Annotated in this window: 109 protein-coding genes (2 of these 109 running past the window's edge); 46 read left to right on the top strand and 63 right to left on the bottom strand. The window is 60.4% G+C overall.

Annotation, left to right across the window (positions count from 1 at the left end; genetic code table 11):
* From HBO19_RS22835 to HBO19_RS22805, 7 genes are all read left to right on the top strand, one after another.
* On the top strand, positions 1-833 hold the 3' portion of the coding sequence (locus tag HBO19_RS22835; protein WP_169955527.1) for an efflux RND transporter periplasmic adaptor subunit. 310 nt of this gene lie to the left of the window's left edge; 833 of the gene's 1,143 nt are visible here — the last part of the coding sequence; its start codon lies off the left edge, out of view; it ends in the stop codon at positions 831-833.
* Between the two features lie 3 nt (positions 834-836).
* Positions 837-4,004: an efflux RND transporter permease subunit gene (locus tag HBO19_RS22830; RefSeq protein WP_169955526.1), complete on the top strand. Its 3,168-nt coding sequence runs from the start codon at positions 837-839 to the stop codon at positions 4,002-4,004.
* Entirely contained in the window at positions 4,004-5,461 is a 1,458-nt protein-coding gene (adeC, locus tag HBO19_RS22825) for an AdeC/AdeK/OprM family multidrug efflux complex outer membrane factor (RefSeq protein ID WP_170042893.1), read from the top strand. The genes HBO19_RS22830 and adeC overlap by 1 nt, the downstream gene beginning before the upstream one ends.
* 166 nt (positions 5,462-5,627) lie before the next feature.
* A complete protein-coding gene (locus tag HBO19_RS22820; protein ID WP_170058359.1) occupies positions 5,628-6,878 on the top strand; it encodes an OprD family porin in 1,251 nt (416 codons plus the stop codon).
* Between the two features lie 188 nt (positions 6,879-7,066).
* A complete protein-coding gene (locus HBO19_RS22815) occupies positions 7,067-8,575 on the top strand; it encodes a M91 family zinc metallopeptidase (RefSeq protein ID WP_262386310.1) in 1,509 nt (502 codons plus the stop codon).
* A gap of 84 nt (positions 8,576-8,659) precedes the next feature.
* Positions 8,660-9,553 carry a polysaccharide deacetylase family protein gene (locus HBO19_RS22810; RefSeq protein ID WP_170058358.1) on the top strand — a complete coding sequence of 298 codons (894 nt, stop codon included), beginning with the start codon at positions 8,660-8,662 and terminating at the stop codon, positions 9,551-9,553.
* Between the two features lie 109 nt (positions 9,554-9,662).
* Positions 9,663-11,222, top strand: a complete 1,560-nt coding sequence (locus tag HBO19_RS22805) for a M91 family zinc metallopeptidase (protein ID WP_170058357.1) — start codon at positions 9,663-9,665, stop codon at positions 11,220-11,222.
* Between the two features lie 27 nt (positions 11,223-11,249).
* Here the strand turns inward: HBO19_RS22805 and pcaC are convergent, their stop codons facing one another.
* From pcaC to pcaR, 11 genes are all read right to left on the bottom strand, one after another.
* Complete coding sequence (gene pcaC / locus HBO19_RS22800) at positions 11,250-11,642, bottom strand: 4-carboxymuconolactone decarboxylase (RefSeq protein WP_169955521.1); 393 nt, start codon at positions 11,640-11,642, stop codon at positions 11,250-11,252.
* A 10-nt stretch (positions 11,643-11,652) separates the two neighbouring features.
* Positions 11,653-12,444 carry a 3-oxoadipate enol-lactonase gene (gene pcaD / locus HBO19_RS22795; RefSeq protein WP_169955520.1) on the bottom strand — a complete coding sequence of 264 codons (792 nt, stop codon included), beginning with the start codon at positions 12,442-12,444 and terminating at the stop codon, positions 11,653-11,655.
* Positions 12,445-12,454: 10 nt separating this feature from the next.
* Entirely contained in the window at positions 12,455-13,819 is a 1,365-nt protein-coding gene (locus HBO19_RS22790) for a 3-carboxy-cis,cis-muconate cycloisomerase (RefSeq protein ID WP_170058356.1), read from the bottom strand.
* A 10-nt stretch (positions 13,820-13,829) separates the two neighbouring features.
* Positions 13,830-15,125, bottom strand: a complete 1,296-nt coding sequence (locus HBO19_RS22785; protein ID WP_169955518.1) for an MFS family transporter — start codon at positions 15,123-15,125, stop codon at positions 13,830-13,832.
* A gap of 183 nt (positions 15,126-15,308) precedes the next feature.
* Positions 15,309-15,875, bottom strand: coding sequence for a protocatechuate 3,4-dioxygenase subunit alpha (pcaG, locus tag HBO19_RS22780; RefSeq protein ID WP_169955517.1), 567 nt, complete (start codon positions 15,873-15,875; stop codon positions 15,309-15,311).
* A gap of 1 nt (position 15,876) precedes the next feature.
* Positions 15,877-16,581 carry a protocatechuate 3,4-dioxygenase subunit beta gene (gene pcaH / locus HBO19_RS22775; protein WP_169955516.1) on the bottom strand — a complete coding sequence of 235 codons (705 nt, stop codon included), beginning with the start codon at positions 16,579-16,581 and terminating at the stop codon, positions 15,877-15,879.
* A 28-nt stretch (positions 16,582-16,609) separates the two neighbouring features.
* Positions 16,610-17,815 carry a 3-oxoadipyl-CoA thiolase gene (pcaF, locus tag HBO19_RS22770; RefSeq protein ID WP_170043064.1) on the bottom strand — a complete coding sequence of 402 codons (1,206 nt, stop codon included), beginning with the start codon at positions 17,813-17,815 and terminating at the stop codon, positions 16,610-16,612.
* On the bottom strand, positions 17,812-18,591 hold the full coding sequence (locus HBO19_RS22765) for a CoA-transferase subunit beta (RefSeq protein WP_170058355.1): 780 nt from the start codon (positions 18,589-18,591) through the stop codon (positions 17,812-17,814). Before HBO19_RS22765 ends, pcaF begins: the two co-directional genes overlap by 4 nt.
* A complete protein-coding gene (locus HBO19_RS22760) occupies positions 18,591-19,448 on the bottom strand; it encodes a CoA transferase subunit A (protein ID WP_029297076.1) in 858 nt (285 codons plus the stop codon). Before HBO19_RS22760 ends, HBO19_RS22765 begins: the two co-directional genes overlap by 1 nt.
* Before the next feature lie 248 nt (positions 19,449-19,696).
* Positions 19,697-21,043, bottom strand: a complete 1,347-nt coding sequence (locus HBO19_RS22755) for an MFS transporter (RefSeq protein WP_170042899.1) — start codon at positions 21,041-21,043, stop codon at positions 19,697-19,699.
* 177 nt (positions 21,044-21,220) lie between these two features.
* On the bottom strand, positions 21,221-22,063 hold the full coding sequence (pcaR, locus tag HBO19_RS22750) for a pca regulon transcriptional regulator PcaR (RefSeq protein WP_029297080.1): 843 nt from the start codon (positions 22,061-22,063) through the stop codon (positions 21,221-21,223).
* A gap of 540 nt (positions 22,064-22,603) precedes the next feature.
* Between pcaR and HBO19_RS22745 the strand changes: the two genes are divergently transcribed.
* Both HBO19_RS22745 and HBO19_RS22740 read left to right on the top strand, forming a co-directional pair.
* The gene (locus HBO19_RS22745; RefSeq protein ID WP_169955512.1) at positions 22,604-22,804 is read left to right on the top strand and encodes a hypothetical protein; all 201 of its coding nucleotides are present in this window, start codon (positions 22,604-22,606) and stop codon (positions 22,802-22,804) included.
* A 330-nt stretch (positions 22,805-23,134) separates the two neighbouring features.
* Entirely contained in the window at positions 23,135-24,610 is a 1,476-nt protein-coding gene (locus HBO19_RS22740; RefSeq protein WP_115127556.1) for an inorganic phosphate transporter, read from the top strand.
* Between the two features lie 147 nt (positions 24,611-24,757).
* On the opposite strand, the gene ccoM is transcribed toward HBO19_RS22740, so the two are convergent.
* The 3 genes from ccoM to HBO19_RS22730 all read right to left on the bottom strand — a co-directional run bounded on the left by ccoM (position 24,758) and on the right by HBO19_RS22730 (position 25,576).
* On the bottom strand, positions 24,758-24,874 hold the full coding sequence (gene ccoM / locus HBO19_RS28675; protein WP_029297086.1) for a cytochrome c oxidase subunit CcoM: 117 nt from the start codon (positions 24,872-24,874) through the stop codon (positions 24,758-24,760).
* A gap of 143 nt (positions 24,875-25,017) precedes the next feature.
* Positions 25,018-25,176 (bottom strand): hypothetical protein, encoded by a 159-nt coding sequence (locus tag HBO19_RS22735; protein WP_170058354.1) that lies wholly within the window; start codon positions 25,174-25,176, stop codon positions 25,018-25,020.
* Positions 25,177-25,234: 58 nt separating this feature from the next.
* Positions 25,235-25,576 carry a hypothetical protein gene (locus tag HBO19_RS22730; RefSeq protein ID WP_029297088.1) on the bottom strand — a complete coding sequence of 114 codons (342 nt, stop codon included), beginning with the start codon at positions 25,574-25,576 and terminating at the stop codon, positions 25,235-25,237.
* A gap of 218 nt (positions 25,577-25,794) precedes the next feature.
* Between HBO19_RS22730 and rapA the strand changes: the two genes are divergently transcribed.
* The gene (rapA, locus tag HBO19_RS22725; protein WP_169955510.1) at positions 25,795-28,641 is read left to right on the top strand and encodes an RNA polymerase-associated protein RapA; all 2,847 of its coding nucleotides are present in this window, start codon (positions 25,795-25,797) and stop codon (positions 28,639-28,641) included.
* Between the two features lie 167 nt (positions 28,642-28,808).
* Here rapA and HBO19_RS22720 read toward each other — a convergent pair whose 3' ends face one another.
* Complete coding sequence (locus HBO19_RS22720; RefSeq protein WP_115127555.1) at positions 28,809-30,155, bottom strand: MFS transporter; 1,347 nt, start codon at positions 30,153-30,155, stop codon at positions 28,809-28,811.
* Between the two features lie 247 nt (positions 30,156-30,402).
* Between HBO19_RS22720 and HBO19_RS22715 the strand changes: the two genes are divergently transcribed.
* The 3 genes from HBO19_RS22715 (at position 30,403) to HBO19_RS22705 (ending at position 35,530) form a co-directional block, all read left to right on the top strand.
* Complete coding sequence (locus HBO19_RS22715) at positions 30,403-30,771, top strand: YkgJ family cysteine cluster protein (protein WP_169955508.1); 369 nt, start codon at positions 30,403-30,405, stop codon at positions 30,769-30,771.
* A gap of 143 nt (positions 30,772-30,914) precedes the next feature.
* Positions 30,915-33,140: a bifunctional diguanylate cyclase/phosphodiesterase gene (locus tag HBO19_RS22710; RefSeq protein ID WP_170058353.1), complete on the top strand. Its 2,226-nt coding sequence runs from the start codon at positions 30,915-30,917 to the stop codon at positions 33,138-33,140.
* A gap of 209 nt (positions 33,141-33,349) precedes the next feature.
* Entirely contained in the window at positions 33,350-35,530 is a 2,181-nt protein-coding gene (locus HBO19_RS22705) for a hypothetical protein (RefSeq protein WP_169955506.1), read from the top strand.
* Between the two features lie 304 nt (positions 35,531-35,834).
* Here HBO19_RS22705 and HBO19_RS22700 read toward each other — a convergent pair whose 3' ends face one another.
* Positions 35,835-36,140, bottom strand: coding sequence for a DUF2288 domain-containing protein (locus HBO19_RS22700; RefSeq protein ID WP_170042903.1), 306 nt, complete (start codon positions 36,138-36,140; stop codon positions 35,835-35,837).
* Positions 36,137-36,298, bottom strand: a complete 162-nt coding sequence (locus HBO19_RS22695) for a hypothetical protein (RefSeq protein WP_169955504.1) — start codon at positions 36,296-36,298, stop codon at positions 36,137-36,139. The genes HBO19_RS22700 and HBO19_RS22695 overlap by 4 nt, the downstream gene beginning before the upstream one ends.
* Before the next feature lie 182 nt (positions 36,299-36,480).
* On the opposite strand from HBO19_RS22695, the gene HBO19_RS22690 reads away from it, so the two are divergent.
* From HBO19_RS22690 to HBO19_RS22650, 9 genes are all read left to right on the top strand, one after another.
* Positions 36,481-37,608, top strand: coding sequence for a branched-chain amino acid ABC transporter substrate-binding protein (locus HBO19_RS22690; protein WP_170058352.1), 1,128 nt, complete (start codon positions 36,481-36,483; stop codon positions 37,606-37,608).
* A gap of 228 nt (positions 37,609-37,836) precedes the next feature.
* Complete coding sequence (livH, locus tag HBO19_RS22685) at positions 37,837-38,760, top strand: high-affinity branched-chain amino acid ABC transporter permease LivH (protein ID WP_169955502.1); 924 nt, start codon at positions 37,837-37,839, stop codon at positions 38,758-38,760.
* Complete coding sequence (locus tag HBO19_RS22680) at positions 38,757-40,010, top strand: high-affinity branched-chain amino acid ABC transporter permease LivM (protein WP_029297111.1); 1,254 nt, start codon at positions 38,757-38,759, stop codon at positions 40,008-40,010. Before livH ends, HBO19_RS22680 begins: the two co-directional genes overlap by 4 nt.
* The gene (livG, locus tag HBO19_RS22675) at positions 40,007-40,774 is read left to right on the top strand and encodes a high-affinity branched-chain amino acid ABC transporter ATP-binding protein LivG (RefSeq protein ID WP_169955501.1); all 768 of its coding nucleotides are present in this window, start codon (positions 40,007-40,009) and stop codon (positions 40,772-40,774) included. Before HBO19_RS22680 ends, livG begins: the two co-directional genes overlap by 4 nt.
* Positions 40,775-41,476 carry an ABC transporter ATP-binding protein gene (locus tag HBO19_RS22670; protein ID WP_029297115.1) on the top strand — a complete coding sequence of 234 codons (702 nt, stop codon included), beginning with the start codon at positions 40,775-40,777 and terminating at the stop codon, positions 41,474-41,476.
* 256 nt (positions 41,477-41,732) lie between these two features.
* The gene (locus HBO19_RS22665) at positions 41,733-42,041 is read left to right on the top strand and encodes a DUF2282 domain-containing protein (protein ID WP_170042904.1); all 309 of its coding nucleotides are present in this window, start codon (positions 41,733-41,735) and stop codon (positions 42,039-42,041) included.
* A gap of 26 nt (positions 42,042-42,067) precedes the next feature.
* Positions 42,068-42,949 (top strand): DUF692 domain-containing protein, encoded by an 882-nt coding sequence (locus HBO19_RS22660; protein WP_170058351.1) that lies wholly within the window; start codon positions 42,068-42,070, stop codon positions 42,947-42,949.
* Positions 42,946-43,713, top strand: a complete 768-nt coding sequence (locus HBO19_RS22655; protein ID WP_170058350.1) for a DNA-binding domain-containing protein — start codon at positions 42,946-42,948, stop codon at positions 43,711-43,713. Before HBO19_RS22660 ends, HBO19_RS22655 begins: the two co-directional genes overlap by 4 nt.
* Complete coding sequence (locus HBO19_RS22650) at positions 43,710-44,195, top strand: DoxX family protein (protein WP_170058349.1); 486 nt, start codon at positions 43,710-43,712, stop codon at positions 44,193-44,195. The genes HBO19_RS22655 and HBO19_RS22650 overlap by 4 nt, the downstream gene beginning before the upstream one ends.
* On the opposite strand, the gene HBO19_RS22645 is transcribed toward HBO19_RS22650, so the two are convergent.
* Positions 44,192-45,100 (bottom strand): LysR family transcriptional regulator, encoded by a 909-nt coding sequence (locus HBO19_RS22645; RefSeq protein ID WP_169955496.1) that lies wholly within the window; start codon positions 45,098-45,100, stop codon positions 44,192-44,194. The genes HBO19_RS22650 and HBO19_RS22645 overlap by 4 nt on opposite strands.
* Before the next feature lie 105 nt (positions 45,101-45,205).
* Here HBO19_RS22645 and HBO19_RS22640 point away from each other — a divergent pair, with 105 nt between their 5' ends.
* The gene (locus tag HBO19_RS22640; RefSeq protein WP_169955495.1) at positions 45,206-45,805 is read left to right on the top strand and encodes a short chain dehydrogenase; all 600 of its coding nucleotides are present in this window, start codon (positions 45,206-45,208) and stop codon (positions 45,803-45,805) included.
* On the opposite strand, the gene HBO19_RS22635 is transcribed toward HBO19_RS22640, so the two are convergent.
* Positions 45,806-46,162: a hypothetical protein gene (locus HBO19_RS22635; RefSeq protein ID WP_170058348.1), complete on the bottom strand. Its 357-nt coding sequence runs from the start codon at positions 46,160-46,162 to the stop codon at positions 45,806-45,808.
* Positions 46,163-46,334: 172 nt separating this feature from the next.
* On the opposite strand from HBO19_RS22635, the gene HBO19_RS22630 reads away from it, so the two are divergent.
* The gene (locus tag HBO19_RS22630) at positions 46,335-47,006 is read left to right on the top strand and encodes a hypothetical protein (protein ID WP_169955493.1); all 672 of its coding nucleotides are present in this window, start codon (positions 46,335-46,337) and stop codon (positions 47,004-47,006) included.
* A gap of 106 nt (positions 47,007-47,112) precedes the next feature.
* The gene (locus HBO19_RS22625) at positions 47,113-48,726 is read left to right on the top strand and encodes an NAD(P)/FAD-dependent oxidoreductase (protein WP_169955492.1); all 1,614 of its coding nucleotides are present in this window, start codon (positions 47,113-47,115) and stop codon (positions 48,724-48,726) included.
* Positions 48,727-48,793: 67 nt separating this feature from the next.
* Here the strand turns inward: HBO19_RS22625 and HBO19_RS22620 are convergent, their stop codons facing one another.
* On the bottom strand, positions 48,794-49,888 hold the full coding sequence (locus HBO19_RS22620) for a PLP-dependent cysteine synthase family protein (protein WP_169955491.1): 1,095 nt from the start codon (positions 49,886-49,888) through the stop codon (positions 48,794-48,796).
* 216 nt (positions 49,889-50,104) lie between these two features.
* Between HBO19_RS22620 and nhaA the strand changes: the two genes are divergently transcribed.
* Positions 50,105-51,292, top strand: a complete 1,188-nt coding sequence (nhaA, locus tag HBO19_RS22615; RefSeq protein WP_170058347.1) for a Na+/H+ antiporter NhaA — start codon at positions 50,105-50,107, stop codon at positions 51,290-51,292.
* A gap of 82 nt (positions 51,293-51,374) precedes the next feature.
* On the opposite strand, the gene HBO19_RS22610 is transcribed toward nhaA, so the two are convergent.
* Positions 51,375-51,839 (bottom strand): glycine zipper 2TM domain-containing protein, encoded by a 465-nt coding sequence (locus tag HBO19_RS22610; RefSeq protein ID WP_029297142.1) that lies wholly within the window; start codon positions 51,837-51,839, stop codon positions 51,375-51,377.
* Between the two features lie 157 nt (positions 51,840-51,996).
* Here HBO19_RS22610 and HBO19_RS22605 point away from each other — a divergent pair, with 157 nt between their 5' ends.
* Positions 51,997-52,242 carry a hypothetical protein gene (locus HBO19_RS22605; RefSeq protein ID WP_170058346.1) on the top strand — a complete coding sequence of 82 codons (246 nt, stop codon included), beginning with the start codon at positions 51,997-51,999 and terminating at the stop codon, positions 52,240-52,242.
* A gap of 142 nt (positions 52,243-52,384) precedes the next feature.
* Here the strand turns inward: HBO19_RS22605 and pdxH are convergent, their stop codons facing one another.
* The 5 genes from pdxH to dinG form a co-directional block, all read right to left on the bottom strand.
* Positions 52,385-53,032, bottom strand: coding sequence for a pyridoxamine 5'-phosphate oxidase (gene pdxH / locus HBO19_RS22600; protein WP_170058345.1), 648 nt, complete (start codon positions 53,030-53,032; stop codon positions 52,385-52,387).
* 27 nt (positions 53,033-53,059) lie between these two features.
* A complete protein-coding gene (locus tag HBO19_RS22595; protein WP_170042909.1) occupies positions 53,060-54,070 on the bottom strand; it encodes an OmpA family protein in 1,011 nt (336 codons plus the stop codon).
* Between the two features lie 139 nt (positions 54,071-54,209).
* Positions 54,210-55,355 carry a serine hydrolase domain-containing protein gene (locus HBO19_RS22590; protein WP_170058344.1) on the bottom strand — a complete coding sequence of 382 codons (1,146 nt, stop codon included), beginning with the start codon at positions 55,353-55,355 and terminating at the stop codon, positions 54,210-54,212.
* A gap of 53 nt (positions 55,356-55,408) precedes the next feature.
* Positions 55,409-57,634 (bottom strand): beta-galactosidase, encoded by a 2,226-nt coding sequence (locus HBO19_RS22585; RefSeq protein ID WP_170058343.1) that lies wholly within the window; start codon positions 57,632-57,634, stop codon positions 55,409-55,411.
* An 88-nt stretch (positions 57,635-57,722) separates the two neighbouring features.
* Positions 57,723-59,867, bottom strand: a complete 2,145-nt coding sequence (gene dinG, locus HBO19_RS22580; protein ID WP_032858113.1) for an ATP-dependent DNA helicase DinG — start codon at positions 59,865-59,867, stop codon at positions 57,723-57,725.
* A 99-nt stretch (positions 59,868-59,966) separates the two neighbouring features.
* On the opposite strand from dinG, the gene HBO19_RS22575 reads away from it, so the two are divergent.
* Positions 59,967-60,431: a CopD family protein gene (locus HBO19_RS22575; RefSeq protein ID WP_170042912.1), complete on the top strand. Its 465-nt coding sequence runs from the start codon at positions 59,967-59,969 to the stop codon at positions 60,429-60,431.
* 110 nt (positions 60,432-60,541) lie between these two features.
* Here the strand turns inward: HBO19_RS22575 and HBO19_RS22570 are convergent, their stop codons facing one another.
* From HBO19_RS22570 to HBO19_RS22560, 3 genes are all read right to left on the bottom strand, one after another.
* The gene (locus tag HBO19_RS22570; RefSeq protein ID WP_170058342.1) at positions 60,542-61,300 is read right to left on the bottom strand and encodes a collagen-like protein; all 759 of its coding nucleotides are present in this window, start codon (positions 61,298-61,300) and stop codon (positions 60,542-60,544) included.
* Entirely contained in the window at positions 61,293-61,583 is a 291-nt protein-coding gene (locus HBO19_RS22565; RefSeq protein WP_170058341.1) for a DUF1145 domain-containing protein, read from the bottom strand. The genes HBO19_RS22570 and HBO19_RS22565 overlap by 8 nt, the downstream gene beginning before the upstream one ends.
* A 179-nt stretch (positions 61,584-61,762) precedes the next feature.
* Positions 61,763-62,458 carry an OmpA family protein gene (locus tag HBO19_RS22560; protein WP_170058340.1) on the bottom strand — a complete coding sequence of 232 codons (696 nt, stop codon included), beginning with the start codon at positions 62,456-62,458 and terminating at the stop codon, positions 61,763-61,765.
* Positions 62,459-62,648: 190 nt separating this feature from the next.
* Here HBO19_RS22560 and HBO19_RS22555 point away from each other — a divergent pair, with 190 nt between their 5' ends.
* The 11 genes from HBO19_RS22555 to HBO19_RS22505 all read left to right on the top strand — a co-directional run bounded on the left by HBO19_RS22555 (position 62,649) and on the right by HBO19_RS22505 (position 72,279).
* Positions 62,649-63,146 (top strand): DUF6231 family protein, encoded by a 498-nt coding sequence (locus HBO19_RS22555; protein ID WP_170058339.1) that lies wholly within the window; start codon positions 62,649-62,651, stop codon positions 63,144-63,146.
* A gap of 2 nt (positions 63,147-63,148) precedes the next feature.
* A complete protein-coding gene (locus HBO19_RS22550; RefSeq protein WP_170058338.1) occupies positions 63,149-63,619 on the top strand; it encodes a YchJ family protein in 471 nt (156 codons plus the stop codon).
* Positions 63,620-63,706: 87 nt separating this feature from the next.
* Complete coding sequence (locus tag HBO19_RS22545) at positions 63,707-64,198, top strand: LEA type 2 family protein (protein ID WP_169955478.1); 492 nt, start codon at positions 63,707-63,709, stop codon at positions 64,196-64,198.
* Positions 64,195-64,395: an SEC-C metal-binding domain-containing protein gene (locus HBO19_RS22540; RefSeq protein WP_003189235.1), complete on the top strand. Its 201-nt coding sequence runs from the start codon at positions 64,195-64,197 to the stop codon at positions 64,393-64,395. Before HBO19_RS22545 ends, HBO19_RS22540 begins: the two co-directional genes overlap by 4 nt.
* A 155-nt stretch (positions 64,396-64,550) precedes the next feature.
* Entirely contained in the window at positions 64,551-65,195 is a 645-nt protein-coding gene (locus HBO19_RS22535; protein ID WP_170058337.1) for a glutathione S-transferase N-terminal domain-containing protein, read from the top strand.
* A gap of 217 nt (positions 65,196-65,412) precedes the next feature.
* Positions 65,413-67,854 (top strand): penicillin acylase family protein, encoded by a 2,442-nt coding sequence (locus HBO19_RS22530; protein WP_170058336.1) that lies wholly within the window; start codon positions 65,413-65,415, stop codon positions 67,852-67,854.
* Positions 67,855-68,097: 243 nt separating this feature from the next.
* Positions 68,098-68,880 carry a transporter substrate-binding domain-containing protein gene (locus tag HBO19_RS22525; protein WP_169955475.1) on the top strand — a complete coding sequence of 261 codons (783 nt, stop codon included), beginning with the start codon at positions 68,098-68,100 and terminating at the stop codon, positions 68,878-68,880.
* 60 nt (positions 68,881-68,940) lie between these two features.
* Complete coding sequence (locus HBO19_RS22520; RefSeq protein WP_169955474.1) at positions 68,941-69,669, top strand: ABC transporter permease; 729 nt, start codon at positions 68,941-68,943, stop codon at positions 69,667-69,669.
* Positions 69,666-70,376: an ABC transporter permease gene (locus tag HBO19_RS22515; protein WP_169955473.1), complete on the top strand. Its 711-nt coding sequence runs from the start codon at positions 69,666-69,668 to the stop codon at positions 70,374-70,376. The genes HBO19_RS22520 and HBO19_RS22515 overlap by 4 nt, the downstream gene beginning before the upstream one ends.
* Before the next feature lie 9 nt (positions 70,377-70,385).
* A complete protein-coding gene (locus tag HBO19_RS22510; protein ID WP_170058335.1) occupies positions 70,386-71,504 on the top strand; it encodes a succinylglutamate desuccinylase/aspartoacylase family protein in 1,119 nt (372 codons plus the stop codon).
* A gap of 13 nt (positions 71,505-71,517) precedes the next feature.
* Positions 71,518-72,279: an ATP-binding cassette domain-containing protein gene (locus HBO19_RS22505; protein ID WP_170058334.1), complete on the top strand. Its 762-nt coding sequence runs from the start codon at positions 71,518-71,520 to the stop codon at positions 72,277-72,279.
* Positions 72,280-72,375: 96 nt separating this feature from the next.
* Here the strand turns inward: HBO19_RS22505 and HBO19_RS22500 are convergent, their stop codons facing one another.
* The gene (locus HBO19_RS22500) at positions 72,376-72,573 is read right to left on the bottom strand and encodes a hypothetical protein (protein ID WP_029297182.1); all 198 of its coding nucleotides are present in this window, start codon (positions 72,571-72,573) and stop codon (positions 72,376-72,378) included.
* 107 nt (positions 72,574-72,680) lie between these two features.
* The gene (dcd, locus tag HBO19_RS22495) at positions 72,681-73,247 is read right to left on the bottom strand and encodes a dCTP deaminase (protein ID WP_003219273.1); all 567 of its coding nucleotides are present in this window, start codon (positions 73,245-73,247) and stop codon (positions 72,681-72,683) included.
* 392 nt (positions 73,248-73,639) lie between these two features.
* On the opposite strand from dcd, the gene HBO19_RS22490 reads away from it, so the two are divergent.
* Entirely contained in the window at positions 73,640-73,849 is a 210-nt protein-coding gene (locus HBO19_RS22490) for a cold-shock protein (protein WP_002554837.1), read from the top strand.
* A gap of 203 nt (positions 73,850-74,052) precedes the next feature.
* On the opposite strand, the gene rpoS is transcribed toward HBO19_RS22490, so the two are convergent.
* The 8 genes from rpoS to HBO19_RS22450 form a co-directional block, all read right to left on the bottom strand.
* On the bottom strand, positions 74,053-75,057 hold the full coding sequence (gene rpoS / locus HBO19_RS22485; protein ID WP_038446486.1) for an RNA polymerase sigma factor RpoS: 1,005 nt from the start codon (positions 75,055-75,057) through the stop codon (positions 74,053-74,055).
* Positions 75,058-75,162: 105 nt separating this feature from the next.
* Positions 75,163-75,996 (bottom strand): peptidoglycan DD-metalloendopeptidase family protein, encoded by an 834-nt coding sequence (locus HBO19_RS22480; protein ID WP_169955470.1) that lies wholly within the window; start codon positions 75,994-75,996, stop codon positions 75,163-75,165.
* A gap of 211 nt (positions 75,997-76,207) precedes the next feature.
* Positions 76,208-76,843, bottom strand: coding sequence for a protein-L-isoaspartate(D-aspartate) O-methyltransferase (locus HBO19_RS22475; protein ID WP_169865481.1), 636 nt, complete (start codon positions 76,841-76,843; stop codon positions 76,208-76,210).
* 41 nt (positions 76,844-76,884) lie between these two features.
* A complete protein-coding gene (gene surE, locus HBO19_RS22470) occupies positions 76,885-77,634 on the bottom strand; it encodes a 5'/3'-nucleotidase SurE (RefSeq protein WP_029297237.1) in 750 nt (249 codons plus the stop codon).
* Complete coding sequence (gene truD / locus HBO19_RS22465; protein ID WP_169955469.1) at positions 77,622-78,680, bottom strand: tRNA pseudouridine(13) synthase TruD; 1,059 nt, start codon at positions 78,678-78,680, stop codon at positions 77,622-77,624. The genes surE and truD overlap by 13 nt, the downstream gene beginning before the upstream one ends.
* The gene (ispF, locus tag HBO19_RS22460; protein ID WP_029297241.1) at positions 78,677-79,150 is read right to left on the bottom strand and encodes a 2-C-methyl-D-erythritol 2,4-cyclodiphosphate synthase; all 474 of its coding nucleotides are present in this window, start codon (positions 79,148-79,150) and stop codon (positions 78,677-78,679) included. The genes truD and ispF overlap by 4 nt, the downstream gene beginning before the upstream one ends.
* 54 nt (positions 79,151-79,204) lie before the next feature.
* Positions 79,205-80,050, bottom strand: coding sequence for an S-formylglutathione hydrolase (gene fghA, locus HBO19_RS22455; protein WP_170058333.1), 846 nt, complete (start codon positions 80,048-80,050; stop codon positions 79,205-79,207).
* Positions 80,051-80,058: 8 nt separating this feature from the next.
* Positions 80,059-81,171 carry an S-(hydroxymethyl)glutathione dehydrogenase/class III alcohol dehydrogenase gene (locus HBO19_RS22450; protein ID WP_029297245.1) on the bottom strand — a complete coding sequence of 371 codons (1,113 nt, stop codon included), beginning with the start codon at positions 81,169-81,171 and terminating at the stop codon, positions 80,059-80,061.
* Positions 81,172-81,279: 108 nt separating this feature from the next.
* Here HBO19_RS22450 and HBO19_RS22445 point away from each other — a divergent pair, with 108 nt between their 5' ends.
* Positions 81,280-82,176 (top strand): LysR substrate-binding domain-containing protein, encoded by an 897-nt coding sequence (locus HBO19_RS22445; RefSeq protein ID WP_169955466.1) that lies wholly within the window; start codon positions 81,280-81,282, stop codon positions 82,174-82,176.
* A 127-nt stretch (positions 82,177-82,303) separates the two neighbouring features.
* Here the strand turns inward: HBO19_RS22445 and ispD are convergent, their stop codons facing one another.
* The 23 genes from ispD to rpsB form a co-directional block, all read right to left on the bottom strand.
* Positions 82,304-83,011: a 2-C-methyl-D-erythritol 4-phosphate cytidylyltransferase gene (gene ispD / locus HBO19_RS22440; protein WP_169955465.1), complete on the bottom strand. Its 708-nt coding sequence runs from the start codon at positions 83,009-83,011 to the stop codon at positions 82,304-82,306.
* A complete protein-coding gene (ftsB, locus tag HBO19_RS22435) occupies positions 83,008-83,286 on the bottom strand; it encodes a cell division protein FtsB (protein WP_029297251.1) in 279 nt (92 codons plus the stop codon). Before ftsB ends, ispD begins: the two co-directional genes overlap by 4 nt.
* Positions 83,287-83,457: 171 nt before the next feature.
* Complete coding sequence (gene eno, locus HBO19_RS22430) at positions 83,458-84,747, bottom strand: phosphopyruvate hydratase (protein WP_170058332.1); 1,290 nt, start codon at positions 84,745-84,747, stop codon at positions 83,458-83,460.
* A 156-nt stretch (positions 84,748-84,903) separates the two neighbouring features.
* Positions 84,904-85,749 (bottom strand): 3-deoxy-8-phosphooctulonate synthase, encoded by an 846-nt coding sequence (kdsA, locus tag HBO19_RS22425; protein WP_010212442.1) that lies wholly within the window; start codon positions 85,747-85,749, stop codon positions 84,904-84,906.
* Between the two features lie 5 nt (positions 85,750-85,754).
* Positions 85,755-87,386, bottom strand: a complete 1,632-nt coding sequence (locus tag HBO19_RS22420) for a CTP synthase (RefSeq protein WP_169955463.1) — start codon at positions 87,384-87,386, stop codon at positions 85,755-85,757.
* 273 nt (positions 87,387-87,659) lie between these two features.
* Complete coding sequence (gene tilS, locus HBO19_RS22415) at positions 87,660-88,979, bottom strand: tRNA lysidine(34) synthetase TilS (protein ID WP_170042920.1); 1,320 nt, start codon at positions 88,977-88,979, stop codon at positions 87,660-87,662.
* 159 nt (positions 88,980-89,138) lie between these two features.
* Complete coding sequence (locus HBO19_RS22410; RefSeq protein ID WP_029297260.1) at positions 89,139-90,086, bottom strand: acetyl-CoA carboxylase carboxyltransferase subunit alpha; 948 nt, start codon at positions 90,084-90,086, stop codon at positions 89,139-89,141.
* 139 nt (positions 90,087-90,225) lie between these two features.
* The gene (gene dnaE / locus HBO19_RS22405) at positions 90,226-93,747 is read right to left on the bottom strand and encodes a DNA polymerase III subunit alpha (protein WP_169955461.1); all 3,522 of its coding nucleotides are present in this window, start codon (positions 93,745-93,747) and stop codon (positions 90,226-90,228) included.
* Between the two features lie 77 nt (positions 93,748-93,824).
* Positions 93,825-94,457, bottom strand: coding sequence for a ribonuclease HII (gene rnhB / locus HBO19_RS22400; RefSeq protein ID WP_169955460.1), 633 nt, complete (start codon positions 94,455-94,457; stop codon positions 93,825-93,827).
* Positions 94,454-95,593 (bottom strand): lipid-A-disaccharide synthase, encoded by a 1,140-nt coding sequence (lpxB, locus tag HBO19_RS22395; RefSeq protein ID WP_170042923.1) that lies wholly within the window; start codon positions 95,591-95,593, stop codon positions 94,454-94,456. The genes rnhB and lpxB overlap by 4 nt, the downstream gene beginning before the upstream one ends.
* A gap of 2 nt (positions 95,594-95,595) precedes the next feature.
* On the bottom strand, positions 95,596-96,372 hold the full coding sequence (gene lpxA / locus HBO19_RS22390) for an acyl-ACP--UDP-N-acetylglucosamine O-acyltransferase (RefSeq protein ID WP_169955458.1): 777 nt from the start codon (positions 96,370-96,372) through the stop codon (positions 95,596-95,598).
* On the bottom strand, positions 96,369-96,809 hold the full coding sequence (gene fabZ / locus HBO19_RS22385; RefSeq protein ID WP_029297270.1) for a 3-hydroxyacyl-ACP dehydratase FabZ: 441 nt from the start codon (positions 96,807-96,809) through the stop codon (positions 96,369-96,371). Before fabZ ends, lpxA begins: the two co-directional genes overlap by 4 nt.
* A 110-nt stretch (positions 96,810-96,919) precedes the next feature.
* Positions 96,920-97,975 carry a UDP-3-O-(3-hydroxymyristoyl)glucosamine N-acyltransferase gene (gene lpxD, locus HBO19_RS22380; RefSeq protein WP_169955457.1) on the bottom strand — a complete coding sequence of 352 codons (1,056 nt, stop codon included), beginning with the start codon at positions 97,973-97,975 and terminating at the stop codon, positions 96,920-96,922.
* A 3-nt stretch (positions 97,976-97,978) separates the two neighbouring features.
* On the bottom strand, positions 97,979-98,482 hold the full coding sequence (locus HBO19_RS22375) for an OmpH family outer membrane protein (RefSeq protein ID WP_003219314.1): 504 nt from the start codon (positions 98,480-98,482) through the stop codon (positions 97,979-97,981).
* Between the two features lie 45 nt (positions 98,483-98,527).
* Positions 98,528-100,915, bottom strand: a complete 2,388-nt coding sequence (gene bamA / locus HBO19_RS22370) for an outer membrane protein assembly factor BamA (RefSeq protein WP_169955456.1) — start codon at positions 100,913-100,915, stop codon at positions 98,528-98,530.
* Between the two features lie 74 nt (positions 100,916-100,989).
* Entirely contained in the window at positions 100,990-102,342 is a 1,353-nt protein-coding gene (gene rseP, locus HBO19_RS22365) for a sigma E protease regulator RseP (protein WP_169955455.1), read from the bottom strand.
* A 35-nt stretch (positions 102,343-102,377) separates the two neighbouring features.
* Positions 102,378-103,568 carry a 1-deoxy-D-xylulose-5-phosphate reductoisomerase gene (gene ispC, locus HBO19_RS22360; protein WP_170058331.1) on the bottom strand — a complete coding sequence of 397 codons (1,191 nt, stop codon included), beginning with the start codon at positions 103,566-103,568 and terminating at the stop codon, positions 102,378-102,380.
* Positions 103,565-104,371, bottom strand: a complete 807-nt coding sequence (locus HBO19_RS22355; protein ID WP_169955740.1) for a phosphatidate cytidylyltransferase — start codon at positions 104,369-104,371, stop codon at positions 103,565-103,567. The genes ispC and HBO19_RS22355 overlap by 4 nt, the downstream gene beginning before the upstream one ends.
* Positions 104,371-105,126, bottom strand: a complete 756-nt coding sequence (gene uppS / locus HBO19_RS22350) for a polyprenyl diphosphate synthase (protein ID WP_169955739.1) — start codon at positions 105,124-105,126, stop codon at positions 104,371-104,373. The genes HBO19_RS22355 and uppS overlap by 1 nt, the downstream gene beginning before the upstream one ends.
* A 17-nt stretch (positions 105,127-105,143) precedes the next feature.
* Positions 105,144-105,701 carry a ribosome recycling factor gene (gene frr / locus HBO19_RS22345; RefSeq protein WP_170058330.1) on the bottom strand — a complete coding sequence of 186 codons (558 nt, stop codon included), beginning with the start codon at positions 105,699-105,701 and terminating at the stop codon, positions 105,144-105,146.
* Complete coding sequence (gene pyrH / locus HBO19_RS22340) at positions 105,698-106,441, bottom strand: UMP kinase (protein WP_003172271.1); 744 nt, start codon at positions 106,439-106,441, stop codon at positions 105,698-105,700. Before pyrH ends, frr begins: the two co-directional genes overlap by 4 nt.
* Before the next feature lie 211 nt (positions 106,442-106,652).
* Entirely contained in the window at positions 106,653-107,516 is an 864-nt protein-coding gene (gene tsf, locus HBO19_RS22335) for a translation elongation factor Ts (protein ID WP_003172264.1), read from the bottom strand.
* 193 nt (positions 107,517-107,709) lie between these two features.
* A complete protein-coding gene (rpsB, locus tag HBO19_RS22330; RefSeq protein WP_029297291.1) occupies positions 107,710-108,450 on the bottom strand; it encodes a 30S ribosomal protein S2 in 741 nt (246 codons plus the stop codon).
* Positions 108,451-108,836: 386 nt separating this feature from the next.
* Here rpsB and map point away from each other — a divergent pair, with 386 nt between their 5' ends.
* The 5 genes from map to HBO19_RS22305 all read left to right on the top strand — a co-directional run bounded on the left by map (position 108,837) and on the right by HBO19_RS22305 (position 115,155).
* Complete coding sequence (gene map, locus HBO19_RS22325) at positions 108,837-109,619, top strand: type I methionyl aminopeptidase (protein ID WP_032858167.1); 783 nt, start codon at positions 108,837-108,839, stop codon at positions 109,617-109,619.
* Between the two features lie 67 nt (positions 109,620-109,686).
* On the top strand, positions 109,687-112,389 hold the full coding sequence (locus HBO19_RS22320) for a [protein-PII] uridylyltransferase (protein WP_169955737.1): 2,703 nt from the start codon (positions 109,687-109,689) through the stop codon (positions 112,387-112,389).
* A 146-nt stretch (positions 112,390-112,535) separates the two neighbouring features.
* Entirely contained in the window at positions 112,536-113,735 is a 1,200-nt protein-coding gene (gene dapC / locus HBO19_RS22315) for a succinyldiaminopimelate transaminase (protein ID WP_169955736.1), read from the top strand.
* Positions 113,736-113,927: 192 nt separating this feature from the next.
* Positions 113,928-114,377 carry a hypothetical protein gene (locus HBO19_RS22310; RefSeq protein ID WP_169955735.1) on the top strand — a complete coding sequence of 150 codons (450 nt, stop codon included), beginning with the start codon at positions 113,928-113,930 and terminating at the stop codon, positions 114,375-114,377.
* Positions 114,378-114,435: 58 nt separating this feature from the next.
* Positions 114,436-115,155: a matrixin family metalloprotease gene (locus tag HBO19_RS22305; RefSeq protein ID WP_170058329.1), complete on the top strand. Its 720-nt coding sequence runs from the start codon at positions 114,436-114,438 to the stop codon at positions 115,153-115,155.
* 15 nt (positions 115,156-115,170) lie between these two features.
* On the opposite strand, the gene HBO19_RS22300 is transcribed toward HBO19_RS22305, so the two are convergent.
* A protein-coding gene (locus HBO19_RS22300; protein ID WP_170042929.1) for a Na+/H+ antiporter crosses the window boundary here: on the bottom strand, positions 115,171-115,343 show its end. It continues 1,468 nt past the right edge of the window; the window shows 173 of its 1,641 coding nt (coding positions 1,469-1,641); its start codon lies beyond the right edge, outside the window — the gene reads right to left on this strand; it ends in the stop codon at positions 115,171-115,173.

The following is a 115,343-nucleotide window of genomic DNA, read 5'->3' as shown; positions in this document are numbered from 1 at the left end:
GCGCCCAGGCCAACCTGCAACAGACCAAGTCGATTGCCGACCGCTACAAACAACTGGTCAACGAGCAGGCGGTCAGCCGCCAGGAATACGACACCGCCGTATCCAACCGCATGACTTCCGAAGCCAACCTGCAGACGGCTCAGATCAACGTGCGCTACACCAAGGTGTTCGCCCCGATCTCCGGGCGTATCGGGCGTTCCTCGGTCACCGAAGGCGCATTGGTCAGCAATGGCCAGGCAGACGCCATGGCCGTGATCCAGCAACTGGACCCGATCTACGTCGACGTCACGCAATCCTCCGCCGAGATGCTGAAACTGCGTCGCGACCTGGAAAGCGGCCAACTGCAGAAAGCCGGTGAAAACGCGGCCATGGTCAAGCTGACCCTGGAAGACGGCAGCGAATACACCCAGCAAGGCCGCCTGGAATTTTCCGAAGTGTCGGTCGACCAGACCACTGGCTCGGTAACCCTGCGCGCTGTGTTCCCCAACCCTGATCACACCCTGTTGCCGGGCATGTTTGTCCACGCACAATTGCAGGCCGGCGTGAACAGCAAGGCGATCCTCGCCCCACAACAAGGCGTGACCCGCGACATCCGGGGCATCCCGACTGCGCTGGTCGTCACCGCCGACAACAAGGTCGAACAGCGCGTGCTGGTGGCCAACCGTACCGCCGGCGCCTACTGGCTGGTGGAAAAGGGCCTGAATGCCGGTGACCGTGTGATCACCGAAGGCTTGCAGTTCATCAAGCCGGGCATCACGGTTGAAGCGAAGGAAGCCACCAACGCCAAGCCCGCCGGTTCTGCTCCTGCCGCCGCCGCTGGCAAAGGGGAGTAATACATGTCGAAATTTTTTATCGACCGTCCCATTTTCGCCTGGGTAATAGCCCTGGTGATCATGCTGGTCGGGGCACTGTCGATCCTGAAGTTGCCCATCAACCAATACCCGGCCATCGCGCCAACCGCCATTGATATCCAGGTGACCTACCCAGGCGCGTCCGCACAAACCGTGCAGGACACCGTGGTGCAGGTGATCGAGCAGCAGCTCAACGGTATCGACAACCTGCGTTATGTCGCCTCGGACAGTAACTCCGACGGCAGCATGACTATCACCGCGACGTTCAACCAGGGTACCAACCCGGACATCGCCCAGGTTCAGGTACAGAACAAGCTGAACCTGGCGACCCCATTGCTGCCGCAAGAAGTGCAGCAGCAGGGGATCCGCGTAACCAAGTCGGTGAAGAACTTCCTGATGGTGATCGGCCTGGTATCCGAAGACGGCACCATGAGCAAGGATGACCTGTCCAACTACATCGTTTCCAACATCCAGGACCCGATTTCGCGGACATCTGGGGTGGGTGACTTCCAGGTCTTCGGTTCCCAGTACGCCATGCGTATCTGGCTGGACCCGGCCAAGTTGAACAACTTCCAGATGACCCCGGTGGATGTCAGCAGTGCCATTGCGGCGCAGAACGTCCAGGTGGCCACCGGCCAGTTGGGTGGCCTGCCAGCCCTGCCCGGCACTCAGTTGAACGCCACCATCATCGGCAAGACTCGCCTGCAAAGCGCCGAGCAGTTTGAAAAGATCCTCCTGCGCGTGAACAGCGATGGTTCCCAAGTGCGCCTGGGCGATGTCGCCCGTGTCGAGCTGGGTGGCCAGAACTACAGCATCAGCGCCCAGTTCAACGGCAAGCCGGCTTCCGGCATGGCGATCAAACTGGCATCGGGCGCCAACGCCCTGGACACCGCCAAGGCCATCCGTGCCACGGTCGCGTCCCTGGAGCCGTTCTTCCCGCCAGGCATGAAAGCCGTGGTTCCGTATGACACCACACCGGTGGTGACCGAATCGATTTCCGGGGTAGTCGATACCCTGGTCGAGGCGATCATCCTGGTGTTCCTGGTGATGTACCTGTTCCTGCAAAACTTCCGCGCCACCATCATCACCACCATGACGGTACCGGTGGTGTTGCTGGGTACGTTCGGCATCCTCGCGGCCTTTGGTTTCACCATCAACACCTTGACCATGTTCGGCATGATCCTGGCCATCGGCTTGCTGGTGGACGATGCGATCGTGGTGGTGGAAAACGTCGAGCGGGTGATGGCCGAGGAGCACCTGTCGCCCAAGGAGGCGACGGTCAAGTCCATGAGCCAGATCCAGGGCGCCCTGGTGGGTATTGCCCTGGTCCTGTCGGCGGTATTGCTGCCGATGGCGTTCTTCGGCGGCTCCACCGGCGTGATCTATAAACAGTTCTCCATCACCATTGTGTCGGCGATGGCCCTGTCGGTGCTGGTTGCACTGATCTTCACCCCAGCCTTGTGCGCCACCATGCTCAAGCCGATCGACCCCGAGAAACACGGCCAACCCAAGCGTGGTTTCTTCGGCTGGTTCAACCGTACCTTCGACCGTGGCGTACTGAGCTACGAGCGTGGCGTGGGCAACATGATCAAGCACAAGGCGCCTTCGTTCCTGGTGTACCTGATCATCTTCGCCGGCATGATCTGGCTGTTCACCCGTATTCCAAGCGCGTTCCTGCCCGAGGAAGACCAGGGTGTGATCTTCGCCCAGGTGCAGACACCGGTTGGTTCTTCGGCCGAACGCACCCAGACCGTTATCGACGACATGCGTGCCTTCCTGTTGAACGACAAGGAAGGTGAGCCCGGTGAAGGCAAGGCCGTGCAATCGGTATTTACCGTAAACGGCTTCAACTTTGCCGGTCGTGGCCAAAGCTCGGGCCTGGCATTCGTCATGCTCAAGCCATGGGACCAGCGCGACGCATCGATGTCGGTGTTCGAAGTGGCCAAGCGTGCCCAGGGATACTTCTTCCAGACCTTCAAGGACGCCATGGTGTTTGCCATCGTGCCCCCATCGGTACTGGAGTTGGGTAACGCCACCGGTTTCGACGTGTTCCTGCAGGACCAGGGCGGTGTGGGTCACGATGCCTTGATGAACGCACGTAACCAGTTCCTCGGCATGGCCGCGCAGAGCAAGATCCTGGCCGGCGTACGTCCCAACGGCGTCAACGATGAGCCGCAGTACGAGCTGACCATTGATGACGAGAAGGCCAGTGCCCAGGGCATCAGCCTGTCGAGCATCAACCAGACCCTGGCGATTGCCTTGGGTGGCAGCTACGTCAATGACTTCATCGACCGCGGTCGAGTGAAGAAGGTCTACATCCAGGGTGAGGCCGCTGGCCGGATGTCCCCTGAAGACCTGAACAAATGGTTCGTGCGCGCCAACGACGGGAAGATGGTGCCATTATCAGCAATTGCCTCTGGTAACTGGATCTTCGGCTCGCCGAAACTGTCGCGGTACAACGGCGTAGCGGCGATGGAAGTCCTCGGGACCCCGGCGCCTGGCTACAGCACCGGTGACGCGATGGCGGAAGTCGAGCGCATCGCCAAGCAATTGCCGGCGGGTGTGGGCTATGCCTGGACCGGTCTGTCGTATGAAGAACGCTTGTCCGGCTCCCAGGCGCCTGCGCTGTATGCCCTGTCGTTGCTGGTGGTGTTCCTCTGCCTGGCAGCGCTGTACGAAAGCTGGTCGATCCCGATTGCGGTGGTGTTGGTAGTCCCGCTGGGCGTGATCGGTGCACTGATGGCCACCAGCCTGCGAGGACTGTCCAACGACGTGTTCTTCCAGGTGGGGTTGTTGGTGACCGTGGGCCTGGCCTCGAAGAACGCCATCCTGATCGTGGAATTTGCCAAGGAGCTGCATGAGCAGGGCAAGGGCATCGTCGAGGCGGCCATCGAGGCGTCCCGCATGCGTCTGCGTCCGATCATCATGACGTCCATGGCGTTCGTCCTCGGCGTACTGCCGCTGGCGATCTCCTCGGGCGCAGGTTCAGGCAGCCAACACGCAATCGGTACCGGGGTGATTGGCGGTATGATCACTGCCACCGTCCTGGCGATCTTCTGGGTGCCACTGTTCTTCGTGACCGTGTCCGCCATGGGTAGCCGGAAAAAAACTGACAAGTCCGATACACCGAATACTCCTAAAGAGGCTGGCTAATGCGCAAGTCGCTACTCTCCCTGGCAGTCACGGCATTCGTGCTCAGTGGCTGCTCGCTGATCCCTGATTATCAGCAGCCTGAAGCGCCGGTTGCCGCCCAGTTCCCGCAGGGGCCGGCGTACTCGTCGGCCCAGGCGCCGAGCCAGGCCGCTGCCGAGCAAGGCTGGAAGCAGTTTTTCCACGATCCTGCCCTGCAGCAACTGATCCAGGTCGCACTGGTCAACAACCGTGACCTGCGTGTCGCGGCGCTGAACATCGACGCCTTTGCCGCGCAGTACCGCATCCAGCGTGCCGACCTGTTCCCGGCCGTCGGCGCCAATGGCAGCGGCAGCCGCCAGCGCGTTCCGGCACGGGCCTCGCAAACCGGCGAATCGAACATCACCAGTTCCTACTCGGCGACCCTCGGGATCAACGCCTACGAACTGGACCTGTTCGGCCGGGTGCGCAGCCTGAGCGAAGAAGCGTTGCAGAAATACTTCGCCACTGAAGAAGCACGCCGCAGCACGCAGATCAGCCTGGTGGCCAGCGTGGCCAATGCCTACCTGACCTGGCAAGCGGACAAGGAACTGCTCAAGCTGACCCAGGACACCCTGGCCGCCTACGAGCAGAGCTTCAAGCTCACCTCGCGCAGCAACGAAGTCGGCGTGGCCTCGGCCCTGGACTTGAGCCAGGCGCGCACCTCGGTTGAAAGCGCCCGTGTGCAACTGGCCCGCTACACCCGCCAGGTGGCCCAGGACGAAAACAACCTGACCCTGCTGCTGGGCACCGGCCTGCCGGCGAATCTCGCCACTCAGCCGCTGTCCGACGACCTGTTGAGCGAAGTACCGGCCGGCCTGCCCTCAGACCTGCTGCAACGTCGCCCCGACATCCTGCAGGCCGAGCACAACCTCAAGGCTGCCAACGCCAACATCGGCGCGGCACGGGCTGCGTTCTTCCCGAGCATCAGCCTGACCGCCAATGCCGGGACCTTGAGCCCGGACCTCGGTGGCCTGTTCAAGGGCGGCTCGGGTACCTGGTCGTTCGCGCCGCAGATCAACATCCCGATCTTCAACGCCGGTAGCCTGCGCGCCAGCCTGGACTACTCGAAGATCCAGAAAGAGATCAACGTCGCGACCTACGAGAAGTCGATCCAGACCGCGTTCCAGGAAGTCTCCGACGGCCTGGCGGCACGTGCGACCTACAACCAACAGTTGCAGGCCCAGCGTGATTTCGTCGCGGCCAACCAGGACTACTACCGCCTGGCCGAGCGTCGCTACCGCATTGGGGTTGATAGCAACCTGACCTTCCTCGACGCCCAACGCCAGCTGTTCGCTGCCCAGCAAACGCTGATCACCGACCGCCTGGCCCAACTGACCAGCGAAGTGACCTTGTACAAGGCCCTCGGTGGCGGTTGGAACGAACAGACGGCGAAGAATGAGCCGGTGAAAGAAGAAGCGCCGAAGCTCAAGTTGTTCTGATCGGCGTAGCAACACATGAAGCCCACCCTTTGGTGGGCTTTTTCATGGGCGCACAGTTTCGTGCGATCACCGCCCAAAACCCGCCCTCCCCCAATTGAACCGCCCCACACACGCCCCGCACCATGGCCCACACCTGAAAACCACCAATAACAACAGGTCCCATGCCATGAGCACCTTGCACCCTCGCCGGCTATTGCTGGCTACCGCTGTCGCCAGCCTTGCCCTCCCAGTTGTTGCCCAGGAACACGGCTTTCTGGAAGATGCCAGCGCCAACCTCAACCTGCGCAATTTCTTCTTCAACCGCAATTTCACCAACCCGACCAAGGCCCAGGGCGGCGCGCAAGAGTGGACGCAGAGTTTCATCCTTGATGCCAAGTCCGGTTTCACCCAGGGCACCGTGGGGTTCGGGGTGGATGTGCTGGGCATGTATTCGCAAAAGCTCGACGGCGGCGGCGGCTCCGGCGGCACCCAATTGCTGCCCCTGGACCACGATGGCAAGCCGGCCGATAACTTCGGGCGCCTGGGGGTGGCGTTCAAGGCACGGATTTCCCAGACCGAGTTGAAAGTCGGCGAGTGGATGCCGGTACTGCCGATCCTGCGTTCGGACGATGGCCGCTCACTGCCGCAAACCCTGCGCGGCGGGCAGATCACCTCCAAAGAAATCGCCGGCCTGACCCTGTATGGCGGCCAGTTCCGCGCCAACAGCCCGCGTGACGACAGCAGCATGACGGACATGTCGATGTTCGGGAAAACCGCGTTCACCTCCGATCGCTTCAACTTCCAGGGTGCCGAATACGCGTTCAACGACAAACGTACCCAGGTCGGCGTGTGGAATGCCCAGCTCAAGGACATCTACCGCCAGCAATACCTCAACCTGACCCACAGCCAGCCCCTGGGCGACTGGACCCTGGGGGCCAACCTCGGCTTCTTCTACGGCCAGGACGACGGCAGCGCCCGGGCCGGCAACCTGGACAACAAGACCTGGTCCGGCCTGTTCTCCGCCAGGTACGGTGGCAACACCTTCTACGTCGGCCTGCAAAAACTCAGCGGCAACAGCGCGTGGATGCGAGTCAATGGCACCAGCGGCGGCACCCTGGCCAACGACAGCTTCAATGCCAGCTATGACAACGCCGAGGAAAAATCCTGGCAGGTACGCCATGACTACAACTTCGCCGCCCTGGGCGTGCCCGGCCTGACCTTGATGAACCGCTACATCAGCGGCAGCAACGTGCACACCGCCACTGTCAACGATGGCAAGGAATGGGGCCGGGAAAGCGAAGTGGGCTACACCGTGCAAAGCGGCAGCCTGAAAAATCTTACAATGCGCTGGCGCAATTCCAGCATGCGCCGCGACTACAGCAACAATGAGTTTGATGAGAACCGGTTGATCGTCAGCTATCCAATCAGCTTGTTGTAGTGACAGGGCGAACGGCAAAAAGCCCGCGCCGTCCGACGACTTTTCTGCACCGGGTGCGCCTACTTTATTACGCCCGGTAACAAAGGATCGACGGCGGCGACGGAACACTTTCATTCAGTCGCACGACATACCTACCGCCCCTCCCCCCCCCTGGAGGGGCGTTTGCGTTGAACTGAAAGGTACTGACCATGAACACGATCGCGCCACATCACGCCATGCCTGCCCTCCCCCCTCACACGCCACAGGCCGAGCCCGCCGCCGTGCCAGGCAAAGGCCAACACCAGCCGTTTCCTTCTGCGCGAACCCCTTCACAGGCGCAACCGGAGCTTCCGAATTTCTCCTCGCAGGACAAGCAACTGACGTTGGTCGATGACGGCAACCTCAGAGTCCGCCAGTCCCTGAGCGAAGTACCTCTGGCGCCGGGAAAATCGATCATTGTGAGCGACGCCCTGACATTTGAAACCGGCAACAGCGCCGACACTATTCATCTGAGCAACCACCCTGATGGCCGACTCAAGGTCGAGGTCAACGGTAAGCCCTACCTGTTTAATGTCAGAGACTCCAAGGACAGTGCGCCCACCAGCCTGCATATCAAAAGCCATGGCGGTGACGACAAGATAAAAATCGACCCCGGCGTCATGCTCCCGGTCAAGGTCGAAGCCGGCGATGGCGACGATGACGTGCAAGCGGGCAGCGGCCCCACCCAGCTGTTTGGCGGCAAGGGCAACGACACCCTGCGCCTGGGCAGCGGCAACGGGTATGTCGAGGGCAACGAAGGTGATGACACGATAGTGGGAGGCACGGGCTCCAACGTCATGTACGGCAATAACGGCAATGACCGGCTGTACGCAGGTGCCGGGGCCGCCCAGAAGCAAAGCTACCTGGATGGCGGCAGCGGTAACGACCAGCTATACGCTGGCAATGGGCATACGGTGATAAACGGCGGCCAAGGTGACGATGTGCTGGTGGGGCACGACCGCACGACCTTCTACAGCGGCAAAGGCCACGACACGATCTGGTCCAACCGGCCGGACAACCGCATCTATGCAAAACCCACTGATCGGCTCTTGGGCGGGTCCGATGCAACGATCACCCCGGTGTCGCCAAGCAACGCCGGTAAAGAAGGGTTCCAGGCCCAGGGCACGCAGGCGTTCAAGCAACGGGTCGAAGATGACCTTGAATTGCTGCGCGGCTCGCCCGTGGGCCAGCAAATGCTCGCGGGGATGGACGCCGTGGCTCGACAAAACGGCGCGCCGTTGCCGATTATCGAAGGTTCCAGCAGTCATTTTGACGACCATCTGTCGCCAGAACAGACAAAACAAAGCCATATCAAAGAAGGGGCTGCAGGTCGCCGAATCAACAGTGGCACCCTGCAGTACAATCCGTTCGATATCTACGCCGACCCCAATGTCCCTGCCGCACCCATCGTCACCCTGCAACATGAATCGGCCCATGCCTGGAACGCCGGCACGGGCACCTTTTTCAGCGGCCACACCCAAGAGCAGGTAGGCGCAAACCCTCCAGTGGATACACCCAATGTAGAGCGCCAGGCCGTTGGCCTGCCGACTACTGCCGCGCCGTTCGACTTTGACAACGACCCACTCACGCCGCCTACTTCAACCAATCCCAAGCCGTTCACCGAGAACGGCTTGCGTGAGGAAATGGGCTATGGCCCGCGTGAGCACTACGCAGACTGACAGTGAACGGGGTACGCGCTTGCTGTATGTTGCCGGCCTCCATACCCCGATCACAAGGATGTGCATCATTGACCCCAGAGCCCCATGAAACTCATTGCCCTCTTGCTTGCCACACTATTGATCAGCCTCAGCGGCTGCATCGGCGCGCCCGTGGCATTGACCCCGCAGACCGCACAACGCCTGCAAAGCCAGGCGCCGATCCGTTTCCTGCTGACGTTCGATGATGGCCCCAGCGCCTCGGGCTACGCCAATCCCAGCCGCTCGGTAATCCAGGACCTGGCTCAAAACCCGGTGCTGCCGGGGATCAAGGCAATTTTCTTTTTGCAGACCCAGGCCTGGCGTTCCGGCGGCAGCCCGCGCGGGCGCAAGACCATGGAACGCGAACACGCCGCCGGGCATATCCTGGCCTTCCACACCGCCACCCGCTGGCATAGCAACCATCGCCTGATGAACGACGAAGACCTGGCACAGACCCTGAGCCTGGGCGCCGCAAGCATTGCCTCGATCACTGGCACCGCACCCAGCCTGGTGCGCCCGCCCTTCTGGAACTATGACAAGCGCACCTTCGCCGCCTATCAGCACCACGGCATGCATATCCTGCTGACCGACTTGAGTGCCAATGACGGCAAGATCTGGGGCTTCAATGCCAGCCCGAGGCGGCGGGCCAACCTGCTGCGGCAACTATCGCTGGTGCGCGAACGCATTGCGCTGGGCGAACTGCCGACCGTGGACGGGGTGATTCCGGTCGTGGTGACCTTTCACGACATCAACCGCTACACCGCCCGGCACCTGCCGGAATACCTGCAGATCCTGATGGACAGTGCCCAGGCCAATGGCCTGAAGACTGCCGCCGCTCCCTTCTACACCGACCGCGCGAGCCTGGAACGCGCAGCCCTGGCGCGCACGGTGAAGGATACCAACGAGGTGGTGCACTTGCCGGGAGTGTGGAACTGGGTGTGGGACGCCGACGCTCACTGAACGCCACCCTGCTACGGGTCCCGAAAAAACCGGCATCGGTTCCCTTGGGAATCCTTGGCCACCGCTCAGCCACTAGTACTCAACGCACACACTAAAGCGAGAGTACGTAATGGCAATATCAACTGGCTTACAACCGTTAAATCTACCGCCACCAAGCACGCACCCGGTAACACTGGCGGGTAACTCCGTATCGAACCCCATTACGATTCAAAGCCCGCCATTGAAAAAATCACATACGCTCTTTACGCCACATTCAACATTGACAATCGATCAGAACTACGTTGAAAAATATCCCGTCTATACAAACGCATTCGCCCTATTTAGCGACAACACTATAAAAATAACCCATCAAGTCACATGGGAGAAATCCACGGATGATGGATATCTAAACAGAAGCAACGCGCTGCAAGTCGTTACAGGTAATCATTCAGACGTCATAAAGGTTAATCCCGCTTCAGGCGACAACATTCACTTGGAAGTCAATGGCATTCATTACCTATTAAAAATCAACAACCACGAAGATTACCCTGAAGAACTGCACATCAAGTCCAAAGGCGGTGATGATCACATCAGGGTTGATCCTCGCGTCACTATGCCGATTGTCATTGAGGGCGGCAGGGGGCGAGACAGGATTGAAGCCCTTGGCAGTGGTGAAACCCGTGTCTATGGCGGTGCGGGCGATGACGATATCACTCTGGGCAGCGCCAACAGCTACGCCGAAGGCAATAGCGGCAATGACACAATGCGCGGCGGCACAGGCAAGACCGTCATGTATGGCAACAACGGCAATGACCTGATGCTCTCCGGCCCCGCCAGCAAGGGAACGTTCAGTTACATGGATGGTGGCAAGGGCAACGACACCATGATCGGCGCCAGCCCGATTAACCTGATGCATGGCGGCCCCGGTGAAGACGTGATGTACAGCACAAGGCCGACCACCTTCTACACCGGCCGAGGCCGGGACATCGTCCTGGCAAACCATGCAAGCGACCAGATCTACGCCGACGCGGGGGATCGGGTTGCCAGGGTTGCCGGCTCAACCCTAAGACAAGTGCGCATAAGCGACGCCGGGCACAAAGCCTTTAAAGTCGAAGGTTCAGACAAGTTCAAGCAACACACCCAAGACAATCTTGAATTTTTCAGAAACTCGCCGACCGCACAAAATATGCTCTCTGAACTAGACCAGGCAGCCGAACTCAATGGTTCCCCCGTTACTATTCGAGAGACCACCGGCAACACTAGTTATTCATACGGCAACAACTTCACGAGAGAGCATGACAAACAACTAAAAGAATATGACGACCTCGCAGAGTCACCCTTGATAGGTTACATCCAAGGTAATACCAAAGGCTCGGTAGCAACTAGCGCAGCAATCAACAGCAACCCTGGTTTTATCTTCCGAGAGCCGCCGGTCGTTATCCTCTACCATGAAATGGCCCATGCCTATAACGGCGCCCACGGCACCTTCCTCCCAGGCAAAACCGATGGCGAGTCCAATATGGAGCGCCAAGCTGTTGGGTTGCAGACCACTGCTCCCGCCTTTGATTTTGACAACGACCCCACGACGCCCCCCACTCCCACCAACCCCAAGACCTTTACCGAAAATGCGCTGCGTGAAGAAACCGGTTTTCCACGGCGTAACACCTACATTCCAGCGGCTGAAGAGTGACTTGGCATAAGGGCGGGCAAATTGTCGTCAGTCCCGCGACTCCACCCCCAACTCGTCCCACACCGACTCTGCCAGGTGAAACGTCGCATTGGCCGCCGGGATCCCGCAGTAGATCGCACTTTGCATCAGCACTTCCTTGATCTCGGCGCGGGTCACGCCATTGCTGGCGGCGGCGCGCAGGTGCAATTTCAGCTCTTCGCTGCGGTTCATGCCGATCAGCATGGCGATGGTGATCAGGCTGCGGGTGTGCCTGGGCAAGCCCGGGCGGGTCCAGATATCGCCCCAGGCATGACGGGTGATCATTTCCTGGAACTCGCTGTTGAACTCGGTCAGGGCATTGAGACTGCGATCGACATGGGCATCGCCCAGCACTGCACGCCGCACCTCGAGCCCCTCGGCATAACGTTGTTTCTCGTCCACAAAAACGCCCTCAGCGATCCAGCAGGAAGGTCAGTACCCGGTCGCTGAACGCAGCCCCGGCTTGTACGTTGGATAGATGCGCCGCGTAGAACTCGGCGTATTCGGCGCCCGCTACACGCGCCTGGATAAAGTGCCCGCCCGCCGGGGGTGTGACGGCATCTTCAGTGCCGGCAATCACCAACGTCGGCACCTTGATGGACGCCAGTTGCTCGCGCAGATCCGCATCGCGCACCGCGCCACAGTTGGCGGCATAGCCCTGGGGCGATGTGGCCGCGAGCATGTCGGTGATGCGCTTGGCCTGGTCGGGATGAGCCTGGGCAAAATCGGCAGTGAACCAGCGGGCAATCGATGCATCACGCAAGCCCACCATTGCCGCCTGGCCATCGCGCAGGACCATGTCGATCCGCGGGTTCCAGATTTCAGGGGTGCCGATCTTGGCCGCCGTGTTGCACAGCACCAGTTTGAGCAAGCGCTCACCGGCGTTGATGCCCAGCCACTGGCCAATCAACCCGCCCATGGACAGGCCACAGAAATGCGCACGCTGGATATCCAGGGCGTCCAGCAACGCCAGCACGTCACGGCCCAGTTGTTCAATGCTGTAGGGGCCCTCGGTGACCAGGGATTTGCCGTGGCCACGGGTGTCCAGGCGCAGCACCCGAAAATGCTCGGTGAAGGCCGGCATCTGGGTATCCCACATCTGCAGGTCGGTGCCCAATGAGTTGGACAGCACCAGCACCGGTGCGCCTTCAGGGCCTTCCAGTTGGTAGTTCAGTTCGCCATCGGCGAGTCGTACAAATCCCACAGCAGTCTCCTCAGGCAGACAATGCAAAGTGCTCGGCCACGGCGCGGCTGACCCAGGTCTGTGCCAGGCCCAGGTAATGCGCCGGGTCCAGCAGGCGATCCAATTCCAGCGCCGACAGCTCGGCGGTGACTTGCGGCTCATCGGCCAACACTGCGCGCAAATGGCGCTGCTCGGCGACCGCGCGTTTACAGCACTGTTGCAGCAAGTGATGGGCGGTTTCACGGCCCAAACGCTGGGCCAAGACGATGCTTACGGCTTCGGCCAGCACCAGGCCCTGGGTCAGGTCGAGATTGCGCGCCATGCGCTGCGCATCGACTTCCAGGCCTTCGCCCAGCAGCAGCGCCTGATGCAACGCCCCGGACACCAGGCGGCAGATCTCGGGCAGGGTTTCCCATTCGGCATGCCACAGGCCCAGGCTGCGCTCGTGCTCCTGGGGCATGGCGCTGAACATCGTCGCCACCAGGCCCGGCACGCGCGTGGCAGCGCTGATCAGCACCGCCGCGCCAACCGGGTTGCGCTTGTGCGGCATAGTCGAGGAGCCGCCCTTGCCCGGCGCCGAAGGTTCGAACACTTCCCCCGCTTCGGTCTGCATCAACAGGCTGATATCCCGCCCGAGCTTGCCCAGGCTGCCGGCGATCAGGCCCAGCACGGCGGCAAATTCCACCAAACGGTCACGCTGGGTGTGCCAGGGTTGCTCGGGCAGCGTCAGTTGCAACTCTGCCGCCAGGGCTTGCGCCACCGGCATGGCGTGTTCGCCCAGTGCAGCCAAGGTGCCGGATGCGCCACCAAACTGCAGGACCAGCAAGCGCGGCTTCAACTCCAGCAGCCGTTGGCGATTACGTGTCACCGCCCCCAGCCAACCGGCGATTTTCATCCCCAGGGTGACCGGCGTTGCGTGCTGCAACCAGGTGCGCCCGGCCAATGGCACATCGGCATAGCGCTGCGCCTGGGCCGCGAGCACCGTGCCCAGGCGGGCCAGGTCCGTATCGAGCAGCTCCAGCGCCCGCCGCAGTTGCAGGACCAGGCCGGTGTCCATCACATCCTGGCTGGTGGCGCCCAGATGCACATAGCGCTCGGCGCCGGCGTCTTCACTGGCAATCAACTTGCCCAGGGCCTTGACCAGCGGGATCGCCGAATTGCCCGCCGTGGCAATCGCCGCGCCGAGGGCGTCCACGTCGTACAACGAGGCCAGGCACGCCTGGGCAATCGGCGCCACGGCGGCCTGAGGAATCAACCCGACCCCGGCCTGCGCCCGGGCCAATCCGGCTTCGAAATCCAGCATGCCCTGCAAGCGTCCCTGGTCACAGAACACCTCGGCCATGCTGTCGGCGGTGAAGTAAGCGTCGAACAATTGGTTGCTCGTGCGCAGTGTCATAACTCATCCCTTACAGATCGTGGTGCAGGTACTCCGCCTGTTTCGGCAGGCGCAGGCTGAACAGGAACGCGATGGCCATCATGCCGGTCACGTACCAATAAAAGGTGTTTTCCAGGCCGATGGATTTCAGGCCCAGGGCCACGTATTCCGCCGAACCACCGAAGATCGCGTTGGCCACCGCATAGGCCAGGCCCACACCGAGGGCGCGCACTTGTGGCGGGAACATTTCCGCTTTTACCAGGCCGCTGATGGAGGTGTAGAAACTCACAATCGCCAGCGCCAGGGTAATCAGCACAAAGGCCAGGAACGGGCTGGTCACGGTTTTCAGGGTCAGCAGGATCGGCACCGTGCACAGGGTGCCGAGGGCGCCGAACCAGAGCATCGAGTTACGGCGGCCGATCTTGTCCGAGAGCATGCCGAACAGTGGCTGCATGCACATATAGAGGAACAGCGCGCCGGTCATGATGTAGCTGGCGGTCTTGGCGTGCATGCCGGCGGTGTTCACCAGGTACTTCTGCATGTAGGTGGTGAAGGTGTAGAAAATCAGCGAGCCGCCAGCGGTGTAGCCGAGCACGGTGATAAACGCCGCCTTGTGATCGCGAAACAGCGCGGCAATGCTGCCGGCGTCCTTGTTTTCACGCATTTCCTTGCTGGTGGTTTCTTTCAGGGAGCGGCGCAGCAGCAGCGAAATCACCGCCGCCACGGCCCCGATCACAAACGGAATGCGCCAGCCCCAGGCCCGCAGTTCGTCTTCGGTGAGCAGTTGTTGCAGGATCACCACCACCGACACCGCCAGCAGTTGCCCGCCGATCAAGGTCACGTACTGGAACGAGGCAAAGAAGCCGCGCTGGCCCTTGAGCGCGACTTCGCTCATGTAGGTTGCCGTGGTGCCGTACTCGCCGCCCACCGACAGGCCCTGGAACAGTCGCGCCATCAGCAGCAGGGCCGGGGCCCAGGCGCCGATGTCCTTGTAGGTGGGCAGAAAGGCGATGACCAGGGAGCCGGCACACATCATCAGCACCGAGATCATCATCGAATTCTTGCGCCCATGCTTGTCGGCGACCCGGCCAAACAGCCAGCCGCCGATGGGGCGCATCAAAAAGCCTGCGGCGAACACGCCAGCGGTGTTGAGCAGTTGCACCGTGGGGTCGTCGGAGGGGAAAAACGCCGGGGCGAAGTAGATGGCGCAGAAGGCGTAGACGTAGAAGTCGAACCATTCGACAAGGTTGCCGGAAGAGGCCCCGACAATCGCAAAAATCCGTTTGCTGCGTTCTTCTCCGGTGTAGTGACTGGTATTGGTTGTCATGTTGTTTTCACTCGTGGGGAACGGGTTAGAGTCTAGACATACTTTGCAACAACCTCGTTCCGCAAGCAGACCTTTGGATAGCAGTTGCCTGTGCCGGCCCTATCGCAGGCAAGCCAGCTCCCACAGGCGAACGCATTCCACTGTGGGAGCGGGCTTGCCCGCGATGGCGCCCTTGCAGCCAACTCAGTAATCGAAAAACACCGTTTCTTCATCGGTGCCCTGAAGAATCACATTCCACTGATACACCCCCGACGCATCCGCCTTGGCAACCAAGGTGCGGCGCCGCTCTGCCGGCACACACGCCAGCAACGGGTCATCGCCATTGGCTGCCTCGCCGTCGAAATAGATCCGCGTCAGCAAGTGCTTGACCAAACCACGGGCAAACACCAGCACCACCAGATGTGGCGCCTGGGTCGTGCCCTTGAGGCCCGGCACACTGCCCGGCTTGATGGTGCTGAAACGAAAGCGCCCTTGCGCGTCCACCGGCACCCGGCCAAAGCCTTCGAAGTTAGGGTCCAGGGCTTTGTCCTGGTCATCCTCGGGGTGGTCATATTTGCCGGCAGCGTTGGCCTGCCAGACTTCCAGCATCGCATCGTTGACCACCTCGCCATTGCCATCGAGCACTTGCCCGGTGATGGCCACGCGCTCGCCAAGGGTGCCCGCATTCGCCAGGTCTTCGCGGTTCAGCCAGGTCAGGCCGATGTGGTAATACGGTCCGACGGTGTGGGACGTGGTTGCGTTGAGGGTCATGTCATTTCTCCATCGGCGTGGCGTCGCGGCCGCGCAGGACGATGTCCCAGCGGTAGCCGAGGGCGTAATGCGGCACGGTCTTTTCCAGGTCGAAACGGGCGATCAGGCGTTCCTTGGCCGAGGTGTCCGGCACGCAGTTGTAGATCGGGTCGTAGGCCAGCAGCGGGTCGCCGGGAAAGTACATCTGGGTCACCAGGCGCGTCAGCACACTGGGGCCGAACAGCGAAAAGTGGATATGCGCCGGGCGCCACGCGTTGTGGTGGTTGCCCCACGGATAGGCGCCGGGCTTGATGGTCTGGAACTGGTACCAGCCATCGGCATCGGTGACGGTGCGACCGGTGCCGGTGAAATTCGGGTCCAGGGGCGCGTCGTGCTGGTCACGCTTGTGGTTGTAGCGCCCGGCGGCGTTGGCCTGCCAGATCTCCACCAGGATGCCCGGCACAGGCAGGCCGTTTTCATCCAGGACCCGACCGTGAATGATGATGCGCTCGCCTTGCGGCTCGCCATCGTGCTGGGCAGTCAGGTCGTTGTCGTGCTCGGCAATGCGCTCGGCGCCGATAGTCGGGCCGGTGATTTCCGACAGCGAATGGGGCAAAAACACCAGCGGCTTGGACGGCGAACGCAGGTTCGTCGACTGGTATGCCGGGTGCAGGTAATCAGGCTGAGTACCCGCTTGCGGGCGCCGGTATCCGGGCTTGTCACTCATGGAGCAATCCTCTTTATTCTTGTAAGTCTCAAACGCGTTCGATCGCCAGCGCCAGGCCTTGGCCGACGCCGACACACATGGTCGCCAGGCCTTTGCTGCCGCCGGTTTTTTCCAGTTGATGCAGTGCGGTCAACACCAGGCGCGCACCGCTCATGCCCAACGGGTGGCCCAAGGCAATGGCGCCACCGTTCGGGTTGACCTGCGGCGCATCGTCCGCCAGGCCCAGTTCACGCAGCACCGCCAAGCCCTGGCTGGCGAAGGCTTCGTTGAGTTCGATCACATCAAAGTCGCTGACCGCCAGGCCCAGGCGCTCCACCAACTTGCGCACCGCAGGCACCGGGCCGATGCCCATCACCCGGGGTTCGACCCCGGCACTGGCCATGCCCAACACCCGGGCGCGGGCGGTCAGGCCGTGTTTTTTCACCGCTTCAGCACTGGCCAAAATCAAGGCGGCCGCACCGTCGTTGACCCCGGAAGCGTTGCCGGCAGTGACGGTCTTGTCCGGGCCGTTGACCGGTTTGAGCTTGGTCAGGGCTTCAAGGGTGGTGTCGGCACGCGGGTGTTCGTCGTGCTCCACCAGGGTCTCGCCTTTTTTATGGGCGACCCGCACCGGTACGATTTCTTCGGCAAAAAAGCCAGCGGCCTGGGCCGCGGCAGTGCGCTGCTGGCTGCGCAAGGCAAAGGCGTCCTGGTCGGCGCGCGAGACGCTGTAGTCATCCGCCACGTTGTCAGCGGTCTGCGGCATGGCATCCACGCCGTACTGCGCCTTCATCAATGGGTTGATAAAGCGCCAGCCGATGGTGGTGTCTTCCAGCTTCATGTTGCGCGAGAACGCCGCATCCGCCTTGCCCATTACGAACGGCGCCCGGGACATCGATTCGACGCCACCGGCAATCGCCAACTCCATTTCGCCACTGGCGATGGCGCGAAAGGCGGTGCCGATGGCGTCCATGCCCGAGGCGCACAAACGGTTGAGCGTGACACCAGGGATGCTCGGCGGCAGGCCGGCCAGCAGCGCGGCCATGCGCGCCACGTTGCGGTTGTCTTCGCCGGCCTGGTTGGCGCAGCCGAGGAACACTTCGTCGACCGCGGTCCAGTCTACCGACGGGTTGCGCGCCATCAGTGCCTTGATCGGCAAGGCCGCCAGGTCGTCGGCGCGCACCGTGGACAGGCCACCGCCAAAGCGGCCGATTGGGGTGCGGATGGCATCACAGATAAACACGTCGCGCATCAGGCTTCTCCTGGGGTTTGGCCATGGGCGGCGGCCGTACGGGCTTCTAGGTCGCGCAAGGCGTTCAGTTCGATGTCGGTGGGTTCGGCGCTGGTGCTGAGCTGGTCGGCAAAGCGGATCGCCCAACCAGTGGCGGCAACCACTTGCTCGCGAGTAACGCCGGGATGCAGGGCGGTGACCACGAATTCGTGAGTGCCCTCCTCCGGCTCCATGATGCACAGGTCGGTAATGATTCCTACGGGGCCTGCGCCCGGCAGGCCGAGGCGCTTGCGCGAATCGCCGCCTTCGCCATGACCGACCGAGGTGATGAAGTCCAGTTTGTCGACAAACGAACGGGACGACTGTTTGAGGATGATCAGCACGCTCTTGGCAGAACCGGCGATTTCCGGCGCGCCACCGGCACCCGGCAGGCGCACCTTGGGCTGGTGATAGTCACCGACCACGGTGGTGTTGATATTGCCGAAGCGGTCGACCTGGGCCGCACCGAGAAACCCGACGTCGATGCGCCCGCCTTGCAGCCAGTAGCGAAAAATCTCACCGGTGGGGACTACCGTGTCAGCGGTTTCCGCCAATTCGCCATCACCAATGGACAGCGGCAATACCGAGGGCTTGGCGCCAATCGGACCGGACTCGTAGATCAACACCACATCCGGCGAAGACGTCAGGCGTGCCAGGTTGGCGGCCTTGGACGGCAGGCCAATACCGACGAAGCATACCGAGCCGTTTTTCAGGCGGCGCGCGGCGGCGACGGTCATCATTTCATTGGTCGAGTAAGTCATTACTTGGCCTCCTGCGCGGCCGCCAGCTTGGCCTGGAATTGACTGAAGTCAGCGGTGCCATGGATGTATTCATCGATCCAGGCGGTAAACGTCCCACGGTCCCGAGCGATTGGGTCCCAGGCTTGATAGAAGCGATTGTCACGCTCGGTGTAACCGTGGGCGTAGGACGGATGCGCGCCACCCGGGACATGGCACACTGCGGTCAGGGCCCAGGTCGGCAGCACGCAGGCGTTCATCGGGGCGTTGAGGTCATCGACGATTTCTTCGACGGTGACGATGCACCGCTTGGCCGCCAATGCCGCCTCTTTCTGCACCCCGAGGATCCCCCACAACAGCACGTTGCCCTTGCGGTCGGCCTTTTGCGCATGGATCACGGTGATGTCCGGGCGCACCGACGGCACCGCCGCCAGCACTTCGCCAGTGAAGGGACAGGTCACGGTCTTGATCAGCGGGTTGACCTTGGGCAAGTCGGAACCGGCATACGCCCGCAGCACAGCGAACGGCAGGCCGGATGCGCCGGCCACATAGGCGTTGGCCAGGTCCGCATGGCTGTGCTCTTCGATCTCCAACGGTTGCGGCCATTGCTTCTCGACCGCGTCCCGCAGGCGGTGCAGGGACCCTACGCCAGGGTTGCCGCCCCAGGAGAAAATCAACTTGCGCGCACAGCCGGCCCCGATCAGTTGGTCGTAGATCAGGTCGGGCGTCATGCGTACCAGCGTCAGGTCTTTCTTGCCCTGACGAATGATTTCATGACCTGCCGCTGTAGGGATCAGGTGGGTAAAGCCTTCGAGCGCGACGGTGTCGCCATCATTGACGAACTGCTTTACCGCATCAGCCAGCGAAAGGATTTCAGCCATGGGGTTGGGCTCCCGATGTAGGTCGAAAAAGGCGCTGGAGGCAGCGCCGAAGTGCTTGAAGAGTAAGCCGGGGTCAGGGGCCAAACAATCCGATAATCGACTAACCGTTCGATAATCGAACAGATTGTTGCCTGGCTATCAATCACCTCAAATCCCTGTAGGAGCCGGCTTGCCGGCGATGGCGATCCTGAAATCACTGCAAGGCTCCAAGGCTCCAAGGCCTCATCGCCGGCAAGCCGGCTCCTACATCAGGTGGCGTCGGCGTGGCTGACGAAGCCCTTGATCAGCACCGCCGTGGTGGCCAATGCAGCGGGAATCACCAACGCCGTCAGCACCTGCTCGAAATTCCAACCCAACCCCAACAACGTGGCGCCCATCCACGCGCCGAGGATCGCGCCAAAACGCCCAATCCCCAGCATCCAGGACACCCCGGTCGCCCGCCCCTGGGTCGGGTAAAACCGCGCAGCCAGCGAAGGCATGGCCGATTGCGCGCCGTTGACACACATCCCGGCGATCAACACCAGGGTGGCCAGGAGAGTGATGTTGCCCAGGCTCTGGCCCACCGCGTAGGCAAACACCCCCGCCAGTAAGTAGAAAGTACCGATGACCTTGTGCGGATTGAACCGATCCATGGCCCAACCCACGCCCACGGCGCTGAGCACGCCACCAAACTGGAACAGCGCTCCAATGAACGCTGCCTGTTCCATGCTGGCGCCGCTGTCGCGCATCAGGGTCGGCAACCAACTGGTCAACAGGTACACAATCACCAGGCCCATGAAGTAAGTCAGCCACAGCAACAGGGTGCCGGCGCTGTAGGTGCCGGAGAAGATCACCGCGAACACATTGCGCGCCTTGACGGTTTTCTGTTCCGGGACACTGAAGCTGGCGGCCTGGGCGACGGTGACCGGATCGATGGGTGCCAGGGCCTTGCGCACCTTGTCCGTGCCACGATTGCGCACCACCAGGTAGCGCGCCGATTCCGGCAACCACAGCACCAGTACGCCTACCAGGATCAATGGCAGGATGCCGCCGAGCAGCAGCAGGCTGTGCCAGCCGAACATCGGGATCAGCTTGGCCGAGATAAACCCGCCACCGGCCATGCCCAGGTTGAAGCCGCAGAACATGCTGGTCACCAGCAACGATTTATGACGCTCCGGGGTGTATTCGGACAGCAGGGTCGTCGCATTCGGCATACCGGCGCCAAGGCCCAGGCCGGTCAGGAACCGCAACACCAGCAGTTGATCAACGTTGCTGCTGTAGGCCGAAGCCAGGCTGAACGCGCCGAACACCAGCACCGCGCCCACCAGCACCACCTTGCGCCCGAAACGGTCGGCCAAGGGCCCGGAGCCCAGGGCACCAAACACCATGCCGATCAACGCGGCGCTCATCACCGGGCCGAGGCTGGCACGGTCGATGCCCCAATCCTGGGACAGCGCCGGCGCAATAAAGCCCATGGCCGCGGTGTCCAGGCCGTCGAGAAAGACAATCAGGAAACACAGGATCACCACCCGCCATTGATAGCGGGAAAGCGGTTGCGCATTGATAAAGGACTGCACGTCCAGACACGTACCAACAGAAGGCGAAGGCTGATTCATTATTTTTATTTCCACACCGATGGCGGGCGGACGACGTTGAGTCGTCATTATTATTGGGGCGAAACCAGAACTGCGGCGGTAGGCGCCGTCGCGGTCAATCACGCTGCCGCGACATTAATAAGCCAGGGCAAACACCGTCAATTCGTCAAACCGGGATCTGTGCGGTCACCGAACAGCTTAAGCAAACAGCTGGGCGCTCAGCTCCTGGCTAGCAGAGAGCATGCTCGGCAGGAAGCGCTGCTCTAGTTCGCTACGGCTGACCCGCCCGGCGTGGGTGCTGACGTTCAGCGCGGCCAGCACCTGGCCAGACGCGTCATACACCGGCACGGCAATGGAACGCAGGCCCTGCTCCAGTTCCTGGTCGACAATGCACCAGCCTTGCTGGCGCACTTGCTGCAGGCATTCAAGCAAGGCTTCGGGGGTGGTCAAGGTGCGGCTGGTCTTGGTTTGCAGGTCGGCATGGTCGAGGTAGTCCTGCAACGACGCATCATCCAGGGCGGCCAGCAGGATCCGGCCCATGGAGGTGCAATAGGCCGGCAGCCGGCCACCGACCGACAGATCCACCGAGATCAGGCGTTGGGTCGTGGCGGAACGGGCGATGTAAAGGATGTCGTCACCTTCCAGGGTCGCCATGTTGCAGGCTTCGTGCAGTTGCTCGCTCATGCGGTCCAGGTAAGGCTGGGCCGAAACCGCCAGGGGCGTGGAAGACAGATAGGCATGCCCCAGGGTCAAGACCTTGGGCAATAGGGAATAGGTGCGCCCGTCCGTGGTGGCGTAGCCGAGCTTGATCAAGGTGTGCAGGCAACGTCTGACGGCAGCGCGGGGGATTTCCGTGCGGTGGCTGATCTGCGCGATGGTCAAGTGGCGCTTGCGCTCCTGGAATGCCTGGACCACCGCCAATCCGCGGGCCAGGGAGGTCATGAAGTCCGGATCGCCGGTAAACGCCTGGATGCGCTTGGCCGGAGACGCAACGATCGGCGGCGCCACTGAGGCAAAGGAGTTGCGCAATTGATCGTTCATTTCAGGTCCTTTCTCTTATTTTCGACCGCCATTACAAGCCGGCAGGCCACGGATGTACAAGGCAAGGGCGCCAACATTGGGCGATTATCGGACGGTGATTCGATAATCGCAATTTACAGCCAGGTTGCGCCGAGGATGCCGCTGCACTGAACAATTAATGCCAAGCTTAATTTCAACTGTCACATGCAGGTAATTAAGCAAGTGTGGCGCCAAGTTCTCGACACTATTGGTCTGATGTTTCAAAAGGCAAAGTTGACGTTTTTTAACTTGTTGGCGATAGTCTTATCCAAATGCGCCGCTATAATGCACCCTGTGACAATGTAGAGCTGGCCTGACGCGTGATCTTCGATCCCGCCGAACCTGGCCTTTGCCTTGTCCAGGCCTTGGTCGCAAGTACCCAGCCCTGAAAATCAAAACTGTTGCTACGACAGTTGTTCTTCCCCGGTGCCGTGGCCGCGTGTAATACAGAAGTGGTAGATCGTTGCCCTTTACTGATATCGCGCTTCACCGGAATCAAACTCAACTCAATTAGGTAACAATGTGACGAAAGACGAACTGCGCGCGGAACTTGAGCGCCAGGAACAACGTTACAAGGATGTTTACGGCGGGGAAGTCACCACCTACGCCGCCCAACCAGAGCCGGAGCGCAAACCATGGCGCAAACGAGCCAGCCTGCTCGACCAGGCGTTTGCCCAGGAAATCCAAAAGATCGAAAAGGACCTCAAGACCGAAGAGCCATAAGCCTGTCGGACTGAGCCTTCCTGGCAAGTCATTGCCCTGCCAGCACCTCCTGGCAGGGGCGCCTTGGGCATGCCCTCCAATCGTCAGTTTCGGCGACCTTGCGAAATTTCATACAAGCGTTTCAGACACTTTACCCAAAGTGTCGCACCCCGCTCTGCCCCCTGTATTCTTTACAAATCAATGAGTTGCCAAACCCCCGAAATATCTGGTAGCCGCACCCCGCTGCCAAACTAATTCGTTGAAGAATGTTACCGGCGAGCAGCTAGTGCATAGATTACTGAGGTTTTCTGGCATAATCGCGCCCCCTTACGACCGGGTCATAAAACCTTCATGATCGATTTATTCAGCGGACTGGATGCCTGGGTTCTTGTGAGCCTATTGCTCGCCCTCGCCTTTGTCCTCGCCTTCGAGTTCATCAATGGCTTTCATGACACCGCTAACGCGGTGGCCACAGTCATCTATACCAAAGCGATGCCGCCGCACCTGGCCGTATTCTTTTCCGGGGTGTTCAACTTCCTTGGCGTGTTGCTCGGCGGGGTAGGCGTTGCCTATGCCATCGTGCATCTGCTGCCGGTGGAGTTGCTGATCAATGTCAACACCGGCCATGGCCTGGCCATGGTGTTTTCATTATTAGCCGCGGCCATCACCTGGAATCTCGGCACCTGGTACTTCGGGATCCCGGCATCCAGTTCCCACACCCTGATCGGTTCGATCCTCGGTGTTGGCCTGGCCAATGCCCTGATCAACGACATTCCGCTGGCAGACGGGGTCAACTGGCAGAAAGCCATTGATATCGGTGCCTCGCTGGTGTTCTCGCCCATGGCCGGCTTCCTGGTCGCAGCCCTGGTGTTGATTGGCCTTAAATGGTGGCGTCCGCTGTCCAAGATGCACAAGACTCCGGACCAGCGCCGCAAGCTCGACGACAAGAAACACCCGCCGTTCTGGAACCGCCTGGTACTGGTGATTTCCGCGATGGCCGTGAGTTTCGTGCATGGTTCCAACGACGGTCAGAAAGGCATCGGCCTGATCATGCTGGTGCTGATTGGTATCGTGCCCGCGCAGTTCGTACTCGATCTGGGCAGCACCACTTACCAGATCGAGCGAACCCGCGACGCCACCCTGCACCTCAACCAGTTCTACCAGCGCAACCACGAAACCCTCGGCGAATTCCTTGCCCTGGGCAAAAGTGTCAGAGACGACCTGCCCGGCAAGTTCCGTTGCAACCCGCAACAGACCGAACCGACCATCAACGCCCTCCTTGGCACATTGAAGGGTGTATCCGACTACCACTCCTTGACCTCCGAGCAGCGCATTGAAGTCCGTCGCTACCTGCTGTGCCTGGACGATACCGCGAAGAAAGTCGGCAAGCTGCCAGGCCTTGATTCCCGCGAGAAGTCGGACCTGGAAAAACTGCGTAAAGACCTGACTGCCACCACCGAATACGCCCCGTTCTGGGTGATCCTTGCCGTAGCCCTGGCCCTTGGCCTGGGCACCATGGTGGGCTGGAAGCGCGTGGTACTGACCATCGGCGAGAAAATCGGCAAGCAGGGCATGACCTATGCCCAGGGCATGTCGGCGCAAATCACCACCGCCACCATGATTGGTTTTGCCAATATCTTCGCCCTGCCGGTGTCCACCACCCACGTGCTGTCTTCGGGTGTGGCCGGGACCATGGTCGCGAACAAGAGCGGCCTGCAAGGCGGCACCGTGAAGACCATCCTGATGGCCTGGATCCTGACTCTGCCGGCCACGGTGAGCCTGTCGGCCGGGTTGTTCTGGCTGGCGTCCAAGGCGTTGGGCAGTTAACCGACAACGCAATTAAAAAAAGGCGTGACCTGCGAGGGTCACGCCTTTTTTTGTGCTTCTGTGGGACAGGGAGCTAAATACCGGGCAAAAAAAAGGGCGACCGAAGTCGCCCAAAATGCCTTGCGTGCTCATGTAACCCGGAAAAACCTATGGTTTTTTACGCTTGTTCGCGTCTTTCCAGATAAAAAATCCAAACCCTACAAAAAACAGCACCATGAGGCCGACAGTCAGCACCCCGGCAAAAACCACATTATCGAAAAACATGACCGGCCTCCTGCTCTTGCCCTGTTGCGATGGGGCTAAGTTAACCAAGAAGTCGGGGGGAGAAATTGACGGGGATCAATGTCGCCCGCAACGGGGCGTAAAGAAAGGAAATAACTGACCTGAATCAACAGATTCAGGGCATTTCAGCGCTTTTTGCCTTTGTTTTTCGACTTTTTCTTCGCCTTGCCCAACGGCATGGCCTGCTCGAACGCCTGGCGCACGTCATTAAGGCGCTTGTCATTGAGGTCATGGACCCGCTTGGCCCGCTCGGCATTCAGGTCGATCAGCTTGTCGTCACTCATGGCATGGCTTACGTGGTGGCTGGAGTGCCTCAATAATGCGGCCTGGCCCGCCCGGGGGTCAAACCTCGACGTCCACCCACAACCCCTGGCGGGGCGCGTCCTCGATCAGCGGCGCGACCGGTACCGTATTGTCGGCGTTGAGTTCATCACCCGGGATGGCCAGGTGCTGCTCGGGATCTTCGTCGGCCTCGCGCCGGCGTTTCTGCTGTTCCTGCTGGCGTCGTTGTTCCTCGCGCAGCATCAGGGTCGATTGCTCGGCGTCGCGGTGCTTGAGGTCGATGGTGCTTTCGTTGGAGCTCGGCTGCGCAGGCACCACCGGCGGGATATCGGGCTTTGGGCGCACGGGGTCGAGTTGTGACGTGACCGGCACAACACTCAAGGGCAAGATCGGTGGCAGCATAATTATTAGTCTCCTGTCAGCAGGCTGTCGGCTGGTGCACTGGCGACTTGAGCCTGGGGCCGCCAACTTGTGACCCAGTCGTCAGTTACCCGTGCCCTGCCACCCGTCGAATCGCCCTCTTTGATCCCTGCAAGCGGAGTAGTTTTTGTCAGAGTCCTTTGGCTGGGGGCCTTGTTCCGTTAGAATAGTCGGCTTTTTCACGGCGGGAGTCAGGCAGCATGGCGCAGCAGTATCAACCGGGGCAACGCTGGATTAGTGACAGCGAAGCAGAGCTGGGGTTAGGCACCGTTCTCGCACAGGACGGCCGCTTGTTGACCGTGCTCTATCCGGCCACTGGCGACACCCGCCAGTATGCGCTACGGAATGCGCCCCTCACTCGCGTGAGGTTTTCGCCGGGTGACACCATCACCCACTTCGAAGGCTGGAAAATGACCGTGCGCGAGGTCGACGATGTCGACGGCCTGCTGGTCTACCACGGCCTCAATGGGCAGAACGAGCAGGTCACCCTGCCGGAAACCCAACTGTCGAATTTCATCCAGTTCCGCCTCGCCAGCGACCGTCTGTTCGCCGGCCAGATCGACCCGCTGGCCTGGTTCTCCCTGCGCTACCACACCCTGGAACACACCAGCCGCCAATTGCAGTCCGCGCTCTGGGGCCTGGGCGGCGTGCGTGCGCAGCCGATTGCACACCAATTGCACATTGCCCGCGAAGTCGCTGACCGGATCGCGCCACGGGTGCTGCTGGCCGACGAAGTGGGCCTGGGCAAGACCATCGAAGCCGGCCTGGTGATCCATCGCCAACTGCTGTCCGGGCGCGCCAATCGCGTGCTGATCCTGGTCCCGGAAAACCTGCAGCACCAATGGCTGGTAGAGATGCGCCGGCGTTTCAACCTGCAGGTCGCGCTGTTCGACGAAGAACGTTTTATCGAAAGCGATGCCAGCAACCCGTTCGAAGACACCCAGCTTGCGCTGGTGGCCCTGGAATGGCTGGTGGACGACGAAAAAGCCCAGGACGCGCTGTTCGCCGCCGGCTGGGACTTGATGGTGGTCGACGAAGCGCACCACCTGGTCTGGCACGAAGAAAAAGCCAGCGCTGAATACCAACTGGTCGAGCAACTGGCCGAGACCATTCCCGGCGTGCTGCTGCTGACCGCAACCCCGGAACAACTGGGCCAGGACAGCCACTTCGCCCGTCTGCGCCTGCTGGACCCGAACCGTTTCCACGACGTCAAAGCCTTCCGCGCCGAGAGCGAGAACTATCGCCCGGTGGCCGAAGCGGTCCAGGAATTGATGGACAAGGGCCGCCTCTCGCCGGCCGCGCACAAGACTATCCAGGGCTTCCTCGGCAACGAAGGCGAAGCCCTCCTGGCCGCCGTCAACGATGGCGACACCGAAGCCAGTGCGCGCCTGGTGCGTGAGCTGCTGGACCGTCACGGCACCGGTCGCGTGCTGTTCCGTAACACCCGCGCCGCGGTGCAAGGCTTCCCTGAGCGCAAGCTGCACGCCTACCCGTTGCCGTGCCCGGACGAGTACCTGGAACTGCCGTTGGGCGAGCATGCCGAGCTGTACCCGGAAGTCAGCTTCCAATCGCAACCGGATATAGAAGAAGAAAACCGCTGGTGGCGCTTCGATCCGCGCGTCGAGTGGTTGATCGACCAGTTGAAGATGCTCAAGCGCACCAAGGTCCTGGTGATCTGCGCCCACGCCGAAACCGCCATGGACCTGGAAGACGCCCTGCGCGTGCGTTCCGGCATCCCGGCCACGGTGTTCCACGAGGGCATGAACATCCTCGAGCGGGACCGCGCCGCCGCCTACTTCGCCGATGAAGAGTTCGGCGCCCAGGTGCTGATCTGTTCGGAAATCGGCAGTGAAGGCCGCAACTTCCAGTTCGCCCACCACCTGGTGCTGTTCGACCTGCCATCGCACCCGGACTTGCTGGAGCAACGCATCGGGCGTCTGGACCGGATCGGCCAGAAGCATGTGATCGAACTGCACGTGCCGTACCTGGAAACCAGCCCGCAAGAGCGGCTGTTCCAGTGGTACCACGAAGCCCTGAACGCCTTCCTCAATACCTGCCCGACCGGCAACGCCTTGCAGCACCAGTTCGGCCCGCGCCTGCTGCCGCTGCTGGAAAATGCCGACGACGGCGAATGGCAAGCGCTGATCGACGAAGCCCGCGCCGAACGCGAGCGTCTGGAAGCCGAGCTGCACACTGGCCGCGACCGTTTGCTGGAGCTCAACTCCGGTGGCGCTGGCGAAGGTGACGCACTGGTCGAGGATATCCTGGAGCAAGACGACCAGTTCACCCTGCCGATCTATATGGAAACCCTGTTCGATGCGTTTGGCATCGACAGCGAAGACCATTCGGAAAACGCGCTGATCCTCAAGCCCAGCGAAAAAATGCTCGACGCCAGCTTCCCCCTTGGCGACGACGAAGGCGTGACCATCACCTACGACCGCAACCAGGCGCTGTCGCGCGAAGACATGCAGTTCATCACCTGGGAGCACCCGATGGTCCAGGGCGGCATGGATCTGGTGCTGTCCGGCTCCATGGGCAACACCGCCGTGGCGCTGATCAAGAACAAGGCGCTCAAGCCGGGCACCGTGTTGCTGGAGCTGCTCTACGTCAGCGAAGTAGTGGCGCCGCGTTCGCTGCAACTGGGTCGCTACCTGCCGCCGGCAGCACTGCGCTGCCTGCTGGATGCCAATGGCAATGACCTGTCGGGCCGGGTGTCCTTCACCACTCTGAACGACCAGCTGGAAAGCGTGCCCCGGGCCAGCGCCAACAAGTTCGTACAGGCCCAGCGCGACCAACTGACGCCTCGGATCAACGCCGGCGAAGAGAAAATCGCCCCGCGCCACGCCGAACGTGTGGCCGAGGCGCAACGCCGCCTGGCAGCGGACACCGACGAAGAGCTGGCGCGCCTGACCGCCCTGCAAGCCGTCAACCCGACCGTGCGCGACAGCGAACTGGTTGCCCTGCGCCAACAGCGCGAGCAAGGTCTGGCCATGCTCGACAAGGCGGCGCTGCGGCTGGAGGCGATTCGGGTGTTGGTCGCCGGTTAATCCGCGCCCTGCCCTGATGAACAAAAAGGCCCGCGCAATGCGGGCCTTTTTTATGGGGTTTTGCGGGCCTCATCGCAGGCAAGCCAGCTCTCACAGTGATCGGTGCGCTAACTGACAACTCGGTTAACTGTGGGAGCTGGCTTGCCTGCGATGGCATCACCTCGGTTTCAAGCTGTAGCCGCCGCTGCCGGCACCTCAACCCTCCCCAACCCATCCTTCATCCGCTTGGCATCGCGCACAAAACACCGTGAAGCCTGGAACAGAAACAGCATGGTCAGGAACAACGCTACCGGGATCAGGTACATAGCGTCATGCAGGCCCACGGCCTTGAACGCCTCGGTCATTTGCTCGGCACCCGCTGCGTACATCGCCGCATGGGCAAAGTGATCAGACAGTGCGCCCACCACCACCGGCCCCATGCCACCGCCCAGCAGATACAGGCCGGCGAAGAACAGCGCCATGGCCGTCGCCCGCAGGCGTGGCTCCACCACGTCCTGGATCGCCGTGTACACACAGGTGTAGAAGTTATAGGCGAACAGCCAGCCCACACTGAACACCGCGACAAACACCCCAATCTCGATACGCCCCGCATGCAGGGCCCAGGCCGTGCATACCGTGGAGATAATCAGGCTGAACGCGGCAAACAGCAGCCGACCGTTGGCAATGCGCTGGTGAATCTTGTCCGCCACCAGGCCGCCCAGGGTCAGGCCGAACAGGCCCGTCACGCCGACAATCACCCCGGTCGCCACGGCCGCTTCTTGCAGCGGCATCAAAAAGTAGCGTTGCAGCATCGGCACCAGGAACGAGTTGCAGGCATAGGTCGCAAAGTTGAAACACAGCCCCGCCAGCACCAGCCACAGGAAGGTGGGTACCGCCAACACGCGGCGGATCGGCCGGTCGACTTTCTCCTGGGAAACCTGCACGGTTTCGGCCGCACCGCGCTTGGGCTCCTTGATGTAAAACATGAACACCGCGAGGATCAGCCCCGGGATGGCCGCAATAAAGAACGGCGCTCGCCAGCTGTCGAACGCCTTGACCATCGCGCCGATGGTGAAGAACGCCAGCAACAGCCCCAGGGGCAGGCCCAGCATGAAAATCCCCATGGCCCGGGCGCGACGGTGGGCCGGGAACAGGTCGCCGATCAGCGAGTTGGCGGCCGGCGCATAACTGGCTTCGCCAATGCCGATGCCCATGCGCACCAGCAGGAAGGTCCAGAAGCTGCCGACCATGCCGTTGACTGCCGTCAACGCGCTCCAACTCGCCAGGCCCCAGCCCATCAGCTTGCTGCGCGAACCGGTATCGGCCAGGCGCCCCAGGGGCAAGCCGGCAATGGCGTAGACGATGGTGAACGCGGTGCCGATGATGCCGAGCTGGAAGTCACTGAGGTGCCATTCCATGCGGATCGGCTCGATGATGATCGCCGGGATCGTGCGATCAAAGAAGTTGAACAGGTTGGCCAGGAACAGCAGGAACAGAATGCGCCAGGCATTCGCCGCTTGGGTCGAGTTCTGCATGGGTCCGTCTCTTTTATTGTTATAGAGGCTCGATGCCGACGCATCCTGCCCGGAACCTGCAATCTAGTCAGGCACGGCGCGGTTGTCTGTAATGATTCGTAAAGCTGATAGGGCGTAATTTCATCCAGGACAGCGGGGTTTTGCCCGGCAAAAAAATAAGCACCCGACCCCCTTCCCAAGCGCCTTGGCAGGAATAGAATAGCGAGCCTTCCGCAGTTCCCCCCTTACCTCTTATTGATGACGTGCCATGTCCGATGCCAGTCCGTGTCTGAATTGCGGTGCCTGCTGTTCACACTTTCGCGTGTCTTTCTTTTGGGGCGAATGCGCCTCATCAGGCGGCACCGTGCCCGATGAACGGGTGGTACAGATCAACCCCAGCCGGGTGGCGATGATCGGCACCGACCAGAAACCGGCACGCTGTTGCAGCCTGGAGGGCGAAGTAGGCAGCGGCACCCGCTGTTCAATCTATGAGCAGCGTTCCAGCGTGTGCCGGGAGTTCGAGGCGTCGTGGAGCCAGGGTGAAGTCAACGTCGATTGCGACGCCGCACGCGCGGCATTTGGCCTGGCGCCACTGGAACAGCCGCCTTACGAGTTTGAGCTGCCCATCAGCGCTTAGCACCATTGGCTATGGCCAGCATGCCAAAATCGAAGAAATCAAAATGCCATTACGGCTTGCGATTCCGTTGAGCCTTCTATACTCGATTCCATAGGTCATCGCCGCGCGCCGTGACACGAGATGACTCTGTAACGGGACATGCTATGGAATGGCTGGGTCTGCATTTTTTTACCCCCCTTCCCGAGAGCGGGCATTTATTAATCGATTGCACCCATAACCCCTTCCTGGTGCTACTGGCGTACCTGGTTGCCTGCGCAGCGGGCTTCGGCACCCTGGACATGGCCGAACGGGTCGGCCACGTCGACAACCTGACGGCAAAACGCCGCTGGCGCTGGATCGGCGCCGGTTGCCTGGCTGGCGGGATCTGGTCGACGCACTTCATCAGCATGCTGGCGTTCCAGGCGCCCATCGCCATCCATTACGAACTGTTCATGACCTTTGCTTCGTTGCTGATCGCCATGATCGCGGCGATGTTCGCCATGCAAACCCTCAGTCATGCACAACTGCGCTTTCATCAGTACCTGGTGGCGTCCATCTGGATGGGCCTGGGCATCGCCCTGATGCATTACGTGGGCATGTCCGCCATGCGCTCCGAGGCCCAGGTGTATTTCTCCAGCGGGCTGTTCGGGTTGTCGATAGCAATCGCCATTGGCGCTAGCCTTGCGGCCTTGCTGCTGTCCCGCTACCTGCGCAATGGCAGCGGGATGTTCCACCAATTGCTCAAGTACGGTGCCAGCCTGGTGCTGGGCGCCGGCATTATCAGCATGCACTTCACCGGCATGGCCGCCATGCAATTGCTGGTGCCCACCGGGGCCGCGCCGTCGTTGCCGATCGATAACAACCCCACGCAGCTGGGGCTGTCGGTGGCTGTCATTACGTTGCTGGTGATCGGCAGCAGCATCAGCGCGGCCCTCGCCGACAAGAAACTGCAGCACAAGGAGCGCGACCTGCGGCGAGTCAATGCCTTGCTGAGCGAGCTGGACCAGGCGCGGGCGTCCCTGCAGCAAGTGGCCCATTACGACGCCTTGACCAGCCTGCTCAATCGCCGGGGCTTCAACCAGATCTTCGCTGAAAAACTCGCGCAGAAAACCCAGGCCGGAGGCATGCTGGCGGTGATCTTCCTCGACATCGACCACTTCAAGCGGATCAACGACAGCCTGGGCCACGACGCCGGCGACGAACTGCTGACGGTGCTGGCTGGCCATATCAAGAGTTCGGTGCGCAGCCACAATGATGTGGTGGCGCGGTTCGGCGGCGATGAGTTCTGCATCCTGATCAACATCCATCATCGCGATGAAGCGCGGCACATGGCCCAGCGCATCATGCAAAAAATGAAAGAGCCCATCGAACTGGCCGGTCGACGCATGGTGATGACCACCAGCATCGGCATCAGTGTATTTCCCGAGGACGGGACCACCAGCGAGGAACTGCTGAAAACTGCCGACCTGGCGCTGTACCAGTCCAAGGATGGCGGGCGCAACAGCCTCAACTTCTTCAGTTCCAACCTCAAAACCCGGGCCTCTCTTGAACTGCAGTTGGAAGAGGAGCTGCGAAACGCGTTACGCAGCCAAAAAGAACTGGTCCTGCACTACCAACCCATCCTGGACCTGCGCAAAGGCAAGGTCACCCGGCTCGAAGCCCTGGTGCGCTGGCAACATCCCCTGCATGGCTTGCTGGCGCCAGACCGGTTTATCGGCATTGCCGAAAACAACGGCCTGATCGCCGAGCTGGACAACTGGGTACTGCGCCAGGCCTGTGCCGACCTGGGCTGGCTGACGGACCAGGGCCACCCGGACCTGACCATGGCCGTCAACTGTTCGGCCCTGAACCTGGCCCGTGACGAGTTGGCCGATGAGATCGAATACGCCTTGCGCAGCAGTGGCATCGCCGCCAGCCGCCTGGAGCTGGAAGTCACGGAAAATGCCTTGATGGGCAACATCAGCAGCACCCTGGTCCTGCTGCGGCAAATCCGCGCGCTGGGTGTCGCGCTGTCCATCGATGACTTCGGCACCGGCTATTCCTCGCTCTCCTACCTCAAGCGCCTGCCCCTCAATACACTGAAGATCGATCGCTCCTTTATCCAGGACATCCCCAAGTCCACCACCGATATGGAGATTGTCCAGGCGATCATCGGCATGGCCCACACCCTACACTTGCAGGTGATCACCGAAGGCGTGGAAACCCCGCAGCAACTGGAGCTGCTGGTCAAGCATGGCTGCGATTACGTGCAGGGTTACCTGCTCAGCGCAGCGGTGCCGGCCAGTGAAGTCAGCGCTGTGATTACCGCGCTTGACCAGCACAACCCGCTCACACCGCTAAGCCTGGCGGGCGGCAAGGACGCCTCTTCGGTTGTACGTCCCATCCGCTGAAGCGCAGCAGCCTTGGCATATCGCCATCATTTTGATTAAAGAACGCCGACGAACGGCCGATTCATGAGAGTCCGGCGTCGCTTTTCCCTAGAAACAATAGGGTTAAGACTGATCGCCGAGGCCTAAAACGCACTGTAAAAGTCGCGAACTCTCACTCGGTGATGGCTCTTTAATGCTTTCCAGCCATCCGTCCAGGCACATGGCGCACAATGACTTCTAAAAATAACCCTGTTACTGCGGTATCCGACGTGTTGCTCACAGCTCCTGCGGAAAAACCCTCAGGCTCAAAGTCATTGCACAGTCAACGTGCGCTGGGCACCCAGCAATACCTGTACTTCACCGAGACCAACACCGACCGCATCCTCGACAACCTCGACGGCCTGCGCGACATGGTCTTCCCGCGCCCGCCGCACCTTGAGGGTGACAGCGAGTTGCGCAGCGAGCAGGAGTTTCCCTCGGTCTGCCTGATCGGCCTGGGGCGCTGCGGTTCCAACATCGCCCTGGATGTGGCGGAGTTGGTGTACAACGCCCGCAAGTTCTACCTGAACGAGTTCAGCACCGAAGACAAATCCTACGTTGAAAAGGGCTACAGCCCAGCCCAATGGATCCGCAACAACCTGCGCCTGGGCGCCAGCAAGGCCAGCAAGCCGGTGTTCCTGGTAGAACCATTGGTGATGCTCGGCGACCTGGACAAGGACATTGCCGGGCGCATCCGCTTCTCGCGCAAGGGCGAGAAAAGCGGCTTTTTGCGCGACTACAGCAAGATGAAGATCATGGACCTGTCGGAAGTGCATGCCGGCGGCGCCGGTAACGCCCCGATCCTGGGCCAGTACCTGGCCAAGATCATCCTCAATAAGGATACCCAGCGGTTTTCCAGCCCCGACTGGAAGATGATCCACTCGTACCTGATCGACTCCTGCGGGATCAAGGCCAACCAGTCGCGCCTGTATTTCTCGATTTTCAGCGCCGGCGGTGGCACCGGCTCGGGCATGGCCTCGGAGTTTGGCCTGGCCCAGCAACACTCGTACATGAACAAGACCTTCGACACCAAGCCCGCCGACGAGCACGACAGCAAGAGCGGCCATGCCTTCGTGTTCGAGCCGATCTTCACCAGCGGCATCTGTGTGCTGCCGAACATCTCCGATCACCGCAGCGAAATGTCCGAGGCGCTGCATATCAACGCCGGTCGGCTGCTGTGCAAGTACCTGTCGGAGGAATGGGACTTCTCGTACAACTTCGACAATGAAGACAGCAGCGAGGCCAGCGTCAAAGGCCGTATCCGCCCGTGGAACGCGATGATGCTGATCTCCAACGACATCATGCGTTACGCCGAAGAAAGCGACGACGGCAACATCCAGAACATTGACGTCAATGCCATGGAAAAACACGCCAACCAGTACATCTCACAGCAGATCTTCAACATTCTGACGGCCCAGGCGGTGACGACCGACTACGACCAGAACTATTTCCGCCGTGCCGGCATCGATATCGGTGAAACCATTCGCCTGGACGCCAACGACCTGTTCATGAGCCTGGCCGGGCCGGTGGCAATTGCCTATGCCGAGTCGGTCGTGCCGGAAACCCCGGCGCCGAGCAACGACAAGTTCAAGGTGTTTGAAAAAGAACCCCAGCGCCTGAACATCGATGACTTGTTCTTCCGCTCCATCGACCTGCCTCACTTCAATAAGGTCACCCAGGCCATCGAAGGCATCAGCCTGTTGCCGATCGAATCCAAGCGCTATAAGGCGTCCCTGGAGCAATACAAGAATTCCGGCTATGACGCGGCGGCCCTGCATGACCTGCACTTCTTCAAGAACTGCTCGTCGGTGGTGTCTATCGTCTCCCTGCCCAAGGACTACAAGCTGTCCTATATGGACCTGAACCGGCTCAAGACCCACCTCAACAGCCTGTTCCCCAACACCACGCTCAAGCGCTACGCCCTGGTGATCGGCGCTTCGGCCAACCTGTCGCTGACCACCCTGATCGCCAAGAGCCCGTGCCTGTCAGATGATTTCCTGACGTTGATCGTGGCCTTTATCAAACGCTGCTTTGCCCGCAACCCGTACCGTTTCGACGAGACGCTGGACAACTCGATCCTGGATTTCATCATCCACGAAGACTTCGACGAGGACCGTATCGACGAGTTGCTCAACGAATTCGAGAACCCGGCGAAAATCCTCGATACCAACTGGTACGCGATCAAGCCGATGTATGAGAAGAAGTACCGCGAGCTGATCAACGACAAGGAGAAGTTTGTCTCGATCAACGACATACGTCTGTCGCGCGATTGCGTGAAGAAGGCGATCAAGTACCTGCGTGAGATTTATCGTCACCGGATTGGCAAGACCAAGGTTATTTCCTTGAATAACCATACGGGCAAGACCGCCTAGACCGCGGCGCGGCCTTCGCGAGCAAGCCCGCTCCCACAGTTGACCGAGGTCTACCCTTGGAATGCGGTCGACTGTGGGAGCGGGCTTGCTCGCGAAAGCGGTCTGCCAGGCGACAATATCCATAACCTTGCCACACCAAGAAACAATTCCCCCGGCCATTCGCGGCCCGCAAAACTGTTCCCATGACGTTTACGTCACCCTCCCTTGTGACCTTTCTTCACGGCCAGTTGCCATCATGGGCAAAGCGGTTACTCCGCTACACACTTTTAAAGGCGCGAAACTCGCACCATTTCGGTGCCTGCGTTTAGTTGGATGCCCTTTCCTGGATCAGAATCCACGGCGAAACCACCACCGCCCACAGGCTCGGATTACGCTCCACCAGGTCCAATGCCCGCGTCGCAGACACTTCGCCAAGGCTCCCCGAGGCCAGCCAGGCAGCCACTTTGTCCCGACTGTCCTCGGCCATCCCCTCGGCCGCTTCGATCAAATCCAGACCGGCGTCGACCCACAATAGGGCACCCTTGGCGAAGAACGGTTCAAGCTCCTTCCAGGAAATTTCCGCGGTTTCGCCGAGCAGCTTGGCATAGAGGGTGCTAGGTTCTTGCGTCATGGGAACTCACCTGAGGAAAAAATCGGCGCAATCATACCGTCGAGGCTTCCCCAGAAAAACCCAGTTGCAATTGAGGCACCGATTGAAAGTGTCAGGAACGCCAAGGATTGCCCGAGACTCTGGCATTCACCCGCCGCAATTCTGTCTTTTTCTTTCATTTAAGCGACATACCCGGGGTTTGCCCCCAGCAGCTAGCTTTTCAAGCGATCAACCGGCGCTCTACACTGTACCGGTACAGTTGCCAGGCCGCTGCCGGGGGATATCCGAGATATCTGATCCGGTTCTGTAGCCCACAAGGCCGCTAGAACTATAAAAAATACAACAGTAAGAGTGGAGCACTATGAATAAGGCTACTAAGCAGATTTCCAAACTGTTTGCCGCTATGGTCCTGGCTGGGGTTGCCGGCCATTCGTTCGCAGCTGACACCATCAAGATCGGTATTGCCGGCCCTAAAACCGGCCCTGTGACCCAATACGGCGATATGCAATTCATGGGTGCCAAGCAAGCCATCAAGGACATCAACGCCAAGGGCGGTGTCGATGGCAAAATGCTCGAAGCCAAGGAATACGACGACGCTTGCGACCCTAAACAAGCCGTTGCCGTAGCCAACAAAGTGGTCAACGACGGCGTCAAGTTCGTGGTCGGCCACCTCTGCTCCAGCTCCACTCAACCTGCAACCGACATCTACGAAGACGAAGGCGTGATCATGATCACCCCGGCGGCCACCAGCCCGGAAATCACCAACCGTGGCTACAAGCTGATCTTCCGTACCATCGGCCTGGACAGCGCCCAGGGCCCTGCGGCCGGCAACTACATCGCCGACCACGTCAAGCCGAAGGCCGTCGCAGTCCTGCACGACAAGCAACAATACGGTGAAGGCATCGCCACCGCCGTTAAACAGACCCTCGAGAAGAAAGGCATCAAGGTTGCCATGTTCGAAGGCCTGAACGCCGGCGACAAGGACTTCTCCTCGATTATCCAGAAGCTCAAGCAAGCCAACGTCGACTTCGTCTACTACGGCGGCTACCACCCGGAACTGGGCCTGATCCTGCGCCAGGCCCAGGAAAAAGGCGTGAAAGCCAAGTTCATGGGCCCGGAAGGCGTGGGCAACGACTCCATCTCGCAAATCGCCCAGAAAGCCTCCGAAGGCCTGCTGGTCACCCTGCCGAAATCCTTCGACGCCGACCCTGCGAACAAGGCCATCGTCGACGCACTCAAGGCTGACGGCAAAGACCCAAGCGGTCCGTTCGTGTTCCCGGCCTACTCGGCGGTTGAAATCATCGCTGGCGGCATCGCTGCTGCAAAAAGCGAAGACACCACCAAAGTGGCCGAGGCCATCCACGCGGGTACCTTCAAGACCCCGACCGGCGACCTGAGCTTCGATAAGAACGGCGACCTGAAAGACTTCAAGTTCGTGGTCTACGAATGGCACTTCGGCCAACCAAAAACCGAAGTATCCCCTCAGTAAGCCAGGCGTTACTGGACAACAAGCCCACTGTGCAAGCAGTGGGTTTTGTTTTACGAGGTTTATGGGCCACGCACCCGCGATCCGGGCGCTGGCTCACCTGAAAATCTTAAAACCGTCACCAGCGGTTCGCTGGCAAATGCTTTGTGCAAATGTGCTCACAGAACACAGCACCAGGCTGGAAGATGACTCCACCAGTGAAATGCGTATCGGGTTTTTAGGAGCGCTGTAATGCCTGAGATCTATCATTTTTTCCAACAGCTGGTTAATGGCCTGACCATTGGCAGCACCTATGCCTTGATAGCCATTGGCTACACAATGGTTTACGGCATCATTGGAATGATCAACTTCGCCCACGGCGAGGTGTACATGATTGGCTCCTACGTGGCGTTCATCGCCATTGCCGGGCTGGCCATGATGGGTATCCACTCCCTGCCGCTGTTGATGACTGCCGCGTTCCTTGCGTCAATCGTCGTAACCAGTGCCTACGGCTACAGTATCGAACGCGTTGCATACCGCCCCCTGCGTGGCAGCAACCGCCTGATCCCGTTGATTTCCGCCATCGGCATGTCGATTTTCCTGCAGAACACCGTATTGCTGTCCCAGGACTCCAAGGACAAGTCCATTCCCAACCTGATCCCGGGGAGCTTTTCCTTCGGTCCAGGTGGCGCACAAGAAGTGCTGATTTCCTACATGCAGATCCTGGTCTTCGTCGTCACCCTGGTGGCCATGCTGGGCCTGACCCTGTTCATCTCCCGCTCCCGTCTGGGGCGCGCCTGCCGGGCCTGTGCCGAAGACATCAAGATGGCCAACCTGCTGGGCATCAACACCAACAACATCATTGCCCTGACCTTCGTCATCGGCGCCGCACTGGCCGCCGTCGCTGCCGTGTTGCTGAGCATGCAGTATGGCGTGATCAACCCCAACGCCGGCTTCCTGGTGGGGCTCAAAGCCTTCACTGCGGCGGTCCTCGGCGGCATCGGCAGTATTCCGGGCGCGATGCTCGGCGGGCTGGTGCTGGGTGTGGCCGAAGCGTTTGGTGCCGATATCTTCGGCGACCAGTACAAGGACGTGGTGGCCTTCGGTCTATTGGTTCTGGTGCTGTTATTCCGGCCGACCGGCATCCTGGGCCGTCCGGAGGTTGAGAAAGTATGAGCAGATATCTTAAATCGGCGTTTTTCAGCGCCTTGCTGGTATGGGCCGTGGCCTTTCCGGTACTCGGGCTCAAGTTGAGCATTGTCGGGATCAACCTTGAAGTACACGGCACCGGGCCGGTGACGCTGACCATCATTGCCCTGTGCTCGGTGCTGATGTTCCTGCGGGTGCTGTTCACCCAGCAGGTCGGGGCGCTGCTCAAGTCCAATCGTGGCCCGCTGGTCTCGCCCAAGGTCAGCCAATTCCTGACCCTGCCGCGCACCCAGCGCTACATCATCATCGGCCTGATCGTGGCCGCGTTGATCTGGCCATTCTTCGGCTCCCGTGGTGCGGTGGATATCGCCACCCTGATCCTGATCTACGTGCTGCTGGGCCTGGGCCTGAACATCGTGGTGGGCCTGGCCGGCCTGCTCGACCTGGGTTATGTGGGTTTCTACGCGGTGGGTGCCTACACCTACGCGCTGCTCTCGCACTACCTGGGCTGGAGCTTCTGGATCTGCCTGCCTCTGGCCGGCATGGCAGCGGCGACGTTCGGCTTCCTGCTGGGCTTCCCGGTGTTGCGCTTGCGCGGTGACTACCTGGCCATCGTGACCCTGGGTTTTGGTGAGATCATCCGTCTGTTCCTGCGTAACCTCACTGATATCACCGGCGGCCCCAACGGCATCAGCAGCATTCCCAAGCCAACGTTCTTCGGCTTGTCGTTTGATCGCTCCGCTGCCGAGGGCATGCAGACCTTCCACGAGTACTTCGGGATTGCCTACAACCCGGTGAGCAAAGTGGTGTTCCTGTACCTGGTCGCCCTGTTGCTGGCCCTGGCCGCGCTGTTCGTGATCAACCGCCTGCTGCGCATGCCGATCGGGCGTGCCTGGGAAGCGCTGCGTGAAGACGAAATCGCCTGCCGTGCGCTGGGCCTGAACCCGACCATCATCAAGCTCTCCGCCTTCACCCTGGGTGCCGCGTTCGCCGGTTTCGCCGGCAGCTTCTTTGCCGCTCGCCAAGGCCTGGTGACACCGGAGTCGTTCACCTTCATCGAGTCGGCAATCATCCTCGCCATCGTGGTATTGGGTGGCATGGGCTCGCAGTTGGGCGTGATCCTCGCGGCCATCGTGATGATCCTGCTGCCGGAACTGATGCGTGAATTCAGCGAGTACCGCATGTTGATGTTCGGCGCCATGATGGTGCTGATGATGATCTGGCGCCCTCAAGGCCTGCTGCCCATGCAACGTCCACATATGGAGCTGCGCAAATGAGCCGCGAGATCCTGAAAGTCGAAAACCTGAGCATGCGCTTCGGCGGCTTGCTGGCGGTCAATGGCGTCGCCCTGACCGTCAAAGAGAAACAAGTGGTCGCGTTGATCGGCCCCAACGGCGCCGGCAAGACAACGGTGTTCAACTGCCTGACCGGTTTCTACAAGCCGGCCGGTGGCAGCATCCTGCTGGACGGCCAGCCGATCCAGGGCCTGGCCGGTCACCAGATTGCCCGCAAGGGCGTGGTGCGGACCTTCCAGAACGTGCGGTTGTTCAAGGACATGACCGCCGTGGAAAACCTGCTGATCGCCCAGCACCGGCACCTGAACACCAATTTCTTCGCGGGCCTGTTCAAGACCCCGGCGTTTCGCAAGAGCGAGCGCGAGGCCATGGAATACGCCGCGTACTGGCTGGACAAGGTCAACCTGACCGAGTTTGCCAACCGCCCGGCCGGCACCCTGGCCTATGGTCAGCAACGTCGCCTGGAAATCGCCCGCTGCATGATGACCCGCCCGCGGATCCTGATGCTCGACGAACCGGCTGCGGGCCTCAACCCCAAGGAAACCGAAGACCTCAAGGCGTTGATCGGTGTGCTGCGTGAAGAAAACAACGCCACCGTGCTGCTGATCGAACACGACATGAAACTGGTCATGAGCATTTCCGACCATATCGTCGTGATCAACCAGGGCACGCCGTTGGCCAACGGGACGCCGGAGCAGATCCGCGACAACCCGCAAGTGATCAAAGCCTATTTGGGGGAAGCGTAAATGCTGCAATTCGAAAACGTTTCCACTTTCTACGGCAAGATCCAGGCCCTGCACGACGTCAACGTGGAAGTGCGCCAGGGCGAAATCGTCACCCTGATCGGCGCCAACGGTGCCGGCAAGTCCACCCTGCTGATGACCCTGTGCGGTTCGCCCCAGGCTCACAGCGGCAGCATCCGCTACATGGGTGAGGAACTGGTGGGCCAGCACTCGGCGGCGATCATGCGCAAGAGCATTGCCGTGGTCCCGGAAGGCCGTCGGGTGTTTGCCCGCCTGACCGTGGAAGAGAACCTGGCCATGGGCGGGTTCTTCACCGACAAGGGCGACTACCAGGAGCAGATGGACAAGGTGCTGCACCTGTTCCCTCGGCTCAAGGAGCGCTTCAGCCAGCGCGGCGGCACCATGTCCGGTGGCGAACAGCAAATGCTTGCCATCGGTCGTGCGCTGATGAGCAAGCCCAAGCTGCTGTTGCTGGACGAGCCTTCCCTGGGCCTGGCGCCGATCATCATCCAGCAGATCTTCGATATCATCGAGCAGCTGCGCAAGGACGGTGTGACGGTGTTCTTGGTGGAGCAGAACGCCAACCAGGCGTTGAAAATTGCCGACCGCGCCTATGTGCTGGAAAACGGCCGGGTGGTGATGCAGGGCAGCGGCGAACAACTGCTGACCGATCCGAAAGTGCGCGAGGCGTACCTGGGCGGCTAAAAACGGTTGCTGGATGAACCGGACCAACATGTGGGAGCGGACTTGCCCGCGATGGCGGTGTGTCAGTGCTGGATGTCTTGGCTGACACGCCTCTATCGCGAGCAAGCCCGCTCCCACATTTGCTTTGTGTGAATCGTAGATTTCGCGCTGTTTTAAAGTTTTCTTCGATCCACCTGTAACGATCCCCTCCCCCCTTTCTCTAGTGGGGTAAGCAAGCACAAACGCTTCCTTACCACCTCACTGCTGGAGAAACACCATGACCGCTACCACCCGCTCGCTGCCCGTCGCCGCCCTCGCCCTGGCCCTGGGTTCTGCCTTGAGCCTGAGCGCCCTGACCACTGTCGCCCATGCCGACGAGGCGAAAATGGAAAAATGCTTCGGCGTCGCCCTCAAAGGCAAGAACGACTGCGCTGCAGGCGCCGGCACCACCTGTGCGGGCACCTCCAAAACCGACTACCAGGCCAACGCCTGGAAGCTGGTTCCCGAGGGCACCTGCGTGAAGATGGAAAGCAAAACCTCGTCGACCGGTTTTGGTCAACTGGAAGCCTTCAAAGCCAAGTCCTGAACCATTCCCACGCCTGAGTATCGACGATGATTCTTTCATCCTTGCCTGACATCTCCCGGGCTCAGGCACCCGGTCTTCCCCGGCGGGCCGGGCTGGGGCTCAAGAGCGAGCACTTCCAGGAAGTGCTCGCCACCCGGCCCGACATTGGTTTTTTTGAAGTCCACGCCGAAAACTACATGGTGGCCGGTGGGCCTTTTCATCATTACCTGGGATTGATCCGCGAGCAGTACCCGCTGTCGCTGCACGGCGTCGGCCTGTCCATTGGCGGCGAAGGCCCGCTGAGCCAGGAGCACCTTGCACGCCTGGCAGCACTGGTGGCGCGCTATCAACCCCAATCCTTTTCCGAGCACCTGGCCTGGTCAAGCCACGGCCCGGTGTATCTCAACGACTTGCTGCCCCTGGCCTATGACGACGCCGCTCTCAAGCGCGTGTGCGCACACATTGACCAGGTACAAACCGTGCTCAAGCGGCGCATGTTGCTGGAGAACCCGTCGACCTACCTGCAGTTCCAGTGCTCCACCCTGGACGAAACAGACTTCATCAGCGAAGTCATCCGGCGCACCGGCTGCGGCTTGCTGCTGGACGTAAACAATGTGTATGTGTCCTGCGTCAATCATCAGCAGGATCCGTTGGCCTACCTTGATGCTTTGCCTCTGCACACCGTGGGTGAGATTCATCTGGCCGGCTTTGCCGAAGACACCGACAGCCTGGGTGATCGCCTGCTGATTGACGATCATGGCGCCCCCATCGACAACGCGGTGTGGCAGTTGTATCAGCAAGCCTTACAACGCATCGGACCGGTTGCGACGCTGATTGAGCGCGACAACGATGTGCCAGCCTTCAGTGTGTTGCACGCCGAAGCCCGGCAAGCCGACCAGCATCTACTGACTGCGGCGGTGCACCCATGAACAACCTGCAAAGCCAGTTTGCCCAGGCGCTGCTGGCGCTGTACCAACCATGCCCGGATGGTTTGTTCAGCAGCAATGGCGCCGATCCTGCCAGTCGTTTTGCGGTGTATCGCAACAACGTCCACAGCTCGTTGATCAACGCCCTGGCCGACAGTTATCCCGTGACCCTGCAACTGGTGGGCGATCGATTTTTCCGGGCCATGGCCGGGATGTATGTCCAGGCGTATCCGCCCACCAGCCCGCGGCTCAACGAGTACGGCAGTGACTTGGCCGACTTTATCCAGGGCTTCGCCCCTGCCGCCAGTGTCCCGTACCTGGCTGACGTCGCGCGGCTGGAGCGCTTGCGGATCAACGCCTATCACGCCGCCGACGCACCCGTCGCCGACTCGCAGGCCGTCATAAACCAGCTGCAACAGTTGCCTAGCCTGGGCAACGTGCGTCTGCAATTGCATCCATCCGTTACCACCCTGCAATCGAACTACGCCGTGGTGGCGTTATGGGCCGCGCATCAAACCAGCGACACCGTCGCCAGACTCGACCCGTGGCACGGGCAATGCGCACTGATCCTGCGCAATGGCCTGGAGGTCGAGGTGTTTTGCATCGACAGCGGCTGCGTGGCGTTTATCAACAGCCTGAACAACCAATGGCCCCTGGAAATGGCGATGGCGTACGCCCTCGACGCAGCGACTGAATTTGACCTGCACCAATGCCTGGGACTGCTGATCAGCCACCGCGCCATCACCCATATCAAGGTACAACCATGAACACTGCCGCCCCGTGCCTGATGTCCCGCGTCATTCAGGCCTTTGAAAAAATCCCCTACAGCCTGATCGCCCTTGTCGCACGTTTTTCCATTGCGGCGGTGTTCTGGAAGTCCGGCCAGACCAAGGTCGAGGGCTTGGCCATCGACCTGGTCGATGGCACCTTCGAACTGGGTATGCCACACCTGGCAAGCTCCACTGTGCCGTTGTTTCAAAGTGAATATCGGATACCGTTTGTGCCAGCTGAAGCAGCCGCGTACATGGCCACGTGCGCCGAGCACTTTTTTCCGGTCCTGATTCTGCTGGGGCTTGCCACGCGTCTTTCAGCCTTGGCGTTACTGGGCATGACCCTGGTGATCCAGCTGTTTGTCTACCCGGATGCCTACCCGACCCACGGCACTTGGATCGCGTTGCTACTGGTGCTGATGGCCAAGGGGCCAGGACGCGTGTCCATTGATCACTGGATCGCACGGCGCTGGCGTTAAAGCCGGTCCAACGCCTCGCCGTTGCGCTTGAACCAGCCCACCAGATAATCGGCCAGCACTTGGGTACGGCGTGGCAGCCCGCCCTGATAGGGGTGGACCAGGTACATCGGCATACTGCGGGTCTGATAATCGCGCAGGATCCAGCGTAGTCGGCCGTCAGCCAATTCCATCTGCAACAGGTAGGACGGCAGCCGCGCGACACCCGCGCCAACCAGCGCGGCTTTTTTCAGCAGGTTGTAGTGGTTGGAGGCAAAGGTGCCATCCACCCGCACTCGCAACAATTCGTGTTGCTGGTGATACAGCCACTCCTCGCGACCGCTGTAGTGGCTGTTGAGCAAGCAACGGTGGCCAACCAGATCAGCCGGCACCAGCGGTTCACCATTTTGCTCCAGGTAGGCCGGGCTGGCGCAGGTCATTTCATGCCAGGCCAGCAGAGGCTTGGCGACCAGGCGCTCATCATTGGCAACCTCTGAGCGCACTGCCAGGTCAAACCCATCCCTGGCCAGGTCGCGATAGCTATTGTTGAGGTCCAACTCGATCTGGACTTGTGGATACTGCCTGGAAAAATCCAACAGCAGGCCGTCGAAAAACGTTTCGCCCAAGGACACCGGAACCGTCATACGCACGGGCCCGGCCAAATCATCCTTGAGCCGCGCCAATGCCTGTCGGGCACGCTCGACCTGGACCACCAGCCCCTGGGCCTGGGGCAACAATGCCGCACCCGCCGCCGTCAGGCTGAGGCGGCGGGTGGTGCGGTGCAGCAACACCACCGAGTATTGCGCCTCCAACTGGCTGATGCGTTTGGACAACTGGCCCTTGCTGCATCCCAGTTGCTGGGCGGCCAGGGTAAAGCTGCCGGCCTCGATCAATACCGCAAACGCCGCCAGATCATCCATCTCACTCATGGATTGTTTCCACTTGAAAACCAAAGGTTGCCTATTAGTGCGCTTATCCGCAGAAAAAACCACTCTAGACTCAAGGCTCACCTAAACCCCTTGAGGAACCACACCATGAAAATCCTGTTGATCGGCGCCAGCGGCACTGTGGGCTCGGCGGTCAAGGCTGAACTGTCCCAGCGCCATGAAGTGATCAGCATCGGGCGCAAGAGCGGCGACTTTCAGGTCGACATCAGCGACAGCGCCTCGATCCGCCGACTGTTTGTACAAACCGGCCAGTTCGATGCCTTGGTGTGCGCCGCCGGCAGCGTCAACTTCGTGCCCCTGGGGGATATGGAGGCCAGCCATTTCGACCTCGGCCTGCAAGACAAGCTGATGGGTCAGGTCAATCTGTTGCTGATCGGCCGCGAGTTTGCCAACGACGGTGCGTCGTTCACCTTTACCAGCGGCATTCTCAACCGCGACCCGATCCGCACAGGCGCCTCGGCGGCACTGGTCAACGGTGCCATCGATGCGTTCGTCAAAGCGGCGGCGATTGAACTGCCACGGGGCCTGCGGATCAACTCGGTCAGCCCGACCGTGTTGGTGGAAGCCATGGGCAGCTATGCACCTTACTTCAGGGGTTTTAAGCCGGTTCCGGCGACGGAAGTGGCTTTGGCCTACGCCAAGAGTGTGGAAGGTTTACAGACCGGACAGACCTACATCGTAGGTTGATCACTTGAGCAGCGACGGCATCATCTCCAACAACTGGTTGCGGGGGATGGAGAACCGCAAGCCCGGGCCGTCGATCACGCCCTGGACCGTCACAGTATTGAGTGGCCGGCCATTGAGGTAGAGCGTCATCTGTTTATGCAGGGCCGACTGGGTCAGTGTTTTGGTTCGGGCCCTGGCCTGCGGGGTTAGCGTCACGTCGACCTCGATCAGCTCGGGTTGCAGCGCCTGGGCTTTTTTCAGGGTCAATGTCATCTCGGTGAAATCGGCCTGCGAGGAATAGAACAGTTTTGCCGGTACCTCAGCCCAGGCCAACGGCGCCACCCAGGCCAGGGCGAACAAGCCCCATCGAATATTCATATGAATGCTCCTGTGCAAAACTTAAAAGTTGCACAAGGCTGGCGCAACATCCAGCAGAAAAGGCTGACTTGCTGGCCTTGTTAAAATGTTGAAACCTATTCGATCGCCCTCAGCAGCTTGTGGTGCGGCGCCAGCCTGCGTAACGTGGCGGCACTTATCAGGAGACCCGATAATGCTTGCCGCCCGTACCCTTGCTCTGTTTGCCCTGTTGCCCCTGCTCACCGCCTGCCAGTTGTTCGACCGCGATGCGGCCAAGCCGTCCATGACGGGCCTGACTCGCATGCAGGGCGAATTGACCGCAGTGGGCGACAAATTGCTGTTCCAGCCCTGCCATGATCAGCGCAACTATGTGGTCAACGACACCGGCGGCACCAGCATCCTCCAGGAAGCTGCGTCCCTGGCCGGCCAGCAAGGGGCCTTGTTTGCCGACCTGCGCGGCAAGTTCTCCGGAGTCGCCAGCGGCACCCAGGGCCAGGTGGACCTGCAGCAACTGTACCGCGTCGAACGTTCGACCTCGGCCTGCGACGACCCGGACTTCAAGCGCATGATCCTGCGCGCCAATGGCCACAAGCCGGCGTGGGCATTGAACGTCACCAATAAGGGCATGGTCTTGCAACGCGAGGGGCAGCCACCGTTGCCGGTGCCTTATGTCGAAGAACAACTGGGCGACGGCCGCTTCAACCTCACCACCGAAGCCAACGGCCAGCAGATTGAACTGTGGGTCGCGCCCCAACGCTGCATCGATAGCGTCAGTGGCAGCCTGCAGCATATGAGCGCCGAACTTCGGATCAACGGTCAGGTGCAGCGTGGCTGCGCGGCGTTTGGCGGCTCGCGAGACGACTGATTCAGCCCTGCGCTGTTTTAGCATGACGGGAAACCGCCGTTGGGGCTTATAATCGCCGGTTTGCAAAACCGCCGGCCCTACCAAACGCCGCATACCGGATCCTGTCATGCTACGAATCACCGAACTCAAGCTGCCCATCGACCATCCCGAAGAAGACCTGCGGCCTGCCATTGTGCAGCGCCTGGGCATCGCCAGTGATGATCTGCTCGATTTCACCCTGTTCAAACGCAGCTACGATGCGCGCAAGAAGTCGTCGGAGCTGTGTTTCATCTACACCGTCGACCTTGAGGTCAAGGGCGAGGCCGCCCTGCTGCTCAAGTTCGCTGACGACCGCAATATCAATGCCGCCCCCGATGTCAGCTACAAGGTCGTCGGCCAGGCACCGGCCGACCTGAGCGAGCGGCCGATTGTGGTCGGCTTCGGCCCTTGCGGGATCTTTGCCGGGTTGTTGCTGGCGCAAATGGGCTTCAAGCCGATCATCCTCGAGCGCGGCCGCGAAGTGCGCCAGCGCACCAAGGACACCTGGGGCCTGTGGCGCAAAAGCGTACTCAACCCCGAGTCCAACGTGCAGTTCGGCGAGGGCGGTGCCGGGACCTTTTCCGACGGCAAGCTCTACAGCCAGATCAAGGACCCGAAATTTCACGGGCGCAAGGTCCTGCACGAGTTCGTCAAAGCCGGCGCGCCAGACGAGATCCTCTACGTCAGCAAACCGCACATCGGTACCTTCCGCCTGACCGGCGTGGTGGAAAACATGCGCCAGCAGATCATCGCCCTGGGCGGTGAAGTGCGTTTTGAACAGCGGGTCACCGACGTGCTGATCGAAGATGGCCAGTTGAATGGCGTGGTGGTCGCGGGTGGCGAGCAGATCCTTTCCAAGCATGTGATCCTCGCCCTCGGCCACAGCGCCCGCGACACTTTCCGCATGCTCCACGGCCGTGGCGTGTACATGGAAGCCAAGCCGTTTTCGGTGGGTTTCCGTATCGAACATCCGCAGTCGCTGATCGACGCCGCACGCCTGGGCAAATATGCCGGGCACCCGAAACTGGGCGCGGCCGACTACAAGCTGGTGCACCACGCCAAGAACGGCCGCTCGGTGTACAGCTTCTGCATGTGCCCAGGCGGCACGGTGGTGGCAGCCACCTCCGAGCCGAATCGGGTCGTGACCAATGGCATGAGCCAGTATTCGCGTAACGAACGCAATGCCAACTCCGGGATCGTGGTGGGTATCACGCCGGAAGTGGACTACCCGGGCGGCCCGCTGGCCGGGATCGAGTTGCAGGAGCGCCTGGAGTCCCACGCGTTCATCCTCGGCGGCAGCAACTACGAAGCACCGGCGCAACTGGTGGGTGATTTCATCGCCGGCAAGCCGTCCACGGCTATTGGTAGCGTGGAACCTTCCTACAAGCCAGGCGTAGCCCTGGGCGACTTGGCCCTGGCCTTGCCAGACTTCGCCATCGAGGCCATCCGCGAAGCGTTGCCGGCCTTTGAGAAGCAGATCAAGGGTTACTCGTTGCATGACGCGGTATTGACCGGGATCGAGACCCGCACTTCATCGCCGCTGCGGATCACCCGCGACGCGTCGATGCAGAGCTTGAATGTCAAAGGCCTGTTCCCGGCCGGCGAAGGTGCTGGCTATGCCGGTGGGATCCTGTCGGCCGGCGTTGACGGGATTCGGATTGCCGAAGCCGTGGCGCGCAACATCCTCGGGATCGAAGCCTGAGCAAACGCCCTCCACTGTGGGAGCGGGCAAGCCCGGCTCCCACAGTGATCATCATGCGCCAGACGGTTTAGATATTGGCGCGCAGAATACTGTCCGGCAACGGCTCGCCTCGCTCGACACTGGCGGCAACCGCGTCGATCAACTCTTCCAGTTCATACCCCTGCCCGACCAGCCACGCATCGTCGTAGTAGGTCGTGGCATAGCGCTCGCCACCGTCACACAGAATCGCCACGATAGACCCGGACTCCCCTGCCGCCTGCATCTGCTGCGCGGCAACCAGCGCGCCGATCAGGTTGGTGCCGCTGGAACCCCCGACCCGCCGTCCCAAGCGTTGCGCCAGGTAATGCATGGCCGCCAGCGACAGGGCGTCCGGCACCTTGACCATCGCATCAATCACCTTGGGCAGGAACGACGCCTCCACCCGTGGCCGGCCGATGCCCTCGATCCGTGAACCGCAGTCCAGGCGCAAACTGGCGTCACCGCTCTGGTAATACTCGAAGAACACCGAACGCTCGGCATCGGCACACAAGACTCGGGTGCAATGCTGGCGATAACGCACATAGCGCCCCAGGGTCGCCGTGGTCCCGCCGGTACCCGGGCTGGAAATCAGCCAGCTCGGCTCTGGATGGCGCTCGAAGCGCAGCTGCTGGAAGATCGATTCGGCAATGTTGTTATTCGCCCGCCAGTCCGTCGCGCGTTCGGCATAGGTGAACTGATCCATGAAGTGCCCGCCACTTTCCTGCGCCAGGCGCTCGGATTCGGCGTAGATCTGCGTGGGATCCTGCACCAAGTGGCTCTTGCCACCGTAGAAGGCGATCTGCGCAATTTTCTCCTGGGACGTGGTGGCCGGCATCACCGCAATGAACGGCAGGCCCAGCAAACGCGCGAAGTACGCCTCGGAGATCGCCGTCGAGCCACTGGAGGCTTCGATCACTGGCGCGCCGGGCTTGAGCCAACCGTTGCACAGCGCATACAGGAACAGTGAGCGAGCCAGCCGGTGCTTGAGGCTGCCGGTGGGGTGGCTGGACTCATCCTTGAAATACAACTCGATCCCCGGCAAGCCCGGTAAAGGCAGCGGGATCAGGTGGGTGTCGGCGCTGCGCTGGAAGTCCGCCTCAATAATGCGGATGGCCTCTCGGGCCCACGGACGATGGTCGCTCATGCTCAAGTTCCATTAGGTTTTCAGGCTGAATGTTAGGGTCTTTCCTACACTGCACACAGATACAGTCATGACTCAATTCGACACACAATTGCTAGTCTTTGACGCAAGCCCTACCACGACGCTTTTATATAACAAAAAAGAATATAACTTTTGTTTTAACAACTAACAGTACGGGTTAGGGTACGCCCCTATTGAACTTTGATTGGAGAGCATCCCTTGCCTCTGCGTAGCACGTTTACCCGTTTCTTCCAGCTTGAAGCGGCCAGCGGCCTGTTACTGATCGCTGCAGCCGCCTTGGCGCTGATCATCAACAACTCGCCGCTGTCCCATCTCTACAACAGCTTTCTTGACGTGCCCGTCGCCGTACAAATCGGCGCCCTGCAAATCGCCAAGCCGTCGCTGCTATGGATCAACGACGGCCTGATGGCCCTGTTCTTCCTGCTGATCGGTCTGGAGGTCAAGCGCGAGTTGCTCGATGGCCACTTGTCCAAGCCTTCCCAGGTCGTGCTGCCAGGCGCTGCAGCCATCGGCGGCATGGTGGTGCCGGCGCTGATCTACTGGGCGCTGAATAAGGATAACCCGGCGGCGCTGGGCGGCTGGGCCATCCCGATGGCCACCGATATCGCCTTTGCCCTTGGCGTGTTGGCCCTGCTGGGCAAGCGTGTACCGGTGTCGCTGAAGCTGTTCCTGATGACCCTGGCGATCATCGATGACTTGGGCGCCATCATCGTCATCGCGATTTTCTATTCCAGCGAACTGTCCACCGCGTCGCTGGCAGGGGCAGGTGCCTGCCTTGTCGCGCTGATAGCCATGAACCGCCTGGACGTGGTCAAGCTCGGGCCGTACCTGATCATCGGCCTGATCCTGTGGGTCTGCGTGCTCAAGAGTGGGGTTCATGCCACCCTGGCTGGCGTCACCCTGGCGTTCTGCATTCCGCTGCGCACCAAGAACGCCGAACCCTCGCCCCTGCTGGGCCTGGAACACGCGCTGCACCCATGGGTGGCCTACGGCATCCTGCCGCTGTTCGCGTTTGCCAACGCCGGCGTGTCGCTGGCCGGGGTCAACCTGGAGAGCTTTACCCACCATGTGCCAATGGGTATCGCGGCCGGCCTGCTGGTGGGCAAGACGGTCGGTGTGTTTGGGCTGACCTGGCTCGCGGTGAAAACCGGGCTGGCTGCCCTGCCGACCGGCGCCAATTGGGGCCAGGTCATGGGCGTGGCCATCCTGTGCGGTATCGGCTTCACCATGAGCCTGTTTGTCGGCTCGCTGGCGTTCGTGCCGGGCAGTAGCGAATACGCCGGGATGGACCGGATGGGTATTCTCACCGGCTCGATCCTGGCGGCATTGATTGGTTATGCAGTGACGGCGATGGCCAGTCGTAAGCAAGCGGCTACCAGCGCTTAACGCGCTGGCACGCTCAACTTAGCACCCAATAAAAAACCCCGCCCGGTCACCCGGTCGGGGTTTTTCTTTGACCGCCGGCCCCTTAACGGGTAACGCGGCTGGTACCGTCTACAGTCATGATGCGCACACGGTCGCCAATGCGGAAGATCTCGTTTTCCTGCACGGCCTGGACGTAGGCGCGCATGCTGCCGTCGTCTTCGCGCACGGTGATTTCGACGCCCTGGGTGCGGGTCAGGCCTTCTTCGGTGGCCGAGCCCAGCAGGCCGCCGGCCACGGCACCGATAACAGCCGTCACGATGCTGCCACGGCCGCCACCGATGGCGCTACCGCCAACACCGCCGATGACTGCGCCTGCTGCGCCGCCGATTGGGGTCTTGGTGCCTTCGATCTTGACCGGACGCAGGGATTCAATGGTGCCCATGCGCACGCTCTGCACACGACGTGCTTCGTCACGGGAGTACGAGTCGCCGGTCAGACTGGAGGCGCAGCCACCCAGCAGCAACGACATGGTGGTAAAGCAGGCAACCAGCAAAACAGACTTACGCATAGCATCAACTCCATAGGACATATCTTAATTAGACTCCGCTGCTTGACGCCTGTCACGGCAAGGCCCGGAGAAAATTGCTTTCATTCAGCCCCAGTACAGACAGGCTGTACCGCGAAAATCGACGAACGGTAGCAACCGCATCCAGACAAGGAGTTTCATGGACTACTTCATCATTGTAGCTACCACCGCCGCCGGCCTGTATTTCCACTGGTGGCTGTACCGGCGAATCAAGCGCTGGATGGACCGCGACCTGGCGCTGTCCCTGGCTGGAGACGATCAGCACAAGCGCATCTTTATGCTGCAACAGTTGGACCGCGCCAAGGCTGAGAAGGTCAAGCGTAGGGATTTGCCGCAGTGGCTGCAGGACGCAGCACGGCAATACACACCACAAGCCCCGGAGTAGAGACCTCGGCAAGAACACCAAGATCAAAGGTGAGAGCTGTCGAGCTCTGGCGAGGCTGCGATAGGGGGTGTATCAGATAACCTGAAGTGGGCAGTGCCGCCATCATCGCAGCCTTGCCCGGGCTCGGGTGCTTAAAGGGCCCTCAGGGCGCAAGTCGCTCGCGGGTCCAGTCGGCACCCTGCAAACGATAGTTCAAGCGATCATGCAAGCGGCTCGCCCGACCCTGCCAGAACTCGATGCGCTCGGGCAGCAGGCGATAACCACCCCAGTGTTGCGGACAATCCGGTTGGGTCTCGCTGAAACGCTGCTCGGTCAGCGTGAGCAAATCCTGCAATTGCTGGCGATCACGGATCACCTGGCTTTGCGGGGAAGCCCAGGCGCCGATGCGGCTACCCAGGGGACGCACCTGATAGTAGGCGTCCGACTCCTCAGGCGTGACCTTGACCACCCGCCCCTCGATACGCACCTGGCGTTCCAGGGTCGGCCAGAAGAAGGTCATGGCAGCAAACGGGCTGGCTGCCAATTGCTGGCCCTTGGCACTCTGGTAGTTGGTGAAGAAGGTAAAGCCCTGGGCATCCAGCCCCTTGAGCAGCAAGACGCGGCAGTGAGGCCGGCCCTCCTGGTCCACGGTCGCCAGGGTCATGGCATTGGCCTCCACCGGTGGCTGCTCGGTCTTGACCGCATCGTTGAACCACTGGTGGAACAAGGCAAACGGCTCGTCCGGGGCCTGAGCCTCGCTCAAACCGTCCCGTGTGTAGTCACGGCGCATATCAGCCAGTGCCTGGGTCATGCGGCTTTATCCTTCTCGCTCAACTATTCAGTTTTTTACCTGGTCGTTTGCCGCTACTTTTTTCGCTGGCGTTGCATCCTTGGCGGCAGCTGGCTTTTTGGCAGCCGGCTTGGCGGCGGCTTTCTTCGCGGCTGGCTTGGCGGCGGCCTTCTTGGCAGGTGCTTTCTTGGCGGCAACGGCTTTCTTGGCGACCGGTGCTGGGGCAACAACGTCCTGTACCGCAACCAGCTCAGGCTTCGGTGGGTTTGGCGAGTTGTACTTGCTCAGCAGTGCCAGCATGGTAGTGCGCTGGGTGAACATGATCTCCATGCGACGGTTCAAGGCACGGCCCTGGGTGCTGTCGTTGGCGGCGCGGGGCATCAGGTCACCCATGCCACGCAGCATCAGGCGGTCCTGCTTCAGGCCGCTGAGGCTGAAGATCGAGGCAATGGACTGCGCACGCTCCTTGGTCAGGGGCTGGTTCTGCACGGTATCGATGTGACCCAGGACGAGCACGGCAGTCTTCGGATCCTTTTCAACGGCCTTGGCGACACGGGTGAACGGGCCCAGGGTCACTGGCAACAACATTGCAGGGCGTTTCGGGTTGTACGAACCATCGACCGGGGCAATCACCACCAGCACGTTGTCGCGACGTTCCAGTTGCAGGTTGCTGTCCTTGATCGCGGCACGCAGGCGCGGCTCGTAGTCGTCCAGCCAGGCCTGGGTGATTTTCGGGTCGGGCATCGGGATGTTGGTCACATCGACTTTGCTCAACGGTTTTGGCTTGCTTTCAAACGGCCACCACCATTTGGTATCGCTTTCAGTCTTGGCGACCACCGGGGCAGCAGCCGCGGCTGGCGTTGCCGCCTGCAGATCGGCCTTGAGGTCTGCCTTGGCATCAGCCGCCTTGGCATCGGCCTTGGCGGTAACATCCTTGGTCGCCGACTTGTCGAACCCGAATGACCACCAATGCTCGCCAGACGCATCATTTTGTGGAGTTTGTGCACAGCCAGTAATAGTGAGGCAGAGCGCCAGTGCCAAGGACTTGTTCGATAACATGAGATATCCACAAAATGAGAAAACACAGGGGTCTGGATGACCCGTTAAACAGACGCTTCACGAAGTTTAAAGTAACAATACTTTTCAAGCGCCTTTTGTAGGTGCCTTTTTAACAAAAAAACGCCAGACAGCAAGCTATTTACAGACAACCGGCCAATATTCTTACCAACTTTTGCGCGCGCGGGTCCATAAGTACATACGGCCCCAGAGTATTGGTCACGAAACCAAATGCTACATCATGTTCCGGATCGGCAAAGCCCACAGAGCCACCGGCCCCGGGATGCCCAAATGCACGTGGGCCAAGGCCGAAGGTCGCATTGGGCACATCTGGCTGGTCCAACATGCAGCCCAGGCCAAAACGGGTTTGCGTCAATAAGGTTTTATCCGGCCCGATACTGTGCTCGCGGGTCAGTTGTTCAAGCATCTCGGCTTCCAACAAACTTCCATCCAACAAACCACTATAAAACCCGGCCAAACTGCGCGCATTGCCATGCCCATTTGCCGCCGGCTGCTGCATACGACGCCACTCGGGTTTATTAGTGCTGGTTAGTATAGAGGGCGGATTGGTAAACGCCCGGGTAGTCATTGCCGCAGGTTCGCGCAGGGTGACCTGTAATAGCCTCTGGGCTGCCTCATCCCCCATGTTGCCTTTGCTCCGGGCAATGTGGGCGACGCGATAGAACTCTGCGTCGGCCAACCCGACATGGAAGTCCAGACCCAACGGGCGGGCAACCCGGGCCACAATCGACTCCCCCGGCCCACGCCCATCGGCGCGGCGCAGCAGTTCACCGACCAGCCAGCCATAGGTGATGGCGGCGTAGCCATGGCCCTCGCCGGGTGTCCACCAGGGAGCCTCGGCGGCCAGGGCAGCGGTCATCAAGGGCCAGTCATACAGGGCCTCGGCGGGCAATATTTCACGCAGCGCTGGCAGCCCGGCCTTGTGGCACAGCAGCTGGCGCAGGGTGATGTTTTCCTTGCCTGCCGCGGCGAACTCTGGCCAGTAGTTGGCAACCGGGGCGTCCAACTGCAATTTGCCTTCGGCAACCAGTTGCAGGGCGGTGACGGCGGTGAGGGTCTTGGTGCAGGAGAACAGGTTGGCAATAGTGTCGCTATGCCAGGCCTCGGCACCGTCCTTGTCGGCGGTGCCGGCCCACAGGTCGAGGACGGTTTCGCCGCCAATCTGCACACACAGCGCCGCACCACGCTCCTGAGGGTCGTCAAACAGTGCGCCGAAGGCTTCACGCACTGCTTCGAATTGAAGCTCGTAATGACCCTGAATCTGCACCTGCATCCCCCTCGGAAAAGACTTGCGTTAAATGGCGCCCATTGTTCCAGTCATTACGGGGTTTGGGAACCCGTTGCCGCGTGGGCGACCTTGGCTTTTTCGGCTTCCCGACCCAATTGCTGGATCGCCGCCAGATTGCTTTTACGCACACTGTCGACGAAGCCCTGGAACGGCACATCGGTGATCCCCACCAGGCCGAAATGGCCATTTTCACCGTCCAGCAAACGCCCGGTCACCGGCTGGTCGAGGTACTGGAACCAGTGCACACCGACAATCGACGGCTCGGCCATGGCCTGCTTGAGGAAGGTCGCATAGGCCGGGCCGCGCGCCTCTTCCCTGGCCAATGGCGTCAAGCCGCCCCAGAACGGGCCACGGTCGACCGAGCCGACGTTGAACTCGCTGATCAGTACCGGCTTGTCCAGCGCGCGCAGGGCGGCGAAGTCATGACCGTCCTGGGGCTTGAGGGTGTACATGTTGAAGCTCAGCACATCGCAATACTGGGCGCAGGACGCCACGGCTTCCGGCGTGCTGACCGCATAGCGGCCACCCAGCAGCAACTGGTTGGGCGCGTGCCATTTCAGCGCATCGGAGATGGTCTTGAAGTAGGCGTCGGCGAAAGTCTTCTGGAAATACTGGAAATCAGCCTCGATTTCCGGATGCTCGGGGTTGGGAACCGGCGGCTCGAAGCCTGGATCTTCCATCAACTCCCAGCCAGCCAGGTGAATGCCCCAGGCTTTGGACAGGCCGTCTTCGTTGCGATATTTATCGCGCAGTTGCTTGAGGAACGCACGTTTGGCCGGCACATCGGTAGTCATGCGCAGGGTGCCGTAGGCCAGGGCATAACGGGATTTTGCATCATTGCCAGGACCGGCCCACGCCAGTTCGTTATCGGCAAAGAAGCCGATCAACCAGGGATCGTCGCGATGGTCACGGGTGGCAATCGCCACGGCCCGCTCGGTGGCCATGGCAAAGCGCGGGTCGAAGGGATCGGGCATGCCTCCCCACCAGTCGATCCCGGTGCTGATACTGGTGTAGTCGCCAATGATCGACAGCGCCAAGGTGTAAGGCACGCGATCTGCGCCAACCAGCTGCGGGGCGCTCCAGTTGCCGACGGTATTGAAACCCCAGGCCTGCAGGCGGTCCAGGGTGTGGCCGACCCAGCGCGCCTGGTCGAAACCTTCGGAGCCATAAGTGCGTTGCAGATTGGCCCCGTAGAAATCGTACCAGCGCCCCACATTGAAGCCGCGCCCGACATCCGCGCCATTGCCGCCACGGTTATCGCCACTGCCATAATATTTGTCGAAAGGCTCACCCGCCTTGGGCAGCGCGCCAAACATCCACTCGCGCCCGGCGACATAGGTCTGGCTGTTGGCCGGGCTCACGGTGTTGACGCCCAGGGAGTAGAACGGATGCCCCAGCGGAGTCACCAGGTACCAGCGCCCGTCGCGCTTTTCGGTGCGAAAGAAACCGCTGGCGTCAAAGGCCGGGCCCTTGGTCCAGCCGCCAAACTTGTCCAAATCGGCCTTGTCACGCTCCGCGAGCCAGCCCTTGAGCAGTTGCTGCTCCTTGGCGGCCGCAGCCTTGAGTTGCTCGTCGCTGCTGACTTTTTCCGGCCAGCGCGCGCGGGTGGACTGCCCATAGGCATCCACCAGTTCACTGTAGGCGGCCTTGAGCACCGGTTCGCTGTCCTGCACGCCAAAGCGCTCCAGCAGGATGCTTTGCGGGGCGACCGGCTGGATCATCGATAGAGTGACCGAGACCACCTGGCTGCGATCGATTTCCCCAGCGCTAGCGGCCAGCATCACACGCTGCCCGTCCACGATGATCGGCATCGGCGGCCCGGCCTTCATGCCCTGGCTCAAGGGCGAATTGGCTTGCAGCGGCACCAACAGGGTTTGCGCAGGCCCCGCCGGCAAATCGATACGACTGACCAGGGTCTTGCCGTCGCCGCTCTGCACCTTGACGTACAAGGTCAGCGCCCAGTCCATCGCACTCTGGATGCGCAGGCTCATGGCAGTCGATTGCGACCAGTCCCACACCCCGCTCTGCGGGCTGAGCACCAGGCTCGGCTGTGCCGCCGGGTTAAAGGTGATGCGGCGCAGCACCTCGCCTTCCGGGGTCTGTTCGGCGTTGTATTGCGGCAAGCTGGCGTCCTGGGTCGCCACCTTGACCACATCGGCCGGCCGGACAAAGTTGAACAGCGTCTGTTGCCCGGCCGGCGCGGCCAGCAATGGCGCGGCGAACAACAAGGCAAAAAGAGCAGGCAGCGTGCGGATCATACGAACAAGGTTCTCCCAATCGGCCGGTGAATGGCCTGATGACATACATGAGATAGACCACGAAGTGGGCGAATTCGCCCACAATGGCTTAAGAAATTTCGCGCCGGAAAGGCGGCAAGGCATTCAGGATAGCCTTGCCATAGCGCTGGGTGACCAGACGGCGGTCGAGCAAGGTGATGGTGCCCCGGTCTTCTTCGGTACGCAGCAAGCGGCCACAAGCCTGGACCAGCTTCAACGAGGCGTCCGGCACCGAGATCTCCATGAACGGATTGCCGCCCCGGGCTTCGATCCATTCGGCCAGCGCCGCCTCGACCGGATCGTCCGGCACCGAGAACGGGATCTTCGCGATCACCACGTGTTCGCAATAGGCGCCGGGCAAGTCGACACCTTCGGCAAAGCTCGCCAGGCCGAACAACACGCTGGAGTCCCCGCCATCGACCCGTGCCTTGTGCTTGTTCAGGGTTTCCTGTTTCGACAGGTTGCCCTGGATAAACACCTGCTTGCGCCAGTCGCGGTCGAGGCCGTCGAACACGTCCTGCATCTGCTTGCGTGACGAAAACAGCACCAGGGTGCCCTTGGAACCTTCCACCAGCGATGGCAGGTCACGAATGATTGCTGCGGTGTGGGCCGGCGCGTCCCGTGGGTCGGCCTTGAGGTCCGGCACCCGCAGCACGCCGGCGTCGGCATGGTGGAACGGGCTGGGGACCACGGCGGTGACGGCTTTTTTCGGCAGGCCGGCGCGCATGCGGAACCGGTCGAAGGTGCCCAGGGCGGTCAGGGTGGCCGAAGTCACCAGGGCGCCGTAGGCCACGTTCCACAGGTTGCGTCGGAGCATTTCTGCGGCAAGGATCGGGCTGGCGTTGACCTCGATATCGAACAGCGCGCCGCTCTCCGACAGCGTCAGCCAGCGGGCCATGGGCGGGTTATCTTCCGGGTCTTCAACGGTGAAGGCGGTCCATAACTCCCAGTTGCCCTGGGCGCGGGACAGCAGGCTGCCAAACAACGGATACCACTCTTCGGCCTGGTTGCTGGCGATGCCGATATTGACCTCGCCATCCATGCCTTCCTTGAGCAGGTCGGTCAGGCGCGTGAACAGATCGGTGAGGCGTGAGAAGCCCTTCTTCAGCTCCACGCCCATCTCGCGCATATGCTCGGGGATCAGCCCGCCGACAAAACGATGGCGCGGCCGTTCACGGCCTTCGACGTCTTCGCCAGGCTTGAAGTCCGCCACCTGCTCGCAGGCGCTGAACATGAACTGTTGCTGGGTCTTGATCTCCCGCGCCAACTCCGGCACCTGTTCGATCAGCTTGCCCAGGTCACCCGGCAACGGATGCTGGGCCAGCAGCTTGGTGAGGTTCTTGGCGGTGGTTTCCAGCCAGTCGGCAGTGGAACGCAGGCGCGTGTAGTGGGCAAAGTGGCCGATGGCCTTGTCCGGCAAGTGGTGGCCTTCGTCGAACACATACAGGGTGTCGCGCGGGTCCGGCAGCACAGCGCCGCCGCCCAGGGCCAGGTCGGCGAGGACCATGTCGTGGTTGGTGACGATCACGTCGACCTTGCCCATGCCTTCCCGGGCCTTGTAGAAGGCGCACTGGCCGAAGTTGGGGCAATGACGGTTGGTGCACTGGCTGTGATCGGTGGTCAGGCGCGCCCAGTCGGCGTCTTCCAGGGCATTGGGCCAGCTGTCGCGGTCACCATCCCACTTATTACCGGCCAGCTTTTCGATCATGCTGGTAAACAGCTTCTGGCTGGCCTCATCGACTTCGATCTTGAAGCCTTCTTCTTCGAACAGCGAGGCCGTGGCGGTTTGCGCGTGGCCTTCCTGCAACAGCACATCCAGCTTGGACAGGCACATATAGCGGCCACGCCCCTTGGCCAGGGCAAAGGTGAAGCTCAGGCCGCTGTTGCGCATCAGGTCCGGCAGGTCTTTGTAGACGATCTGCTCTTGCAGGGCCACGGTGGCGGTGGCAATCACCAGGCGCTTGCCAGCGGCCTTGGCAGTCGGAATCGCCGCCAGGCTGTAGGCCACGGTCTTGCCAGTACCGGTGCCGGCCTCGACGGCCACGACCGCAGGGTCGCCACTGCGCCGGCCTTCATCGTCGGTGTCGATATCCCCGAGGACCTTGGCCACTTCGGCGATCATCAGGCGCTGGCCGTAGCGCGGTTTCAAGCTCTTGGCTTCGAGAAAACGCGAGTAGGCGCCCTGGATCGTGGTTTTGAGTTCAGTGCTGATCATGGATAGTCGGGCGCAAAAAACGCTGGATAAATTTTCAGTGGTTCGGATCGGCCGCTATCATACCCCGCTAATTAATCCCGCGCAGAACGGAGTACCTCAATGACCGTGTTTAGCCTTGCCTACACCCTGCATGTATTGGCCGCCCTGGTCTGGGTCGGTGGTATGTTTTTCGCCTGGATGATCCTGCGCCCAGCCGCTGTGGCGGCGCTTGAGGGGCCGGCGCGACTTAAACTGTGGATGAATGTGTTTCCGCGTTTTTTCGTGTGGGTTTGGGTCGCGGTGCTGATCTTGCCGATCAGTGGCGTTGGATTGTTGCAGTTGCGCTTCAACGGGTTTGAAACCGCACCGCGTTATGTACAGGTGATGATGGGCCTGTATGTGGTGATGACGGCGCTGTTTATCCGCATCCAGGCGTTACAACTGCCTGAACTGCGCACGGCCGTGGCGGCCGAGGACTGGGCGACTGGCGCGCAGGCGCTGGGAAGAATCCGAAAGTTGGTAGGGATCAATCTGATTGTTGGGTTGGTAGTGGTGGGTGTGGCTTCGGCCCGGCCGATGTTCTGAGGGTGTTCCTCAGTGCCTCATCGCGGGCAAGCCCGCTCCCACACTTTGATTTGTGAATACCTTAAAAAGGTGGGAGTGGGCTTGCCCGCGATAGGGCCGGTGCCAATCGCTCAAAGCCGCTGGATGCTCACTGAACCGGCAGGCCCCGCCGGCCCAGCCTGGCCTTCCAACCCCGGCCGGCCTTTCTCGCCGCCGTCGGCGCGATACACCAGGCAGCCCTTGGACACCCCGCCCTTGCCCGGCTTGCCGGCCACACCTGGCAAGCCGCCTGCACCGCCATCGACCCAGACCTTGATCTGCTCGCTCGGATAGTCCAGCGGCAATTCAATACGCACCGCCGCGCCTGCGGCCCCCGGCAGGCCGTCACCGCCGTTGTCACCATTGGCGCCACGCCCGGCCGAGCCCCAGGTGCACCCCGGGTCTTCACCGTTGGCGCCATCCAAGCCGCTATAACCTTGGGCTCCGGTGCCACCACGGGCATCGACGGACAGTTCCGCCGCGCTCAATTGGTTGATCCGCAAGGTCAGGTCACGCCCAGGCCGGGCCGGTTTTTCATGGGTGCCGGGCGCGCCACGAGAGGTGATCTGGCTGCCATGTTCCAACTGCGCATGCTGCACCTGCAATTGCAAGGCCCTGGCGCTGGGCACGATGGCGATCCGCGCTTCGCGGCCCAGGTGCAATTCGTCGACAGTGACCTGGGTGATATTGGCCGGAATCAGCAAAGTGCCATAGTCGGCCACTTCCAGGCGCTCCAGCTGCAGCACGCTGGTGCTGTTGGGCAAGCGCAGCAACGAGTTGGTCTCGACACTGACGCTTTCGGCCAGGGCGATGGGGCTGACCAATAGGGCCAGGAGTAAAACCTTACGCATGATTGGCATCCTTGTTGTCTTGGTCAGCCGCAGGCGCAGGCAGGCTCTTTATATGGAACATCCCCAGCAACAGGATCAGCAGGCGGTCACGCCAGGGGTGGGCACGATGTTTGACGCTGGCGTTGAACAACACCAACTCCAGAAGATGGACCAGCAACAACAGGCTGCCGACCAGGTTGACCAACAGATGAAATGGATTGGTCAGCGGTTTGAACAGATTGACCAGCACAACCGCCCAGAACAGCAACGCCAGCAATTTCCCCACTCGCAACAACAGCTTCATGCCCTACGCCCCCTGCACATTATTCTTTGGGCGCACAGTAACGAGTTCTACAGGCGATTTGCCAGTGAAGGATTAAAAAACTTGAGAAGGCGGCGACTTGGTGGCCAGATCGCCGAGATTCATCGGACACAGCCGTAAGAAATGCCCCTGGCAACACCCAGGGGCATATCAGAAATGTCTTAGCGGTTGATTTGAATTTCCACGCGGCGATTCAGGGTACGACCGTCGGCGGTTTTGTTGTCGGCCACTGGATGGGTTTCACCGGCGCCCGTCACCGACACAAAGTTGCTACGGGGCACACCGGCGCCGACCAGGTAATCAGTGACCGAATGCGCGCGTTTTTCCGAGAGCCTTTGGTTGTAGGCATCTTTGCCGACGCTGTCGGTATGCCCGCTAACCCGCAGTTGGGCGCTTGGCGCTTCCTGTTTCAGGCGTGTGGCAACCGTGTCGAGCTTGGTTTTGTCAGCGGCCGTCAGCCGAGCCGAATCGAACTCGAAGTGCACATCACGAATCACGATGGTCTCTTCCTTGACCACCACCACTTCTTCGACGACGACCGCCTCAGGTACTGGCGGGCAGCCATTGGCATCGACCTGTATGCCCTTGGGGGTGCCCGGGCACTGATCGCGGCTGTCCGGCACGCCGTCGCCGTCTTCGTCAGCGTCGCCATGCACCCAGCAATAGGCGCCGGCCATGCCGCCGATCAATAACGCGCCACCGCCGGCCCATGAAGAGCTTTCAGTAGCGCCCAGTGCAGCACCCGTCACGCCGCCGAGGGCAGCACAGGTGGGCCAGTCGGTTTTTTGCAAGCCTGCGCAACCTGTCAATACTCCGGTTAGCAGAACCAAAGGTAGAGCTGTCCGCATGATGCTCATTTGATTTCTCCTGAGGGGATCGGCCGCAAGCCGATGGGTGGAGTAAAGACCGCGATTTTCATCTGCGCCAGGCCGCCAACCCCCGTATTCATTGGCCGAAGTGGCTTTTGGCGAGCAACAGGCCAGCGTGCGCTCTAGGCCCGCACGCTCAAGCAGGCTAGTCTTCACGGTTCTGATGTGAGGATCTTCGATGACCGCCGGCAATTCTTCCCGTACGCCGCAGCAAGCACTCGCTGCCCTGCTTGATCGCCAAGCCCCCAAACGCCTGCTGGTATTGGGCGCCGGCCACTTCCCTGCGCTGGATGCATTCAAGCAGGCCCACCCAGACACCGTGGTCTGCACCGCAGGGCCTGGACCATTGCCACCCGAGTTGGCAGCCCAGCGATTTGACCTGGCCCTGGTGGTCGACTGCCTGGAGCACCTGTCAAAACGTGCAGGGTTGGAGCTGCTGGGCGGCGTGCGCAACCTCAACGCCAGCCGCATCGCCGTCCTCGCCGACCTGGCGGCCTGCAGCTGGAAAGACACTGATTTTTTCTCCCTGGCCTTGCAGACCAGCGAGCATTTTTGCCGCGACAATCAGGTACTGACGCTGTTTACCTACGATCTGCTTGAATACAAACAAGTGCCGGACTGGCTGAACGCCCAGTTCTGGGCCAACCCGGAAAACTTCGGAAAGTATTGGTGGTAACCATGAGTACATCCATTTGCCCTTGCGGCAGCGGCAACTTGCTGGATGCCTGCTGCGGCCATTACCACACTGGCCACCCCGCGCCCTGCGCCACCGCGTTGATGCGCTCGCGCTACAGCGCCTATGTGCTGGGGCTGGTGGATTATCTGGTGGCGACTACGCTACCGGCACAACAGAACGGCCTCGACCGTGATGCCATTGGGGCCTGGAGCGCGCAAAGCACCTGGCTGGGCCTGGACGTGGAAAGTTCCGAGGTGTTTGGAGGGCAGCCGGAACATGCCTTCGTTACCTTTACCGCGCGCTGGCATGACAGCACCGGCGAACACAGCCACCGGGAACAGTCGTCTTTCGTACAGAACGATGGGCGTTGGTACTTTATTGATCCTACGGTGGAGGTGAAGGCCGGGCGTAATGATGCCTGCCTGTGCGGCAGTGGGCAGAAGTTCAAGAAGTGCTGTTCCAGTTACCTGTAAAAACCACGGACACCGCGCTAAACCACACAACTCTCGTCATCGTTGACGACCATCGCCGGCAAGCCGGCTCCTACAAGGGATTGCGTCATGGTCAGCCGATTACGAACCTATAGCTGTTTACTGATACTGACCGTTGGCCTCTCGGGCTGCGCGTCCTGGTTCGCCGATGACACACCGGCGCCACAAATCCACCTGGTCAAGGTCGAGTTGGTGCGCGCCAAGCTGCTGGAGCAGAAGTTCAAGCTGCACTTTCGCGTGGATAACCGTGACGACTCGGACCTCACCGTGCGCGGCCTGATCTACAAAATCAGCCTGGCTGACGTGGAACTGACCGAGGGCGAATCCAACGAGTGGCTGACCATACCGCCCAATGGCCGGGGATTTTTCAAGGTCACGGTGCGCACCAACCTGTGGCCGCAGGTGCGGGAAATCGCCGACCTGTTGAAAAACCCGGACCGCCCCATCCCCTATCGCCTGGAAGGTGAGCTGAAAACCGGATTATTCATCGGTAACGACGTGCACGTGATGCGCAATGACGAGATAATCCCCGGCGATTTTATTCCGGAGCGACACCAATGACTCAGCAACCCCATGTCCATGGTCCCGACTGCAACCACGATCACGATCACCACGATCACGACCATGGCCATGTCCACGGCCCGAACTGCGGCCATGCCCACCAGGAACCGGTGCGCAACGCCCTGAAGGACGTTGGCCGCAACGATCCGTGCCCATGCGGCAGCGAGAAGAAGTTCAAGAAGTGCCACGGCGCCTGATACGCGTCCCGCAGGAGCCGGCAAGCCGGCTCCTACAGTTCTATCGATAGACGCAAATATTTCATTGAATTTTCGGCAGGTGGACACTACCTATACCTACAGGCATATCAGCGGGCGCCCTGTCCGTTCAAGCATCACCAATCCTGGAGAGCTTCATGATCGACCTGTATGACTGGACCACCCCCAACGGCCACAAGATTTCGTTGTTCCTGGAAGAAGCCGGCCTGCCCTACGAGGTGCACCCGATCAACATCGGCCAGGGCGACCAGTTCAAGCCAGATTTCCTGAAGATAGCTCCCAACAACCGTATTCCCGCCATTGTCGACCGGCAACCGAGCGACGGGGGCGCACCGATTTCCCTGTTTGAATCCGGCGCCATCTTGCTGTACCTCGCGGAAAAAACCGGCCAGTTCCTGCCCAAGGACCTGCGCGGTCGCCAGGAAGCGTTGCAATGGCTGTTCTGGCAAATGGGCGGCCTGGGCCCGATGGCGGGGCAGAACCACCATTTCAGCCAGTTCGCCCCGGAAAAGATCCCTTACGCCATCAAACGCTACGTGGATGAGACCGCACGCCTCTATGGCGTGCTGGACCGGCGCCTGGCCGACCGCAGTTTCGTCGCTGGCGAGGCCTACAGCATTGCCGATATGGCGATCTACCCGTGGATCGTGTCCCACAAATGGCAGAGCCAACGCCTGGAAGACTTCCCCCATCTGCACCGCTGGTTCAACCTGATCAAGGAACGTCCGGCGACGGTGCGGGCCTACGACCTGGTGCAGAAGGTCAACCCGCCGAAATCCTGATCATGCCCTGTAGGAACTGGCTAGCCGGCGAAGATCGTCAACGAAAACGCCGGGTGCCTGGATAAGCGTGGCGCCTGGCAGTTTTTCGCCGGCAAGCCGGTTCCTACAAGGCTTTGTGAGTGTTTGAAAAAATTAGCATCGCCTCCCGCTTGCGTCGGTTCGCCGCGCTCACTAACGTAGCGCCTTTACTGACGCTACCCCCCGCAGGAGCTTTGCCATGGCCTCGCCAGCCCTCTCACGTTTTCTTCCCCGGTTCGGCGTTGCCGCGGCAGTGGCCAGTGCCTTGGGCCTGGCCGGTTGCCAGTCACTGAACAGCCAGGACACCCTGCCCCCCGTTTCCGGCGTGCAGCCGCTCAAGGGCCTGGCGCAGAATGTTTCCGTGCGGCGCAACAGCCAGGGCATGCCGCTGATTGAAAGCAATACCTTCCACGACGCGCTGTTCGCTCTCGGTTACGTGCACGCTAGCGACCGGATCAACCAGATGGTCACCCTACGGCTGCTGGCCCAGGGCCGCCTGGCAGAGATGTCCGGGCCGGACGTGCTGGATGTCGACCGCTTCATGCGCGCCGTCAACCTGAAGAAAAGCGCCAGCGAGCTGTACAACGCCTCCTCGCCGCGTCTCAAGCGCTTCTTTGAAGTGTATGCCCGCGGGGTCAACGCCTACCTGTTCCGCTACCGCGACAAACTGCCGACGGACCTGGCCCAGACCGGCTACAAGCCCGAATACTGGAAACCGGAAGATTCGGCGCTGCTGTTCTGCCTGCTCAATTTCAGCGAGTCGGCCAACTTGCAGGAAGAGTTGTCCGCCCTGGTACTGGCGCAAAAAGTCGGCGCCGACAAACTCGCCTGGCTGACCCCAAGCTACCCGGACGAACCGCTGCCTACGGCAGAGTCCGACAAGCTCAAGGGCATCAATCTAGGGCAGATTCCCGGCGTTGCCGCGCTCACCAGCCTCAACGAGCACCTGGCCAGCCTCAACACCCTTGGGGTTTCCACCTCCAGCAACTGGGCCATCGCCCCGCAACGCAGCCGCAGTGGCCGCAGCCTGCTGGCGAACGATCTGTCGACGCCGATGCAGGCACCCTCCCTGTGGAATTTCGTACAAATCCGCGCGCCGAAATACCAGGCTGTCGGGGTGTCGATTGCCGGGATTCCTACGCTGCTGTCAGGTTTCAACGGCAAAGTGGCCTGGAGCATGAGCCAGGTGTCCGGCGATACCCAGGACCTGTTCCTGGAGAAGGTCAAGCGCCAGGGCAGCGCGCTGTACTACGAGCACAACGGCAAATGGCTACCGGCCATCGTGCGTAACGAAACCTTCTTCGCCAAGGGCCAGCGGCCAATTCGCGAGGCGGTGTACGAAACCCGCCACGGCCCGCTGCTCAACAGCGCCCAGTCGCTGACCAGCGGCTACGGCCTGGCCCTGCAAACCGCCGACTTCAAGGACGACAAGAGCCTGGATGCGTTTTTCGACCTGTCCCGGGCGCAGAACGTGGAAAAAGCCTCGGACGCCAGCCGGGAGATTCGTGCGATCCCGCTGAACATGGTGTTTGCCGACGCCAGCAATATCGGCTGGCAGGTCACCGGGCGCTTCCCCAACCGTCGCGAAGGTGAAGGCCTGTTGCCATCCCCAGGTTGGGACGGGCGCTTTGACTGGGACGGCTATGCCGATGCGATGCTGCACCCCTATGACCAGGACCCGCCACAGGGTTGGGTCGGCACGGCCAACCAGCGCAGCGTGCCCCATGGCTATGGCATGCAACTGTCCAACTCCTGGGCCGCGCCGGAGCGCAGCGAGCGCCTGGCGCAGCTGGCCGGCAACGGCAAGCACGACAGCCGTAGCGTGATTGCCATGCAGTACGACCAGACCACGCTGTTCGCCGCCAAACTTAAAAGCATGTTCCAGGCACCGGGCATGGCCCAGCCTCTGAAACAGGCGATCGATGCCCTGCCGGCCGCCGAACGTTCCAAGGCCCAGGAGGCTTTGGGCCGTCTGATGGCGTTCGACGGGCGCCTGGCGGCCACCTCGGCCGACGCGGCGATCTACCAACTGTTCCTGCAGGAAAGCGCCAGGCAGATTTTCCTCGACGAACTGGGCCCGGAATCCAGCGCCACCTGGAAAGCCTTTGTCAGCAACGCCAACCTGTCCTACGCGGCCCAGGCCGACCATCTGCTGGGGCGTGAAGACAGCCCGTTCTGGGATGACCTGCGCACCCCCGGCAAAGAAGACAAACCGGCGATTCTCGCCCGCAGCCTGGCCGCCGCGATCAGCGCCGGCGACAGTCAGTTGGGCGCCGATCACAAGGCTTGGCAGTGGGGCAAACTGCACAGCTACACCTGGAAAAACACCAGCGGCCAGACGATTCGCGGCCCATTGGCAGCAGGTGGCGATCACACTACGTTGAACGCTGCGCCCTACAACTGGGGGCAGGATTTCGCCACCACCCAGGTCCAGGCCCTGCGCATGATCGTGGATTTTGGCCAGGTGGAACCCATGATGGGCCAGGGCGGGATCGGCCAATCCGGCAACCCTGCCAGCCCGTACTATGCCAACGGCATTGATCCGTGGCTCAAGGCGCAGTACCTGAGCTTCCCGATGCAGCCGCAGAACTTTGACAAGGTGTATGGCAAGACCCGATTGACCCTGGTCCCAGGGAAATAACCCCATGTAGGCGCTGGCTTGCCAGCGCCTACAGTTCGTGAGCGGCCCGCACTGCAATGGTGCGCAAGATCTGTAGCGCCCGATATCGGGCGCGCCTCGCGTCGCCCTTCGTGTAATCCCACCAATTAAAAAGACTATTCAGAACTATGGTGCAGAAATTGCTACTTGCGATACGTCTGACACCGTTCAGTAACAGTCCTAATCGCGCCACAAGCGCTTATCTTGGTTCCCAGGGATTACATAATGAAAAAAGCATTGCTGACCCTTTCTGCACTCGCGCTGTGCATGGCCGCCGGTACCGCCTTGGCCAAGGAATACAAAGAATTGCGTTTTGGTGTGGACCCTTCCTACGCGCCGTTTGAATCCAAGGCCGCCGACGGCAGCCTGGTGGGCTTCGATATCGACCTGGGCAATGCCATTTGTGCGGAGCTGAAGGTCACCTGCAAGTGGGTAGAAAGTGACTTTGACGGCATGATCCCCGGCCTCAAGGCCAAGAAGTTCGACGGTGTGATTTCGTCCATGACCGTGACCCCGGCCCGCGAGAAGGTCATCGACTTCTCCAGCGAGCTGTTTTCCGGCCCCACTTCCTACGTGTTCAAGAAAGGCTCCGGCCTGAGCGAAGACATCGCGTCCCTCAAGGGCAAGACGGTCGGCTATGAACAAGGCACCATCCAGGAAGCCTACGCCAAGGCCGTGCTGGACAAAGCCGGGATCAAAACCCAGGCCTACCAGAACCAGGACCAGGTGTACGCCGACCTGACCTCGGGCCGCCTCGATGCCTCGATCCAGGACATGCTGCAGGCCGAACTGGGCTTTTTAAAATCGCCACAAGGTGCCGATTACGAAGTCAGCAAGCCGGTGGACAGCGAAATGCTGCCGTCCAAGACTGCCGTGGGCATCGCAAAAGGTAACAAAGAGCTGAAAGCTCTCTTGGATAAAGGTATCAAAGCGTTACACGATGATGGCACCTACGCCACTATCCAGAAAAAACACTTTGGCGATCTGAACCTCTACAGCGGCAAATAACGCTGCGGCGCCCACCCCCGCACGGGGTGGGCGCACTCTCGATGGCCAAAGGCGTACCCCATGTTTGAAGACCTGTTGCAGACCCTCGGGCTTGGTGCGTTCAGCCTGCAAGGGTTTGGCCCACTGTTGCTGCAAGGCACCTGGATGACCATCAAATTGTCAGTGCTGTCCCTGGCAGTCAGCGTCGTGCTGGGCCTGCTCGGCGCCAGTGCCAAGTTGTCGAGCCTGGCGCTGTTGCGCATTCCCGCGCAGCTCTACACCACCTTGATTCGCGGGGTGCCGGACCTGGTGCTGATGCTGCTGATTTTCTACAGCCTGCAAACCTGGCTGACCAGTTTCACCGACTACATGGAATGGGAATACATCGAGATCAACCCGTTCGGCGCCGGGGTGATTACCCTGGGTTTTATCTACGGTGCGTATTTCACCGAGACTTTTCGCGGTGCGATCCTCGCCGTGCCCCGCGGCCAGTTGGAAGCCGCCACGGCCTATGGCCTCAAGCGCGGGCAGCGCTTTCGCTACGTGACCTTCCCGCAAATGATGCGCTTCGCCCTGCCGGGCATCGGCAATAACTGGATGGTGATGCTCAAGGCCACGGCGCTGGTGTCGATCATCGGCCTGGCTGATGTGGTCAAGGCCGCCCAGGATGCCGGCAAAAGTACCTACCAACTGTTCTTTTTCCTGGTGGTCGCGGCCTTGATCTACCTGGCCATCACCAGCGCGTCGAACTTCGTCCTGCGCAGGCTCGAAGCCCGTTACGCCGCAGGCTCACGGGAGGCAGTGCGATGATTGAATTGTTGCAGGAATACTGGCGGCCCTTCCTCTACAGCGATGGCAACCACATGACTGGGCTGGCCATGACGATGTGGCTGCTCACGGCCTCGATCTGCATCGGCTTCGTGGTGTCGATCCCACTGTCCATCGCCCGCGTCTCGCGAAACCGCTGGGTGCGCTGGCCGGTGCAGTTCTATACCTACCTGTTTCGCGGCACACCGCTGTATATCCAACTACTGATCTGCTACACCGGCATCTACAGCCTCGCCGCCGTTCGCGCGCAACCGGTGCTGGATGGTTTTTTTCGCGACGCAATGAACTGCACGCTCCTCGCATTTGCCCTCAACACCTGCGCCTACACCACGGAGATTTTCGCCGGGGCCATCCGCAGCATGGCCCACGGTGAGGTCGAGGCGGCGAAAGCCTACGGCCTGAGCGGTTGGAAACTGTACGCCTACGTGATCATGCCCTCGGCCCTACGCCGTTCATTGCCGTACTACAGTAATGAAGTGATCCTGATGCTGCATTCGACGACGGTAGCCTTTACCGCGACGATCCCGGACATCCTCAAAGTCGCCCGGGACGCCAACTCGGCCACCTTCCTCACTTTCCAGTCGTTTGGTATCGCTGCGCTGATCTACCTGACCGTGACCTTTGCCCTGGTCGGTCTGTTTCGTCTGGCGGAGCGTCGCTGGCTGGCCTTTCTCGGGCCGAGCCATTAAGGAGCCCCTATGCGGCAACAGATTCATCCCCTTCTCGCACCGGTGCCAGGCACGGCACGGCAGATCCACAGTTTCCACTTCGGGCCAGAGCAGGCCGAAGGCAAAATCTACATCCAATCCTCGCTACACGCCGACGAACTGCCCGGCATGCTGGTGGCCTGGCACTTGAAGGTGCGCCTGGCGGAACTGGCCGCGGCCGGCCGCCTGCGCAGCCAAATCGTGCTGGTGCCAGTGGCCAACCCGGCGGGCCTTGAGCAAGTACTGATGGACATGCCCCTGGGCCGCTACGAGCTGGAGAGCGGGCAGAACTTCAATCGCCTGTTCTTCGATCTCAGCGAAGAAGTCGGCAATCAGGTCGAGGGCCTGTTGGGGGATGATCCCAGGCGCAACGTCGCACTGATCCGCGATAGTCTGCGCCAGGCCCTCGACCGCCATGTACCAGCCACACAACTGCAATCCCAGCGCCTGGTGCTGCAACGCCTGGCCTGTGACGCCGATATGGTGCTGGACCTGCATTGCGACTTCGAAGCCGTGGCCCACCTTTACACCACCCCCGAGGCCTGGCCGCAGGTCGAGCCGCTGGCCCGTTATATCGGCGCCGAAGCCAGCCTGTTGGCCACCGATTCGGGCGGACAATCCTTCGATGAGTGTTTCACCCTGCTCTGGTGGCAGTTGCAGCAACGTTTTGGCGAGCGTTTCCAGATCCCCCTGGGCAGCTTTTCCGTGACCCTGGAGTTGCGCGGCCAGGGCGATGTCAATCACGGCCTGGCCAGCCTCGATTGCCAGGCGATCATCGACTACCTGATCCGATTTGGCGCGATCAGCGGCGAGCCTGCGCCCCTGCCCGACTTGCCCTACCCCGCTACGCCGCTGGCCGCCGTCGAACCAGTGGCGACCCCGGCGGGCGGCTTGCTGGTGTTCCACGCGTTGCCAGGGCAATACCTGGAGGCCGGGGAACTGGTGGCCGAGATCATCGACCCGATTCACGACCACGTCACGCCCATCCACTGCCGCCATGCCGGCCTGATGTATGCCCGCTCGCTGCGGCGCATGGCCACGGCGGGCATGGTGATTGCCCATGTCGCCGGCCTTACGCCCTATCGCAGCGGCTATTTACTATCGCCTTGAGGATGCACGCCCCATGTATAAACTGACCGTTGAAGGCCTGCATAAAAGCTATGGCGACCATGAGGTGCTCAAAGGGGTTTCGCTCAAGGCCAAAAGCGGGGATGTGATCAGCCTGATCGGCGCCAGCGGCTCTGGCAAAAGCACGTTCCTGCGTTGTATCAACTTCCTTGAACAACCCAATGACGGCGCCATGAGCCTTGATGGCCAGCCGATCCGCATGGTCAGCGACCGCCACGGCATGCGCGTGGCCGACGAAGCCGAGCTACAACGCCTGCGCACCCGCCTGGCGATGGTGTTCCAGCACTTCAACTTGTGGAGCCATATGAGCGTGCTGGAGAACATCACCATGGCCCCACGCCGGGTCTTGGGTTGCAGCAAGAAGGACGCGGAGGACCGTGCCCGGCGCTATCTGGACAAGGTTGGGCTGCCCGCACGGGTGGCGGAGCAGTATCCGGCGTTCCTGTCGGGTGGCCAGCAGCAACGGGTGGCCATCGCCCGTGCCCTGGCGATGGAGCCGGAGGTGATGCTGTTCGACGAGCCCACATCGGCCCTGGACCCGGAGCTGGTGGGCGAAGTGCTGAAGGTGATCCAGGGGTTGGCCGAAGAGGGGCGGACCATGATCATGGTGACCCACGAGATGAGTTTTGCGCGCAAAGTGTCCAGCCAGGTGCTGTTCTTGCACCAAGGCCTGGTGGAGGAGGAAGGCACGCCGGAAGACGTGCTGGGCCACCCGAAAAGCGAGCGGCTGCAACAGTTCCTGCGCGGCAACCTGTAGGAGCCGGCTTGCCGGCGATAACGGAGTCTCAGGTACCGATGCTGTAAAAACTTAGACCGCATCGCCGGCAAGCCGGCTCCTACAAAGGGCGAGGCGTCAGGCCACTGGCGCGGGTGGTGGCTCGTCCGGCAGGGTGGGTACGCCAGGCTCGGTAGGTTGTTCCGGGGTATCGGGGTCAGGCTGGCCTGGGATGCCGCCGGCGGCGGGGTCGGCCATCAGGGACCAGGCCAGAACACCAATCTGATTGGGTTCCAGCCGAGCAAGTTCGGCGCTGATTCGCGGGTCGATCTTCATAGGGTACTCCTCAAGCGTGGCTCGACGCGCTGTGCACGCGCCGAGGCAGTACACCCAATAGAGTGCCTGCCCGCTGACAAATTCCCTTGAGCTGTAAGACGTTTCTATCAGGTGCGTGGCAGAGTGACGCCGCGCTGGCCCTGGTACTTGCCGCCACGGTCCTTATAGGACACTTCGCACTCTTCGTCGGATTCGAAGAACAGCATCTGCGCCACGCCTTCATTGGCGTAGATCTTGGCCGGCAAGGTGGTGGTGTTGGAGAACTCCAGGGTCACGTGGCCTTCCCACTCAGGCTCAAGCGGCGTCACGTTGACGATAATGCCGCAGCGCGCGTAGGTGCTCTTGCCCAGGCAGATGGTCAGGACGTTGCGCGGGATCCGGAAGAACTCGACGGTGCGCGCCAGGGCGAAGGAGTTTGGTGGGATGATGCACACGTCGCTCTTCACATCGACAAAGCTCTTTTCATCGAAGTTTTTCGGATCGACGGTGGCCGAGTTGATGTTGGTGAAGACCTTGAACTCATCGGCGCAACGCACATCGTAGCCGTAGCTGGAAACCCCGAATGAAATCAGGCGTTCGGCGCCTTCACCGCGCATCTGGCGCTCGACGAAGGGTTCGATCATGCCGTGCTCTTGCGCCATGCGGCGAATCCACTTGTCCGATTTGATGCTCATGGCGGGTGTCCTGAATAGCGAGGTGGAAAATTCTGTTGGGCATCTTACCGGGGCTGGCCTCGCGGTTCAAAGGACGCGGGGGTTTTTCTTGATTAAGTTGCGCCGGGTCACTGTCAGCCGTACGGGGCGGGCCCTGGCCCTGAATTTAAGGGCCGCAGGCCTGTAAAAGGCACCGCCAGTCACGAAAATAGAGAAACCTTCGGAAATACCATTGGCACGTTCCGGAAAAAGGGTTAAGGTGGCGCCACTGTGCTGCTTGTGTCACTGAGAATCTCTACACGATATGTTGAATTTCGATCCAACCATCTCCAAGAATTTTTCCTGCTCTTTGCACTCAGTCTCGGCCAGGGCTTTTCCTGAGTCGCAGTTAACTTTGTCCAAGGAGATACACCATGTCTAATCGCCAAACTGGTACCGTTAAGTGGTTCAACGATGAAAAAGGCTTCGGCTTCATCACTCCACAATCCGGTGACGACCTGTTCGTTCACTTCAAAGCTATCCAATCCGACGGCTTCAAAAGCCTGAAAGAAGGCCAACAGGTTTCTTTCATCGCTACCCGCGGTCAGAAAGGCATGCAAGCTGAAGAAGTTCAAGTTATCTAACTTGTACTGACTTAGTCGAAAGAACCCCGCCCTTAAAAGCGGGGTTTTTTTATGCCTGGGATTTGATACTGACCTTGCCAGCGAGGGCCGCCCTCAAGGTCGCCATCGCCGGCAAGCCGGGCTCCCGCAAGGGGATTGGCACAACGCAAAACGCCCGGTGCATTCCCATGCACCGGGCGTTCTCATAGCTACCTTACAAGCCGCTACTGAAACAACGACTCACTCGACAAGCCATTTTTCTCCAGGATCTCCCGCAAGCGCTTGAGACCCTCTACCTGGATCTGCCGCACCCGCTCACGGGTCAAGCCGATCTCCAGGCCAACATCTTCCAGGGTGCTGCTTTCATGGCCACGCAGGCCAAAGCGGCGAATCACCACCTCGCGCTGCTTGTCCGTCAGCTCTGAAAGCCATTGATCGATACTTTGTGACAAGTCATCGTCCTGCAACAGCTCACACGGATCCGTGGGTCGGTCATCCGTAAGGGTGTCCAGCAGGGTTTTATCCGAATCCGGACCCAGCGAGACATCGACCGAAGACACACGCTCGTTAAGCCCGAGCATGCGCTTGACCTCTCCCACTGGTTTTTCCAGCAGGTTGGCGATCTCTTCAGGCGAAGGTTCATGATCAAGTTTCTGGGTAAGCTCGCGTGCCGCCCGCAGGTACACGTTAAGCTCCTTGACGACATGAATCGGCAACCGGATGGTCCGAGTCTGATTCATGATTGCGCGCTCAATGGTCTGGCGAATCCACCACGTCGCGTAGGTCGAGAAGCGAAAACCCCGCTCGGGGTCAAACTTCTCTACCGCCCGGATCAAGCCGAGGTTGCCCTCTTCGATCAGGTCCAACAGGGAAAGCCCACGATTGACGTAGCGTCGGGCGATTTTCACCACCAGGCGCAGGTTGCTTTCAATCATGCGCTTGCGCCCAGCCGGATCTCCCTTTTGCGACAATCGCGCAAAATGGACTTCTTCTTCGGGAGTGAGCAAGGGGGAAAAGCCGATTTCATTGAGGTACAACTGGGTCGCATCGAGCGCCCGGGTGTAATCAATATACTTATGCTGTTTTAACGCTGTGGAGTTTTTGGACTTGGTACGAACTGAAGGTACAGCGGGTCCCTCATTCGACATCGATTCCGTACCGATGCCGGTCTCCATAAGGAGAACCTCATCGTCGATGTCAAACTCCGGCGCTTCTTTACTGAGAGCCATTGTTATAGTCCTTTGGTGAGTTCGACCTCAAGCTCAAGCGACGCCTTTATCCTTGGCAACGCTGGAGCCTGTTCCTTCTACGTGAGGGAACAGGCTGACAACACATCAACGCCGGGGTAGGAATTGCAGTGGATCTACAGGTTTACCTTGGCGGCGAATCTCAAAGTGCAGTTTCACCCGGTCTGTACCAGTCGACCCCATTTCGGCAATTGTCTGTCCGACTTTGACCTGCTGCCCCTCCCGAACCAACAACCTGCGGTTATGACCGTAGGCACTGACGTAGGTATCGCTGTGTTTGATGATGACTAATTCGCCGTAGCCCCGTAGACCACTCCCGGCGTATACAACAGTCCCATCAGACGCAGCTAAAACAGGCTGTCCCAAATCTCCGGCGATATCAATGCCTTTATTCAAACTACCGTTTGAAGAGAATTTTCCAATAAGAATGCCATTTGAGGGCCATCCCCAACCGGTCGGTGCCGGTCCCGCAGGTGGCAACGGCGCGGGTGCCGGCTTGCTCGCAACCTTAGGCGCAACGGTGCCTGCAGGCCGGGTGAAGACCGTCGTCTTGCTGGAAGAAGAGGCCGATGAACCGGATTTTGTCACAACTGCCGTGGGCGCCGAACCCGTGCGCCCATCGAAACGGATGGTTTGCCCCGGATGTATCGTATAAGGCACAGGAATGTTGTTACGCGCGGCCAGCGCCTTGTAGTCCCAGCCATAACGGAAGGCGATCGAGAACATGGTATCGCCCTTACGCACCACGTATTGCCCGGTGGTCACCGTCGGCCGTTGCGGTGCCGCATTATTGCGGTCAACCACGCGCGCGCCGCTGCCTGTGCTGGAGCAGGCAGCCAGCAAGGAACTCAAGACAAGGCCAATCACCAGTCGCTGAAAGCTAGTTTTACTCATACGCTGCGCAATGACTGTGAGACTCACCCGCCGCTCCCTTTGTGGTGGCTGAAACATGAACGCCTGTATCAGGCTTGAAATATGTCGCAAGTATAACTGGCTGCCAGACTTTAACCGGCAACAAGGTAGAAACGAAAAATTCATCTCGTTTAATAACTACCCAACTTGATGTTGACTCGATGAACCCCGCTGTAAGACACATACCCAGCAATAGAATTCACTACACCGTGACAATTGTTCAGGCCAGCGGCCCATTAAGTAACGGAACGAAACGCACTGCCCCCAGGACATGCCGGGAAAAACCCTCTTCTTCGCGCACGATCAACATCAACTGTTGCACTTCGCCCGATCCCACCGGAATCACCAGGCGCCCGCCCGGAGCCAATTGGTCCAGAAGTGCCTGAGGTACATCGGTGGCCACCGCAGTCACGATGATGCCGTTGTAGGGCGCCAAGGCCGGCCAGCCTTCCCAGCCATCACCCCAACGAAACACTACGTTGCGCAGGTTCAGCTCCACCAGGCGCTCCTTGGCCCGGTCCTGCAGGACCTTGATCCGCTCGACGGAAAACACCCGCTCCACGAGTTGCGAGAGCACGGCAGTCTGGTAGCCGGAGCCGGTGCCAATCTCCAGCACTTTGTCCAAGGGACCCGCCGCCAACAACAGCTCACTCATCCGCGCCACCATATAGGGCTGGGAGATGGTTTGGTTGTGGCCAATCGGTAGCGCGGTGTCTTCGTAGGCGCGATGGGCCAGGGCCTCATCGACAAACAGATGGCGCGGGGTACGGCGGATGACTTCCAGCACCTGGGCGTTGGACAGTCCCTCTTCATAGAGTCGCTGGATCAAACGCTCACGGGTGCGTTGGGAGGTCATGCCGATGCCCCGGCGCAACAGGTCGTCCTGTTCACGAGCCATCAGCGCAGCCCCTCCAGCCAGGGATCGAGACCACCGAAGGCATCATTGAAGGTGCGATCGAGTTGCAGCGGGGTAATCGAAACATAACCTTGCATCACCGCATGAAAGTCCGTGCCCGGCCCGCCATCCTCGGCGTCGCCCGCTGCGGCAATCCAGTAGCCTTCCCTGCCACGGGGATCCACCACTTTCAGCGGTGCCGCAGCGCGGGCGCGGTGGCCCAGGCGGGTCAATTGGATGCCGCGAATATGGTCCAAGGGCAGATTGGGAATATTGACGTTGAGCACCGTACGCGGTGGCAGCACCAGGGTGCCGTGGGCCTCAACCAGCTTGCGCGCAAAATAAGCGGCGGTCGCCAGGTTATCCACCTGCCGCGACGCCAGCGAAAAGGCAAAGGCCGTCCGCCCCAGGAAGCGCCCTTCCAGGGCCGCCGCCACGGTGCCGGAATACAGCACGTCATCGCCCAGGTTGGCGCCCAGGTTGATCCCGGAAACCACCAGGTCCGGCTCATCGGCCAGCAAGCTGTTGATGGCCAGGTGCACGCAATCGGTCGGCGTGCCATTAACGCTGATAAAGCCGTTGGCCAGCGTCTGCGGGTGCAACGGACGGTCGAGCGTCAGCGAACTGCTGGCGCCACTTTTGTCCTGGTCCGGGGCAACCACCACGCACTCGGCATAATCTGCCAGCGCAGCATGAAGCGCGGCAAGGCCGGGTGCGGTGACCCCGTCGTCGTTAGATATCAGAATACGCATGGGCTGTCCGTCTGCCCCACCGGCACCAGATCAACAAGCTCGCGCACCAAGACAGTGGCGAAGCATCCGGCCGGCAGGACGAATTCCAATTGCAGAATGTCAGTCTCGGGATAATGCCACGTCAACCCGCCAATGGGCAGTCGCAGAATGCGCCGTTCCTGGCTCATGCCGGCTTTGGCCAGCCACTCGCACAGGTGCGCCTCGCTCGCGGCGACAGCTTGCTCCAGCTCATGGGTGGCGCCAGCGGCGGGCGAATCGCCTTCACCCCACTGTGGGCCGGTGGGATGCAGGTCGAGGATGGCCAGGCGCGGATCGCTGCACTCCGCCTCCCCCGCCGGGAAAAAGCTGCGGCTGTCGGTGAACGCCAGCAGGTCACCGACCTGGGCACGCTGCCATGAACCATCGGCAACCCGCGCCGCCAACACCTTATTGAACACAAAGCTGCGCGCGGTCGACAGCAGGCGCGAACGTACATTGCGCTGTTCCGGCAAGGCCTTGCGGGCCGCCCAGTCGCGGGCATCGACGACGTTACCGCCATCATGGCCAAAACGCTGGGCGCCGAAATAGTTGGGGATACCGTGCTTGGCGATCAATTGCAGGCGCGCATCGATCGCGCCGTGGTCGCCGGCCAGTTGGGTCAGGCGCAGGGTAAAACCGTTGGCCGCATGGGCGCCACGCTGCAACTTGCGTTTATGACGGGCGGCCTTGAGGATTTTCAGGGTGTCGTTTTCCGCCGCACTCAGGTCTGGGTCGGCCTTGCCCGGCAGTTGCACGCTGAACCACTGGCGCGTCAGCGCCTGGCGATCCTTGAGGCCGGCATAGCTCACCGTGCGCAAGGGCACGCCGGCAGCCTTGGCAATACGTCGCGCGGCCTCTTCAGTGTTCAGGCCGCGCTTTTCCACCCACAACCACAGGTGCTCACCCTCGCCGGTCAGCGGGATATCCAGCACTTCATCCACTTGGAAATCTTCGGCAGTCGCCTTGAGCACCGCGCTGCCCAGCGCCTCGCCATAGGCCCGCGGGCCCAACAGTTGCAGTTCGTTCATGCGCGCAGCAACAAGGCGACAGAGTGCACCGCAATGCCCTCTTCACGACCGGTAAACCCGAGCTTTTCGGTGGTGGTGGCTTTCACGTTGACTTGATCCAGTTCTATTTGCAGATCGGCGGCAATCACTGCGCGCATCGATTCAATATGCGGGGCCATTTTGGGTGCCTGGGCAACGATGGTGTTATCGACGTTGCCGACCTTCCAGCCCTTGGCATGGATCAGGCCGACCACATGCCGCAGCAGCACGCGGCTGTCCGCGCCCTTGAAAGTCGGATCGGTGTCCGGAAAGTGTTTGCCGATATCTCCCAATGCAGCCGCGCCGAGCAAGGCATCGCTCAAGGCATGCAGCACAACGTCGCCGTCGGAATGAGCCAGCAACCCATGGTGGTGCGCAATGCGCACGCCGCCCAGGGTGATGAAGTCGCCTTCGGCGAAACGGTGCACATCATAGCCGTGGCCAATACGCATAAAAAAACGCCCCGAGTTAATTCAGGGCGTGATTCTACCTACTTTTGCCAGACATTAACCGAGCAAAGCACGTCCATGATGACGCAAGTGGTCATCGATGAAGCTGGCGATAAAGAAGTAGCTGTGGTCGTAGCCCGGTTGCAGGCGCAACTCCAGCGGATGGCCTGCGGCCTTGGCGGCTTGTTGCAAGGCTTCGGGCTTGAGTTGAGTGGCGAGGAAGTCGTCGCGATCACCCTGGTCCACCAGCAGTGGCAGTTTTTCCGAGGCTTCGCTGATCAGCACGCAGGCATCCCATTCGCGCCACTTGGAGCGCTCCTCCCCCAGGTAGCGGGAAAACGCTTTCTGCCCCCAAGGGCAATCCATCGGATTGTTGATCGGCGAAAACGCCGACACCGACTGGTAGCGCCCCGGATTGCGCAAGGCGCATACCAGCGCACCGTGGCCGCCCATTGAATGCCCGCTGATGCCGCGCTTGTCGGACGCCGGGAAATGCGCTTCAACCAACGCCGGCAATTCCTGCACGACATAGTCATGCATCCGATAGTGCATGCTCCACGGCTGTTGCGTGGCATTCAAGTAAAACCCGGCACCCAGGCCAAAGTCCCAGGCATTGTCCGGGTCGCCCGGCACACCCGGCCCACGGGGGCTGGTGTCCGGGGCGACGATGATCAATCCCAGCTCAGCCGCCATACGCTGCGCGCCGGCCTTTTGCATGAAGTTCTCATCGGTGCAGGTCAAGCCCGACAGCCAGTACAGCACCGGCAACTTGCCGCCTTGCTCCGCCTGCGGTGGCAGGTAGACGGCGAAGGTCATATCGCAATCGAGTACATCGGAATGATGCTTATAGCGTTTGTGCCAGCCGCCGAAGCTCTTCTGGCATGACAGGTTTTCCAGACTCATGGCCGACCTCAGAAATGGATGACGGTACGAATGCTCTTGCCTTCATGCATCAGGTCGAATGCCTTATTGATATCTTCCAGGCCCATGGTGTGGGTGATGAAGGTATCCAACGGGATTTCGCCGGTCTGGGCCATTTCCACGTAGCTTGGCAACTCGCTGCGGCCACGCACGCCACCGAAGGCCGAACCGCGCCAGACACGACCGGTCACCAGTTGGAATGGACGGGTAGCGATTTCCTGGCCAGCCCCGGCGACCCCAATGATTACCGACTCGCCCCAGCCTTTGTGGCAGCACTCTAGGGCCGCACGCATCAGCTGGACATTGCCGATACACTCGAAGGAAAAGTCCACACCGCCGTCGGTCAAATCGACAATCACATCCTGGATCGGCCGGTCGTAGTCTTTCGGGTTGATACAGTCGGTGGCACCCAACTGCTTGGCGATCTCGAACTTGGCCGGGTTGATGTCGATGGCGATGATACGACCGGCCTTGGCTTTAACTGCACCGATCACGGCCGACAAACCAATCCCGCCCAGGCCGAAAATGGCCACGGTGTCACCCGGCTTGACCTTGGCGGTGTTGATCACGGCACCGATACCAGTGGTGACGCCACAGCCCAGCAGGCAAACTTTTTCCAGCGGCGCTTCTTTGGGAATCTTGGCCACGGAGATTTCCGGCAACACTGTGTACTCGGAAAAAGTCGAAGTCCCCATGTAGTGGAAGATCGGCTGCCCTTTGTAGGAAAAACGCGTAGTACCGTCTGGCATCAGGCCTTTGCCCTGGGTCGCGCGGATGGCTTGGCACAGGTTGGTCTTGCCCGACAGGCAGAACTTGCACTTGCCACATTCCGGGGTGTACAGCGGGATCACGTGGTCGCCCACCGCCACCGAAGTCACACCCTCGCCAATCGCTTCGACCACCGCGCCGCCTTCGTGGCCCAGGATCGATGGAAAGATGCCTTCCGGATCGGCGCCCGACAGGGTGTAGGCGTCAGTGTGGCAAACCCCGGAAGCGACCACGCGCAACAGGACTTCACCGGCCTTGGGCATGGCCACATCCACTTCCACGATCTCCAGTGGTTTCTTGGCTTCAAAGGCGACAGCGGCGCGTGACTTGATCATCCGGGTTTCTCCTGGGGCTTAAAAGTAAGACGAACAGTGTAAAACACGGCCCATTGATTAATAATCCAGGTAAAAGCAAAACATTATTGCCGTACTGGGATAATCACCATGCTGGAAAATCGCTGGGAAGGCATCGATGAGTTCGTCGCCGTCGCCGAATGCAGCCAATTTACTGCGGCTGCCGAACGCCTGGGCGTGTCCTCGTCCCATATCAGCCGCCAGGTCGCACGCCTGGAAGAACGCCTGCAAACCCGCCTGCTGTATCGCAGTACCCGGCGCGTTACGCTGACCGAGGCCGGGCAAACCTTCCTGCAACATTGCCAACGCCTGCAGGATGGGCGCGAAGAGGCCCTGCGCGCCGTAGGCGACCTGACCAGCGAACCCAAGGGTATGTTGCGCATGACCTGCGCCGTGGCTTATGGCGAACGCTTTATCGTGCCGCTGGTCACGCGCTTCATGGGGCTGTATCCGCAGTTGCGGGTGGATATCGAGCTGAGCAACCGCCCCCTCGACCTGGTGCATGAAGGCCTGGACCTGGCGATTCGCCTGGGCCGCCTGCAAGACTCGCGAATGGTCGCCAGCCGCCTGGCCCCCCGGCGCATGTATCTCTGTGCGTCGCCGTCCTACCTGGAACGGTATGGGCGCCCCCATAGCTTGTCGGAATTGAGCCGGCATAACTGCCTGGTCGGCAGCTCGGATATTTGGCAATTGGCCCAGGATGGGCGCGAATTTTCCCAAAGGGTGCAGGGAAACTGGCGCTGCAACAGTGGGCAGGCGGTGCTGGATGCGGCGCTGCAAGGGGTGGGGTTATGCCAGTTGCCGGATTATTACGTGCTGGAGCACTTGCACAGCGGCGCGCTGGTTTCACTACTTGAGTCCCACCAACCGCCGAATACTGCAGTGTGGGCGCTGTATCCGCAGCAGCGGCATTTGTCGCCGAAGGTGCGCAAGTTGGTGGACTACCTGAAGGAAGGGCTGGCTGGGCGGCCGGAGTATGGCGGGTGATCTGGGGTGTCAGGCCTGGCCTCATCACAGGCAAGCCAGCTCCCACACCTGACCGCGTATCCCTGTTGGAATGTGGTCAGGTGTGGGAGCTGGCTTGCCTGCGATGAAGTCACCTCGGTCCAGCAGCCTACCGGCGATTAGCCCACCGCAACCTGAGCCACTCCAGATCCTCCGGCCGGGTCACCTTGATATTGTCCGCGCGCCCTTCCACCAGGCGTGGCGCCTGGCCGGACCATTCCATGGCCGAGGCTTCGTCAGTGATGACCGCGTCAGCCACCAGGCTATCAGCCAAGGCGCGGTGCAAGGCCCCCAGGCGGAACATTTGCGGGGTATAGGCTTGCCAGATCAGGCTGCGATCAATGGTTTCCACCACCCGCCCCTGCTTGTCGACACGCTTGAGGGTGTCGCGGGCCGGTACGGCCAGCAAGCCGCCCACCGGGTCATCCGCCAACTGCGCCAACAACGTGTCGAGATCCTCGCGGCTCAGGTTCGGCCGTGCGGCATCGTGCACCAGCACCCAGTCGTCATCGCTGGCGCCCAGGGCATTGAGTTGCAGCAGTGCATTGAGCACCGAGCCTGAGCGCTCCGCCCCGCCGTCCGCGCGCTGGATACGCGGGTCGCCGGCACACGCCAGGTTGGGCCAGTAAGGATCATCGACAGCCAGACTGACCACCAGCCCCTTGAGGCTCGGGTGGTCGAGGAAACAGCCAAGGCTGTGTTCGAGAATAGTGCGCCCGCCCAACTGCAGATACTGCTTGGGACGGTCCGCGGCCATGCGGGCACCGACGCCCGCGGCAGGAATCACGGCCCAGAAGGCCGGCAAACAGGCGTTCATTGGGCCAACTGGTAGAGGGTTTCACCCTCCTTGACCATGCCCAATTCATGACGAGCCCGCTCTTCAACGGTCTCCATGCCTTTTTTCAACTCAAGCACTTCGGCATCGAGCACACGGTTGCGCTCCAGCAACACCTCGTTCTCGGCGTGCTGCGCGGCAATTTGCTGGGTCAGGTCGGTCACCTGCGCCAGGCTGCCATTGCCCACCCAAAGGCGGTACTGCAGGCCAGCCAGCAGCAAGAGCAAGACGAGGAACAACCAATTGGGACTGCGCATCGAATATCGGGTATCCAGTGAAAAAAGACAGCCATGCAAAACTTTTGAAGCAACTGATAGCACGAAGCCTGGAAGACCCAGGCTTGTGCTTGATAGGCATCAGATTAGTGCGCAAACTCACTCTATAGCGAGTTTTCCGACACAATCCGTTGTCTTTTTACCATCAACTACTCAGCCGCGAAACTCACCACGGCCGTTGTATTTGGCTTTACCGCCCAATTGCTCTTCGATACGCAGCAGTTGGTTGTACTTGGAAACGCGGTCGGAGCGGCACAGGGAACCGGTTTTGATCTGGCCCGCCGAGGTGCCCACGGCCAGGTCGGCAATGGTCGAATCTTCGGTTTCACCGGAGCGGTGCGAGATCACGGCAGTGTAGCCCGCAGCCTTGGCCATCTGGATCGCTTCCAGGGTTTCGGTCAGGGTGCCGATCTGGTTGAACTTGATCAGGATCGAGTTGGCGATCTTCTTGTCGATGCCTTCTTTCAGGATCTTGGTGTTGGTCACGAACAGGTCGTCGCCCACCAGTTGGATTTTCTCGCCGATCTTGTCGGTGAGGATTTTCCAGCCGTCCCAGTCGGACTCGTCCAGGCCGTCTTCGATCGAAATGATCGGGTAGCGCTGGGTCAGGCCCTTGAGGTATTCAGCAAAACCTTCGGAGTTGAACACCTGGCCTTCGCCGGACAGGTTGTACTTGCCGTCCTCAAAGAACTCGCTGGCCGCGCAGTCCAGGGCCAGGGTCACGTCGGTGCCCAGCTTGTAGCCAGCGTTGGCCACAGCTTCGGAGATCACTTTCAGTGCATCTTCGTTGGACGCAAGGTTCGGTGCGAAACCACCTTCGTCACCCACCGCAGTGCTCAGGCCACGGGCCTTCAGCACAGCTTTGAGGTGGTGGAAAATCTCGGTGCCCATGCGCAGGCCTTCGGAGAAGGTCTTGGCGCCGACTGGCTGCACCATGAATTCCTGGATATCGACGTTGTTGTCTGCGTGTTCGCCACCGTTGATGATGTTCATCATTGGCACCGGCATCGAGTAGACGCCTGGGGTACCGTTCAGGTTGGCAATGTGCGCGTACAGCGGCAGGTCCTGGTCCTGGGCAGCGGCCTTGGCAGCAGCCAGGGATACAGCGAGGATCGCATTGGCGCCGAGGCTGCCTTTGTTTTCAGTGTCATCGAGCTTGATCATCGCGTGATCGAGGGCTTTCTGGTCCAGCGGGTCCTTGCCCAGCAACAGGTCGCGGATCGGACCGTTGATGTTGGCTACTGCCTTGAGGACACCCTTGCCCAGGTAACGGCTCTTGTCGCCATCACGCAGTTCCAGCGCTTCGCGCGAACCTGTGGAAGCACCGGACGGCGCGCAGGCGCTGCCGATGATGCCGTTATCGAGAAGCACGTCGGCTTCGACGGTGGGGTTGCCACGGGAGTCGAGAACTTCACGACCTTTGATGTCGACGATTTTTGCCATTGTTGTAAACACTCCAAAGTTGACGAAAACGACGCAGCTGAAGGAAATCTTTTGACCGACCGCAAGGGTGGAACAACGGGGCAGGCTTGCAGACGACAAGACTCAGGCCCGGGGGCCTGAGCATAAAGCGCGGAAAGTTTACCGGAGAAACGCGGGTTACGCGGTCTCTACCGTCGGAAAACTCTTGACCAGTTCGTCCAATTGCTTGAGCTGGGCCAGGAATGGCTCCAGCTTGTCCAGGCGCAGGGCGCAAGGACCGTCGCACTTGGCGTTGTCAGGATCCGGGTGGGCTTCCAGGAACAGGCCAGCCAGGGACTGGCTGATACCGGCCTTGGCCAGGTCCAGTACCTGGGCACGTCGGCCACCGGCGGAGTCGGCGCGGCCACCCGGCATTTGCAGCGCATGGGTCACGTCGAAGAATACCGGGTATTCGAACTGTTTCATGATGCCGAAACCGAGCATATCCACCACGAGGTTGTTGTAGCCGAAGCTCGAACCACGCTCGCAGAGGATCAACTGGTCATTACCCGCTTCCACGCACTTGTTCAGGATGTGTTTCATTTCCTGGGGAGCGAGGAACTGGGCTTTCTTGATATTGATCACAGCGCCGGTCTTGGCCATCGCGACGACCAGGTCGGTCTGGCGCGACAGGAAGGCCGGCAACTGGATGATGTCGCATACCTCGGCGACCACTGCAGCCTGCTCGGGCTCGTGGACGTCGGTGATGATCGGCACGCCGAAGGCTTGCTTGATGTCCTGGAAGATCCGCATGCCTTCTTCAAGGCCCGGGCCGCGATAGGAGGTCACGGACGAACGGTTAGCCTTGTCGAAGCTGGCCTTGAACACATAAGGGATACCCAGTTTCTCGGTAACCTTTACGTACTCTTCACAGACCTGCATCGCCATGTCACGGCTTTCCAGCACGTTCATGCCGCCAAACAGCACCATGGGCTTGTCGTTGGCAATTTCGATATCGCCTACGCGAATGATCTTCTGGGCCATCAGGTTTACGCCTTCTTCTGATGTTGCGTCAGTGCAGCCTTGACGAAACCGCTGAACAACGGGTGACCGTCGCGCGGAGTCGAGGTGAACTCAGGGTGGAACTGGCAAGCGACGAACCATGGATGATCCGGAGCTTCGACCACTTCAACCAGCTTGCCATCACCGGAGCGACCGGAGACTTTCAGGCCGGCTTCTTTGATCTGCGGCAGCAGGTTGTTGTTCACTTCGTAACGATGACGGTGACGCTCGACGATCACGTCCTTGCCGTAGCAGTCGTGTACCAGCGAGCCGGACTCCAGCAGGCAATCCTGTGCGCCAAGACGCATGGTGCCGCCCAGGTCGGAACTTTCGGTACGGGTTTCGACAGCGCCAGTGGCATCTTCCCACTCGGTGATCAGGCCCACGACCGGGTGGCCGCTGGTGTGATCGAACTCGGTGGAGTTGGCGTCTTTCCAGCCCAGCACGTTACGAGCGAACTCGATAACGGCCACTTGCATGCCCAGGCAGATACCCAGGTACGGCACCTTGTTCTCACGAGCGTACTGCACCGCAGTGATCTTGCCTTCCACGCCACGCAGGCCGAAACCGCCTGGCACGAGGATCGCATCGACGCCTTCGAGCAGCGCGGTGCCCTGGTTTTCGATGTCTTCAGAGTCGATGTAACGCAGGTTGACCTTGGTACGGTTGCTGATACCGGCGTGACTCATCGCTTCGATCAACGACTTGTACGCGTCCAGCAGCTCCATGTACTTGCCGACCATGGCGATGGTGACTTCGTGCTCAGGATTGAGTTTGGCGTCAACCACCGCTTCCCACTCGGACAGGTCCGCGCCATTGCACTGCAGGCCGAAACGCTCGACCACAAAATCATCCAGTCCCTGGGAATGCAGAATGCCCGGGATCTTGTAGATGGTGTCGGCGTCTTCCAGGGCAATCACCGCACGTTCTTCAACGTTGGTGAACTGGGCGATCTTGCGACGCGAGGAAATGTCGATCGGGTGATCGGAACGGCACACCAGCACATCCGGCTGCAGGCCGATGGAACGCAGTTCCTTGACCGAGTGCTGGGTAGGCTTGGTTTTGGTCTCGCCAGCGGTGGCGATGTACGGCACCAGCGTCAGGTGCATCAGCATCGCGCGCTTGGCGCCGACTTCAAAACGCAACTGGCGGATGGCTTCGAGGAACGGTTGGGATTCGATGTCACCCACGGTGCCACCGATCTCGACCATCGCCACGTCGGCATCGCCTGCACCTTTGATGATGCGGCGCTTGATTTCGTCGGTGATGTGCGGGATCACCTGGATGGTTGCACCCAGGTAGTCACCACGGCGCTCCTTGCGCAGCACGTGCTCGTAGACACGGCCGGTGGTGAAGTTGTTGTTCTGGGTCATGGTCGTGCGGATGAACCGCTCGTAGTGGCCCAGGTCCAGGTCGGTCTCGGCGCCGTCGTGGGTGACGAACACTTCACCGTGCTGGAACGGGCTCATGGTGCCCGGGTCGACGTTGATGTACGGGTCCAGCTTGAGCATGGTGACCTTAAGTCCCCGCGCCTCCAGGATGGCCGCCAACGAAGCGGAGGCAATGCCTTTCCCCAATGAAGAAACAACACCGCCCGTGACGAATATGTAGCGCGTCATGAAAAACCCTAGAAGTCTGCGTTAAAGCGGTCGGAGCCGCCGGGGAAAGCGAAGGAAGGCCGAAGCCCCCGATCACCTGCATTAATCACAGTGCACCTTTCAAAAAAACCGCCGCGTTGTGACAGACCAGCAATGGAACACCGGTACGTTGATCGCTACACATTTTTTGGAATCGCCCAGCAAAGACTGCTTGGTAATCGGCAACGACTGTGTTTCAGGAGAATCCACAGAAGTTGTATCAAGAAGGGAGCGTAGTCTACCGGAAAGGCGCTATCAGCTCAAACCTTGATCGCAGGTTGGTGGCGCCCAATGTAATTGCCAGTCATCCCCCTGCCCTGTCGAGGCCCTTGCCAGGTTGGCCACGGCCACCAGACGGGTGCCTTGGTACAGCAGCGGCAATCTGCCACGGATAAAGCCTGGCACAGCACTTTCGTTGAGCAAACGCTTGAGGTCACGCCGGCCACGACCTGGCACTTCCATGACTTCACCACCCTGGCGGTAACGGATGCTCAAAGGGCCTTCAGGGGCATGCCCGCTGAAATACAACTGCCCGTTGCCCGGTAACTGTAGTGGGATTTGCGGGTGTGACCAGCTTAGCGGCGTATCAGAAATTTCCGACCAATCGGTAGGCATCCACCAGATGCGATCGTTGCAACGGTGCAATTGGCCATCGGCCAAACGCCACACGGGCTGTGCGTCCGCCTTGGCATCGCGCAAGGTGTGCCAGCCAATCCAGTGCTCGCTGTCGGGCAACAACGTCAGCGGCGCCAGCCAGTACCGTAGGGCGTTGCGCTGCCGAGCGTCGGAAAGATCTCGCAGCGGCGCAAGTGCCAATGATGGCAACGGTAGCCAGGCAAGCGCCGATGGCCGCTGCGCAGCCTGCACATCCAATTGCGCCAATTCATCGAGCAGCTCTTGGGCCTGCGCCAGATGCCCAGCGGTTCGCGCCAGGGTATTCGCGGCCTGGGGCCAGCGGGCGGTGAGCAGTGGGAATACTTGATGACGCAGGTAATTGCGGGAGAAACGTGAGTCGCCGTTGGAGGGGTCCTCGATCCAACTCAACTGCTGTTCGCGGGCGTAGGTTTCCAGCTCGGCTCGCGACATGTCCAGCAGCGGCCGCACCAGGTGCCCTTTACCCAAGGGACGCAGGGCTGGCATGCCGGTGAGGCCCCGCAGCCCAGCGCCCCGCAGCAGGCGAAACAGCAGGGTTTCTGCCTGATCGTCACGGTGCTGGCCGGTGAGTAGCAGTTCACTTGGGCCGATTATCTCGGCGAACGCCTGGTACCGCGCGTCACGGGCCGCACGTTCAAGGCTTGCACCTGACTGCACTTGCACATGCATAACCCGCAGCGGCACACCTGCGGCATCACAAACCGCCTGGCAATGGGCTGGCCAGCCGTCAGCCACAGCCTGGAGACCGTGATGGACATGGATAGCCTGCAGAGGTGGCAGGGATTGGTTTTTTGCCAGATCAGCGAGTAAGTGCAGGAGGACGGTGGAGTCGAGTCCGCCAGAGAAAGCGATGTGCCAGGCCGAGGCGTTGCGCCACGGGGCCAGGGCTTGCAGGAGTTCGGCGGTTAGAGTTGGTTTCATCGCACGTTACCGCCGCAAAACTGGAATACGTTAGCCAAGCATACACAACGCAAATGTGGGAGCGGGCCTGCCCGCGATAGCGGTGTACCAGCCAACCAATCTGGCACTGACACATTGCTATCGCGGGCAAGCCCGCTCCCACATGGGTAATGCCGTGGCTTAGAGGCCGTAGCTCATCAGGCGCTCGTAACGACGGGCCAGCAGCGCTTCGTTGTCGAATTTTTTGAGCATATCCAACTGTGCGCAGAGTTCGGCGCGGATGGTCGCCGATGCGGCAGCCGGGTCGCGGTGTGCGCCGCCCAGGGGCTCGGCGATCACTTTGTCGACGATGCCCAGGCCTTTCAGGCGATCAGCGGTGATCCCCATGGCTTCGGCAGCATCCGGGGCCTTTTCTGCGGTTTTCCACAGGATCGAGGCGCAACCTTCCGGCGAGATCACAGCGTAAGTCGAATACTGCAGCATGTTCAGTTGGTCGCAGACGCCAATGGCCAGCGCACCGCCAGAACCGCCTTCACCGATCACGGTCGCGATAATCGGGGTTTTCAGCCGTGCCATCACTCGCAGGTTCCAGGCAATCGCTTCGCTCTGGTTGCGCTCTTCAGCGTCGATGCCTGGGTAGGCGCCCGGGGTGTCGATAAAGGTCAGGATCGGCATCTTGAAACGTTCAGCCATTTCCATCAGGCGGCAGGCCTTGCGGTAGCCTTCCGGGCGCGGCATGCCGAAGTTGCGACGCACTTTCTCGCGCACTTCACGGCCTTTCTGGTGACCAATCACCATCACCGGCTGGTCGTCCAGGCGAGCAATACCGCCGACAATCGCCGCGTCATCGGAGAAGTGACGGTCGCCATGCAACTCGTCGAACTCGGTGAAGATGTGATCGATGTAGTCCAGGGTGTACGGACGGCGCGGGTGGCGGGCCAGGCGCGCGATCTGCCAGCTGGTCAGCTTGCCGAAGATGTCTTCGGTGAGCGTCTTGCTCTTGTCTTGCAGGCGGGAGATTTCATCGCCGATATTCAGCGAATTGTCATTGCCGACCAGGCGCAGCTCTTCGATCTTGGCTTGCAGGTCAGCGATCGGCTGTTCGAAATCAAGAAAATTCGGGTTCATAAGCGTCCGTCTTGGGTCGACGGCCAGGGAGTGCCTGGCCAGCCGGTTGTCTATTCGCGCCCTACCTTAAGGGAGAGGCGCGTCAAGGTCGAGATTAAATGTCGAGTCGAGGTCAGGGGTACAAGGGCAGCCCTGACCGTCAACGGTATTGGAGGAAGACGTTGTCACGCCCGAACTGGTCACGCAATGCTTGAATCAAGCCATCGGCCGGGTCAATTCGCCACGTCTCACCGAACTGCAACATCGCCTTGGCATCGCTGCCGGTGTACTCCATGGTCACCGGGCACGCGCCACGGTGACGCTTGAGCAAGTCCCCCAGCCAGCGTAGCTGATCGCCCTTGAGCGCTTCGGTTTTCACCTTCAAGCGCAGGCTTTCGGCCAGGTTGGTGCGGGCATCTTCCATGCTCATTACGCGTTTGATCCGCAGGCGCAGGCCGCCGGAGAAGTCATCGTTGCTGACCTCCCCTTCCACCACCACCATCGCGTCGGTCTGCAACAGCGACTGCGCAGAATGAAACGCGTCGGCAAACAGCGACGCCTCGATACGCCCGGAGCGGTCATCAAGGGTGATGAACCCCATCTTGTCGCCCTTTTTGTTCTTCATCACCCGCAGGGCAATGATCATCCCGGCGACAGTCTGGGTATCGCGCGCCGGCTTCAGGTCGATGATGCGCTGGCGGGCAAAACGACGGATCTCGCCTTCATATTCGTCAATCGGGTGACCGGTGAGGTACAGGCCCAGGGTGTCTTTTTCACCCTTGAGGCGTTCCTTGAGGGTCAGCTCCTTGGCCTTGCGGTGGTTAGCGTACACATCGGCATCTTCTTCGACGAACAGCCCGCCAAACAGGTCGGCATGCCCGCTGTCGTGGGTGCGGGCGGTCTGCTCGGCGGCCTTGATCGCTTCTTCCATGGCGGTCAGCAGCACCGCGCGGTTGCGGTCGATATTGGCCTGGTAGGCCTTCGGCTCGTCATGGAAATACGGACCGAGACGATCGAGTGCACCGCTGCGGATCAGGCCATCGAGGGTACGCTTGTTGATGCGCTTGAGGTCGACCCGGGCGCAGAAGTCGAACAGGTCCTTGAACGGACCATCCTGGCGCGCCTCGGTGATTGCCTCGACCGGGCCTTCGCCCACCCCCTTGATCGCGCCCAGGCCATAGATGATGCGGCCTTCGTCGTTCACGGTGAACTTGAACTCCGAGGCGTTCACATCCGGCGCGTCGAGCCTCAACTTCATGGTCCGCACTTCTTCGATCAAGGTCACGACCTTGTCGGTGTTGTGCATATCCGCCGACAGCACCGCCGCCATGAACGGCGCCGGGTAGTGGGCCTTCAGCCACGCAGTCTGATACGACACCAGGCCGTAGGCGGCGGAGTGGGATTTGTTGAAGCCATAACCGGCGAATTTTTCCACCAGGTCAAAGATGTTACCGGCCAGGTCAGCGTCAATGTTGTTGGTGGCGCAACCTTCAATGAAACCGCCGCGCTGCTTAGCCATTTCCTCGGGCTTTTTCTTACCCATGGCCCGGCGCAGCATGTCCGCGCCGCCTAGGGTGTAGCCGGCCATGACCTGGGCGATCTGCATCACCTGTTCCTGATACAGGATGATGCCGTAGGTCGGTGCCAGTACCGGCTTAAGGCCTTCGTACTGGTAGTCGGAGTGCGGGTAAGCCAGTTCGGCGCGCCCGTGCTTACGGTTGATAAAGTCATCAACCATGCCCGATTGCAGTGGGCCCGGACGGAACAGGGCCACCAGTGCGATCAAGTCTTCCAGGCAGTCGGGCTTGAGCTTTTTGATCAGCTCCTTCATGCCGCGGGATTCAAGCTGGAACACCGCAGTGGTTTCAGCTTTTTGCAGCAGCGCGTAGGTCGGCTTGTCGTCCAGCGGGATAAAGGCGATATCCAGCGGCGCCTCATCGACCTTGGCACGCTCGCGGTTGATGGTCTTGAGCGCCCAGTCGATGATCGTCAGGGTCCGCAGGCCGAGGAAGTCGAACTTCACCAGGCCGGCCGCCTCCACGTCGTCCTTGTCGAACTGGGTTACCAGGCCATCGCCTTCTTCGTCGCAATAGATCGGCGAAAAGTCTGTCAACTTGGTCGGAGCGATTACCACGCCACCGGCGTGCTTACCGACGTTACGCACCACGCCTTCGAGCTTGCGGGCCATGTCCCAGATTTCGGCGGCTTCTTCATCGACCTTGATGAAGTCACGCAGGATTTCTTCCTGCTCGTAGGCCTTTTCCAGGGTCATGCCGACTTCAAAGGGGATCATCTTCGACAGACGATCCGCCAGGCCGTAGGACTTGCCCTGCACCCGCGCCACGTCGCGGATTACCGCCTTGGCCGCCATGGAGCCGAAGGTGATGATCTGGCTTACCGCGTTACGGCCGTATTTCTCGGCCACATATTCGATTACCCGGTCACGACCATCCATGCAGAAGTCGACGTCGAAGTCGGGCATCGATACCCGTTCCGGGTTCAGGAACCGTTCGAACAGCAGGTCATATTCCAGCGGGTCAAGGTCAGTGATCTTCTGCACATAAGCTACCAGCGAGCCAGCACCCGACCCCCGGCCAGGCCCCACCGGCACGCCGTTGCTTTTGGCCCACTGGATAAAGTCCATTACGATCAGGAAGTAACCGGGGAACCCCATCTGGATAATGATATCCAGCTCGAAATTCAACCGGTCGACATACACCTGGCGCTTGGCTTCGTAGTCTTCGGTTGTGTCCTTGGGCAGCAGGACGGCAAGGCGCTCCTCCAGGCCATCGAAGGACACCTTGCGAAAGTATTCATCGATGGTCATGCCATCGGGAATCGGGAAGTTGGGCAAAAAGTGCTTGCCCAGCTTCACTTCGATATTGCAGCGCTTGGCAATTTCGACGGAGTTTTCCAGGGCCTCGGGCAAATCGCTGAACAGCTCAGCCATTTCCTCGGCACTTTTGAGGTACTGCTCTTCGCTGTAGTTCTTCGAGCGCCGTGGATCGTCCAGCGCCCGGCCTTCGCCGATGCACACGCGGGTTTCGTGGGCTTCGAAGTCTTCCTTCTTGATAAAACGGACATCGTTGGTGGCTACCAGCGGCGCGCCCAGCTTTTCGGCCAGGGCCACGGCAGCGTGCAGATGTTCTTCATCGTTGGGGCGATTGGTGCGCTGGACCTCCAGGTAGAAGCGGTCGGGAAAGACTTGCATCCACTCACTGGCCAGCACCTCGGCCTCGTGCGGGTTACCGCCCAGCAACGCGATCCCGATCTCGCCCTCTTTGGCGGCCGACAGCATGATCAGCCCTTCGCTGGCCTCGGCCACCCATTCGCGCTCGATGATGATCGAGCCATTGCGCTGGCCGTCGATAAAACCACGGGAAATCAGTTCGGTCAGGTTGCGATAGCCCACGCCGTTCATCGCCAGCAGGCTGATGCGGCTCAAGGCGTTATCCGGATCTTTGTTGGACAGCCACAAGTCGGCGCCGCAGATCGGCTTGATGCCGGCGCCCATGGCGCTCTTGTAGAACTTGACCAGGGAACACATGTTGTTCTGATCGGTCACCGCAACGGCCGGCATGTTCATGCCCACCAGGGTTTTGACCAGTGGTTTGATCCGTACCAGGCCGTCGACCAGGGAGTATTCAGTGTGCAGGCGCAGGTGAACGAATGAAGCCGGCATAGTGATCCTGTCTAGATACGTGTGAAAACAACAAGGCCCGGATTGTACCGGGCCTTGAGTAAAACATCAGCCTGCGCCTAAATCTCGGCCAGGCTTTCGCGCACCTCGTAAGCCTGGCGTACCGGGGCAAACGAGCGGCGGTGGATCGGCGTCGGGCCCAATCGGGCCAGGGCTTCCAGATGAACGGGCGTCGGGTAGCCTTTATGGCCACCGATGCCATAGCCTGGGTAGATCAACTCGAACGCCGCCATTTCACGGTCGCGACTGACCTTGGCGAGAATCGAGGCAGCGGCAATCGCCGGAACCTTGCTATCACCCTTGACCACCGCTTCGGCCGGCATCGCCAGCTTCGGGCAGCGATTCCCGTCGATCATCGCCAGTTTCGGGGTGATATGCAGGCCCTCGACGGCGCGCTGCATGGCCAGCATCGTGGCATGCAGGATGTTCAACTCGTCGATTTCCTCGACCTCTGCCCTGGCGATATGCCAGCTGAGGGCCTTTTCGCAAATTTCGTCAAAAAGTTTTTCACGACGGGCTTCGGTGAGTTTCTTCGAGTCGTTGAGGCCGAGAATCGGGCGATTCGGGTCAAGGATCACCGCCGCCGTGACCACCGCACCGCACAGCGGACCACGCCCGACTTCATCGACACCGGCAACCAGTTCGTGGGTTTGGGCGACCAGGCTGAAATCCAGGCCTATTTGCGTCTTCATAGGGTTTCCTGCTGGCGGCCGATCAAGGTCAATACGGCATCTGCGGCCTGGTTCGACGCATCACGGCGCAAGGTACGGTGAATTTCGTCAAACCCACGGGTCTGCTCTTCACCACCGTCGATCAACGGCAGAATGGTCTGGGCCAATGCTTCGGGGGTTGCAGCGTCCTGCAGCAACTCCGGCACCAACAGGCGCTGCGCAAGCAGGTTGGGCAAGGAGATGTAGGGACTTTTGACCATGCGCTTGAGAATCCAGTAGGTCAGCGGCGCCAAGCGATAGGCCACGACCATCGGGCGCTTGTAGAGCAAGGCCTCCAGCGTGGCGGTACCAGAGGCGATCAACACCGCGTCACAGGCGGCCAGAGCCAGGTGCGAACCACCATCGAGCAGCGTCAACGGCAAGTCGCGCCCCACCAGCAAGGCTTCGATCTGTGCACGGCGCTGCGGGCTGGCGCACGGCAGTACAAATCGCACTCCTGGCTTCAACGCCTGCAGGCGCTGGGCCGCATCGAAAAACAGTGCGCCCAGGCGACCGACCTCACCGCCACGGCTGCCGGGCATCAACGCCACCAGCGGCCCGTCGGGCAGGCCCAACTCGGCGCGCGCAGCGGCGCGATCCGCCTGTAGCGGGATGGTGTCGGCCAGGGTATGGCCGACAAACCTTACCGGCACGCCCTTCTCTTCATAGAACCGCGCCTCGAAAGGCAGTAGGGTCAGCATCAGGTCGCAGCCTTCGCGGATCTTCAGCACGCGCTTCTGCCGCCACGCCCACACGGACGGGCTGACGTAATGCACGGTCTTGATTCCGGCCTGACGCAGCTTGAGTTCGATATTGAGGGTGAAGTCCGGTGCGTCGATACCGATAAAGACGTCCGGTTTTTCGGCAATCAGGGTCTGGATCAGCAGTTTGCGCCGAGCCAGCAGCTCGCGAAGGCGCCCCAGCACTTCCACCAGCCCCATGACCGACAAACGCTCCATGGGAAAGTAGGAAGTCAGGCCTTCGGCCTGCATCAGCGGGCCGCCGACCCCAATAAACTCAACGGCTGGATGCTGCGCCTTGATGGCGCGCATCAGGCCAGCGCCGAGGATATCGCCGGAAGCTTCTCCGGCCACCAATGCAATACGCAGCGTGGCCATGATCAGCGGGTGATGCCGCGAGTCGATGCCTGGATCGAATCACGGAAGATGGCAACCTCTGGAAACAGCGCCGCTGGCTCGGCCAGTTCGGCCAATGCCTGCTCAACCGTCAGGCCCTGGCGATACACCACCTTATAGGCGCGACGCAGGGCGTGAATGGCCTCTTCGCTGAAACCCCGGCGGCGCATGCCTTCGAAGTTCATGCTGCGGGCTTCGGCAGGGTTGCCAAATACCGTGACGAACGCCGGCACATCCTTGCCAATAGCAGTGCCCATGCCGGAAAAGCTGTGGGCGCCGATATGGCAGTACTGATGCACCAGGGTAAAACCAGACAGGATCGCCCAGTCATCAACATGCACATGACCGGCCAGTGCAGTATTGTTGACCAGGATGCAGTGGTTGCCAATAACGCTGTCGTGTCCGATATGCGCGTAGGCCATCACCAGATTGTGATCACCCAGGGTAGTTTCTGCCCGGTCCTGCACAGTGCCACGATGAATGGTCACGCCTTCACGAATGATGTTGTGATCACCGATTACCAGGCGGGTTTCTTCACCCTTGTACTTCATGTCCGGCGTATCTTCGCCTACCGAGGAAAACTGGTAGATGCGGTTGTGTTTGCCAATGCGGGTCGGCCCCTTGAGGATCACGTGCGGCCCGATGACTGTTCCCTCGCCGATTTCCACACCTGCGCCGATGATCGACCAAGGGCCGACCTCAACGTCGGCGGCCAGCACGGCCGTCGGATCGATGATTGCGCGAGGGTCAATCAAACTCATAGTTTGCGTTCCGCACAGATGATTTCGGCGGAACACACAGGCTTGCCGTCAACGGACGCCTGGCATTCGAATTTCCAGATCTGGCGCTTGCAGCTCACGAACTTGGCTTCCAGGATCAACTGGTCGCCTGGGGTGACCGGGTTGCGAAAGCGCAGCTTGTCGGAGCCCACGAAATAGTAAAGCGTGCCGTCGGCAGGCTTCAGGTCGAGCATTTTAAAACCCAGGATACCAGCGGCCTGCGCCATCGCTTCGATGATCAACACGCCCGGCATGATTGGATGCGCGGGGAAATGACCATTGAAGAATGGTTCGTTGATGCTGACATTCTTGTAGGCACGAATGCGCTTTTCCTCAACATTCAGTTCCACTACACGATCCACCAGCAGGAACGGGTAACGGTGAGGCAGGTATTCGCGAATCTCGTTGATGTCCATCATTTCGGGGGGAAGCCTGTAATAAAGATTGGGAGCGCGCGGACTAAGGCACGCCCCTCTAGCAAATCAAGAAGGCAGTCTAGCTGCTGTGCACACTTGATATGGAAATGGTATCAGCCATCTGATGAAACATTACTGCCAGGGGTCACGTCCCCAACACGCTTTTCCAGATGTTTCAGGCGCCGCGCCATGTCGTCGAGCTGCCTTAAACGGGCCGCGCTCTTGCGCCACTCGGCCGCGGGTTGCATCGCTGTACCGGAAGAGTAGGCCCCTGGCTCGGTAATCGAGTGGGTCACCATGGTCATGCCGGTAATGAATACGTTGTCACATATTTCAATATGGCCCACCAAGCCGACACCGCCGGCCAGCATGCAATGCTTGCCGATCTTGGTGCTGCCGGAGATGCCGACGCACGCGGCCATGGCCGTGTGATCGCCAATCTGTACGTTGTGGGCGATCTGGATCTGGTTATCCAACTTCACACCATTGCCAATCACCGTATCGGCCAAGGCCCCGCGATCGACAGCAGTGTTGACACCGATCTCCACATCGTCACCGATCAGCACACCGCCGACCTGGGCGATCTTCTGCCAGATGCCCTTCTCATTGGCAAAGCCGAAGCCTTCGCCGCCGATCACGGCACCCGACTGAATCACTACCCGCTGCCCGATACGCACATCGTGGTACAGGGTCACGCGCGGCGCGAGCCAGCCGCCTGCACCGATTTCGCTGCGAGCACCGATAAAGCAATGGGCACCAACAGTCACGCCGGCACCAATGCGCGCACCACTTTCGATAACCGCAAAAGCACCGATGCTGGCCGCAGGATCCACCTGTGCATCATTGGCAATGACCGCAGAAGGATGGATACCAGGGGCAGCCTTGGGTTTCGGGTCGAACAAGTGGGAAACCCGCGCGTATGCGGCATAAGGGTCGGCCACCACCAGCGCATCCCCGGCAAACGTCTCGGCGTCAGCGGCCTTCAGCAACACGGCTGCGGCCTGGCTGTCGCCCAGGTATTTACGGTATTGGGGATTTGCGAGGAAGCTCAACTGAGCTGGGCCAGCCTCCTGCAAGGTGGCTAGCCCAGTGATTTCCTTCTCCTTGGAGCCACGCAAGGTAGCCCCCAGGAACTCGGCCAATTGACCGAGTTTGATAGTCGCGGTCATGGCTTACTTCAGCTGGTTCATGCGCTCGATCACCTGGCGGGTGATGTCGTATTGAGGCTTGACGTCAATCACGGCGCCACGCTCGAAGACCAGGTCAAAGGCACCTTTCTTGATGACCTCTTCCACGGCGCTGTCGAGTTTAGGCTTCAGTTGCTTGAGCATTTCACGGTCAGCAACAGCCTTGGCTTCGTTCAGCTCCTTGGATTGGAACTGATAGTCACGGGCCTTTTGCTTGAACTCAAGCTCCAGACGCTCGCGCTCGCCTTGCTGCATTTTATCGCCACCGGCGACCAGGCGGTCCTGGATGCCCTTGGCACTGCTTTCCAGGGTCTTGAGCTTGGTCAGTTGCGGACCAAATTTTTTCTCGGCATCCACGGCGTACTTCTTGGCCGCATCGGATTCCAGCAGGGCCATCTGATAGTTCAGGACGGCGATTTTCATTTCGGCAAACGCCGGGGTTGCGACCAGCACGGTTGCCAGAAGAACCAATTGAGTCAACTTACGCACGATGCACTCCTACAGAATCCGTTGTCGTTATCTTGGGTCGGACGCTTAGAACGTCTGGCCGAGGGAAAATTGGAAAATCTGGGTTTCAGCGTTATCCGGTTTCTTGACTGGCATCGCCAAGGCGAAGCTCAACGGGCCCAGGGCGGTAATCCAGGTCACACCCACACCCACGGAACTGGCCAGATTGCTCAGGCTTACGTCGTTGCACTGGGTGTTGGACTTCAAGCCGCTAGGGTTACGGATCTGCTCGCACTTGGAGTCGAATACGTTACCCACATCCCAGAAGACCGAGGTCCGCAGGGAGCGCTGGTCCTTGACGAACGGCAGCGGGAACAGAATTTCCGCACCACCTTGGATCAGCACGTTACCACCGAACGGCAGCGGATCATTGTCAGAGTCACGCACGGTGCCGACGTTACCGGTTTCAGCAACACCACGGCTTGGCGTACCACGTGGACCCAGGGTGCTGTCCTTGAAGCCACGTACCGAGTTGAAGCCACCGGCATAGTAGTTCTCGTAGAACGGCAAGCCATCGGTCGAACCATAGCCATCACCATAGCCCAATTCCGTGTGCAGGCGCATGGTGTAGTTATCGCTCAACGGCGTGAACAACTGGCCACGGTAGTCGAGCTTGAAGAACGACAGGTCGCTACCTGGTGTGGTGGCTTCCAGGGTCAGGCTCTGGGAGTGACCACGGGTGGCCAGCACACCTTTGTTCAGGGTGGACTCGGACCAACCGGCCGAGGCCTTGAAGTTGAGGAACTTGTCACCTTCGCGGCGGGTGAAGTCGAAGATCTCATCGACGGTGTAGACACCGGTCTTGATCTCATCCTGCTGCGCGGTCAGGCCGAAGGTCAGACGCGAGGTCTCACTGATCGGGTAGCCCACGTTCACACCGGCACCCAGGCTGTCGATCGCATAGCTTGCAACGTCGACGTCGAGGTCTTTGTAGTCTGTGGTGCGGTAGAAGGCGTTGTAGCCCAGGCTCACACCGTCAGCAGTCCAGTAGGGGTCCACATAACCGAAGTTGTAGCGGCTCTGGTATTCGCTGCGGGTCAGGCCGATGGATACCTTGTTACCGGTACCCAGGAAGTTGTTCTGGGTGATCGAGCCACCGAGGATCAGGCCGGCACTCTGTGCAAAACCGACGCTGGCGGTGATCGAACCGGACGCTTGCTCTTCCACTGCGTAGTTCACGTCGACCTGGTCATCCACACCCGGTACGGCCGGGGTTTCGACGTTGACTTCCTTGAAGAAGCCCAGGCGCTCAAGACGGGTCTTGGACTGGTCGATCAGGTAGGTCGAAGCCCAGCCACCTTCCATCTGGCGCATTTCACGACGCAGCACTTCGTCCTCGGACTTGGTGTTGCCACGGAAGTTGATGCGGTTGACGTAGGCACGCTTGCCCGGATCGACGACAAAAGTGATGTCCACGGTGTGGTCATCATCATGTGGGGTCGGCACGCCGTTCACGTTGGCGAAGGTATAGCCTTCGTTACCCAGGCGACGGGTGATCAGTTCGGAAGTGGTGGTCATCAGCTTGCGCGAGAACACCTGGTCTTTCTGGACCAGCAGCAGGGACTTGACCTGGTCTTCAGGCACTTTCAAGTCGCCGCTGAGCTTCACGTCACGAACGCGGTACTTCTCGCCTTCGTTGACGTTGACGGTGATGTACACGTGCTTCTTATCCGGGGTGATGGACACCTGGGTCGAAGCGATATCCATGTTGATATAGCCACGGTCTAGGTAATAGGAGCGCAAGCGCTCCAGGTCACCGGAGAGTTTTTCACGGGCGTACTTGTCATCGTTCTTGAAGAACGACAGCCAGTTGGTGGTCTTGAGCTCGAACAGGTCGATCAGGTCTTCGTCGGCGAACTTGGTGTTACCCACCACGTTGATGTGCTGGATCGCCGCCACGGTGCCTTCGTTGATGTTGACCTTCAGGCCGACACGGTTGCGCGGCTGCGGCACCACTTCGGTTTCCACGGAAGCGGAGTAGCGGCCCTGGGCAACGTACTGACGTTGCAGCTCGTTACGCACGCCTTCGAGGGTGGCGCGCTGGAAGATCTCGCCTTCGGCCAGGCCGGATTGCTTGAGACCTTTCATCAAGTCTTCAGTGGAGATCGCCTTGTTGCCTTCGATCTCGATACTGGCGACAGAAGGTCGCTCGACGACAGTGATGACCAGGACGTTGCCTTCACGACCCAGCTGGATGTCTTGAAAGAAGCCGGTTTTGAACAGCGCACGAGTGGATTCCACCAGGCGACGGTCGTCAGCCTGTTCCCCAACGTTCAACGGCAAGGCGCCAAAGACGCTACCCGCGGAAACCCGCTGGAGGCCGTTGACGCGAATATCGGAGATGGTGAAGGACTCGGCGTGAACTTCGGCGATCATCAATACGGTGAGAACCGCAGTTAGCAGCAGACGTTTCATGAAGTCCTTTCTTATTCCAACTGGCAATAAACAAACTGCCGCAAAATGCGGCAGATTCGCAATTCAGCGAAGCGTTACAGACGTCCCAGATCGTTGACCAGGGCTAACAACATCACCCCAACCACCAAACTGATACCGATCTGTATCCCCCAACCCTGCACCCGATCCGACAAGGGGCGACCACGCACCCACTCGACGAGATAAAACAACAGATGCCCCCCATCCAGTACTGGAATGGGCAACAAATTCAGAACCCCAAGGCTAATACTCAGATAAGCCAGGAAATTCAGGAAATCAGCAACACCCGACTGGGCAGAAGCGCCCGCCACTTTAGCAATGGTTATCGGTCCACTCAAGTTTTTTACCGAGAGCTCGCCGAACAACATTTTCTTCAGCGAATCGAGGGTCAGTACGCTCATGGTCCAAGTGCGTCGTGCACCCTCGCCAATTGCCGCCAACGGCCCGAAGCTGACCTCTCGCACCATCGATGGCGGCCATTCGACACCTTTGACCCCCGCCCCCAGATACCCGCCGGCCGCCTTGGCCTCTCCGCGTACCGCAAGGGTAACAGGGACGTCGATTTGAGCACCGTCGCGCTCAACTTTCAGCACAATTTTCGTATCAGGACGTACACGAACCAGATCAACCACTTGCTGCCAGTCGCCCAGCGCCTGACCATCAAGGGCCAGCAAACGATCACCGGTCTTCAGGCCGGCAGCCTGGGCCGGCCCCTTGGGATCGAGCTCCGCCAGTACCGGCGGCAGCGCCGGACGCCATGGGCGAATTCCCAGGGATTTGATCGGGTCAGGCTCGTCAGCGCCCTTGAGCCACTTGTCCAGTACCAGCTCGCGCGGCGTCTCGGCCGTGGAGTCCTGCTCGCGCACCACCAGCTGTACGGTGCCACTCTCACCCAGGCGGCGAACCAACTGCAGATTGACCGCCCCCCAGCCTGTAGTCGGCTCACCATCAATAGCAACAATTTCCTGCCCGGCGCTCAAACCAGCCTTGGCTGCAATGCTGCCCGCCTCCACCGCACCGATAACCGGGCGCACCTGCTGGCTGCCCAGCATTGCCAGGACCCAGAAAAACACCATGGCCAACAGGAAGTTGGCGATCGGGCCAGCCGCCACGATGGCAATACGCTGACGAACGGTCTTGCGATTGAAAGATTGGTCCAGTTGATCAGCCGGCACTTCGCCTTCACGCTCGTCGAGCATCTTGACGTAGCCACCCAGGGGAATGGCGGCAATCACGAATTCGGTGCCCTTGCGGTCGTGCCAGCGCAGCAGCGGCATGCCAAAACCCACGGAAAAACGCAGGACCTTGACGCCACAACGGCGCGCCACCCAGAAATGACCAAATTCGTGAAAAGTGACCAGCACACCCAGAGCAACCAGGGTGCCGACAATCATGTAGAGCGCACTCATCTAATCTCTCCGCATTCCAATCCCGCGCCTGCCGACTAACCTGCGTGGCGTTTCAACCATTGCTCGGCCAAGACCCGGGCCTTGGCATCCGCCTCGAATACGGCGCCCAAATCATTTACGGCAACCACCGGCTCGAGACTCAAAATTTCCTCGATGATACTCGCGATCTGTGGAAAGCGGATGCGCCGATCAAGAAACGCAGCAACCGCGACCTCATTGGCCGCATTCAACATAGCCGGAGCGCTGTTGCCCGCCTCTGCCGCCTCACGCGCCAGGCGCAGGCAGGGGAAGCGTTGGTCATCCGGCGCTTCGAAATCCAGGCGTGCGATGGCGAACAGGTCCAGGGGTGCAACCCCCGAATCGATCCGCTCGGGCCAGGCCAGGGCATTGGCGATTGGCGTACGCATGTCCGGGTTGCCCAACTGGGCCAACACCGAACCATCCACATAGTCGACCAGGGAATGAATCACGCTTTGCGGATGAATCACCACCTCGACCTGCTCGGCCCGAGCATCAAACAGCCAACAGGCTTCGATCAGCTCGAGCCCCTTGTTCATCATGCTCGCCGAATCCACCGAGATCTTGCGCCCCATCGACCAATTGGGATGGGCGCAGGCCTGATCGGGAGAAACGTGCTCCAGCTCGGCCAATGGGGTCTGGCGGAACGGGCCACCGGAGGCGGTCAGCAAGATACGCCGTACGCCCACCTGGCTCAGGCCGCGGGCAAAATCGCCCGGCATGCACTGGAAAATCGCATTGTGTTCGCTGTCCAGCGGCAACAGCACCGCGCCGCTCTTGCGCACAGCCTGCATAAACAGCGCACCGGACATCACCAGCGCTTCTTTATTGGCCAACAGGATTTTTTTGCCCGCATCAACCGCTGCGAGGGTTGGACGCAAGCCAGCAGCGCCGACGATGGCGGCGACCACAGTATCCACTTCAGAGGCGGCGGACACCTGACACAAGCCCCCCTCGCCGACCAATACCTCGGTCGACAGGCCCGCAGCCCGCAGGTCGTCCTGCAAACCACGGGCGGCAGTTGCATCCGGCACCACCGCGAACTGCGGCACATGCCGCACGCACAACGCCAACAGCTCGCTCAAGCGGCTGAAGCCGGTCAGGGCGAATACCTGATAGCGCTCAGGGTGACGGGCAATCACATCCAGCGTGCTCAACCCGACCGAGCCGGTTGCTCCCAGCACGGTCACTTGCTGTAGGCGGCTCACGAAGCGGCCATCCACAACAGCACGGCAAACACCGGGATCGCCGCCGTCAGGCTGTCGATGCGGTCCAGCACGCCGCCATGGCCCGGCAGCAGGTTACTGCTGTCCTTGATGCCTGCCTGGCGCTTGAACATGCTTTCGGTCAGATCGCCAACCACCGAGATCAGCACCACCACCGCCGCACCGACCAGGGCCAGGAGGATTTGCTTGGCATCCCACTCGCGCACAACGCCAACAACCAGGGTGATCAGCAACGTCAACGCCAGCCCGCCGTACACCCCTTCCCAGCTCTTGCCGGGACTGACCGCCGGGGCCAGCTTGCGCTTGCCAAAGGCACGGCCGGAGAAGTACGCACCGATGTCCGCGCCCCAGACCAGTACCATCACCGCCATGATCAACCAGTTGCCCAGGGCCATGTGCTTGATATAGACCAGGCCCTGCCAGGCCGGCAGCAGGATCAGCAGGCCGATCACCAGCTTGCAGGCGACGCTGGACCATTGGCTGCTGGTACGCGGGTAGGTCAACACCAGGAATGTCGCCAACGCCCACCACAGCACCGCCGCCCCGAGCACCCAGGGTGCGACATCCGGCAGGATGTACATCAGGAACAGCAACAACGCGACAACGGCGGCGTACACCACCCGCGGCAGTTGCTCGGCGAACCCTGCCAGGCGCGCCCATTCCCAGGCGCCCAGGGTCACGACCAGACCAATGAACAGTGCAAAACCTGCGCCTTCGAGCAGGAAAAACCCGCACAGAGCGATCGGCAGCAGGATCAGTGCCGTGATGATTCGTTGTTTAAGCATTAAACCCGGGCTCCAGCTTCGATCTGCTCGCTCGTTTTACCGAAGCGACGCTGACGGGAAGCGAAATCGGCCAGCGCATTGCGCATGGCATCGTGTTTGAAGTCCGGCCAGAACAGGTCGGAGAAGTACAGCTCGGTATAGGCCAACTGCCACAACAGGAAGTTGCTGATGCGGTGCTCGCCACCGGTACGGATGCACAGGTCCGGCAACGGCAGGTCGCCAGTCACCAGGCAGGTTTGCAACAACTCGGGCGTGATGTCTTCCGGGCGCAGATGGCCGGCCTGCACTTCACGCGCCAGGCGCTGCGCAGCCTGGGCGATATCCCATTGCCCGCCATAATTGGCGGCGATTTGCAGGACGAAGCGGTTGCTGCCAGCGGTGATCGCCTCAGCCTCACGCATGGCCGCCTGCAGCTCCGGATGGAACCGCGAGCGATCGCCGATGATGCGCAAGCTGATGTTGTTGTCGTTCAGGCGCTTGGCCTCACGACGCAGGGCCTTGAAGAACAGGTCCATCAAGGCGCTGACTTCGTCGGCCGGGCGCTGCCAGTTTTCACTGGAGAAGGCAAACAAGGTCAATACCTCGACCTTGGCCTCGGCACACACCTCGATCACGGCCCGTACCGCATCGACACCCGCTTTATGCCCGGCGACACCTGGCATAAAGCGTTTTTTCGCCCAGCGATTATTCCCATCCATGATGATCGCGACATGGCGCGGCACCGCGGAGGGCACAGTCTGCTTGGTCTTTTCCATGAAAGCGTCCTGACCCCTTATACGGCCATCAGGTCCTTTTCTTTCTCTTCCGTGACCTTGGTGATCATGGCCTCGGATTCCTTGGTCAGCTTATCGATATCGGCAATGGCACGACGCTCTTCGTCTTCGCTGATTTCCTTGTCCTTGACCAGTTTCTTCAGGTCACCCAAGGCATCACGACGGATGTTACGCACCGCAACACGGGCATCTTCCGCTGCGCTGCGCGCCTGCTTGGTGAAGCCCTTGCGGGTTTCTTCGGTCAGGGCCGGCATGGAGATCAGCAGCAGCTCACCCAGGTTGGTTGGGTTGAGGTTCAGGCCAGCACTCTGGATAGCCTTGTCGACGGCAGCGAGCATGTTGCGCTCGAAGGCCACGACCTGCAGGGTGCGCGAGTCTTTCACAGTCACGTTGGCCACGCCGCTCAGCGGAGTGTCGGAACCGTAGTAAGGCACCATCACGCTGCCCAGGATGCTTGGGTGAGCCTTGCCGGTACGAATCTGGCCGAATGCGTGGCTCAGAGACTCCAGGGATTTCTGCATACGCGCTTGGGCGTCTTTCTTGATTTCGTTGATCATTGTTGGCCTTCCTCGATCAGAGTCCCTTCTGCGCCGCCGTGTACGATATTCAGCAGGGCGCCGGGCTTGTTCATGTTAAATACGCGCAGCGGCATCTTGTGGTCGCGGCACAGGCAGATTGCCGTCAGGTCCATCACACCCAGCTTGCGATCCAGCACTTCATCATAAGTCAGATGATCGAACTTCTCGGCATGCGGGTCTTTGAATGGATCGGCAGTGTAGACACCATCGACCTTGGTAGCCTTGAGCACTACGTCAGCATCGATTTCGATGGCACGCAGGCAGGCAGCCGAGTCAGTGGTGAAGAACGGGTTGCCGGTACCGGCGGCAAAGATCACCACCTCTTTGGCATTCAGGTGGCGCATGGCTTTGCGGCGATCATAGTGATCGGTCACGCCAACCATGGAGATGGCCGACATCACGATGGCCGAGATATTGGCACGCTCCAGGGCGTCGCGCATGGCCAGGGCGTTCATCACAGTGGCCAGCATGCCCATGTGGTCGCCAGTGACCCGATCCATGCCAGCAGCACTGAGTGCCGCGCCACGGAACAGGTTGCCACCACCGATCACCAGGCCGACCTGGACGCCGATACCGACCAGTTGGCCGACTTCCAGCGCCATGCGGTCAAGTACCTTGGGATCGATCCCGAACTCTTCCGAGCCCATCAGGGCCTCGCCGCTAAGCTTGAGTAGAATGCGTTTATAGCGAGCCTGATAACCACTGCCCTGCTGAGCCATTGCGAATCTCTCCTGCGGCGTATTTTTAAAAAATTCTTGGCGAGCCGTTTACGGCTTGCGTTCACTCTAGCTGGACGCTGTCACAGCGCCATCGGAACACGGCTTTGTAAGCCAGTTCCAAAGGGAAGCCAAATAAAATTGAGCCTCCCATTTGAAAAGAGGCTGCGCGCGTGAGCGGGCAGCCTCTCTTGGGCGACAGTTGAAAACTGTCTTATTGCTTGGCGGCAGCCAGCTGGGCAGCAACTTCTTCAGCGAAGTTGTCGACCGGCTTCTCGATGCCATCGCCTACTTTGAAGTAGGTGAAGGAAACGATTTCAGCACCGGCTTTCTTGGCCAGTTCGCCAACCTTGATTTCAGGGTTCTTGACGAACGCCTGCTCAACCAGGCTTGCTTCGGCCAGGAACTTGCTGATACGGCCTTTGACCATGTTCTCAACAATGTTTTCTGGCTTGCCTTTGATTTTTTCTTCGTTCAGCTGCAGGAACACAGCTTTTTCGCGCTCGATCGCTTCGGCAGAAACTTCCGAAGGCAGCAGGAACTCTGGGTTGCTGGCCGCTACGTGCATAGCGATGTCTTTGGCCAGTTCAACGTTGCCGCCCTTGAGGACAACTGCAACACCGATCTTGTTGCCGTGCAGGTAACCACCAACCACGTCACCTTCAACACGTACCAGGCGACGGATGTTGACGTTTTCGCCAACCTTGCCGACCAGTACCAGACGATCAGCTTCTTGGGCTGCGATCAGCGGAGCGGCGTCAGTCAGTTTGTCGGCGAACGCTTTTTCAACGCTGGCAGCAACAAATGCCTTGAAGTCGTCTTGCAGGGCCAGGAAGTCGGTCTGCGAGTTCACTTCCAGCAGAACGGCGGATTTGCCGTCTTCTTTCAGAGCGATCGCGCCTTCAGCAGCTACGTTGCCTGCTTTCTTGGCAGCCTTGATCGCGCCCGAAGCACGCATGTCATCAATGGCTTTTTCGATGTCGCCGTCAGCCTTTTCCAGGGCTTTCTTGCAATCCATCATGCCTTCGCCAGTACGCTCACGCAGTTCTTTAACCAACGCTGCAGTAATTGCTGCCATTTTCAAATTCCTCTTGGATAGGTTTTCAACCATTCCACCCGACTTGTACGGGCGTTCAATTCTTCCCGAACCACCCTTGTTAACCGCTGCACGTTACAGATGCTGTAGCTGTGCCGCTCACAAATGGTTTTCGAGGTGGCAAAAAGGGGGCCAAGCCCCCTTTTTGCTTACTGAGTCAACGCCAGGGCGTCAATTACTCAGCTGCAGCGACCGGTGCTTCTTCAGCAGCGAACTCTACGGTGCCGCCGCCAACATTGTTGCGGCCACGGATTACAGCGTCAGCCATCGAACCCATGTACAGCTGGATAGCGCGGATTGCGTCATCGTTGCCTGGGATGATGTAGTCAACGCCTTCCGGGCTGCTGTTGGTATCGACTACGCCGATAACCGGGATGCCCAGCTTGTTGGCTTCAGTGATCGCGATGCGCTCGTGATCAACGTCGATAACGAACAGTGCGTCAGGCAGACCGCCCATGTCCTTGATACCACCCAGGGAACGATCGAGCTTTTCCAGGTCACGGGAGCGCATCAGCGCTTCTTTCTTGGTCAGCTTGGCGAAAGTACCGTCTTCGGCTTGCACTTCAAGGTCACGCAGACGCTTGATGGAAGCACGGATGGTTTTGAAGTTGGTCAGCATGCCGCCCAACCAGCGGTGATCGACGTACGGCGAACCGCAACGTGCTGCTTCTTCAGCAACGATCTTGCCAGCGGAACGCTTGGTGCCGACGAACAGAATCTTGTTTTTGCCCTGGGCCAGGCGCTCTACGAAAGTCAGAGCTTCGTTGAACATTGGCAGGGTTTTTTCAAGGTTGATGATGTGGATCTTGTTACGCGCGCCGAAAATGTATTTACCCATTTTCGGGTTCCAGTAACGGGTCTGGTGACCGAAGTGCACACCGGCCTTCAGCATATCGCGCATGTTGACTTGGGACATGATAGTTCCTTAATAAGTCGGGTTTGGCCTCCACGTATCCCAATGACCAACCAGCGGCTTCAAGGCCTCCGGCACCCAGGTCATCGTGTCGACACGTGTGTGGATTTAAGCTTTGCGGGGTATCCCCGGAAAGCGGCGCATTTTATACCACAGCAACGACAAAAACGAAACCCGCAATCGCATTTGCTTGCCGCCACCGCCACCCAAGCCATTGAATCGGGTGAAAATACCCACACCTTATAAAGAGAAGCGATAGTCAGACACTCATGGTTTGTACCTTGCGTCTGTTAGAATCGCGTTTTTTGGGCTTGTGCGAACGCTGCACCTTTTTGTCGCACGCCCGTAAACCGTATTGATTTCAGCGCGTCGCGCTAGAGAGAGCCTGTATGACCGTTACCCTGAAAACCGCCGAAGACATCGCAGGCATGCGCGTTGCCGGCAAACTGGCGGCCGACGTGCTGGAAATGATTGCCGAACACGTCAAGCCTGGCGTCACCACTGAAGCCCTGGACCGCATCTGCCACGACTATATTGTCGACGTGCAGAAAGCCATCCCCGCGCCGCTGAACTACAAAGGCTTCCCCAAGTCGATCTGCACCTCGATCAACCACGTGGTCTGCCACGGCATCCCGGGCGACAAGCCGCTCAAGGACGGCGATACCCTGAACATCGATGTCACGGTGATCAAGGACGGCTACCACGGCGACACCAGTCGCATGTTCCACGTCGGCAACGTCCCGGTGTGGGCCGAGCGCCTGTCCCAGGTCACCCAGGAATGCATGTACAAGGCCATCGAGCTGGTCAAGCCGGGCTGCCGCCTGGGTGATATCGGCGAAGTGATCCAGAAGCACGCAGAAAAGAACGGCTTCTCGGTGGTCCGCGAATTCTGTGGCCACGGCATCGGCAAAGTGTTCCACGAAGAGCCGCAGATCCTGCACTACGGCCGCGCCGGCACCGGCATGGAGCTCAAGGCGGGCATGACCTTTACCATCGAGCCGATGATCAACCAGGGCAAGGCCGACACCAAGGTGCTGGGCGACGGCTGGACCGCCATCACCAAGGACCGCAAGCTCTCGGCGCAGTGGGAGCACACCCTGCTGGTCACCGAGACGGGCTATGAGATCTTCACCCTGCGCGCCGATGACACGATCCCTCGCGTTTCGGCCTGATGCTTGCAGCGGGCTTTCCAGATAGCGACGTTGTGACCTACACCTAGATAGAAAGGAAAGCCGATCGATGCCCCAGGTGGATCCCGAACTCTTCGACCGAGGCCAGTTCCAGGCGGAACTGGCGCTGAAGGCAAGCCCGATTGCCGCCTTCAAAAAGGCCATCCGCCAGGCCCGCGAGGTGCTCGACGGGCGTTTTCGCAGCGGCCGGGAGATTCGCCGACTGATCGAGGATCGCGCCTGGTTCGTCGATAACATCCTGCAAAAGGCCTGGGAACAGTTCGACTGGAGCGAAGACGCCGACATTGCCCTGGTGGCCGTCGGCGGCTATGGCCGGGGCGAACTGCACCCCTACTCCGATATCGACCTGCTGATCCTGCTGGACAGTGCCGACCATGAGATCTTTCGTGATTCCATCGAGCGTTTTCTGACGCTGCTGTGGGACATCGGCCTGGAAGTCGGCCAGAGCGTGCGCTCGGTGGCGGAATGCGCCGAAGAGGCGCGCGCCGACCTGACCGTGGTCACCAACCTGATGGAAAGCCGTACCATCTGCGGCCCCGAGCGCCTGCGCCAGCGCATGCTGGAAGTCACCAGCACCGCACACATGTGGCCGAGCAAGGAGTTCTTCCTGGCCAAGCGTGCCGAGCAGAAAGCCCGGCATCACAAGTACAACGACACCGAATACAACCTGGAACCCAACGTCAAGGGCTCGCCCGGCGGGCTGCGGGATATCCAGACCATCTTGTGGGTAGCCAGGCGCCAGTACGGCACCCTGAACCTGCGTGCCCTGGCCGGCGAAGGCTTTTTGGTCGAGAGCGAAAACGCCCTGCTGGCCTCGTCCCAGGAGTTTTTGTGGAAGGTGCGCTACGCCCTGCACATGCTGGCCGGACGCTCCGAAGACCGCCTGCTGTTCGACCACCAACGCTCCATCGCCGCCCTGCTGGGCTTCGAGGGCGAAGACGCGAAGACCAGTATCGAAAGCTTCATGCAGCAGTACTACCGGGTGGTCATGAGCATCGCCCAGCTCAGCGACCTGATCATCCAGCACTTTGAAGAAGTGATCCTGGCCCCGGAAGACGAAGCGCCGCCGCAACCGATCAACGCGCGCTTCCAACTGCACGATGGCTATATCGAGGCGCGCAACGACAACGTGTTCAAGCGCACGCCATTTGCCATGCTGGAAATTTTCGTGCTGATGGCCCAGCAACCGGAAATCAAGGGCGTACGCGCCGACACCATCCGTTTGCTGCGGGAAAACCGTCACCTGATCGATGACGAATTTCGCCACGACATCCGCAATACCAGCCTGTTTATCGAGCTGTTCAAGTGCAAGATCGGCATCCACCGCAACCTGCGGCGCATGAACCGCTACGGCATCCTTGGGCGCTACCTGCCGGAGTTCGGCTTTATTGTCGGGCAGATGCAGCACGACCTGTTCCACATCTATACAGTCGACGCCCACACCCTGAACCTGATCAAACACCTGCGTAAGTTGCAATACACCCAGGTGTCAGAGAAGTTCCCGCTGGCCAGTAAGCTGATGGCTAGGCTGCCCAAGCCTGAGCTGATCTACCTCGCCGGCCTTTATCACGATATCGGCAAGGGCCGGCACGGCGACCATTCGGAAATCGGCGCGGTGGATGCGCAAGCCTTCTGCCAGCGTCACCAGTTACCGCAGTGGGACAGCCGCCTGATCGTCTGGCTGGTACAGAACCACCTGGTGATGTCCACCACAGCCCAGCGCAAGGACTTGTCCGACCCGCAGGTGATCCATGATTTTGCGCAGATCGTCGGCGACGAAACCCGCCTCGACTACCTGTACGTACTGACCGTCTCCGACATTAACGCCACCAACCCGACCCTCTGGAATTCGTGGCGCGCCAGCCTGTTGCGCCAGCTGTATACCGAGACCAAGCGCGCCTTGCGCCGGGGCCTGGAAAACCCGGTGGACCGCGAAGAACAGATCCGCCGCACCCAGAACGCGGCCCTGGATATCCTGGTGCGTGGCGGCAACGACCCGGACGATGTGGAGCAACTCTGGTCGCAGTTGGGCGACGACTATTTCCTGCGCCACACCGCAGGCGATGTGGCCTGGCACACCGACGCGATCCTCCAGCAGCCGGCCGACGGTGGCCCGCTGGTGCTGATCAAGGAAACCACCCAGCGTGAATTCGAAGGCGGCACGCAGATATTCATCTACGCCCCGGACCAGCACGACTTCTTCGCCGTGACCGTGGCTGCGATGGACCAGCTCAATCTGAACATTCACGACGCCCGGGTCATTACGTCCAGCAGCCAGTTCACCCTCGACACCTACATCGTGCTCGACACCGAAGGCGAGTCCATCGGCGACAACCCCGAGCGGGTGAAAAAGATCCGCGCAGGCCTGACCGAAGCCCTGCGCAACCCCGACGACTACCCAACCATCATCCAGCGCCGGGTGCCGCGCCAGCTCAAGCATTTTGCCTTTGCGCCCCAGGTGACGATCCACAACGATGCCCAGCGCCCGGTGACCGTACTGGAACTCAGCGCGCCGGATCGCCCTGGCCTGCTGGCGCGGATCGGCGGGATTTTCCTGGAGTTTGACCTGTCGTTGCAAAACGCCAAGATTGCCACCCTGGGCGAGCGGGTCGAAGACGTGTTCTTTATCACCGATGCCGATAACCAGCCGCTGTCCGACCCTGAACTATGCCGCCGCTTGCAGGACGCCATCGTTGCGCAATTGAGCGTGAACCAGGAGCCTGGCGCGGAGTTGTCCAGAATAACCATTTGAGTTGAATTTAATTTCCCTGGGGGTGCGGACCTTGTAGGAGCTGGCTTGCCTGCGATGCGGGCGGCGCGGTGTATCTGGTACACCGAGGCGATGCCATCGCAGGCAAGCCAGCTCCCACAGGGCCGTGCTCAACGATAGAGGCCCCGATGAACAACGCCCTGAACCAACTGCAGCCCTACCCGTTCGAGAAACTGCGAGCCCTGCTGGGCAGCGTCACGCCGAACCCGGACAAACGCCCGATTGCCCTGTCCATCGGCGAACCCAAACACAAATCCCCGGATTTCGTCGCCCAGGCCCTGGCCAACAACCTTGACCAGATGGCGGTGTACCCCACCACCCTGGGCATCCCCGCCTTGCGCGAGGCGATTGGCACGTGGTGCGAACGGCGTTTCAACGTGCCCAAGGGCTGGCTCGACCCGGCGCGCAATATCCTGCCGGTCAATGGCACTCGTGAAGCGCTGTTCGCCTTCACCCAGACCGTGGTCAACCGCGGCGACGATGCCCTGGTGGTCAGCCCGAATCCGTTCTACCAGATCTACGAAGGCGCAGCGTTCCTCGCCGGGGCCAAGCCGCATTACTTGCCGTGCCTGGATGAAAACGGCTTCAACCCGGATTTCGATGCGGTCTCGCCTGACATCTGGAAGCGTTGCCAGATCCTGTTCCTGTGCTCTCCCGGCAACCCGACCGGCGCACTGATCCCGGTCGACACCCTGAAAAAACTGATTGCCCTGGCCGACCAATACGACTTCGTGATCGCCGCCGACGAGTGCTACAGCGAGCTGTACTTCGACGAGCAAACCCCACCACCGGGCCTGCTCAGCGCGTGTGTCGAACTGGGTCGCCAGGACTTCAAGCGCTGCGTGGTGTTCCACAGCCTGTCCAAGCGTTCCAACTTGCCGGGCCTGCGTTCCGGGTTTGTGGCCGGGGATGCCGAGATCCTCAAGGCCTTCCTGCTGTACCGCACCTACCACGGCTGCGCGATGCCGGTGCAAACCCAACTGGCGAGCATCGCCGCGTGGCAGGACGAAGCCCATGTACAGGCCAATCGCGACCTGTACCGGCAGAAATTCGACGCCGTGCTGGCGATCCTCAAACCGGTACTGGACGTACAGAACCCGGACGGGGGCTTCTACCTGTGGCCCAACGTTGAGGGCGATGATGCCGCGTTCTGCCGCGACCTGTTCGTGGAGGAACATGTGACCGTGGTGCCGGGCTCGTACCTGTCGCGGGAAGTCGAGGGTTTCAATCCAGGAGCTGGACGGGTGCGTCTGGCCTTGGTTGCGCCATTGGCCGAATGCGTCGAGGCGGCCGAACGAATTCGCGACTTTATCCAGCGCCGTCATTGAAACAAGGGGCCGCTCCCACGTCGGGGGCGGCCAACATTCGCCCACCTTTGGTAATTAGTTGCACTCCAGGCCCACCCCGACTCATACGCAGAAATAATTACTGCGGAACTACTCCGGCTAAATTCCCACTTTGTAGAGGCAACAAACTTTACAAAGAGCCTTCGCCTTTCTTACGTTGGCGCCGGAGTACCTATGATCGCAAACCCAAGTTCAACCCCTTTCCCACTTCCTAGCCTGAGCACAAACGATACCGCCCCGAGCAACTCTTCAATAACAACAACCCATCCCGACAGCCCGTTAAAGTACGACCCCGCCCCTATTATTATCGAGCTTAATAACTTTGGAAAAAATGAGCTCTTTACAAAGTTAAGCGCCAGCAACTCAATCAAACTAACGCCCTACGATAATAACTCCGTCACGCACTACCATCTCCCCGCAAAACATATGGCGGACGGAATAACCAACAGCGAACCCTACGAACTTTCATCCAGCGAAAGGTATCTGGCAGACAGCCTCTACCCGCCCAAAAATAGTTCCTTGCGCCAGGCATTCCTCATCACTAACCAACGAGGTTCGCTCTCAACTTACGAATGGGCCCTTGCCGCCCCGCAATCGTCGTCGGCGCAAGAGCAATCGGAGTAGGTGCTTGAAGCCCTTTTCATCTCATCACTATCTGACAACCGCCCCATGAGTAGAGTCCATGAGCCAAGTAACCCCGTTATTCCCCAACGTCCCTATCCAACAATTCGCACCCTCCAGCGACAACTCGCCGGCCGACCGCACAGCGCGCAACAAAAGAGGTGTCGCAGACAGCTCAAAACGCTGGTCGCCCGGCGTTATCACGGTGAGCCTGGACCTGGCAAACAAGAAAAGCCAAGCCCTGGTCATCGATGCACTCAAAGAGTGGGCCCATCACACGCCCGGCCTGCAGTTTGAAATCGTCGAGGGCAAACGCGGCGATATTCGTGTCTCCGACGACGAGGGTTTTACCGGCAGTTGGTCGGTCATCGGTACCGACGCCTTGCTGGTCGATGAAGACCAGCCCACCCTGCACCTGGACCGAACCGATAACTCCAAGCAGTTACGCACTCATGCCTTGCACGAATTCGGCCATGCCCTGGGCTTACTGCATGAACACCAGCACCCGCAAAGCACCTTGGATTGGGACGAGCAGGCGGTGCGTGACTATTTCGTCAGTGAGCGTTTCCCCGCAGAACTGGTCCAGGAACAAATACTCGACCCACTCACAGGTCCCGACGTGCAGAGCACAGCCTACGATCCACAGTCTGTGATGCACTACCCCTTTCCCGCACACTTGAGCCGCAAGGGGCATGGCACCTCGGAAAACTTCTTTCTGTCGCCGGGTGACCAGGAGGCCATCAGGAGGCTATACCGGCCGAATATCCCCGGGGTGAGCTGACGGCACCGCACAGGCCTACTTCTGCGTGCCCAGGTTGGCTTCGCTCATATCCAGGTCCGCCAGCACTTCGCGCAGCACGTCATCACCAATCTGGTGGTGACGGCTCAGGCTATACAATTCCAGGCGTTGCGCGCGCAGGGCCTTGAGCCGCAGCTTGCGCTCCAGTTGATCCATCTGCAGCGCCAGCG

Origin of the sequence: Pseudomonas sp. WS 5021 (assembly GCF_012985535.1) — a bacterium.
GTDB lineage: Bacteria > Pseudomonadota > Gammaproteobacteria > Pseudomonadales > Pseudomonadaceae > Aquipseudomonas.
The sequence above is the reverse complement of the archived record's forward strand: the minus strand, read 5'-3'. Positions and strand labels throughout refer to the sequence as shown.

Coding starts and splice junctions, on each gene's coding strand:
- HBO19_RS22500 (WP_029297182.1), bottom strand. CDS start 72,573: ATGAAGATCGACCCGCGAATCAGCGCCGAACTTGCTCGGCTGGAACCC.
- HBO19_RS22830 (WP_169955526.1), top strand. CDS start 837: ATGTCGAAATTTTTTATCGACCGTCCCATTTTCGCCTGGGTAATAGCC.
- HBO19_RS22565 (WP_170058341.1), bottom strand. CDS start 61,583: ATGAAGCTGTTGTTGCGAGTGGGGAAATTGCTGGCGTTGCTGTTCTGG.
- ispF (WP_029297241.1), bottom strand. CDS start 79,150: ATGCGTATTGGCCACGGCTATGATGTGCACCGTTTCGCCGAAGGCGAC.
- livH (WP_169955502.1), top strand. CDS start 37,837: ATGCCTGAGATCTATCATTTTTTCCAACAGCTGGTTAATGGCCTGACC.
- HBO19_RS22625 (WP_169955492.1), top strand. CDS start 47,113: ATGCTACGAATCACCGAACTCAAGCTGCCCATCGACCATCCCGAAGAA.
- HBO19_RS22490 (WP_002554837.1), top strand. CDS start 73,640: ATGTCTAATCGCCAAACTGGTACCGTTAAGTGGTTCAACGATGAAAAA.
- adeC (WP_170042893.1), top strand. CDS start 4,004: ATGCGCAAGTCGCTACTCTCCCTGGCAGTCACGGCATTCGTGCTCAGT.
- HBO19_RS22630 (WP_169955493.1), top strand. CDS start 46,335: ATGCTTGCCGCCCGTACCCTTGCTCTGTTTGCCCTGTTGCCCCTGCTC.
- truD (WP_169955469.1), bottom strand. CDS start 78,680: ATGAACGAACTGCAACTGTTGGGCCCGCGGGCCTATGGCGAGGCGCTG.
- HBO19_RS22510 (WP_170058335.1), top strand. CDS start 70,386: ATGCGGCAACAGATTCATCCCCTTCTCGCACCGGTGCCAGGCACGGCA.
- HBO19_RS22595 (WP_170042909.1), bottom strand. CDS start 54,070: ATGTTATCGAACAAGTCCTTGGCACTGGCGCTCTGCCTCACTATTACT.
- lpxD (WP_169955457.1), bottom strand. CDS start 97,975: ATGACCGCGACTATCAAACTCGGTCAATTGGCCGAGTTCCTGGGGGCT.
- rpoS (WP_038446486.1), bottom strand. CDS start 75,057: ATGGCTCTCAGTAAAGAAGCGCCGGAGTTTGACATCGACGATGAGGTT.
- HBO19_RS22785 (WP_169955518.1), bottom strand. CDS start 15,125: ATGACAACCAATACCAGTCACTACACCGGAGAAGAACGCAGCAAACGG.
- HBO19_RS22610 (WP_029297142.1), bottom strand. CDS start 51,839: ATGCGTAAGTCTGTTTTGCTGGTTGCCTGCTTTACCACCATGTCGTTG.
- HBO19_RS22815 (WP_262386310.1), top strand. CDS start 7,067: ATGAACACGATCGCGCCACATCACGCCATGCCTGCCCTCCCCCCTCAC.
- HBO19_RS22690 (WP_170058352.1), top strand. CDS start 36,481: ATGAATAAGGCTACTAAGCAGATTTCCAAACTGTTTGCCGCTATGGTC.
- HBO19_RS22665 (WP_170042904.1), top strand. CDS start 41,733: ATGACCGCTACCACCCGCTCGCTGCCCGTCGCCGCCCTCGCCCTGGCC.
- HBO19_RS22820 (WP_170058359.1), top strand. CDS start 5,628: ATGAGCACCTTGCACCCTCGCCGGCTATTGCTGGCTACCGCTGTCGCC.
- eno (WP_170058332.1), bottom strand. CDS start 84,747: ATGGCAAAAATCGTCGACATCAAAGGTCGTGAAGTTCTCGACTCCCGT.
- HBO19_RS22355 (WP_169955740.1), bottom strand. CDS start 104,371: ATGCTTAAACAACGAATCATCACGGCACTGATCCTGCTGCCGATCGCT.
- lpxA (WP_169955458.1), bottom strand. CDS start 96,372: ATGAGTTTGATTGACCCTCGCGCAATCATCGATCCGACGGCCGTGCTG.
- dnaE (WP_169955461.1), bottom strand. CDS start 93,747: ATGCCGGCTTCATTCGTTCACCTGCGCCTGCACACTGAATACTCCCTG.
- tilS (WP_170042920.1), bottom strand. CDS start 88,979: ATGAAACCAACTCTAACCGCCGAACTCCTGCAAGCCCTGGCCCCGTGG.
- dapC (WP_169955736.1), top strand. CDS start 112,536: ATGAACAACGCCCTGAACCAACTGCAGCCCTACCCGTTCGAGAAACTG.
- HBO19_RS22585 (WP_170058343.1), bottom strand. CDS start 57,634: ATGATCCGCACGCTGCCTGCTCTTTTTGCCTTGTTGTTCGCCGCGCCA.
- bamA (WP_169955456.1), bottom strand. CDS start 100,915: ATGAAACGTCTGCTGCTAACTGCGGTTCTCACCGTATTGATGATCGCC.
- ccoM (WP_029297086.1), bottom strand. CDS start 24,874: ATGTTTTTCGATAATGTGGTTTTTGCCGGGGTGCTGACTGTCGGCCTC.
- pcaG (WP_169955517.1), bottom strand. CDS start 15,875: ATGACCCTCAACGCAACCACGTCCCACACCGTCGGACCGTATTACCAC.
- rapA (WP_169955510.1), top strand. CDS start 25,795: ATGGCGCAGCAGTATCAACCGGGGCAACGCTGGATTAGTGACAGCGAA.
- HBO19_RS22560 (WP_170058340.1), bottom strand. CDS start 62,458: ATGAGCATCATGCGGACAGCTCTACCTTTGGTTCTGCTAACCGGAGTA.
- HBO19_RS22635 (WP_170058348.1), bottom strand. CDS start 46,162: ATGAATATTCGATGGGGCTTGTTCGCCCTGGCCTGGGTGGCGCCGTTG.
- ispD (WP_169955465.1), bottom strand. CDS start 83,011: ATGAACGCCTGTTTGCCGGCCTTCTGGGCCGTGATTCCTGCCGCGGGC.
- HBO19_RS22530 (WP_170058336.1), top strand. CDS start 65,413: ATGGCCTCGCCAGCCCTCTCACGTTTTCTTCCCCGGTTCGGCGTTGCC.
- HBO19_RS22755 (WP_170042899.1), bottom strand. CDS start 21,043: ATGAATCAGCCTTCGCCTTCTGTTGGTACGTGTCTGGACGTGCAGTCC.
- pyrH (WP_003172271.1), bottom strand. CDS start 106,441: ATGGCTCAGCAGGGCAGTGGTTATCAGGCTCGCTATAAACGCATTCTA.
- HBO19_RS22445 (WP_169955466.1), top strand. CDS start 81,280: ATGCTGGAAAATCGCTGGGAAGGCATCGATGAGTTCGTCGCCGTCGCC.
- dinG (WP_032858113.1), bottom strand. CDS start 59,867: ATGATCAGCACTGAACTCAAAACCACGATCCAGGGCGCCTACTCGCGT.
- pdxH (WP_170058345.1), bottom strand. CDS start 53,032: ATGACCCAGGCACTGGCTGATATGCGCCGTGACTACACACGGGACGGT.
- pcaR (WP_029297080.1), bottom strand. CDS start 22,063: ATGAACGATCAATTGCGCAACTCCTTTGCCTCAGTGGCGCCGCCGATC.
- HBO19_RS22545 (WP_169955478.1), top strand. CDS start 63,707: ATGGTCAGCCGATTACGAACCTATAGCTGTTTACTGATACTGACCGTT.
- HBO19_RS22760 (WP_029297076.1), bottom strand. CDS start 19,448: ATGGCTGAAATCCTTTCGCTGGCTGATGCGGTAAAGCAGTTCGTCAAT.
- HBO19_RS22475 (WP_169865481.1), bottom strand. CDS start 76,843: ATGACCTCCCAACGCACCCGTGAGCGTTTGATCCAGCGACTCTATGAA.
- HBO19_RS22710 (WP_170058353.1), top strand. CDS start 30,915: ATGGAATGGCTGGGTCTGCATTTTTTTACCCCCCTTCCCGAGAGCGGG.
- HBO19_RS22680 (WP_029297111.1), top strand. CDS start 38,757: ATGAGCAGATATCTTAAATCGGCGTTTTTCAGCGCCTTGCTGGTATGG.
- HBO19_RS22640 (WP_169955495.1), top strand. CDS start 45,206: ATGAAAATCCTGTTGATCGGCGCCAGCGGCACTGTGGGCTCGGCGGTC.
- HBO19_RS22700 (WP_170042903.1), bottom strand. CDS start 36,140: ATGACGCAAGAACCTAGCACCCTCTATGCCAAGCTGCTCGGCGAAACC.
- pcaH (WP_169955516.1), bottom strand. CDS start 16,581: ATGAGTGACAAGCCCGGATACCGGCGCCCGCAAGCGGGTACTCAGCCT.
- frr (WP_170058330.1), bottom strand. CDS start 105,701: ATGATCAACGAAATCAAGAAAGACGCCCAAGCGCGTATGCAGAAATCC.
- tsf (WP_003172264.1), bottom strand. CDS start 107,516: ATGGCAGCAATTACTGCAGCGTTGGTTAAAGAACTGCGTGAGCGTACT.
- HBO19_RS22720 (WP_115127555.1), bottom strand. CDS start 30,155: ATGCAGAACTCGACCCAAGCGGCGAATGCCTGGCGCATTCTGTTCCTG.
- HBO19_RS22735 (WP_170058354.1), bottom strand. CDS start 25,176: ATGAGTGACGACAAGCTGATCGACCTGAATGCCGAGCGGGCCAAGCGG.
- fghA (WP_170058333.1), bottom strand. CDS start 80,050: ATGAGTCTGGAAAACCTGTCATGCCAGAAGAGCTTCGGCGGCTGGCAC.
- rseP (WP_169955455.1), bottom strand. CDS start 102,342: ATGAGTGCGCTCTACATGATTGTCGGCACCCTGGTTGCTCTGGGTGTG.
- HBO19_RS22715 (WP_169955508.1), top strand. CDS start 30,403: ATGTCCGATGCCAGTCCGTGTCTGAATTGCGGTGCCTGCTGTTCACAC.
- livG (WP_169955501.1), top strand. CDS start 40,007: ATGAGCCGCGAGATCCTGAAAGTCGAAAACCTGAGCATGCGCTTCGGC.
- HBO19_RS22540 (WP_003189235.1), top strand. CDS start 64,195: ATGACTCAGCAACCCCATGTCCATGGTCCCGACTGCAACCACGATCAC.
- HBO19_RS22645 (WP_169955496.1), bottom strand. CDS start 45,100: ATGAGTGAGATGGATGATCTGGCGGCGTTTGCGGTATTGATCGAGGCC.
- HBO19_RS22515 (WP_169955473.1), top strand. CDS start 69,666: ATGATTGAATTGTTGCAGGAATACTGGCGGCCCTTCCTCTACAGCGAT.
- HBO19_RS22805 (WP_170058357.1), top strand. CDS start 9,663: ATGGCAATATCAACTGGCTTACAACCGTTAAATCTACCGCCACCAAGC.
- kdsA (WP_010212442.1), bottom strand. CDS start 85,749: ATGGCCCAGAAGATCATTCGCGTAGGCGATATCGAAATTGCCAACGAC.
- lpxB (WP_170042923.1), bottom strand. CDS start 95,593: ATGGCCACGCTGCGTATTGCATTGGTGGCCGGAGAAGCTTCCGGCGAT.
- fabZ (WP_029297270.1), bottom strand. CDS start 96,809: ATGATGGACATCAACGAGATTCGCGAATACCTGCCTCACCGTTACCCG.
- surE (WP_029297237.1), bottom strand. CDS start 77,634: ATGCGTATTCTGATATCTAACGACGACGGGGTCACCGCACCCGGCCTT.
- HBO19_RS22305 (WP_170058329.1), top strand. CDS start 114,436: ATGAGCCAAGTAACCCCGTTATTCCCCAACGTCCCTATCCAACAATTC.
- HBO19_RS22650 (WP_170058349.1), top strand. CDS start 43,710: ATGAACACTGCCGCCCCGTGCCTGATGTCCCGCGTCATTCAGGCCTTT.
- HBO19_RS22450 (WP_029297245.1), bottom strand. CDS start 81,171: ATGATCAAGTCACGCGCCGCTGTCGCCTTTGAAGCCAAGAAACCACTG.
- HBO19_RS22810 (WP_170058358.1), top strand. CDS start 8,660: ATGAAACTCATTGCCCTCTTGCTTGCCACACTATTGATCAGCCTCAGC.
- rnhB (WP_169955460.1), bottom strand. CDS start 94,457: ATGAAGACGCAAATAGGCCTGGATTTCAGCCTGGTCGCCCAAACCCAC.
- HBO19_RS22550 (WP_170058338.1), top strand. CDS start 63,149: ATGAGTACATCCATTTGCCCTTGCGGCAGCGGCAACTTGCTGGATGCC.
- HBO19_RS22790 (WP_170058356.1), bottom strand. CDS start 13,819: ATGACACTGCGCACGAGCAACCAATTGTTCGACGCTTACTTCACCGCC.
- HBO19_RS22535 (WP_170058337.1), top strand. CDS start 64,551: ATGATCGACCTGTATGACTGGACCACCCCCAACGGCCACAAGATTTCG.
- HBO19_RS22575 (WP_170042912.1), top strand. CDS start 59,967: ATGACCGTGTTTAGCCTTGCCTACACCCTGCATGTATTGGCCGCCCTG.
- HBO19_RS22740 (WP_115127556.1), top strand. CDS start 23,135: ATGATCGATTTATTCAGCGGACTGGATGCCTGGGTTCTTGTGAGCCTA.
- map (WP_032858167.1), top strand. CDS start 108,837: ATGACCGTTACCCTGAAAACCGCCGAAGACATCGCAGGCATGCGCGTT.
- HBO19_RS22410 (WP_029297260.1), bottom strand. CDS start 90,086: ATGAACCCGAATTTTCTTGATTTCGAACAGCCGATCGCTGACCTGCAA.
- HBO19_RS22420 (WP_169955463.1), bottom strand. CDS start 87,386: ATGACGCGCTACATATTCGTCACGGGCGGTGTTGTTTCTTCATTGGGG.
- dcd (WP_003219273.1), bottom strand. CDS start 73,247: ATGAGCATCAAATCGGACAAGTGGATTCGCCGCATGGCGCAAGAGCAC.
- HBO19_RS22670 (WP_029297115.1), top strand. CDS start 40,775: ATGCTGCAATTCGAAAACGTTTCCACTTTCTACGGCAAGATCCAGGCC.
- HBO19_RS22310 (WP_169955735.1), top strand. CDS start 113,928: ATGATCGCAAACCCAAGTTCAACCCCTTTCCCACTTCCTAGCCTGAGC.
- HBO19_RS22520 (WP_169955474.1), top strand. CDS start 68,941: ATGTTTGAAGACCTGTTGCAGACCCTCGGGCTTGGTGCGTTCAGCCTG.
- HBO19_RS22620 (WP_169955491.1), bottom strand. CDS start 49,888: ATGAGCGACCATCGTCCGTGGGCCCGAGAGGCCATCCGCATTATTGAG.
- HBO19_RS22605 (WP_170058346.1), top strand. CDS start 51,997: ATGGACTACTTCATCATTGTAGCTACCACCGCCGCCGGCCTGTATTTC.
- rpsB (WP_029297291.1), bottom strand. CDS start 108,450: ATGTCCCAAGTCAACATGCGCGATATGCTGAAGGCCGGTGTGCACTTC.
- uppS (WP_169955739.1), bottom strand. CDS start 105,126: ATGGAAAAGACCAAGCAGACTGTGCCCTCCGCGGTGCCGCGCCATGTC.
- HBO19_RS22765 (WP_170058355.1), bottom strand. CDS start 18,591: ATGACTTACTCGACCAATGAAATGATGACCGTCGCCGCCGCGCGCCGC.
- HBO19_RS22655 (WP_170058350.1), top strand. CDS start 42,946: ATGAACAACCTGCAAAGCCAGTTTGCCCAGGCGCTGCTGGCGCTGTAC.
- HBO19_RS22570 (WP_170058342.1), bottom strand. CDS start 61,300: ATGCGTAAGGTTTTACTCCTGGCCCTATTGGTCAGCCCCATCGCCCTG.
- HBO19_RS22320 (WP_169955737.1), top strand. CDS start 109,687: ATGCCCCAGGTGGATCCCGAACTCTTCGACCGAGGCCAGTTCCAGGCG.
- HBO19_RS22730 (WP_029297088.1), bottom strand. CDS start 25,576: ATGCTGCCACCGATCTTGCCCTTGAGTGTTGTGCCGGTCACGTCACAA.
- HBO19_RS22555 (WP_170058339.1), top strand. CDS start 62,649: ATGACCGCCGGCAATTCTTCCCGTACGCCGCAGCAAGCACTCGCTGCC.
- ftsB (WP_029297251.1), bottom strand. CDS start 83,286: ATGCGCAGTCCCAATTGGTTGTTCCTCGTCTTGCTCTTGCTGCTGGCT.
- HBO19_RS22505 (WP_170058334.1), top strand. CDS start 71,518: ATGTATAAACTGACCGTTGAAGGCCTGCATAAAAGCTATGGCGACCAT.
- HBO19_RS22695 (WP_169955504.1), bottom strand. CDS start 36,298: ATGAAAGAAAAAGACAGAATTGCGGCGGGTGAATGCCAGAGTCTCGGG.
- HBO19_RS22525 (WP_169955475.1), top strand. CDS start 68,098: ATGAAAAAAGCATTGCTGACCCTTTCTGCACTCGCGCTGTGCATGGCC.
- HBO19_RS22705 (WP_169955506.1), top strand. CDS start 33,350: ATGACTTCTAAAAATAACCCTGTTACTGCGGTATCCGACGTGTTGCTC.
- HBO19_RS22660 (WP_170058351.1), top strand. CDS start 42,068: ATGATTCTTTCATCCTTGCCTGACATCTCCCGGGCTCAGGCACCCGGT.